This is a genomic window from Streptomyces sp. NPDC091271 (genome assembly GCF_044757505.1).
Classification (GTDB): domain Bacteria; phylum Actinomycetota; class Actinomycetes; order Streptomycetales; family Streptomycetaceae; genus Streptomyces.
The window spans coordinates 1337670-1450643 of the sequence record NZ_JBIVVD010000001.1 but is presented as its reverse complement, the minus strand read 5'-3'; the positions used below and the strand labels follow the sequence as shown (position 1 = coordinate 1450643).

The window sequence follows — 112974 nt, the reverse complement described above, 5'->3', positions numbered from 1 at the left end:
CGGACGGCAGGCTCGGTGAGAGCTGCCTCAGTCAGTGGTGGCCGGCGCCGTTCACGGTCGCTTCGGTCACCTACGCCTCGGCCGAGCACTGGATGATGGCCGGCAAGGCCAGGCTCTTCGGGGACGCGGAGGCCGAGGCCCTGGCCGTGTCCGCGAGCAGCCCGGCGGCGGCGAAGAAGGTGGGCCGGCTGGTCAAGGGCTTCGACGACGGCGTGTGGGCGCGGGAGAGGTTCGCCCTGGTCGTCGAGGGCAGCGTCCACAAGTTCGGTCAGGACCCGGCGCTGCGGGCGTTCCTGCTCGGCACCGGTGAGCGCGTGCTCGTCGAGGCCAGTCCGATGGACCGGATATGGGGCATCGGGCTCGCCAAGGACGATCCGCGCACCGCGGACCCGGCTTCCTGGCGCGGTCTGAATCTGCTGGGGTTCGCGCTGATGGAGGCGCGGACGCGGCTGCGCGCGGGGTGATACGGCGCGTGGCCGGGCTCCGGGACACCTGTCCGGTCCCCGGGCCCGGCCACGGGCAGCCGTGCGCCGTCGGTCAGCGGGAGGTGCCGACGACCAGTGACGTGGCGTAGGGGTCGTCGTAGTCGTAGCTGCTGCCCGACTCGTCGTTGGCGATGGCCCAGATCAGGAATCCGAGGAAGACCGCGCTGACGACGATCGAGACCGAACCCAGAATGATCCCGGCGAGGGCCATGCCCCCGTTGGTCGCCTCACCGCGCTTGGCGCGGCCCCGGCCGATGATCCCGAAGATCAGGGCGAGGATGCCCAGGATGATCCCCAGCCCCCACATGCAGAAGCCGACCACCGCGATGATGCCGAGGACCATCGCAGCGGTCCCCAGCCCGTTCGCGGGCGCGGGGCCCCAGGGCTGCTGGCCGCCGTAGCCGGGGTATCCCGGGTAGCCGTACGAGGCCGAGGGCGCGGCGGGAGCAGCCGGGTAGCCGTACGCCGCCGACGGCGCGGCAGGGGCGGCCGGATAGCCGTACTGCCCGGCCTCCCCCGGCCCGTTCGGCCCGACCGGCGGGGCCGGGACAGGGGGCTGCTGGGGGCCGAAGGTCCCGGCCGGTCCGGGTATGGGCCCGGTGCCCGCGTCGACGCCCGGCATGGACGTGACCGTGGGCTGGTTGTGCACAGCGGGCGGAACGGCGTCCGTGGGCTGCTTGCCGAGCTCGACCCTGCTGTCCGGCGGAGCCCACGGATCGCGCGGCGCGCCCTCGCCCCCGGGCTGCTGTGTGTTGTCTGACATGGGCCTCCCCCATCGTGGTCCCGCCATGCTACGGCCCGGCATCCGCCCGCAGGGCCCCGCCTACGATGATCGGTGCAGCCGGTACACCCGGCCCGAAACAGAGATCCGGGAGTATTCGATGAACGACCTGCATCCCTTCATCGCGGGGCTTCCCAAGGCCGAGCTCCACGTGCACCACGTGGGGTCGGCCTCTCCGCGCATCGTGGCCGAACTGGCGGCCCACCACCCCGACTCCAAGGTCCCCACGGACCCGGAGGCGCTGTCGGACTTCTTCACCTTCACCGACTTCGGACACTTCATCGACGTCTATCTCTCGGTGGTGGACCTGATCCGCACCCCCGAGGACGTCCGGCTGCTGACCTTCGAGATCGCCAGGGACATGGCACGGCAGAACATCCGGTACGCGGAGCTGACCGTGACCCCGTTCAGCTCGACCCGCCGGGGGATCCCGGAGCAGGGCTTCATGGAGGCCATCGAGGACGCCCGCAGGGCGGCCGAGGCCGAGCTCGGCACCGTGCTGCGCTGGTGCTTCGACATTCCGGGTGAGGCCGGCCTGGAAGCCGCGGAGGAGACGACCCGGCTCGCTGTCGACCTGCGGCCCGAGGGGTTGGTCTCCTTCGGCCTGGGCGGACCCGAGGTCGGCGTGGAGCGCCCGCAGTTCAAGCCCTACTTCGACCGTGCGATCGCCGAGGGCCTGCACTCCGTCCCGCACGCCGGGGAGACCACGGGCCCGGGGACCGTCTGGGACGCGCTCACCGCGCTGCGCGCGGAGCGCATCGGCCACGGCACCAGCTCCACCCAGGACCCGAAGCTGCTGGCGCATCTCGCCGAGCACCGCATCGCCCTGGAGGTCTGCCCGACGTCGAACATCGCCACCCGGGCCGTCGCCGACATCGACCAGCACCCGATAAAGGAGATGGTCGAAGCGGGCGTCCTCGTCACGGTCAACAGCGACGACCCGCCCATGTTCGGCACCGACCTCAACAACGAGTACGGGGTGGCGGCCAGGCTGCTCGGCCTGGATGAGCGCGGAGTGGCCGAACTGGCGAAGAACGCCGTGGAGGCCTCCTTCCTGGACCCGGCCGGCAAGCGGACGCTGGCCGCCGAGATCGACACGTACACGACGAGCTGGCTGGAGGCCCCCGGCCGGTGACCCCGGCCGGACACAATGGCCCCATGACCACCTCTGTCACCGCCGTGGCACACCGCGGCGATCCCTACCGTGCCCGCGAGAACACGCTCCCCTCGATCCGGTCCGCCGTGGAACGGGGGGCGGACGCGGTCGAGATCGATGTCCGCGTCACTCGGGACCGGGTGCCCGTGCTGCTCCACGACTCCACGCTGGAGCGGCTGTGGGGCCATGACGTCCGCCTCGACCGGCTGGACCACCGGGAGTTGAAGGAGAGGACCGGCGGCGGGGTGCCCGCCCTGCGCGAGGCGCTTTCCGCCGCCGGCGACCGGCGGATCATGGTCGACCTGCCCGGCGCGACCGACGCCTCCGTGAAGGAGGTCGTCGGTGTGGTGCGGGAGTGCGGGGCGGAGGAGCGCGTGTACTACTGCGCGGACACGCACGCGATGCTGAAGGTGCGAGCGGCCGATCCGTCGGCCGAGATCGCGCTGACCTGGACGACGCTCGCGCCCCCGCGTGCCGTACTGCTGGAGGCGGTGCGGCCTCGCTGGCTGAACTACCGTTTCGGGCTGCTGAGCCGCGAGCTGGCCGACCGTGTCCACTCCGACGGGCTGCTGGTCTCCGCCTGGACGGCGGACACCAGGCGCACCATGCGCCGGCTGCTCGCGTACGGGGTCGACTCCATCACCACCAACCGGATCGACTCGCTCCGGGCCCAGTTGGCGAACTCCCCTTACTCTGGCGCTTCTTGATCGGTCCGGCATCATGGGCGGGTCCGTACCGTCCGTGATCCCAGGAGCAGACGTGACCGAGCCCGGCCGTCCCATCGCACCCTCCCGTGTACGTTCCGACATCGCCCACAACGCCCGGGTGTGGAACTACTGGCTGGGTGGCGGCGACAACTACCCCGTCGACCGCGCGGTGGGCGACCGGGTGACCGGCATGTATCCGAGCATCGGCGAAGTGGCCCGCGCGGACCGGGCGTTCCTGGGCCGGGTGGTGCGCCATCTGGCCGGTGACGCGGGGATCGGCCAGTTCCTGGACATAGGTACCGGGCTCCCGACCGCGGACAACACCCATGAGGTCGCCCAGCACACCGCGCCCGACGCACGCGTCGTCTATGTCGACAACGACCCGATCGTCCTGGCGCACGCGCGCTCCCTGCTCAGCAGCTCGCCGGAGGGCGCCACCGAGTACATCGAAGCGGACGCCCGGGATCCGGAGCACATCCTGCGCGCGGCGGGACAGACCCTGGACCTCCGGCGACCGGTCGCCGTGATGATGCTGGGCATCCTCAACTTCGTCCTGGACACGGACGAGGCGCGCGGCATCGTGACGAAGCTGATGGACGCCCTGCCGTCCGGCAGCCATCTGGTGCTCACCCATCCCACGCTGGAGCTGGGCGGCGAGGGCAACGAGGCCGCGATGCGCTTCTGGAACGAGAACGCCACCCCGCCGATCACGGCTCGCAGCCGTTTCGAGTTCGCCTCGTTCCTCGACGGCCTGGACATCCTGGAGCCGGGCATCGTGTCCTGCTCCCGCTGGCGGGCCGGCCCCGCGGGCCGCACCCCCGAGGTCGCCCAGTTCGGCGCGGTGGGCCGGAAGCCCTGATGGTGAGACCCGTCGTACGGAGACCGGGCGCGCGATGGGTTCCGCGTGGGGCCTGGGCCACCGACATCGGCGTCGTGCTGCTGGTGCAGGCCGCGGTGACCATGCCGTTCGTGGTGCCCCGCTCGGCCGGTCTGCCGCCGGCCACCTGGGCGGCGTACGGGCTGACGACGCTGACCGTGCTGCCGCTGGTGGCCCGCCGGCGTGCGCCCGTCGCCACGTTGGTCGCGGTGCTCGCGGCGGGCGCCGCGTACAGGTTCACCGTGGACGGCCCGGGCCAGCCCCTCCCGTACACCGGGCTGGTGGCGTTCTACACGGTGGCCGAGCTGTCCCCGCCCCGGCGGCGGATGGCGGTCGCCGTACTGGTGATGACGGCGGTGTTCCCGTCGGTGGCGTGGAACACCGGCGAGGCCAGGGAGCTGCTGTTCTCACTGTTCGTCTTCGCCGCCGCGTACGCCTTCGGACGGTTCACCCACACCCGTAAGGCGTACATCCGGGCGATGGAGGACCGGGCCCGGCAGCTGGAGGTGACCCACCGGATCGAGGCCGAACAGGCGGCCGCGCGCGAGCGGGCGAGGATCGCCCGGGAGATGCACGACATCCTCTCCCACGCGGTGAGTCTGATGATCGTGCAGGCGGAAGCCGGTCCGGTGGCCGTGCGCACGGCGCCCGACCGCGCGGAGGCGGCGTTCGACGCCATCTCGGAGACGGGCAGGGACGCGATGGTGCAGCTGCGCCGCATGCTCGGGGTGCTCCGGGAGGACGGCCCCGGAGACCTCCCCGCGCCGCGAGCCCCGCAGCCCGCGCTGGCGGAGCTCCCGGCCCTGCTCGACCGGGTCCGCTCCGGCGGACCGGAGGTCACGTACACGGTGACGGGCCGGCCGCGGCCGCTGCCCCAGGACACCGAGGCCACGGTCTACCGGATCGTCCAGGAGGCACTGACGAACGTCGTCAGACACGCCCGTGCGAGCCGTGTGACGGTGGAACTGGACCACTCCCCGGCCGGGCTGACCGTCACCGTGACGGACGACGGGCGGGGCCCGGGCACCACCACCGGCCTGGGACTGGTCGGCATCCGGGAGCGGGCCGCCGCTCACGGGGGGACGGCCCGGGCCGGGGCGGGACCGGGCGACCAAGGGTTCCAGGTGCTCGTGGTCCTGCCCCTCGAGCCCTCGCCGCCCCTTGTACCCTCGCCCGAGGGGGTGGGGAGTTGACGATCCGCGTGGTGGTGGCGGACGACCAGGAGCTGGTGCGCAGCGGTTTCGCCATGATCCTGGACGCTCAGCCGGACATAGAGGTGCTCGCCGAGGCGGGGGACGGCGCGCAGGCGCTCGAAGCGGTGCGCGGACTGCGGCCCGACGTCGCGCTGCTGGACATCAGGATGCCCGTCATGGACGGCATCGAGGCCTGCCGGGCGATCAGTGCCCGGAGTGACTGCCGCACGGTGATGCTGACCACCTTCGACTCGGACGAGTACGTCTACGAGGCGCTGCACGCGGGCGCGAGCGGGTTCCTGCTGAAGGACGTCCGGCGGGACGATCTGGTGCACGCGGTACGGGTGGTCGCGGCCGGGGAGTCGCTGGTCGCGCCGTCCGTGGCCCGCCGGCTGATCGCCGAGTACACCTCACGGCCGTCTCCCGGCCGCTCGCCCGTGGGATCGGACCGGCTGGACGTGCTCACCGCCCGGGAGCGGGAGACTCTTCTCCACCTGGCGCGCGGGCTCTCCAACGCCGAGATCGCCGCGGCGCTGGTGGTCAGCGAGCACACGGTGAAGACCCACGTGGGCAACGTGCTGTCCAAGCTGGGCCTGAGAGACCGCATCCAGGCCGTCATCTGCGCCTACGAAACAGGGCTCGTCGCTCCCTCGCCCGAGGGAGGGGCCTCCGCCGCCTCCCCCGCTCGGGGGAAGCGGTCTCCCTCCCAGGACCCCTCGCTCGGGTGATCCGCCGGGGACTCCGGATCAACAGGATGGAGCCATCGAGCAGTTACGGACTTCATCTCTCCCGGAGGCATCCCATGAACTCCCGTGCCCGCACACTGCTGGCCGCTGCCCTGGTCCTCGGTATCGCAGCGGGGCCCGCCGCTCCGGCCGCGTTCGCGAACACCACCGCCACCGCGCCGCACGCGGGCGACGCCCGCACACGCACCGTCCCCGAGGCGGACGCCGAAGCCCTGGGCGCGGCGATCGCCGGGCTGCCCGCCGACGATGCCACCGCCGCACTCGTGCGGGTCGGCGGCACCGACGGCAGCTGGCGTGGGAGCTCAGGCGTGCACGATCTCGTCTCCAACCGCCCGGCCGACCCGGCGGGGCGCTTCCGGGCCGGGTCGGTGACCAAGGTCTTCACCGCCGCCACGGCGCTGCAGCTGGCCGGCGAGCGGAAGCTGGACCTCGACCGCACGGCCAGGCACTACCTCCCGGACCTGATCCCGGCGGCCTACGGCCGGGTGACCGTCCGGCAGCTGCTCGATCACACCAGCGGGATACCGGCCGCTCAGATGCCCGGCAAGACCCTGGAGGAGGCGTACGCCCACCGCTTCGACCCGCACACGCCGCGCGGGATGGTCTCCTCGGCCATGGCGCAGGCCCCGGAGTTCGCACCCGGCCGGAGCCAGCACTATCTCAACATCAACTACACGGTGCTGGGGCTGCTCATAGAGAAGGTGACCGGCGACTCGTACGCCCACCAGGTGGGCGAGCGCATCCTGCGCCCCCTGGGCCTGCGCTCCACGTCGTTCCCCGGCACCGACCCGGGAATCCGGGGTCCGCACAACCACGGGTATCAGCTCTTCGACACCCCGGGCGGCGGCACGGAGCTGCGGGACGTGACGGTGTGGGGTGTGACCGACGCCTGGGCGGCCGGGGACATCGTCTCGACCACGGCCGACCTGGAGCGCTTCACCCGTGCGCTGTTCGCCGGGAGGGTCGTGCGCGGCCCGCTGCTGGAGGAGATGTTCACGCTGCCCGCCTCCTCGGTGCGTACGTACCTGACGGGTGCGCCCGCCCGGTACAGCGCGGGGCTGAGCGTGCTGACCCTGGGCGGGCGTGAGGTGTGGGGGAAGACGGGCGGCCGCTGGGGCTACAACACGGTGATGGCGGCCACCCGCGATCTCTCCAGAACACTGGTGTACAGCGTCAACTCCACCGACGCGAAGGGCCAGGACATGAACGCCACGGCGATGGACATCGTGGTGGCGGCCTTCGGGGCCCCGCCGGCCGGGTGAGTGTCACGCCGTCACGGTCACCGCCTCCAGGCGCTTGATCACGCGGCGGACGACGAGGAGCGGGATGACCCCGAAGACTCCGAAGGACATGTCGATGACGGTCCACCAGAAGGGGATGTCCCGGATCGGCCCGCAGATCAGGGCGAGCGGGATGATCCCGGCACAGGCGATCATCCCGAACTCGATCACCCAGATGTTGCGGACCGGGTCGCGGTAGGGGCCGTAGAAGGCGACCGCGATGACGAGGTGGGCGAAGGCCAGCCAGTCGGTGCCGTACAGCACGAAGGGGTAGTTCGCGTCGGCCTCGTCGAGACCGGCCCGGACCCGGGAGATCCACTCCATCAGGGCCGGGAAGTGCTCAGGGACGGGGGAGGCGGACGAGGCCAACAGGTCCTCGGCCCAGTGGAGTTCGGTGACCAGCGGGAAGGCGGTCAGCCCGCTGAGCACCAGACAGACGATGAAGACGACCAACCACACGCGTATGCGCCGCAAGAGGGCTCGCTCGCTCATGGCCGCAGCGTACGCCCATCATGAACACGTTCAAAAGTTGGGTCGGCGGCGGTGCCGCCTCCTCCGGCCCCCACGCGTACGGGCCGCGAGCCGCGAGCCGGTTCTCGGCCGTACGCTGAAGGGGAACCTCGCTCAGCCGCACCCGGGAGACCCCATGGACACCACACCACTGCCCTCGCTCCTGGAGCAGCACCCGGTCGTAGCGAGCGTCAAGGACAAGGACGACCTCGCCGCCGTGCTGCGGTCCGAGTGCCGCATCGTCTTCCTGCTCTACGGCACGGTCCTCGACCTCCCGGCGATCGTGCAGCGGCTCAAGGACGACAACCGGATCGTCCTGGTCAACGTGGACCTGCTCGAAGGCTTCGCCGGCAAGGAGATCGTGGCCCGGTACGTCAAGGAGAGGACGGCCGCCGACGGGATCCTCAGCTCCAAGGCGTTCATGGTGCGGGCGGCGCGCGACCTCGGGCTCTACGCGGTCCACCGGTTCTTCCTCATCGACTCGCTCTCGTACCGCAATCTCGCGCCGCAGGTGCGCATGTCGAAGGCGGACTGCGTGGAGATCCTGCCGGGCTGCATGCCGCGGGTCATCTCCTGGGTCGTCGCGGACATCGACGTCCCGCTGATCGCGGGCGGCCTGGTCTGCGACCGGGACGACGTGTTCGCCGCACTGAAAGCGGGAGCGAGCGCAATCGCGTCGTCGAACCGGGAGGTCTGGGCGATGTGAAATCGGGGGTTGACACGGCTGACACCTCCCATTTACTTTTGCGGAGCGGCCCGATGACTGCGCCGCCCACCATACGTACACAATCGCATATCGGCTTCCGGTCCAAGGCCATCCGGCCATTGTCCCGGGGCAGTTACTAGAGACCAGAGAACAGTAACTCCTCCCGCCAGGGAGAGTTGCTGTTCTTTTTTTGTGCCCTTTTCGGGCATCGAACCCCTTCCCTGCATTTCCACAAAGAGGTGGTGAGCGCCGTGACCAAGTCCCAGAAGTGGGTCAGCTTCCTGATCCTGTCGATGACCGGCGGAGTCATCTATCAGGTCGCGTACATTCGGTTCGTTTTCCTGGGGCCCACGGCGCAAGCGCTCGATCTCTCGGCCCAGGACTACGCCAACATCGTCTCGGTCTTCGGCATCGTCGCCATGGTGATGTATTTCTTCGGAGGCTGGTTCGCCGACAAGTTCTCTCCGAAGGTCCTTGTCGTGGCCGCTCTCGTCGGTACCGGAGCCGCCGACCTGTATCTGGGGACCGTTCCGGGTTACTGGGGAGTTCTGGCCGCACACGTACTCATGGCAGTCATGGGAATGGGCCTGTATTGGTCCGCTCTGGTGAAAGCCATCGGAATGCTGGGCGATTCCTCGGAGCAGGGCCGCCTGTTCGGTTTCCTGGAGGGTGTGCGTGGTGTCACGTCGACGGTCGTCGGCTTCGTGGGGACGGCCGTCGTCGCGGCGAGCGTGGCCGAGGCGGCCGGTGTGCTGTGGCTGATCCGGCTCTACGGCATCCTGTGCTTCGTCTACGCCGTGCTCGTATGGCTCTTCGTCAAGGGTGACGAGAGGCGGCTGGCCGGCCTCGGTTCCAGCACCGTCACCCTGCGGCAGCTGGGGCGGGCGGCGCGCAACAAGTACACCTGGCTGATCGGCGGCACGGTCATGCTGATGTACTGCTTCTACACCACGCTCGGTTACTTCTCTCCGCTCCTTGAGCACCGGTACGGAATGGCCGCCGCCCTCATCGGCGTCATCGGCGTCGTGCGGACTTACGTCTTCCAGTTCGTGGCGGGGCCGGCCGGCGGGGTCGTCGTGGACAAGGTCACCCGGTCCACACCGCGCTTCCTGCGCTGGATGTTCGTGGGCTGCGCGGCCGTCGCCCTGCTCTTCCTCGTCCTTCCGCGTGACTCCGCCTTCAAGTGGGCGGCACTGGCTCTGATGTTCGCCCTGTGCCTGCTGGTGTTCGCCAGCCGTGGCGTCTACTGGGCACAGGTCGGCGAGGTCGAGGTCCCCGAGAACGAGCGCGGCGGCGTCATCGGTCTCGCGTCCGGGCTCGCGTATCTTCCCGACGCGTTCCTGCCCACCGTGAGCGCCTGGTGGATCGGCGACCCCTCCGCGAAGCCCGCCGTCCCTGAGCATGGCGGCGGCTACACCACCCTCTTCCTGTTCCTGCTCGCGATGGCGCTGCTCGGCGTGGGCCTGACCACGCTCACCGACCGCACCCGGCGCCGCGAACTGGCCGCCCGCACCCCTCGCACCGTCCCGGAGACAGCTCCCGTGACTCCCTGAGCAGCCCTCCGATACCAACCCCCCAGCCCCGCCTCGCCCCGCCCCGTTTCAGGAAAGTGTGAACTCCTTATGGAAATCACCGAGTTCAACCGCGACTTCTTCTCCCTCGACGGCAGGAACGCCATCGTCACCGGTGGCAACACCGGCCTCGGCCAGGCGTTCTCACTCGCTCTCGCCAAGGCGGGCGCCAACGTCTTCGTACCCTCGGTGGCGCCCGACGACGGCACGACACGGAAGCTGATCGAGGCCGAGGGGCGCCGCATGGAGTTCCTGGAGGCGGACCTCACCGGGCCCGGCGTCCCGAAGCAGATCATCGAAGGCTGTGTGGACGCCTTCGGCTCGGTCGACATCCTGGTGAACTCCGCGGGCATCTGCAACATCGCCGACGTCGAGCACTTCGACCGGGCGCAGTGGGACCCGATGGTGAGCGTGAATCTCACGGCCCCTTTCGAGCTGAGCCACGAGGCGATCCGCTTCATGGTCCCGCAGCGCTCAGGAAAGATCATCAACATCGCGTCGATGTTCTCGTTCCTCGGCGGCCAGTGGTCGCCCGCGTACGCCGCCACCAAGCACGGCATCGCCGGCTTCACCAAGGCCTACTGCGACGAGCTCGCGCAGCACAACATCCAGGTCAACGCGATCGCGCCCGGTTACTTCGCCACGAAGATCACCGAGGAGACACGCTCCGACCCCGAGACCAACCAGCGCGTCCTGGACCACATCCCCGCCGGCCGCTGGGGCGACGTCGCCGATCTGATGGGAGCGACGGTCTTTCTCGCCTCCCGCGCGTCGGACTACGTCAACGGCCACGTGCTCCCGGTGGACGGCGGCTACCTGGTCCGCTGACCCCGGTGTCTCGCACCCACACCCCACGTTCGCCCTCCCCCACACCGAACACAACGAGGTAGATCCCCATGGCCCAGTCGCTTTCCAAGCTCTCCCGCGCAGACATCGTCACCCGCCTCACGGCCCTGCTCACCGCGGAACAGATCGTCACGGACGAGGAGCAGCTGAAGCTCGCGAGCGTCGACCGGTTCAAGAAGTACCAGTCCGTGCACGGCATCTTCGACGGCCCGATCCCGGCCGTGATCGTCAACGCCCGCTCCACCGACGACGTGTCGAGGGTGCTGGCCTTCGCCGACGAGAACAAGATCAATGTGGTGGCCCGCACCGGCCGCACCGGCACCGAGGGCGGCCTGGAGACCGCGGTCGAGGACACCATCGTGCTCGACGGTTCCGGCCTCGACAAGATCATCTCGGTCGACGTCGAGAACATGCAGGTCACGGTCCAGTGCGGCGTACCGCTCCAGGTCCTGGAGGACAAGCTGCGCGAGCAGGGCCTGACCACCGGGCACTCCCCGCAGTCCAAGCCGCTCGCCCAGTACGGCGGTCTGGTCTCCACCCGCTCGATCGGCCAGTTCTCCACGCTGTACGGGGCGATCGAGGACATGGTCGTCGGCCTGGAGGCGGTCTTCCCGGACGGCTCCGTCACCCGCGTCAAGAACGTCCCGCGCCGCTCGGCGGGCCCGGACATCCGGCACATCGTCATCGGCAACGAGGGCGCGCTGTGCTACATCACCGAGGTCACCGTCAAGATCTTCCCGTACCTGCCGCAGAACAACGAGTTCCACGGCTTCCTCGTCGACGACATGGCCACCGGCATCAAGGTGATCCGCGAGGTCGTCACCAACGGCTTCAAGCCGTCGGTCGTCCGTGTCTACTCCCCCGAGGACGCCCGCCAGCACTTCGCCCACTTCTACAAGGAGAAGGTCGTCATCGTCTTCGTGGCGGAGGGCCCCAAGGGCCTCGTGCGCGCGACCAGCGAGGAGATCGAGCGCGTCATCGGCCAGTACGCCCACGAGAAGGTCGACCCACAGCTCATCGAGGCGTGGTTCGACAACCTCAACTGGGGCGTCGACAAGATCGAGGCCGAGAAGCAGGTCATGCTCTCCAAGGCCGAACTCGGCTACACCACCGAGGTCTCGGTCGACTGGTCGCGAACCGTGGAGCTCTACGAGAGCGTGATCGGCCGTATCCGTACCGAGTTCCCGGCTGCCGACGACCTGGTGATGCTGGGCGCCCACTCCTCCCACAGCTACCAGACGGGCACGAACCTGTACTTCGTCTACGACTACAAGATCAACTGTGAGCCGCGCGAGGAGATCGAGAAGTACCACATCCCGCTCAACGCGATCATCGTCGAGGAGGCGCTGAAGGCCGGCGGCTCGATGGTGCACCACCACGGCATCGGCAAGTACCGGGCACCGTGGACCGCCCAGGAGCACGGCAGCGCGTACGCGATCCTCGCCAAGCTCAAGGAGACCTTCGACCCGAACGGGATCATGAACAAGGGCACGATCTTCCCGATCGACGCCTGAGCCGACCGCTCCCGTGGCGCTCCGGACGAGCATCCCGCTCCGCCGGGGCCGCCCCCCTTCCTCTCCCGACCCGCACGAGCTCCCCGGAGTGGGCATGACCAGCACCCGTCCCCGCTATTTCATCGGCATCGACAACGGTTCCCAGTCCTCCAAGGTGACCGTCTTCGACGTCCACGGCCGCGCCGTCAGCGAGGGACGCGCCGCGCTGCGCCCCTACGACACCCCGCGCCCCGGCGTGGTGGAGCACCCGGACGACGACCTGTGGACGTCGATCGGTGAGGCGAGCCGGGCGGCGCTGGCCGCCTTCGACGGCGACCCGGCGGACATCGTGGGCGTGGGTCTGTGCACGATCCGCTTCTGCCGTGCCGTCCTCAAAGCCGACGGCACGCTCGCCCAGCCCGTCATGAGCTGGATGGACGAGCGGGTCGGCCTGCCGTACACGCACACCGACCCCGAGGCGGCGTACGTGACGACGTCGTCGGGATACATCAGCCATCGCATGACGGGGAACTTCCGCGATACGGCGGCCAACTACGCGGGCATGTGGCCTCTGGACTCCGACACCTGGCAGTGGACCGACGACGCCGCGGAACTCGCGAAATCCGGCATCCCCCGCGGCATGCTGTTCGACCTGGTGCTGCCCGGCGACCTCCTGGGCGAGGTCACCGGGGCGGCGGCGCGCCACACCGGCATCCCGGCGGGCGTGCCGGTCGTCGCCACCGCCAACGACAAGGCCGTCGAGGCCCTGGGCTGCGGCTTGCGTGCGCCCGAAACGCTCCTCGTCTCCCTCGGCACCTACGTCGCCGGCATGACGACGGGGCCACGCAATGTCCGGAACGCCACCGACTTCTGGACCAACTACGCCTGCCTGCCGCACTCCTACCTCTACGAGTCCGGTGGTGTGCGACGGGGTATGTGGACCGTCAGCTGGTACCGCGACCTGCTCGGTGAGGAGGCGGTGGGGAAGGCCCGGACGGCGGGGCTGGGTGTCGAGGACCACCTCAACTCCGAGGCCGCGAAGGTCCCGCCCGGTTCCGACGGGCTGATGACCGTCCTCGACTGGCTCGCGCCGGGTGAGGCCCCCTTCCGCAAGGGCACCCTCCTCGGCTTCGACGGCCGCCACGGCCGCTTCCACATCTACCGCTCCGTGCTCGAGGCGCTCGCCATGACCGTTCATGACACGGCGGCCCGTATGGCGGGTGAGCTCGGCACCGAATACGGCGAGGTGATCGTCTCCGGTGGCGGTTCACGCTCCGACCTGATGATGCGGATCCACGCCGATGTGCACGGCGTCCCGGCCCGTCGTGCCGAGGCGTCGAGCGCGGCCGGGCTGGGCTCCGCGATCTGCGCGGCCGTGGGGCTCGGTGTGTACGCCGGCTTCGACGAGGCCGTCGACGCCATGGTCCGCCCCGGCGAGACCTTCCTGCCCGACCCGGCGAACCACCAGCTCTACCGGCGTCTGGAGAACGTGTACCGGGACGTGCGCGGCCGCACCGACGCGATCTACCGGCGGACGTACGACATCTTCGGCTGAGAACCGGGCATGGAACCGGGCGCGGCCCCTCAGAGGCCGACGATGGAGTTCCACTTCTTCGCGTACTCGGTGCGCTCCTCGGAGGTGATGTCACGGGCGATGACCAGACGTTCGCGCATGGCGTCGTCGGGGAAGATCAGGGGGTCCTCGGCGAGCGCGGCGGTCTCCTCGTCCTTGGCGGAGGCGAGGATGTCGCGGGCGGCCGGGACCGGGCAGACGTAGTTGACCCAGGTGGCCAGTTCGGCGGCCACCTCGGGCTGGTAGTAGTGGTCGACCAGCTTCTCGGCATTGCGCTTGTGGGCCGCGAGGTTGGGGATCATGAGCGACTCCGACCAGAGCTCGGCGCCTTCGGCGGGCACCACGAACTCGATGTCCGGGTTGTCCGCCTGGAGCTGGATGACGTCACCGGAGTAGGCCTGGCAGGCGAGCACATCGCCGTTGGCCAGGTCCTTGATGTAGTCGTTGCCGGTGAAGCGGCGGATGTGGCGGGACCTCACCCGCTTCTCCACCTGCTCGCACATCCGGTGGAAGTCGTCGGCGGTCCAGCGGGTGATGTCGGCCCCGTCGCCCTGCATCAGCAACGCGAACGCCTCGTCGAGCCCGGACAGCAGCGTCACCCTGCCGCGCAGGTCATCCGCCCATAGCTCGCTCGTGTGCCGGATCTCCCGGCCGAGCTTCGCGCGGTTGTAGGCGATGCCGGTGATCCCGGACTGCCAGGGAACGCTGTGCAGCCGGCCGTCGTCGAAGGCGGGCGAACGCAGCTGCGGGTCCAGGTACCTGGCGACATTGGGCTGACGCGCCCGGTCCATCTTCTGCACCCAGCCGAGCCGCACGAACCGGGCCGCCATCCAGTCGCTGATGACGACGAGGTCCCGGCCCGTGGGCTGGTGGTTCATCAGCGCCGGGCTGATCTTCCCGAAGAACTCGTCGTTGTCGTTGATCTCCTCGGTGTACGTGACGGAGATCCGGGTCCGGCGCGAGAACGCGTCGAGCGTGGGCCGCTTCGACTCGTCCTCGTCATCGGTGTCGATGTAGAGGGGCCAGTTGGCGAAGTGCAGCGAGTGGTCACTGTCCGAGCGGTCGGGGCCCGAGCGGTCGCCGGGCTCCACATAGGCGGCGGGGACTCCGCAGCCGGCCAGAGCGGCGCCGGCCGCACCCGTGCCGAGGGTGCGGAGCAGGGAGCGACGGGACATGAGGTGGTCCTGAATCGAGCGCACCCGCGCAGGATTCCGCTCCGCCACCCCGGCGGACAATGGACCAACCGTCCAGCGCGAGCGGCCGCGCCCGCACACCATGTCCATGACGGGCGACGGCGGGCGGCGTCCGGGCACGTGGACGGCCCCGGGTGAGGGGGCGCGGGCACGTGAACGGCCCCGGGCGCGGGGCCCGGGGCCGTGGTCACCGCCGTACGCGGGTCAGTCGTCGAGCGACGTCATGACGTGCTTGATCCGGGTGTAGTCCTCGAAGCCGTACGCGGAGAGGTCCTTGCCGTAGCCGGACTTCTTGAACCCGCCGTGCGGCATCTCGGCGACGAGCGGGATGTGGGTGTTGATCCACACGCAGCCGAAGTCGAGCTTCTTGGACATCCGCATCGCGCGGGAGTGGTCCTTGGTCCACACCGAGGAGGCCAGGGCGTACTCCACGCCGTTGGCGTACTCGACGGCCTGGGCCTCGTCCGTGAAGGACTGGACGGTGATGACGGGCCCGAAGACCTCGTGCTGGACGATCTCGTCGTCCTGACGGAGGCCCGAGACGACGGTCGGGGCGTAGAAGTAGCCCTTGTCGCCGACCCGGTGGCCACCCGCCTCTACCTTGGCGTGCGCGGGGAGCCGCTCGATGAACCCGCTGACCTGCGCCAGCTGGTTGGCGTTGTTGAGCGGGCCGTACAGCACGTCCTCGTCGTCCGGGAGCCCGGTCTTCGTGTCGGCCGCGGCCTTGGCGAGCGCGGTGACGAACTCGTCGTGGACGGACTCGTGGACCATGACGCGGGTCGCGGCCGTGCAGTCCTGGCCCGCGTTGAAGTAGCCCGCGACGGAGATGCCCTCGACGGCCTTGGCGATGTCGGTGTCCTCGAACACGACGACGGGCGCCTTGCCGCCGAGCTCCAGGTGGACCCGCTTGACGTCCTTGGCCGCGGACTCGGCGACCTGCATTCCGGCCCGCACCGAGCCGGTGATGGAGGCCATCGCCGGGGTCGGGTGCTCGACCATCGCGCGGCCGGTCTCGCGGTCACCGCAGATGACGTTGAAGACGCCCTTGGGCAGGATCTGTCCGATGATCTCGGCGATCAGCACGGTCGACGCCGGAGTGGTGTCGGACGGCTTGATGACGACGGTGTTGCCCGCGGCGAGTGCCGGGGCGAACTTCCACACGGCCATCATCAGCGGGTAGTTCCAGGGCGCGACCTGGGCGCAGACGCCCACCGGCTCGCGGCGGACGATGGAGGTGAGGCCCTCCATGTACTCGCCGGCCGAACGGCCTTCGAGCAGCCGGGCGGCACCCGCGAAGAAGCGGATCTGGTCGACCGCCGGCGGGATCTCCTCCGTGCGGGTGAGCCCCAGCGGCTTGCCGGTGTTCTCGGACTCCGCGGCGATCAGGTCCTCGGCACGCTCCTCGAAGGCGTCGGCGATCTTCAGCAGTGCCTTCTGGCGCTCGGCCGGCGTCACGTCGCGCCAGGCGGGGAACGCGGCGGCCGCCGCGGCCATGGCGGCATCGACGTCGGCCTGCCCGGAGAGCGGCGAGGTCGCGTAGACCTCTTCCGTCACCGGGTTGACCACGTCGATGGTCCGCCCGTCCGCGGCGTCCCGGAACTCTCCGTCGATGTAGTTGCGCAGACGGCGCACCTCGGTGGTCACAACCACCCCTCCTGTCGGCTGTCCGATGGGTGAGACTTCCACACTAGACCGTTGGGTGACGCTTTCGACATACCCACCCGCCGTGAACTTCGGATTCGGTGAGATTGAGACTCCCAGACAACGAATTTCATCGATTCGGGCTTGCCAGACAGACGAGGCGCGGTGCAGAGTGGGGACGTGGCCAGTCGCAGCGCAGACTCCAGGACCGGGAACGGATCGGCACCAGCGGTCGATGCCGTCTCCCTCGCAATCATCGAGCAGCTCCAGGAGGACGGACGCCGGCCGTACGCCGCGATCGGCAAGGCCGTGGGCCTTTCCGAAGCCGCCGTGCGCCAGCGCGTCCAGAAGCTGCTGGACCAGGGCGTGATGCAGATCGTCGCCGTCACGGACCCGCTCACCGTGGGTCTGCGGCGTCAGGCGATGGTCGGCATCAACGTCGAGGGCGACCTCGACCCGGTGGCCGAGGCCCTGTCGGCCATGGCCGAGTGCGAGTACGTGGTGATGACCGCGGGCTCCTTCGACCTCATGGTGGAGATCGTCTGCGAGGACGACGACCACCTGCTGGAGACGATCAACAAACGTATCCGGGCCATACCCGGCGTGCGCTCCACCGAGAGCTTCGTCTACCTCAAGCTCAAGAAGCAGACCTATATGTGGGGAACCCGATAGCCGTGAGCAAGGACCTCAGCCGAACCGCGTACGACCACCTGTGGATGCACTTCACCCGCATGTCGGACTACGAGAACGCGCCCGTTCCCACCATCGTGCGTGGCGAGGGCACCTACATCTACGACGACAAGGGCAAGCGCTACCTCGACGGTCTCTCCGGCCTGTTCGTCGTGAACGCCGGACACGGCCGTCACGAGCTCGCCGAGACGGCGTACAAGCAGGCCCAGGAGCTGGCCTTCTTCCCGGTGTGGTCCTACGCGCACCCCAAGGCCGTCGAGCTCGCCGAGCGGCTCGCGGACTACGCCCCGGGCGACCTCAACAAGGTCTTCTTCACCACCGGCGGCGGCGAGGCCGTGGAGACGGCCTGGAAGCTGGCCAAGCAGTACTTCAAGCTCAAGGGCAAGCCGACCAAGTACAAGGTCATCTCGCGTGCGGTCGCGTATCACGGCACCCCGCAGGGCGCCCTGTCGATCACCGGACTGCCCGCGCTCAAGGCCCCGTTCGAGCCGCTGGTGCCCGGTGCGCACAAGGTGCCCAACACCAACATCTACCGCGCGCCGCTCTTCGGTGACGACCCGGAGGCCTTCGGCCGCTGGGCCGCCGACCAGATCGAGCAGGAGATCCTCTTCGAGGGCCCGGACACCGTCGCCGCGGTCTTCCTGGAGCCGGTGCAGAACGCCGGCGGCTGCTTCCCGCCGCCGCCCGGCTACTTCCAGCGGGTGCGCGAGATCTGCGACCGACACGACGTGCTGCTCGTCTCCGACGAGGTCATCTGCGCGTTCGGCCGCCTGGGCACGATGTTCGCCTGCGACAAGTTCGGCTACGTCCCGGACATGATCACCTGCGCCAAGGGCATGACCTCGGGCTACTCCCCCATCGGCGCCTGCATCATCTCCGACCGGCTGGCCGAGCCGTTCTACGAGGGCGACAACACCTTCCTGCACGGCTACACCTTCGGCGGCCACCCGGTCTCCGCCGCGGTCGGTCTCGCCAACCTCGACATCTTCGAGCGCGAGGGCCTCAACCAGCACGTCCTGGACAACGAGAACGCCTTCCTGACGACGCTGCAGAAGCTGCACGACCTGCCGATCGTCGGCGACGTACGCGGTAACGGCTTCTTCTACGGCATCGAGCTGGTGAAGGACAAGGCCACCAAGGAGACGTTCACCGACGAGGAGACCGAGCGCGTCCTGTACGGCTTCCTCTCCAAGGCGCTGTACGAGAACGGCCTCTACTGCCGGGCCGACGACCGTGGCGACCCGGTCGTCCAGCTCGCTCCTCCGCTGATCTCCGACCAGTCGACCTTCGACGAGATCGAGGGCATTCTGCGCGGTGTCCTGACGGAGGCCTGGACGAAGCTCTGACCGACTGACAACGGCTGCCCCGCCCAGGGTTTCGGCAGCCGTCTCATACGGACCACGCGGCCCGGATGCACCCGTTCGAGTGGGAAGGGAGCATCCGGGCCGCGTACTGTCCCGACACCTCGCTCCGGCTGCCTAGCGTGCCGAGTGACCGATCGGCTTTTTTCTCGTTGTATTCGTCCCCCCGTACCCGGGGACAGGAAATCTGATCCGAACCGAGGTGTACGCCATGGTGGCCCCGCCCGACAACGACGTGATCTGGGCACGTTCCCTGCACCACTCCCACAACGGATCACCGGGCCTCGGTGGTGTCTCCCTCGGTGTCCGCGACGGTGAGGTCCTCGCCGTGTCCGGACCTCGTGGGTGCGGGAAGTCGACGCTGCTGCACTGCCTCTCCGGACAGCTGGTGCCCGAGCAGGGCGAGGTCTGGTTCAACAGCGTGCCCGTGCACACCATGAGCCCCAGGCTGCGCGAACAGCTCCGCCGGGAGAGATTCGGCTGGATCGGGGCCGAGCCGCAGCTCGTGCCCGAGCTCAGCACCTGGGAGAACGCCGCCCTGCCGCTGCTGCTGCGGGGGGTCTCGCACCGGGCGGCGAAGAAGGCCGCCACGGAGTGGCTGGAGCGCCTGGACATCGGCCCGCTCGCCAAGAAGCGGCCGCACACCCTGCTCCAGTCGCAGCGTCAGCGGATCTCCGTGGCCCGTGCGCTGGCCGGCTCGCCGTCCGTGATCTTCGCGGACGAGCCGACCGCGACGCTGCACCACGCCGAGCGCACCCAGCTCCTGCGCACCCTCACCACGGCGGCACGGTCCCACGGGATCACCGTCGTGCTCGCCACCCACGACGCGGAGGTCGCCGGGCTCGCCGACCGCGTGGTCAGCCTGCTGGACGGCCGCCGCGTCACCACCGTCTCCCTGCCCGCCGCGTCCGATACGGAAGGCCGCTCGGCGTGCTCGCTCTCCGTCTGACCCGTGGCTCGCACCCCCTGGTCCTGATGCGGCGGCTGCTTCTCGCCGCCGCGTCGGCGGGGGTGGGCTTCCTGCTCCTGTGCACCCTGGGGTACGCCTCCGGGCACCCGTCGCACGCGTCGAGCTCCGTGCTGCGGCTGCTGTGGTGCGCCGTTCCGCTCGCGGCGACCGTCCAGTTCGCGGTGGCGGTCGCGCGTACGGACCCGAGCACCCGCCCACGGCCCGGGCTCTTCTCCGCGGGCCTCGGCCCGGCGCGTCTGGCCCTGCTGGCGGCGATCTCGACGGCGGTGTCCACCACGCTGGGCTCGGTGGTGGCGCTGCTCTTCTTCCTTCACCTGCGCGGCGATCTGACCGGCCTGCCGTTCGACGGCGGCGCGGCGGAGTTCCTGGGCGCCGGCACCCCGTTGCCCCTCGCCGCGGCTCTCACGCTGCTGGCCCTGGTGCCGCTGGCCTCGTCCGCGGCCGGCGGGCTCGCGCTCCGCTCCAGGCCGGTCGCTCCGTCCGACGCCCAGGAGGCCGAGGAGGACCTCGCGCCCGCCCCGGTGCCGAAGGGGCTGCCGTGGGGGGTCGCGCTCACCGCGGCCGGGCTCGCGGTCGAGGCGTACGCGAGCCGGGGCTCGGCGGGCAGCCCGTTCCCGCTGCCGGGCCGGCTCGACTCCACCCCTGCCGCCGTGCTCGCGGGCTGGATCCTCACCGCGATCGGCCTGGCCATGGCGGGACCCGGTCTCACCTATCTGTGCGGGCGGCTGCTCCAGGCGGTGCGCCCGGGAGCCGTACGGCTGCTGGCGGGCCGGGTCCTGATGGACGAGGCGTGCCGGATCGGCCGCCCGCTGGGAATCGTCTGCGCGGTGCTGTCCGGGGTGATCGCGGCCTCCGTGCTCTACACCGACGGACCCCGTCCCTTCGGCCCGCTCACCGCGCTCGGCGCCGTACTCGTTGTCGGCTGCACCATGGCGACCCTGCTGACGACCGCGCTCGAGGCCAGGCAGGCCCGTGCCCGTACGGCCAGGACCCTGCTGCGGCTCGGCGCCCCGGCCTCCTCGCTCCGCACGGCCGCCGCCCTGCGGGCGCTGGTCCTGCTGGCCGTCTTCGCCCCGCTGACCTGGGCGATCGCGGAGCTGGCAGCACTGCCTCTGACGGAGTGACCCCGGCCGCCGGGACGGTACGTAGCATGGCGGCGTGGAGAATCCGGACGAGAACACGTACGCACCCGGCGTCGAGATCGAGACGCTCACCGCATTCGACCAGGCAGTCGCGGCCGGAACCCTGGCCGGCCACCGCGTCCAGTCCGTCGACCTGACGGACCGGAGCGGCGCGCTGCTCGCGACCGGCACCCGGGGCGCCGTCTTCCTCGGCTGCCGCATGGAGCCGCGCGCCGAGGCGAAGATACGCGCGGACGGGGCCTTCGTGTTCCCGCCGGTGCCGGGCCTCCCCTTCGACCCGTACCGCGGACTGCTCTACACCCCCGACGCCCTGTACGAGGGCCTGTCGGAGGGCGGTTACGCCGCCACCCCCGACGCGCGGGCGTACGGCTGGTTCCAGCTGACCAAGGCGAACGGCGACGTCTTCGCCTCGATGCTGCGGGCGCTCCACGACGACGCGGTCTCCGACGCTCTGGACGAACACCTCGTCGGGGCCCGGGTGGTGGGCGTGATGGGCGGCCACGCGATGGCCCGCGGTTCGCAGGAGTACCGAGGCGCCGCGCAGCTCGGCAGGGAGCTGGCGCGCAGCGGTCTGACCGTGGCGACGGGGGGCGGTCCTGGCGCCATGGAGGCGGCCAACCTCGGGGCCTACGCGGCTCCGCATTCCGACGCCATGCTGCTCAAGGCCTGCGAACTCCTGGCCTCGGCGCCCTCGTTCAGCCCGTCGGTCACCGACTGGGCCACGGCCGCCTTCGCCGTACGGGAGCGCTGGCCCGACGGGGGCTCCTCGGTCGCGGTCCCCACGTGGTTCTACGGCCACGAACCGCCGAACGCCTTCGCGGACCACATCGCCAAGTACTTCGCGAACGCCGTGCGCGAGGACGGGCTGCTGGCCCGCTCGACCGCAGGTGTGATCTTCCTGCCGGGGGCCGCCGGGACGGTGCAGGAGATCTTCGACAACGCGACGCCGAACTACTACGAGTCGCGTTCCGCGCCCACGCCGATGGTCCTCGTGAACCGCGCGCACTGGACGGAGAAGCTGCCCGCCTGGCCCCTGCTGAGCGCGCTCGCGGCGGACCGGCCGATGGAGTCCCGTATCGCGCTCGTCGACACGGTGGAGGAAGCGGCCGGGGCGCTCGCCCGGCTGACGGGCTGACCCGCTCCGACGGGCTCAGCGGGCGGCGAGCCGGGCGTCGAGGGCGTCGAAGAACGCCTCCCAGCCGTCCTCGGCCGCCGCGTACTGCTCGGGGGTGAGATTGCCGCCTCGCTGCCGGAAGACCATCTCGGTGGACTTCCGGCTCTTCTCCGTGAGGGTGACGGTGACGGTCTCGCCCTCGATGTCGGCGGGCGCACTCCTGTCCTTGAGCGTGAACACGAGCCGCTCCGGGGCGGACACCTCCTGGTAGACGCCGTGGAAGGGCATCTCCGCCCCGGGCACCACGATGACCAGGCTCCACTCGCCCCCAGGCGTGACATCCATCGACACCCGGTCGAGCGGCACGTCCGCGTCACCCCCGTACCAGGCGGCGAAGTCCTCCGGGTCCGTCCAGGCTTCGAAAACGCGGTCGCGGGGCGCCGCGACGACGCGGGTGATGTCGATGCCCTCGCGGGCTGACCGGTTCATGGCCCCTGCTCCTTCCGGACGGTTCCCGTGTCCAGGGGATCACGCCCCGAGAAGCACCGCCAGCCGGTCGTACGCACGCTCCCACCCGGGCAGGGCGGCGATGCCCAGCCCCTCCACCTCCAGGCCGGCACGGCGGGTGCGGCAGGGCATCGCGAAGACGTCGTCAGCCGCGAGCGCCCTGACCGTGCTCGCGGTCGTGGAGCCGGCGGTCGGTGTGGGCCGCCGGACCCGGGCGCCCTACACCTCTTGGGGAAGGACCACCGTCTCCGCCGGGTCGAAGGTCACGCCCACGGTGACCCCCTCCTCCGGGGTCTCCCGCAGCGCGCACTCGGCCTCCAGGGGCGGCCCGTCGTCGGGGTGCAGGGTGACGGTGACGTGGTGGCCGCGGAAGGTGCGTACGCCCACCGTGCAGCGCAGGCCTTCCTTGGGGCCGCCGATCCGGACGCCGCCCGGCCGCACGAGCAGCTCGCACTCGCCCTGCGGCGAGTCCTCGGGCACCGGGACCTTGCCCCAGACGGTGTCGGCGGCCGTGCCCGTGACCGTGGCGTCCACCAGGTTGTCGAAGCCGAGGAAGCGGGCGACGAACGCCGACGCGGGGTGCTGCCACACTTCCAGCGGGGTGCCCGCCTGGGCGATCCGGCCGTCCCGCATGACCACGACCCGGTCGGCGAGCGCGAACGCCTCGCCCTGGTCGTGGGTGACGGCGAGCACCGTCGTGCCCAGCCGGCCGAAGAGGGTGCGCAGTTCGACGACGAGCCGTTCGCGCAGGCTCCGGTCCAGCTGGCCCAGCGGTTCGTCCAGCATCAGCAGCTTCGGGCGGGGCGCCAGGGCCCGGGCGAGTGCCACCCGCTGCTGTTCGCCGCCGGACAGGGCGGCGACGGCCCGTCGGCCGGCACCGGGCAGGCCGACCAGGTCCAGGAGTTCACCGGCTCTGCGGTCGCGCTCCGAGCGGGTGACGCCGTGCATCCGCAGTCCGAACGCGACGTTGGCGCCGACGTCCCGGTGTGGGAAGAGCTGGTGGTCCTGGAACATCAGGCCGAGCCCGCGGCGGTGCACCGGCAGCCGTGCCTGGTCCGCGCCGTCCAGGAACACCCGCCCGCCGTCGAGGGGCTGGAGCCCGGCCACGGCCCGCAGCAGCGTCGACTTGCCGCTGCCGCTCGGGCCCAGCACGCAGACGATCTCGTGGTCCGCGACCTCCAGGTCCACCGCGTCCAGCGCGGTCCGCTTCCCGAAGCGGACCGTGGCCGACTCCACTGTCAGCATCTCTAGAACTCCCCGGATCGGTCGGTACGGATACGTTCGAGCAGGAGCAGCGACACCGCGCAGACCAGCATCAGAATCGTGCTGAGGGCCATCGCCTGGCCGTAGTTCAGCTCGCCCGAGCGCCCCAGCAGCCTGGCGACGGCGACCGGCAGGGTGGGGTTGTCGGGGCGTGCGATGAACACGGTCGCGCCGAACTCCCCGAGCGACACGGCGAAGGCGAAGCCGGCGGCCACCAGCACCGCCCGCCGCACCAGCGGCAGGTCGACCTCCCGCCAGGCCCGCAGCGGCGACGCGCCGAGCACCGCCGCGGCCTCCCGCAGCCGGTCGTCCACCGCGCGCAGGACGGGCAGCATGGTCCGTACGACGAAGGGGACGCCCACCAGCGCCTGGGCGAGCGGCACGAGGATCCAGGACGTACGCAGATCCAGCGGCGGCTTGTCGAGCGTGATGAGGAAGCCGAAACCGACGGTGACGGCGGACACTCCGAGCGGCAGCATCAGCAGGGCGTCGAAGCCACGCACCAGCGGCCCGGAGCGGGGGTACCGCCCGCTCGAGCGAAGCCGAGGGTGCGGGAGGGCCAGGGCCGCCGCGGCGAGACTTCCGATGACGAGGGCGATCAGGGTAGCGACCAGTGCGTAACGCAGGGAGTTCCCGATGGCGTCGAGCGGCGGGACCAGGAAGGTGGAGCCGTTCGCGTCGGCCGACTGCAGCGCGCGGTAGAAGCCGAAGCCGTAGCCGTCCGAGGTGTCCAGGGAGCGTTCCACCAGCACGCCGAGCGGCACCACGATCAGCAGCAGGACCGTCATGAGCACCCCGCCCAGCAGCGCCCGCTGTCCCGCCCCGTGCGGTCGGCGGGAGGTCTGTGCCGGGTCGACGAGCTTCAGCGCGGTCTCCCTGCGCCGCACGGTCCACGCGTGGACGGCGAGGATCCCTCCGACCGCGGCGAACTGCACCAGGGTCAGTACGGCGGCCGTCGGCAGGTCGAGGAGCTGGGCGGTCTGCCGGTAGATCTCCACCTCCAGCGTGGAGTAGGCCGGACCGCCGAGGATCTGGACGACTCCGAAGGAGGTGAAGGTGAAGAGGAAGACCATCAGAGCCGCCGCGGCTACGGCCGGGGCGAGTGCGGGCAGGGTGACTCGCCGCCAGGCCGCGAGGCGGCCGGCCCCGAGCACCCGGGCGGCCTCCTCCTGACGGGGGTCGAGCTGGGACCACAGGCCGCCGACGGTCCGTACGACGACCGCGTAGTTGAAGAACACATGGGCGAGCAGAATCGCCCACACGGTCGTGTCGAGGCGGACCCCCCAGAGCTCGTCGAGGAACCCGCCGCGCCCCAGCAGCGCCAGGAACGCCGTACCCACGACGACGGTGGGCAGGACGAACGGCACGGTCACGACGGCACGCAGCAACTGCTTCCCGGGGAAGTCGAAGCGGGCGAAGACATAGGCGCCGGGCAGTGCGATCAGCAGGGTGAGCGCGGTCGAGGCGAGGGCCTGCCAGGTGGTGAACCAGAGGACGTCGAGGATGTCCGGCCGGCTCAGCACCGTGCCGATCCGGCCGAACTGCCAGTCTCCGTCCGTCTTCAGGCCCCGGCCGACGATCGCGACGACCGGGTAGGCGAAGAACAGCGCGAAGAACGCGACGGGCACGGCCATGAGACCGAGCCGCACCGCGTTCCCCCTCCACGGGGACCGCGCGACTACTTCACGACGAGCGAGGACCACGACTGGACCCACTGCTCACGGTTCTTGGCGATCTTCTCCGGGGCGACGGTCGCCGGCTTGTCCACAGTGGCCCCGAACTTCGTGAAGAGCTCCGGAAGCTTCGCATCCTTCACCACCGGGTTCACGAACATGTTCAGCGGCATGTCCTCCTGGAACTGCTTGCTGATCAGGAAGTCCAGGAGTGCCTTGCCGCCCGCCTCGTTCTTCGCGCCGTCCAGCAGTCCGGCGAACTCGATCTGGCGGAAGCAGGTGCCGGCGGCGACACCGGTCGGGGCCTCGCCGGGCTGCGGATCGGCGTACAGCACCTCGACGGGCGGGCTGGAGGCGTACGAGACCACGAGCGGCCTGTCGGCCTTGGCCTTCCTGCCGCCCGCGGAGCCGGAGAACTCCTCGTTGTAGGCCTGCTCCCAGCCGTCGACGACCTTGACGCCGTTGCTCTTCAGCTTCTTCCAGTAGTCCTGGTACCCGGTCTCGCCCTGGCTGGCGACGGTGCCGAGGAGGAAGCCGAGGCCGGGCGACGAGGTCGCGGCGTTCTCGGTGACGAGGAGGTTCTTGTACGCGGGCTTCAGCAGGTCGTCGAAGGAGTTCGGCGGGTCGAGCTTCTTGTCGGCGAAGTACTTCTTGTCGTAGTTGACGCAGATGTCGCCGGTGTCGATGGGCGTGACCCGGTGCTTGTCCGCGTCGAGCTGCGTGTCGGCCGCGACGCGGTCCAGGCCCTTCGCCTCGTACGGCGTGAACAGGCCGTTGTCCAGGGCACGCGAGAGCAGGGTGTTGTCGGCGCCGAAGAACACGTCGCCACGAGGGGAGCCCTTGGTCAAGATCTCCTGGTTGAGCGCCGCCCCGGCATCACCGCTCTTGAGCACCTTGACCTTGTAGCCGGTCTCCTTCGTGAACGCCTTCAGGACGGCGTCCGAGGCGTTGAACGAGTCGTGGCTGACGAGTGTGACGGTCTTCGAACCGGCTCCCGTGTCACCGGAAGACTTGTCGTCGGAGCCGCCGCAGCCCGCGAGCGCGGTGACTCCGAGCGCGGCGGCGAGCGCGGTCGCCGCGTACTTCGTCGTGGTGTTCATGGTGATGTCCTCCTGGAGGTGACCAGGAAGAGACGCGGCCCCGCCCGCTCGGCGAGCGGGCAGGGCGCAACAGCTTGAGTAAGGTCCGAACTTCCTACCCGGAATGACCCGGGCGAGGTTCAGAGGGTCTGCGGCCGACCTGTCCTCGGTGCCGCACTCTCAGCGCTGTGGCGCTCCCCTGTCGGAATATGAAGTTGATTTCCCGGCCAGGCTACACCGGCCGGATCACGCCGGACCGGCCGGATCCTGCCCGTAGGCAGGGCCCTCAGCGCTCGGACGCCGCCAGCTGCCCGCAGGCGCCGTCGATCTCCTGGCCACGGGTGTCCCGGACGGTGACCGGCACACCGTGCGAGGCGATCGCCTCGACGAACGCCTTCTCGTCCTCGGGCCGAGAGGCGGTCCACTTGGACCCCGGCGTCGGGTTGAGCGGGATGAGGTTGACGTGCACCCGCTTGCCCTTGAGCAGCCGGCCCAGCCGGTCGCCCCGCCAGGCCTGGTCGTTGATGTCGCGGATGAGCGCGTACTCGATGGAGATGCGGCGGCCCGACTTCTCCGCGTACTCCCACGCGGCGTCCAGGACCTCACGGACCTTCCAGCGGGTGTTCACGGGGACGAGGGTGTCGCGCAGGTCGTCGTCCGGAGCGTGCAGCGAGACCGCGAGGCGGCACTTGAAGCCCTCGTCGGCGAAGCGGAGCATCGCCGGCACCAGACCCACCGTGGACACGGTGATCCCGCGCTGCGACAGCCCGAGGCCGTCCGGCTCCGGGTCGGTCAGCCGGCGGATCGCCCCGACCACGCGCTTGTAGTTGGCCAGCGGCTCGCCCATGCCCATGAAGACGATGTTGGACAGCCGCGCGGGCCCGCCCGGGACCTCCCCGTCGCGCAGGGCCCGCATGCCGTCCACGATCTGGTGCACGATCTCGGCGGTCGACAGGTTGCGGTCGAGTCCGGCCTGCCCGGTGGCGCAGAACGGGCAGTTCATCCCGCAGCCGGCCTGTGACGAGATGCACATGGTCACCCGGTCCGGGTAACGCATGAGGACGGACTCCACGAGCGTGCCGTCGTGCAATTTCCAGAGCGTCTTGCGGGTGGTGTCGTCGTCGCAGCTGATGTGGCGCATCACCGACATCAGGTCGGGGAACATCGCCTCGGCGAGCTTGTCCCGCGACGCGGCCGGGATGTTGGTCCACTCCGCCGGGTCGTGCGCGAACCGCGTGAAGTAGTGCTGCGACAGCTGCTTGGCACGGAAGGGCTTCTCGCCGGTCGCGGCGACTGCTTCCTTGCGCTCGTCGGGGGTGAGGTCGGCGAGGTGCCGCGGCGGCCGCTTGGCTCCACGGGGCGCGACGAAAGTGAGTTCTCCGGGCTTAGGCATGGTTCATCCAGTGTCGCAGACACGCCGAGGTACTCATGGCCGCCGGAGAACCGTGCGGTACGCCGGGGCGGCACGGACGGCGTCAGCCCTGGTCCTGCAGGGCGGACCGCATGTGGCGGTGGCGCTCCAGGGCACGGCGGCGCATCCAGAAGACCCAGGAGCAGAAAACGGCCACCCCGGCGACGAAGACCAGCGGGACGGTCAGCGAGCCGGTGACGACTCCGAGCACGAGCATGCCGGCCGCGATCAGGCCCATGCAGCCCAGCCAGTACGGCAGCCACCGGCCGCCCCGCTCCATCTTCCCCAGCTGCTCGGCGACCAGTTTCTGCATGGTCGCCCGCTTCTCGGGATCGCTCGGCACCTCACGGTGCCGGATCCGGCGGTTGAGCTCGGCGATCCCGCGGGGGTCGATGCCGGCCGCACGGCTGGTCCTGCGACGCTGGGCGGCCACGATGCCGATGGCGACGGCGGTGAAGACCGCTGTCTGGATCACCCACCAGCCGAGGTGCCCGTCCCGGCGGAGCAGGGCGTTCACCCCCACTCCGAGGACGAAGATCAGCACCGCTTGCGCGGCGAGACTACGGTCGAGCCTGAGCTTCGACGCACGCACGGCGTCCTCCTCGAAAGCGACGGCATACTCTCTGTCGGCCTTCGGGTACCCCACCGTGACCGACCCACCCCGCACACAGGTGTCCTTGCCGCAGGGGGGCATACGAAGCCCATGACTCCTGAGGTGTTGGTCGCGGCCGAACTTGCCGGTCGCTGGGAGGGCCCTCCGTGGTTCAAGTGGGCGTTCCTGGCGGTGTGGGCCCTGTTCGGACTGTTCCTGTTCCTACGGTTCCGCAAGAACGGCTGGAAGCTTCCCCGACGTCGTTGAGCAGACACGGACGGGGCCCGCTGTCCGTGTGGACAGCGGGCCCCGTCGAAGAGCGACGCAGGAAGTCGTTGCTCCGCTCAGCCGGATCCGACGAACAGCACCAGCAGCAGCCATACGACCGGGGCGCTCGGCAGCAGCGAGTCGAGCCGGTCCATGATGCCGCCGTGGCCGGGCAGCAGCGTGCCCATGTCCTTGATCCCGAGGTCCCGCTTGATCATGGACTCGCCCAGGTCCCCCAGCGTGGCGCTGGCGGCGACGGCGAGGCCCATCAGCAGGCCCTGCCACCAGCTCCCGCCGTCGATCAGGAACTCCATGCACAGGGCGCCGGCCACCATCGCGAAGCCGACCGCGCCGAGCAGGCCCTCGCGGGTTTTCCCGGGGCTGATGCGGGGTGCCAGCTTGTGCGTGCCGAAGCGCCAGCCGACGGCGTACGCCCCGGTGTCGCTGACCACGGTCAGCAGGAGGAAGGTCAGCACACGCCAGGCACCGTCGTCCGCGGTGAGCATCATCGCGACGAACGTCGCCAGGAACGGCACGTAGAACACGGCGAAGACGCCTGCCGTGACGTCCTTGAGATACCCCTCGGGGGGCTCCGTCATCCGCCACACGAGCACCGCGAGGGCGGTGAGCGCCATGGCGACCCACGCGCCCTCCGCCTCCCGCACATAGCCGGCGACCACCATCGCGGCGCCGCCGACGGCGAGCGGCACGAGCGGGGCGTTGATGCCCTTGCGCTCCTTGAGGCGGGATGTGAGCTCCCAGAGACCGACCACCACCGCCAGCACGACCACGCCGACGAAGACCGCCTTGACGATGAACAGCGAGCCGACCACGAGGGCACCGAGACCGACACCGACCCCTATGGCGGCACGCAGATCACGCCCCGCACGCTTCTTGGGCGGCGGCGGGGACGGCAGCGGGGTGGACATGGGCTCCTGCGGCTTCTCGTCACGGAACAGGGGGCCGCCGACGCGCGCGGCGTCCCCGTTCCGGTCGTCGCGGTCGTCAGCGTCTCTACCTGCGTCGGGAACGTCCGGCACGATGGGCATGGGCCGAGTCTGCTGGGCGCCGTGCACATCGTATGCAGGACCCGCCGGAGCGCCCCGCATCTCGGGCGCGCTCCAGTAGCCGGCTCCCTGCGGGGCGCCCCAGGAAGAGTCGTTCATCAGACTTCGAGCAGCTCGGCTTCCTTGTGCTTGAGCAGCTCGTCCACCTGCGCGACGTACTTCGCGGTGGTGTCGTCGAGCTCCTTCTCCGCACGGCGGACCTCGTCCTCGCCGGACTCCTTGTCCTTGACGAGCTTGTCGAGCGACTCCTTGGCCTTGCGGCGGATGGAGCGAATCGAGATCTTGGAGTCCTCGGCCTTGGTCTTGGCGACCTTGATGTACTCCTTGCGGCGGTCCTGCGTGAGCTCGGGGAACGTCACGCGGATGATGTTGCCGTCGTTGCTCGGGTTGACGCCGAGGTCGGAGTCGCGGATCGCCTGCTCGATGTTGCGCAGCGCGGTCTTGTCGAACGGGGTCACCACGGCCATCCGCGGTTCGGGAACCGAGAACGAGGCGAGCTGGTTGATCGGGGTCAGCGCGCCGTAGTAGTCGGCGACGATCTTGTTGAACATCGCCGGGTGCGCACGGCCGGTCCGGATCGCGGCGAAGTCCTCTTTCGCGACCACGACGGCCTTCTCCATCTTCTCCTCGGCCTCGAGGAGGATTTCTTCGATCACCACGTGCTCCTGCGTGTCTTGAGCGGACCCGGCATCGTCGGGTCCTGCGGATCCTGCGTCGCGTCCTCACCTGCACGGTGTCCGACCGGCAGGCCGTTGTCCATCTTCTGGGCCGTCAGGCCCGGGTGCTCCGGTCGCTCACCAGCGTGCCGATCTTCTCACCCTTCACCGCGCGGGCGATATTGCCCGCCGTTGTCAGCTCGAAGACGAGGATCGGGAGCTGGTTGTCACGGCAGAGAGTGATGGCGGTGGCGTCGGCGACCTTGAGGTCCCGGGCGATCACCTCGCCGTACTCCAGGGCGTCGAACTTCACCGCGTCGGGGTTGGCCTTCGGGTCGGAGTCGTAGACCCCGTCCACACCGTTCTTCCCCATCAGCAGCGCCTCGGCGTCGATCTCCAGGGCGCGCTGTGCGGCGGTCGTGTCGGTGGAGAAGTACGGCATGCCCATGCCTGCGCCGAAGATCACGACGCGTCCCTTCTCCAGGTGCCGCACGGCACGGAGCGGGATGTACGGCTCCGCGACCTGGCCCATGGTGATGGCGGTCTGGACGCGCGAGTCGATGCCTTCCTTCTCCAGGAAGTCCTGCAGCGCCAGGCAGTTCATGACCGTGCCGAGCATGCCCATGTAGTCGGACCGCGCCCGGTCCATGCCGCGCTGCTGGAGCTCGGCGCCACGGAAGAAGTTGCCGCCGCCGATGACGATCGCGATCTCCGCGCCGTCGCGTACGACCGCGGCGATCTCGCGGGCGATGGCGTGCACGACGTCGGGGTCGACTCCGAGTCCTCCGCCACCGGCGAAGGCCTCACCGGACAGCTTCAGCATGAAGCGGCCGGAAATCGCGTCGTCGCGCTTGTGGTCACCCTGTGTGGCGTCCGCGCCCTTGTTCATGGAGATTCTCCTCGTGCACATACGAAGAAGGCCATTGCCGGTGGGTCTGTTGTCCCTCAGCGGCAATGGCCTCCTCGTCAGATCTGCGGTCGTCCGGCTGAGTGCGGCCGTCGACTGCACCAGACCCTATCGGGGTCCACCGTTGTTCGCGGACGGACTCAGATGCCGACCTTGATGCGCGTGAAGCGCTTCAGGGTGACACCGGCCTCGTCCAGGACCTTCTGGACGGACTTCTTGTTGTCCAGCGCGTACGGCTGGCCGAGGAGGGTGGCCTCCTTGAAGAAGCCGTTGACGCGACCCTCGACGATCTTCGGGAGGGCGGCCTCGGGCTTGCCCTCGGCGCGCGTGGTCTCCTCGGCGACGCGGCGCTCGGCCTCGACGACCTCGGCCGGGACGTCCTCGCGGGAGAGGTACTTCGGGGCGAAGGCGGCGATGTGCTGGGCGATGCCCTTGGCCAGCTCGGCGTCGGCCTTGTCCAGCTCGACCAGGACACCGATCTGCGGCGGCAGGTCGGGCATGGTGCGGTGCATGTAGACGGAGACGTAGTCGCCGGTGAACTGCGCGAAGCGGTCCAGGACGATCTTCTCGCCGAGGTTGGCGTTGGCCTCGTCCACGTACGCCTGGACGGTCTTGCCGGCCTCGATCTCGGAGGCGAGGAGCGCCTCGATGTCGGCCGGGGAGGTCGCGGCGACGTGGGCGGCGAGCGTGTTGGCGACGGCCTGGAACTTGTCGCCCTTGGCGACGAAGTCCGTCTCGCACTTCAGCTCGAGCAGGACGCCGGACGTCTTGTCCTCGGAGACGAGGGAGACGACGGCACCGTTCTCGGCAGAACGGCCTTCGCGCTTGGCGACGCCCTTCTGGCCCTTGATGCGGAGCGCCTCGACGGCACCGTCGACGTTGCCGTCGGCCTCGTCGAGCGCCTTCTTGCAGTCCATCATGCCGGCGCCGGTGAGCTCGCGGAGCTTCTTGACGTCAGCGGCGGTGTAGTTCGCCATGAGTCTGTTTCTCTCTCGAAGTCTGAAAGATCTACGGGTGAACGGCGGGGGCGGTGCCGATGCACCGGCCCCCGCCGTCATTCAGCCGTGACTGACGGGTGTCAGGCCTGCTCGTCCGTGGCCGGGGCCTCGGCGGCCGGGGCCTCCGCGGCGGGAGCCTCGGCCTGCTCGGCAGCCTGCTCGTCGGCGGCGGCAGCCGGCTCGGCGTCGGCGGCCTTCTCGGTCTCGGCGGAGGACTGCACCTCGGCGTCGTCCTTCTTCTCGCCCGCGAGCAGGTCACGCTCCCACTCGGCGAGGGGCTCGCCGGCGGCCTTCTCGCCCGGCTTCGAGTCGCCGGTGGCGGCACCGGAACGGGCGATGAGGCCCTCGGCGACGGCGTCGGCGATCACGCGGGTGAGCAGGGTGACGGAGCGGATCGCGTCGTCGTTGCCCGGAATCTTGTAGTCGACCTCGTCGGGGTCGCAGTTGGTGTCGAGGATCGCGACGACCGGGATGTGGAGCTTGCGCGCCTCACCGACGGCGATGTGCTCCTTCTTGGTGTCGACGATCCAGACGGCGCTCGGCACCTTCTGCATCTCGCGGATACCACCGAGGGTCTTCTCCAGCTTGGCCTTCTCGCGGGAGAGGACCAGGAGCTCCTTCTTGGTGAGGCCGGAGGCGGCCACGTCCTCGAAGTCGATGAGCTCGAGCTCCTTCAGACGCTGAAGGCGCTTGTAGACGGTGGAGAAGTTGGTGAGCATGCCACCGAGCCAACGCTGGTTGACGTACGGCATGCCGACGCGCGTCGCCTGCTCGGCGATGGCCTCCTGGGCCTGCTTCTTCGTACCCACGAACATGATGGAGCCGCCGTGGGCGACGGTCTCCTTGACGAACTCGTAGGCGCGGTCGATGTACGACAGCGACTGGAGCAGGTCGATGATGTAGATGCCGTTGCGCTCGGTGAAGATGAAGCGCTTCATCTTCGGGTTCCAGCGACGGGTCTGGTGACCGAAGTGGACGCCGCTTTCCAGCAGCTCCCGCATCGTGACGACGGCCATGGCCGTACTCCTTGAGGTACTCGGTTTTCGCGACCGCAGGATTGCTGTCGCGCCTGACGCCCCGACGCGCCGTGCCACGAGGGACCGAGGAGCGCGGCCACCGTCCGCAGAGAGGGAGGTGGCGGGGCGTGCGAAGTCGACCCGGTGACCCGGATCGCCAGAAGAAGTGTACGGGACCCGCCGGGTCCAGGGTGACGGCGATGTCCACAACCCCTCGGCCGTCCACAGATCCGGGCCATGATCCCCGTGGAACGGGCCTGCGGGAGATCGTTGCGTCATGTGCCGCTCACCTGGAAAACCCACCGGCCGGCCGCGTGCCGCACCGGTGGCCGTCCTTCTCGCCTTACTGCCCGCAGCGCTGCTCGCCGTCCTGCTGGGGCCGTTCTCCGGGAGAGTCTGGGCGGCGCCGCCGGGCGGTGACCGTGTCTGGCCGCTCGCGGGCCGGCCCCTGGTCGTACGGGGCTGGGAGCCGCCCGCCGGTCCGTACGCGCCGGGCCACCGCGGGGTCGACCTCGCCGCCCCGCCGGGCACCCCGGTTCTGGCGGCGGCCCCGGGCCGGGTCGCCTTCGCGGGGCCGGTCGCGGGGCGCGGGGTGGTCTCCGTCGACGTCACCGGGAGCGGGGAGCCGCCGCTGCGCTTCACGTACGAACCAATGCGGGCGCGGGTCTCCGAGGGCGACGAGGTGGTCGCGGGCCAGGTGGTGGGGGTGGTCGGGCCGGAGCCGTCCCACTGCGCCTCCGGCTGTCTGCACTGGGGGCTGCGGCGCGGAGACGTCTATCTGGATCCGTTGTCGCTGCTTCCTCCGTCACTGCTGCGGCGGGGGCCCTCCAGGCTGCTGCCGGTCTTCGGCGTACCGCTCCCGGGGGCGGACCGGAGGCTCGCTCAGCCCCGGACGCCGCGCAGGACCATGGCCACGGCCGTGTCCGCCACGATGCCCGGCTCCTCGGCCGCGCCCAGCTCGATCCTGCGCACCGCGGCGTCCACGGAGCCCTGCAGGAGCATGGCCGCGAGCCTCGGTTCGGTATGGCCCAGGTCGGCGAGCGCCTCGACGATCATGGCGATCAGACCGCCGTGCGCGGCACGGATCTTCTCCCGGGCGCCGGCGTCCAGCTCGCTCGCGGAGATCGCCACGACCGCGCGGTGCCGCCGGTCCCCGACGAGGTCGAGCTGCCGGCGCACATAGGCCTCGATCTTGGCCTCGGGCGTACCGGCCCGCTCCATCGCGTTCTCGACCTCGGCGGCCCAGACCGGGAAGTCGACGGCGCAGAGCTCCTCGACCACGGCCGCGCGGGAGCGGAAATACTCGTAGACGGAGGACCTGGCGAGGCCGGTGCGCTCGGCGAGGGCGGGGAAGGTCAGCGCCTCCGTGCCGCCCTCGGACAGCAAAGAGCGTGCGGCGTCCAGGAGGGCGCCGCGCTGCATGGTCCGGTGCTCGGCCACGGAGGCCGCTCGAATCCTGGGCACGCCTCCACTCTACGGCGAGGCCGGTTCGAAGGGGGGTGCGCGTCGGCGGGCGGTTGGCCGAAGCCGCTCCCGCTCAGCGTCCGGCGTCGGCCAGCTTCGCCCGGAGCTGCAGCACCGACTTGGTGTGGATCTGGCTGACCCTGCTCTCGGTGACCCCGAGGACGTTGCCGATCTCGGCGAGGGTGAGGCCTTCGTAGTAGTAGAGCGTGACCACGGTCTTCTCCCTCTCGGGGAGTGTGTTGATGGCGCGGGCGAGCAGCCGTCTGAGCTCGCGGTCCTCGGCGACCTCGACCGGATTGTCGGCCGCGGTGTCCTCCAGGGTGTCCATCAGGCTCAACCGGTCGCCGCCCTCGCCGCCGACATGCAGCAGCTCCTCCAGCGCCACCACGTTGGCGAGCGACAACTGGCTGAAAACCGCGTGCAGTTCCTCCAGGGCGACGCCCATCTCCGCGGCGACCTCGGCCTCCGAAGGCGTACGCCGGAGCTGCGCCTCCAGCGTGGCGTAGGCGCGCTCGACGTTGCGCGCCTTCTGCCGCACGGACCGCGGAATCCAGTCCAGCGCCCGGAGTTCGTCGATCATCGCGCCGCGGATCCTGGTGATCGCGTAGGTCTCGAACTTGATGGCCCGCTCAATGTCGAACTTCTCGATGGCGTCGATCAGACCGAAGACACCGGACGAGACGAAGTCCGCCTGCTCCACGTTGGACGGCAGCCCCACGCTGACCCGGCCGGCGACGTACTTCACCAGCGGTGAGTAGTGCAGGATCAGCTGCTCCCGCAGCCTCTCGTCACCGGTGGTCTTGTACGAACGCCACAACTCGTCGAGCGAGGAGGGGGCGGGAGGACGCACAGTGCCACGCGCAGCCGGTGGTACTGCCGCGCGGTCAGACCCGGAGGTGTGCTGGGGCATGTGGTGCCTTGAGCCGTTCTGCTGTGAAGTGCTGGGACGTGTCTCTGGGGCGGAATCCTTGTGAGCGTAGCGTGACTGAGGTGTTGCGGTGCGCGCAGGACAAGGGAACCGTGCAGTGCGATTGCGTACCAAATCCCTTGCCTTCCTCCCTCCACCTGACGGGGGTGACGGCAAGGGCCGTCACCGCTCACACCGCCCCCGGAGGCCTGACCGGGTGCCGCCGAGGTCATCTCCATCACCTTTTCACCCGAATGCTCCGGGTCAAGTACCGCCTCGCCGCGCGTCCCCATTGCGTGTCCGTCCCCGCGTCAACCGCCATCCGTCGCCCTCGCGTTCGACGAACCCCAGTGAGTGGAGTTCGTACAACCGCCCGAGGGCTTCATCCATGGACGCTCCGGCGCTCCTGGCGACGTCGCGCCCCTCCATCACGCCCGTCCCCGGCAGCGCGTCCAGCACCCGCGCGGAGGCGGCGTCGAGGAGGTCCCTGGGCAGGACGGGGCCGCTTCTGGCCGGGGCCAGCTCGCCGATGCCCCCCACCAGTTCGGAGATCTCGGCGGCGTCGGTGACCAGCACGCCCTCACCTCGCAGGAGTTCGTGCACCCCGGCCGAGAGGCCGCTCGTGGCGGGGCCCGGGACCCCCATCGTGAAACGGCCCAGCCTTTGCGCGTTCCTCGCGGTGACCAGCGAGCCGCTGCGGTATTCGGCCTCCACCACCACGGTGCCTCTCGTGAGCGCCGCGATCACCCTGTTCCGCAGGATGAACCTGCTGCGCGTCGGATGGTCCGAGGGCGGCAGCTCGCCCATGACCATGCCCTGTTCCGCGATGCGTCCGATCAGCTCGGCGTGTCCCCGGGGATAGGCCACGTCCACCCCGCAGGCCAGCACCGCCATGGTCGCTCCGCCCGCGGCCAGCGCCCCGCGATGGGCGGCGCCGTCCACCCCGAACGCCGCACCGGAGACCACGACCCAGCCCCGCTCCGCCAGCCCCGCGGCGAGAGTCGCCGCCATGTGCGCCCCGTAGGGCGTGCAGGCCCGGGCGCCGACCAGAGCGACGGAGCGGAGCGCCCAGAGGCGCAGGTCGGACCGGCCGCGCACCCAGAGGCCGATCGGCCGTGCGTCCCCCAGGTCGTCGAGCTGGCTCGGCCACTCCCGGTCACCGGGGCAGACGAACCGCCCGCCGATCGCGGCGATCTCCGCCAGGTCCCTGCCGGGGGCGGCGCTCGACGCACGCATGCGGTACCCGGCGAGCCGGGCCGCCGTCATTCCCTCCATCGCCTGCGCGGGTCCGTCCGCGCCCGTGAGACGCCGTATCAGCTCGACGGGCCCGATCTCCCGGATCCAGCGGCCGGCGCGCTCGTCCCCGGGCTCGAACACCCGGGTCAGGGCGGCACGTGCGAACCGCTCGAGCTGGCCATGGGCCGGCGGGGCGTTCACCGGGCGCCCGCCTGCATCGGGACCCCCCGCTGGATGCCCGTCCGCAACTCCAGCGCCACCGCGATGTCCGAGGCGTCCGGGCGGTCGGCGGCCCTCAGGTCCGCCACGGTCCACGCCACGCGCAGGACCCGGTCGAGGCCGCGGGCCGTGAGGATGCCACGCTCCATGTCCCGCTCGGCCGCCATCAAGGCGCCGGGGGCCGCGACCAGCCTGGTCCGCAGCTCGTGCCCGGGCACCTCGCTGTTGGTGGTCCAGGGGGTGCCCGCGAGCCGCCCGGCGGCGCGCTCCCTGGCTGCCCGCACCCGGGAGGCCACCTCGGCGGAGGACTCCCCGCGTCCGCCGCTCCCCATCAGGTCCGCCCTTCCGACGGGCTCGACCTCGACGCGCAGATCCACCCGGTCGAGCAACGGGCCCGACAGCCGCGCCTGATACCGGCGGACCGCGGAGGGCGGGCATTCGCAACCCGCCCCGGCCAGGGTGTGCCTGCCGCACGGGCAGGGGTTCGCGGCCAGGATCATCAGGAAGCGCGCGGGCAGCCGGACGACCCCGGCCGCGCGTGCGACCACCACATGTCCGGATTCCAGGGGCTGGCGCAGCGCGTCGAGGGCCCGGCCTGAGAACTCCGGGGCCTCGTCCAGGAAGAGGACGCCCCGGTGCGCCAGGGACACCGCTCCCGGCCGCGGCAGGCCGTTCCCCCCGCCCACGAGTGACTGCATCGTCGCCGAGTGGTGCGGGGCGCAGTACGGCGCTCTGCTGATCAGGGGTTCGCCCGGAGGGAGGATGCCCGCGACCGAGTGCACCGCCGTCACCTCGAGGGATTCCTGCCGGGAGAGCGGCGGCAGGAGCGCCGTGAGCCGCTCGGCCAGCATGGTCTTCCCCGCCCCCGGCGGCCCGGAGAGCAGCAGGTGGTGTCCCCCTGCCGCCGCCACCTCCAGGGCCTTGCGCGCCCGCCCCTGGCCCGCGACGTCGGCCAGATCGGGCCGGTGCGCCGTGCCGTCGGCCGACAGCGGAGCCAGCCCCGTGCCGAGGCCCGCTCCGGGCACCATCAGCCCGGCGAGCATCGTGTCGGGGCGGCCCCGGTCGGCGGCCGGCTCCTCGGGTACGGGTTCGTCGCCGAGTACGGCGATCAGCTGACGCAGGCTCCGTACGCCGAGGACGGAGAGTCCCGGCACGAGCGCGGCCTCCCCCGCGGTCTGCTCCGGGACGACGACGTGCCGGTACCCCGCTTCGGCCGCCGCGAGGACCGCGGGCAGCACCCCGCGCACCGGGCGCACCCTGCCGTCGAGGCCCAGCTCCCCGATCATCACCACATCGGCGATGGCCGCGGGGTCGATCCGCTCCGCCGCGCCGAGCACCGCACACGCCACGGCGAGATCGAAACCCGAACCGCCCTTGGGTACGGAGGCGGGGGACAGCCCCACCGTGAGCTTCTTCTGCGGCCACTCCGCCCCGGAGTTGACGACCGCGGCCCTGACCCGGTCCCTGCTCTCCACCAGGCTCTTGTCCGGCAGACCGACGAGCGTGAACGCCGCCACGCCCGGTTCCAGATCGGCCTGGACCTCCACCACCACGCCCTCGACGCCGACCAGCGCCACCGAACACGCCCGCGCGAATCCCATCAGGCCACGCCCCGCACGTGCTCGGCGACCGGGGCGCCACGCCTGGGCAGGATCACGCCGATCAGATCGATCCGGACCCCGCCGGGCGGCGGCCCGCCGTGCCGGTCGAGCCAGATCTCGGCGAGCCTGCGCAGCCGCTCCGCCTTGGCCGGTGTGACGGCCTCCATGGGATGCTCGAAGGAGCCCGCCCTGCGGGCCTTCACCTCGCAGACGACCACCGCGTCGCCGTCCCTTGCGACGATGTCGATCTCTCCTGCGCGACACCGCCAGTTGCGCTCCAGCACAGTCATGCCGGCGTCGGCCAGCAGCCGTGCCGCCAGATCCTCGCCGTACCGCCCGAGTGCCCCCCGTGCGTTCATCTCGGCACCACCTCCGGCACCGACTGTGACGCGCCCCGCCCGATCTATTGGATCTTGGTGGACAACCAGGCCGATGTGGATATCCCGGCCACTCGGACGAGTGAACCGGGATATCGGGGGAGGAGGCCGGGGTCAGCCGCCCGGAAGTTCGAGATCACTCTTGTTGAGCTCCTCGATGTTCACGTCCTTGAACGTCAACACCCGGACCTGCTTGACGAACCGGGCGGGCCTGTACATGTCCCAGACCCACGCATCCGCCATGGAAACCTCGAAAAAGACCTCACCCTGGACCGAGTGCACCTGCATCTCGTAATCGTTGGTGAGGTAGAAGCGCCGTTCGGTCTCGATCACATATTTGAACAGACCGACGACATCGCGGTACTCCCGGTAGAGCTTCAGCTCCATCTCGGTCTCGTACTTCTCGAGGTCCTCGGCACTCATGGCATGTTCCCCTTCAGCCGTGCGTCCCCCTATTGTGCGTCAGCCCCACGCACCCCTGACCGATTAGACGATTTCGGGGGCGAGAACCAGCGGAACACTCGGGGGACCCTCGTCGAGCAGCGTGCGCAGCAGCCCGGCGAGCCTGGTCGGATACACCGTCTCACGCGTGGCGAGAAGTTCGGCGGAAGTCCACCACCTCAGACCGGCGACACTGCGCAGCTCCAGCTCGGTGAGCCCCTTCTGGTCGGTCGCGGTCTGCGACGTACGGGCCAGGAAGTACCACTCGTCCTGGTCCCAGCGCCGCCCGTCGAACGGGAAGGAGCAGGTCCTCGTCCACAGCAGCGGACCTAGGGAGACATCCGTGATCCCGGTTTCCTCGGCGAGCTCACGCAGAGCGGCCTCCTCGCGGGTCTCGTCGCCCTCCAGGCCGCCGCCCGGGGTGAACCACCAGCTCTCGGCCGGGTTCGTGGGCTCGAAGCCGTGCAGCAGCAGGATCCGGTCGTCCGGGTCCAGGAGCACCACGCGAGCGACCTTGCGTGCCTCAGCGAGCACCGGCGGACACCTTCGGCCTCTTGCTCCGCCGTGCGGAGCGCGCCGCCAGCGGGCCGTAGGCCGCCCCGCCCAGGATGAGCACCACACCCGCCACGAGGGCGCCCACCTGCAGCGGCAGCGGTCCCTCGGACGACACGCCGCCGGGCAGGGACGCGAAGGCGTCGGGCCGGCCGATCATGCCGTTCATGGGCCAGGCGATGGCGTCCACCCGCGCCTGGACCGCGCCACGCGGCACCGAGCCCTGGCCCGGGTCCTCCAGGTGGACGCGGGAGTCCATGGAGGTGCTGCGTTCGTCCCCGAGGAGGAAGAGCTGCCCCTCGGGCACATCGGCCGTGAAGTTCTGGGGCGAGGCCGGGGCGTTCCCGTCCGTCGGCAGGAGGGACGAGGCGCCCTCCCCACGCAGATACGGTTCTTCGATGGGCTTGCCGTTGACGGTCAGCCGGCCTTCCTTGTCGCAGCAGGCGACCTTGTCGCCTCCCACGCCCACGACCCGCTTCACCATGGGCACGTCGCCCCACGTCGAGTCGGTGAAGACGACCACGTCTCCGCGCCGCACGTCGCCGCCGTCCGTCCGCTCCGCGAGAACCCGGTCGCCGGCGTTCACCGTCGGCGTCATCGAGTCGGTCGGCACGGTGTACGGCTTGTACACCACCGCTCCCCAGGCGAACCCGCCGAGGAAGAGCACACAGCCGACGGCCACGGCCAGGTTCGACAACACGTTGCCGAGCCGGCCGCGGCCGTCGTCACGTTCTGATCCACTCATCCCAGCGCTCCCCCATCGGAGATCGACAATCGCTGATCCGAGCGGCACCCTACCCGGCGGTATGCCCGCGGGTCAGCCTGCGGCGACGCCAGAACACGAGGGGCAGCGCTCCGGCTACACCGAGTGCTCCGGGAACGGCCGCCGAGGCAGCAGCGTTCAGCCCGGGCTGGTCGAACGTCTTCGGCACCGGAAGCGTCGCCCAGCGGTTGATGGGCCAGGCCACGACCACGGCCCGTCCGACCACCTCGTCCGTGGACACCGTGCCCTGACCGGGAAGCTCCTGGTGGTAACGGGAGTCCAGCGAATTCTGCCGGTGGTCGCCCATCACCCAGATCCGGCCCTCGGGCACATGGATCGGCCCGAACGGCTCGTCGTCGCAGGCACTGTTGCCCTCGAAGATGAACGACTTGTCGTCCAGCGCCTTGCCGTTGACCGTCACCGGTCCGTTCTTCTTGCACTGGACGGTGTCACCGCCGACGGCGATGACCCTCTTGATCAGGTCCTTCTCCTCGGCGGACGGCATCAGCCCGATGAAGCTCAGGAACTTCTGCACCGCGTTGGGCTCTGGCGTCGCGGTGTCCTCCAGCCAACCGCCCGGGTCGTGGAAGACCACGACCTCCCCGCGCTCAGGCTCCGAACCGAACCACGGAGTCAGCTTGTCGACCAGCACCCGGTCACCCCGCTGCAGGGTGTTCTGCATGGAGTCCGAGGGGATCGAGAACGCCTGTACCAGGAACGTCTTGATCAGCAGCGCGAGAATGAGCGCGATGCCGATGAGGAGCGGCAGCTCCTTCCAGAACGAGCGCGGCTTCTTCACCGCCGAACTGCCACCGCCCGGGGACTCGCCGTCACTCTCCGCCTCCACCGGGACCCCGTCGTTCGAAGGCCGGTCCTCGGGTTCGTCGTGTCCGGATCGTGCGCCGACCGCCAAATCCCCCACATCCACTCCTCACTCCGTGCCACCGCCCGCGCCCGATTCGGCGCAGGCCCACCACTCCCATAACGAGCGGGAGTTCCGCAGGGGTCGGGAGCAGGACCATTCCGTTGCGATCCTGGGAGGACACACTATTCGACGGGGCCTGCGCAGCGGTCGCTCCGACGCCCCCCTCGGGAACGGAGGCATACGTTCCGGGCTCTTCCAGCCTGCGCCAATGCCCGAACGGCCAGGCGATCACCACGGCCCGCCCCACGACCTCTTCCTCCGAAACCGTGCCCTTCCCCGGCTTGTCGAGATGGAATCGCGAGTCTGCGGAATTCGACCGGTGGTCGCCCATCACGAAGATGCGGCCCTCGGGAACCTTTACCTCGAATTTGAGAGTGGAGGGGACATCGCCGGGATTCAGGTAGGGCTCGTCGAGCGCCACGCCGTTGACCGTGATCCTGCCGTCGGCGCCGCAGCACTTCACGGTGTCGCCCCCGACGGCCACCACGCGCTTGATCAGGTCCTGCTCGTCCTCGGAGGGCAGCAGTCCGATGAAGGTCAGCAGTTCCTTGACCTGTTTGACCCCGGCGGGCGGATCCTCGGTGGCCGCGGTCTCCTGCTGCAGCCAGCCACCCGGGTCCTTGAAGACGACCACGTCGCCGCGCTGCGGTTCGGAGCCGAACCAGGGCGTCAGCTTGTCCACCAGCACCCGGTCGCCGATCCGGATGGTCTGCTCCATCGACCCGGAGGGGATCACGAAGGCCTGGACGAGGAAGGTCTTGAGTACGAGCGCGATCAGCAGCGCGACCAGGACGAGGAGGGGTATCTCCTTGATCGCGGACCGGCGCCGGCGGCGTTTCACCTTGCGGGCCAGCTTGCGGCGCTCCGCCCGCGTGGGCAGTGAACGGCCCGTGGCCGGCCTCGACCCGGTGGGCAGCGGCTGGCCGGTGTCCGGCGCACCCGGCTTACGCCCCCGGTTACCCATGGTCCGCGTCCGCCGGCCGTATACCGGTGAAGGCATCGGTACCCTCCAGGGAGCCGAGCCTGCCGAGCGGCCAGCCGAGCCAGTCGACCCGCCCGATCACCCGCTCCACGGGCACCATGCCGCCCCCCGGCTGCCCCAGGTGGTCCCTGGAGTCCCGCGAGTTGCTGCGGTGGTCGCCCATCATCCACAGTCTGCCGTCGGGCACCACGATGTCGAAGGAGACGTCGGACGGATGATCACCCGGGTGCAGATACTCCTCGTCCACCGGAGCGCCGTTCACCTCGAGCCTCCCCCGCTTGTCGCAGCAGACCACTCGGTCGCCCCCCACGCCCACCACCCGCTTCACGAAGTCGGACCCGGCGGGTTCGACCAGCCCCAGGGACGCGGCCGCCCCGTGCAGCAGCGCGCCGACGGCGTTCCCCCCGGACGCCGTCTCCTGCACGAAGGATCCGGTGCCGTCGAAGACCACCACGTCGCCGCGCCGCGGCGCCGAGCCGAAACGGTACGCCAGTTTGTTGACGAGGACCCGGTCCCCGACGCGCAGCGTGGGCTGCATCGAGCCGCTGGGGATGAGGAAGGGCTGCAGCACGAAGGCGCTGAAGAGCAGCAGGGCGACCGTGCAGAGCATGCCCAGGAAGACGGTTCGCCCCCAGGTGATCGACCCGGCCGGCCGGTCCCGGACATGCGTGGAGCGCGACCCCTCCTCCGCCCCTTCTGCGGGGCCGGAGGAGCGATCGCGCTCCATGTGCTGTGCTTCCGTGTCCATCGGGGCCGAATCTTATCCGGCCGCGCTGTGGACGCCGGAGGTGAATCAGCGGTCGCGCTTCTCCTTGATCTTCGCGGCCTTGCCGCGGAGCTCACGGAGGAAGTACAGCTTGGCGCGACGGACGTCACCGCGGGTGACGAGCTCGATCTTCTCGAAGATCGGGCTGTGCACCGGGAAGGTGCGCTCGACGCCGACGCTGAAGGAGACCTTGCGGACCGTGAAGGTCTCGCTGATGCCCGAGCCCTGGCGACGGATGACAATGCCCTTGAACTGCTGGATACGGGAGCGGTTGCCCTCGATCACGCGCACGTGGACGTTGACCGTGTCACCCGGGCGGAACGCCGGGAGGTCGGTACGGAGCGAGGCGGCGTTGACGCCATCGAGCAGGGAAGTCATGTTGTCTGCTTTCTTCGCCGATGCCACAGGTCATCGACGGGAGAGAGTGAAGTTCGGATGCTGATCACATCGGGCGGGCGTCTTTCCCCCTGTGGCAGGGGCGCACGCCGGACGTACAGCGGGCCTATTCTTCCACGGCCTCGGGCCTGCGCCAAAATCGTCCGTCGGGCCCCGGGGACCAGCCGAGGATGGAGAGCATCTCGCGGTCCTTCTTGTCGAAGCCCGAGGCCTCGCAACGCTCGATGAGGTCGGGCCTGTGGAGAGCGGTACGGCGGAAGGCCTCGTCCCGTCGCCAGCGTGCGATCCGGCCGTGGTGGCCGCTCAGCAGCACCTCGGGAATGCCGCGTCCGCGCCACTCGGGGGGCTTCGTGTAGACCGGCCCCTCGAGCAGGTCGGCCATGGCCCCGGGCGCGAAGGAGTCGTCGCGGTGCGACTCGGCGTTGCCGAGCACCCCGGGCAGCAGCCGGGCCACGGCCTCGGTGATCACTAGGACGGCGGCTTCCCCACCCGCTAGGACGTAGTCCCCGATGGATACCTCGATGACCGGCATCCGGGTCGCGTACTCGTCCATCACCCTGCGGTCGATGCCCTCGTAGCGGGCGGGGGTGAAGATCAGCCACGGCCGTTCCGAGAGCTCGACGGCCAGTTCCTGCGTGAAGGGCCTGCCGCTCGGCGTGGGCACCACGAGCACCGGGGTGTGCGCCCCGGCCTCGTATCCGCCGGCCAGCGCGTCGTCCAGGGCGTCGCCCCAGGGCTCGGTCTTCATGACCATGCCGGGGCCACCGCCGTACGGGGTGTCGTCCACCGTGTTGTGCCGGTCGTACGTCCAGTCGCGCAGGTCGTGGACGTGTACGTCGAGACGCCCCCGGGAGCGCGCCTTGCCGACGAGCGAGACGTTCAGGGGTTCCAGGTACTCGGGGAAGATCGTGACGACGTCCAGCCGCATCACGCGTCGCCCTTCTTCCCGTCGCGCGCGGCGTCATCCTCGGCCGCGCCGTCCTCGTCCGCGTCACGCGTGGAGGCGATCACCGCCTCGCTCTCGTCGATCAGGCCCGGCGGCGGGGTGATGACGGCCCGCTGCTCCTCCAGGTCGATATCGGTGACGATCTCCTCGACGAACGGGATCATCACCTCGCTGCCGTCCGGCCGTTCCACGATGAACAGGTCCTGCGACGGCAGGTGCGTGATCTCGGTGATCCGGCCGATCTCCGTGCCGTCGGCGAGGACGACGTCGAGGTCCATCAGCTGGTGGTCGTAGAACTCCTCGGGGTCCTCCGGCAGTTCCGCCGGGTCGACCTCGGCGATCAGCAGGATGTTGCGCAGCGCCTCGGCGGCCGTACGGTCGCGCACGCCCTCGAACCGCAGCAGCAGCCTGCCGCTGTGCACCCGGCCGGTCTCGATCGTCAGCGGCCCGGCATGGGCGGGCTCCGTGGCCAGGACGGCACCGGGCCCGAGCCGGAGCTCGGGCTCGTCGGTGCGCACCTCGACGGTGACCTCGCCCTTGATGCCATGGGCGCGACCGATCCGCGCAACTACCAACTGCACGCTACTTCTCCCGGTGATCTTTTACTTGAGGAGGCGGTCATGTACGGATACTCGAGGAGGCGGTCGTGTACGGACGACAAAGGCCGGGGACGGCTCGAAAGCCCTCCCCGGCCCCGGCCGGTGTTCAACTCTTTCAGCGAACCTGGTCCACATCGACGAGGTCGACACGGATTCCACGGCCACCGATGGCACCCACGACGGTACGCAGGGCGCGCGCGGTGCGGCCGTTGCGGCCGATCACCTTGCCGAGGTCGTCGGGGTGAACCCGGACCTCGAGAACGCGTCCACGGCGCAGGTCACGCGAGGCGACCTGCACATCGTCGGGGTTGTCGACGATGCCCTTCACGAGGTGCTCAAGAGCCTCCTCGAGCATGCTCAGGCCTCGGTCGACTCGGTGGACGCGGCAGCGTCAGCCGCCTCGTCCGCCTTCTTGTCCGACTTCTTGGCCTTCTGGGTGATGGCCTCACCCTTGGCCTCGTCGCCGTCCGTGGCCAGGGCCTCGAACAGGGCGCGCTTGTCAGCCTTGGGCTCCGGCTGCAGCAGCGGTGCGGGGGCCGGGAGACCCTTGTGGGCCTGCCAGTCACCGGTGAGCTTCAGGATCGCGAGAACCGGCTCGGTCGGCTGGGCGCCGACGGACAGCCAGTACTGAGCGCGCTCCGCGTTGACCTCGATGCGGGAGGGGTTCTGTACCGGGTGGTACAGGCCGATCTCCTCGATGGCCCGGCCGTCACGGCGGGTACGGGAGTCGGCGACGATGATGCGGTAGTGAGGCGAACGGATCTTGCCCAGACGCTTCAGCTTGATCTTGACTGCCACGGAAGTGGTGTCTCCTGGTCTCTGACGTGGTTGGGCACAAAAGATGCCACGTGGGGTTGCGGTACTCGGGTGCCCGATGGACGCGTCAGCCGGAGGAGAGAGGGGTCCTGTGCGACTGTCGAGTACAGCTGACCATTGTGCCACACCACATCGGGTCACCCCACCGCGACCGCCGCTTCCGGGATACGGAAGGGCTTGCCGCAGCCACCGCAGACGATCGGAGCCTGCGCGAGGACGGAGGGGACGACGCGGACGTTGCGCCCGCAGTCACAGACGGCCTTGACCCGCACCCCTCCCCCGGACGAGCCGTGCCGTGCCGCGGGACCGCGGAACGAGCGCTTGGTGTCCGCCGCGGTGGCCACGGTGTGCGCCTTGAGCGCCCGCTGCAGCCGTTCGGTGGTCGGGCGGTATCTGCGTTTGGCCTCGGGATTGAGCGTCACCAGCGAGAATCCGCTGCTGGGGTGGGGTTCCTCGGCATGATCGAGGCCCAGCTCCTCGGCGATCGCGAGGAAGCGTCGGTTGTGGTAGCGGCCGGCCCGGGAAGTGTCCCGGACACCTCTCGCGGCGGCGATGCCGTGGACTGCCTCATGGAGCAGCCGTTCGAAGGAGAGCTCGGCGCCACAGGCGGACGAGGACTCTCCGATCAGGGACTCTGGCGCGGCAAGATCGGGCAGCTCGGGGTGGTACCGCTGAATGTCGGCCCACGCCTGTGCCAGCTCTGCGGCAAGTACAGGTGGTGTCGTGCTCACGTCGTGACAACGAGCCTGAGTGCTCCGGTGTTCCTATTCCGGGGCATCTCAAATAATTTGCACGTACCAGTCAGTTGCCCTTGATGCGTCCGGACGAGGGCGGGTGCGCAGATCAGCGGAGAAGCCTCACAGCTCGCACCAAGCTGGTACGTAGCAACGCGTACGCACCGGCGTGGACGGGCGCCCCGCGAGTGACAGTACCCGGCACGGAGCGACGGCCGCACACCGGTCGTGACCGGCGGCCGGGGCGCTCGACGTGCTGCGCCCCGCGTGTCGGGTAAGACTGTGAGGAAGCGAGCAGCAGGCGTGCTGTTCCCGGCGCCCGCATCCGCAAAGGTGCGCCCGGGGGCGCACGGCCGGAGCACGCAAGCAATGCCATCCCACTCCGTCCCACCTCTGGACGGGACCGCCGATGCGGAGTTCTCTGACATACGGGGGCTGTGGGCGCACACACACAGCACATAGACATGGGGGACCTCACTCGGGCACGACCGACCTCACGGCGGATTGGGGCGCATTCCATGACACCTACGCTCGTCCGGCACCACAGGTACGCGGATTCGTCCGCCCCGGTGGACGCCGGTACCCGCGCCCGTGACTGGGCCGAGATCCAGGAGCGCATGCTGGCACCGCTCTACGAGGCGGTGTACGAGCGCCTCGAAGTCGGAGGCGGTACGCGGATGCTCTCCCTCGGCTGCGGTTCCGGGCTCGCGCTGCTGATCGCGGCCTCACGCGGGGCGCGCGTCACCGGCGTCGACACCGACCGCGAAAGGCTCGCCCTGGCCCGCGAGCGCCTGGCCTCCGGCGGCCCGGGGCAGGACGCGGGCCCCGGCCGTACGGAGCCGCGGGCGAGGCTCGTCGACAGCGTTCCGGCGGCCGCTCCCGGCGGCGGGGCGCCCTACAACCTGTTGACCGCATTCCAGCCGATCGGCTGCGCGGCCGGGGACTCCGAGGGGCTCGCACCCGCTCTCGCCTCCGCTGTGCCGCTGGCCGTGCGGGGAGCCACGGTGGTGCTGGCCGGCTGGGGACCGCCTGAGCGGTGCGCCACCGCTCCGGTGCTGAGGGTGGCGGCCCGGCTCACGGAGTCGGCGCGCGCCCCGCGCTCCGGGAGCGGCTGGCGGCCCGCTCTGCGGGACGACCTGGAAGAGGTGGCGGCGCGGGCCGGGCTGAAGCCGGACGGCTCGGGCCGGGTGTCCTGCCCGTTCGGCTACGCGGACGTGGACAGCGCGGTGCGCGGTCTGCTGTCGACCGGGCTGTTCGACGCGGCGATACGGGCGACGGACCGTACCCAGGTGGAGAAGGAGGTCGCCGAAGCCCTGCATCCGCATCTGCGGCCCGACGGCACGGTGTGGATGCCGAACGTCTTCCGCTACCTGGTGTGCGTGACGTAACGGTCGACACGGGACAGCGAAGGGGCGCCCCGCCGGGCGGGGCGCCCCTTCGTCGGTGTTCCTGGCCGGTCAGCCCATGAACTTCTTGAACTCGTCCGGGAGCTCGAAGTTCTTGTCCTCCTGGGCGGGCAGCCCCAGCGCGCCACCCTGCGCCGCCTGCTCGCGGCGGGCCGCCGCGGCCTGCTCCTCGGCCTTGCGCTTCATCGGGTTGCCGCTCTTGCGCTTGCCCTTGGCCTGCTTGACCTGCTTCTTCTGACGGCCGGGGCCGCCGCCCATGCCGGGCATCCCCGGCATCCCGGGCATGCCGCCGCCCTGGGCCATCTTCGACATCATCTTGCGGGCCTCGAAGAACCGCTCGATGAGCCCCTTGACCGCGGAGACCTCGGCACCGGACCCCTTGGCGATACGGGCCCGGCGCGAGCCGTTGATGATCGTCGGCTCGGCGCGTTCCTTCGGGGTCATCGACTTGATGATCGCGGCCATGCGGTCGACGTCGCGCTCATCGATGTTGTTGATCTGCTCCTTGATCTGCCCCATGCCGGGCAGCATCCCGAGCAGCTTGGAGATGGAGCCCATCTTCCTGACCTGCTCCATCTGCGCCAGGAAGTCGTCGAGCGTGAAGTCCTTGCCCTTGCTCGACGCCAGCTTGGAGGCCATTTTGGCGGCCTCTTCCTGGCTGAAGGTCTTCTCCGCCTGCTCGATCAGCGTGAGCAGGTCACCCATGTCGAGGATGCGGGACGCCATGCGGTCGGGGTGGAAGGCGTCGAAGTCCTCGAGCTTCTCACCGTTCGACGCGAACATGATCTGCTTGCCCGTGACGTGGGCGATCGACAGGGCGGCACCACCGCGGGCGTCACCGTCGAGCTTGGAGAGCACCACGCCGTCGAAACCGACGCCGTCGCGGAAGGCCTCCGCGGTGTTGACCGCGTCCTGACCGATCATCGCGTCGACGACGAAGAGGATCTCGTCGGGGCTGACGGCGTCGCGGATGTCCGCGGCCTGCCGCATCAGCTCCTCGTCGATGCCGAGGCGGCCGGCGGTGTCGACGATCACGATGTCGTGGACCTTGGCCTTGGCGAACTCGATGGAGTCCTTGGCGACCTTGACCGGGTCGCCCACGCCGTTGCCCGGCTCCGGCGCGTACACCGCGACGCCCGCGCGGTCGGCGACGACGCTCAGCTGGTTGACGGCGTTGGGGCGCTGGAGGTCACAGGCGACGAGCAGCGGGGAGTGACCCTGGCTCTTGAGCCAGAGACCGAGCTTTCCGGCGAGGGTGGTCTTGCCGGCACCCTGGAGACCCGCGAGCATGATCACGGTGGGCGGGTTCTTGGCGAACCTGAGCCGCCGGGTCTCGCCGCCGAGGATGCCGACGAGCTCCTCGTTGACGATCTTGACGACCTGCTGGGCGGGGTTCAGCGCCTGGGAGACCTCGGCGCCCCGCGCCCGCTCCTTGATGTTGGCGATGAACGCGCGGACGACGGGGAGGGCGACATCGGCCTCGAGCAGGGCGATACGGATCTCGCGAGCCGTGGCGTCGATGTCCGCCTCGGACAAGCGGCCCTTGCCCCTGAGGTTTTTGAAAGTCGCGCTAAGGCGGTCGGAGAGAGTATCGAACACGGCGCTCGTCGGTCCTCAGGGTCGGGGGCGTGGCAGGTCAGTCGCTCTCCAGGGTATCCGGACCCCGGAGAACGCGAAGCCCTCGCCCGTTTCTCGTGACGAACGGGCCTGGGGCAGGGGCTCAGCCCAGCTCCTTCTCGACCTCCCTGGCCACCTCCGCGGCCCGTTCCGGAGCCAGTGGCTCACCGTCGCCGTCCGTGACGTAGAAGGCGTCCACGGCGTTCGCTCCGAGCGTGGAGACATGGGCGCTGCGCACGCGCACCGCGCTCTGCTCCAGCGCCCGGCCGATCCGGTGCAGCAGCCCCGGGGCGTCCTGGGCGCGGACCTCGATCACGGTGGCCAGGCGCGAGCCCGCCGCCGCGACGGTCACCCTGGGGGGCGGGGCCTTCACCCCGCGCCGCCGTGGATAGGCCGCCTCACGTTCGGCGAGCCTGGCCCGGATGTCCAGGGAGCCGTCCAGGGCGCGTACGAGATCGGCCCGCAGCCGGGTGGCCTGCGGGAGCGAGCCGTACTCCGCCGCGACCCGCCAGCTGAGCACCAGCAGGCCGGCCGACTCGCCCATCTCGGTGGGCAGCTCGACGGCGCGCAGGTCGGCGGCGCGCACGGTGAGGCGGTGGAGGGCGAGCACTCCGGCCGCGGCGGGCAGGACGCCGGGGCGGTCGGGCAGGGCGATGAGGAGTTCGACACCGACGGGTTCGGGGCCGCCGTCCTCGGCGGGCGGTTCGGGCCGGGTGTGCAGGGACAGGACGGGCTCGCGGGTGCGCAGGGCCTCGACGGCCAGGCGTTCCTGCTCGGCGCTGGGCGCGAGGGGTTCCGGCGCGGGGGGTTCCTCACCGGCCAGGAGCGCGGCGACGCGTCGGACCAGGTCGGCGACGAGGGAGGCCCGCCAGGAGCTCCAGGCGGCGGGACCGGTCGCCAGGGCGTCGGCCTCGGTGAGCGCGTGCAGGAGTTCCAGGGTGGAGGCGCTGCCCACGGCTGTGGCGACGGAGCGGACGGTCGCGGGGTCGTCGAGGTCGCGGCGGGTGGCGGTCTCCACGAGCAGGAGATGGTGGCGTACGAGCGTGGCGACGACGCCCACGTCCTGCTGGTCGAAGCCGATGCGGGCGGCCATGTCGCGGGCGATGACCTCGCCCGCGACGGAGTGGTCCCCGGGCCAGCCCTTGCCGATGTCGTGGAGCAGGGCGGCGATCAGGAGGAGGTCGGGGCGGCCGACGCGGCGGGTGAGGTGGGAGGCGCGCACGGCAGTCTCGACGAGGTGCCGGTCGACGGTCCAGGTGTGGACGGGGTTGCGCTGCGGACGGCAGTGGACCCGCTCCCAGTCGGGCAGCAGGCGGGTGATGATGCCTTCCGCCTCGAGGGCCTCCCACACGCCCACGGTGGACTCGCCGGCGCCGAGCAGGGTGACGAGCTCCTCGCGCGCCTGGGCGGGCCACGGCACGGGCAGTGGCTGCGCCGCGGTGCCCAGGTGGCGTACGAGGTGACGGGAGAGCGGCAGCCCGGCCTCCGCCGCCGCGGCGGCGGCCCTGAGGGTGAGCACGGGGTCGCGTTCGGGGCGGGCGGTGCGCGCGAGGACCACCTCGCCGTCGGCCTCGACGACACCCTCGGCGAGCGGGGTGCGTTCCGGTGCGGCCTTGGTCCCGCCGAGGATCGTCCGCAGCCGTGGCCGGACGGAGCGGGCCCGCAGGACGCGGTTGACCTCGCGCCAGGTGACGTCGGTGGCGTACGAGACGGTCCTGGCGGCCTCGTACACCTGGCGCAGCAGGGCGTCGGCGTCGAGGAGGCCGAGGGACCCGGCGACCTGGTCCTGTTCCTGCAGGGCGAGGCGGTCGGTGGCGCGGCCGGTGGTGAGGTGGAGCGCGTCGCGCGCGTCGAGGAGAGTGCGCCGGGCCTCGGCGAGCCCTTCGCGGGGCGCGTCCGCGACCCAGGAGGCGGCCACGGCACGCAGGGCGGTGGCGTCACGGAGGCCGCCGCGGGCCTCCTTGAGGTCGGGTTCCAGGAGGAACTGGAGCTCGCCCATGCGGTCGGCCCGCTCCCGGCAGAGTTCGTCGAGGGCGGGGAGGCGTTTGGGGGCCTGGTTGCGCCAGTCGGCGAGGATCGCGGTCCGCAGTCCGGCGACGAGGCCGAGGTCTCCGGCGACGGGGCGCGCGTCGAGCAGTCCGAGCTGGACCTTGAGGTCCTCCCCCGCGGTCCTGCGTGCTTCGCCGGGGGTGCGTACGGAGTGGTCGAGGGCGAGGCCGAGATCCCAGACGGGGTACCAGATCCCGTCTGCGAGCGCGGCGACGGCTCCGGCGTCGGCGGTGCCGTCGTGCAGGAGCAGGAGGTCGAGGTCGCTGCGCGGGGAGAGCTCGCCGCGCCCGTATCCGCCGACGGCGACGAGGGCGGCCCCCCGGACACCGGCCCGCTCGGCTGCGGCGCTGAACAGCCCGGTGAGCCATTCGTCGGTGAGCCGGGCCAGAGCGGCACGGCGCGGCGGCCCGGACCGCGTCTTCTCCTGGAGAAGACGCAGCCGGGCCGCCGCGTAGCCGCTGGGTCCCGAGTCCTCGGATTCGGTGGTCACTTCGGTGCTCGTCACCCAGCTGCCTTTCCGTTCAAGGGACCGTCGGTCAGAGTGCGTCCGGGCCGCGTTCCCCGGTCCGTACGCGGATCGCGGTCTCGACCGGGACGCTCCAGACCTTGCCGTCACCGATCTTGCCCGTCCGGGCGGCCTTGACGACCACGTCGATGAGCTGTTCGGCGTCCTCGTCCTCGACGAGGACCTCGATACGGATCTTCGGTACGAGGTCGACGGTGTACTCGGCACCACGGTAGACCTCGGTGTGGCCGCGCTGACGCCCGTAACCGCTGGCCTCCGTGACCGTGAGGCCCTGGACGCCGAAGGCCTGGAGTGCCTCCTTGATCTCGTCCAGCCTGTGCGGCTTCACGACTGCGGTGATGAGCTTCATGCGTCCACCTTCTTGTTCGTCGGGGCTGCCGGGCTGCCGGGGGCCGGACCCGTGCTGCGCTGTGCGGCGCCGCCGCCGGCGCCGCTGAAGTCGTATGCGGTCTCGGCGTGCTCGACCTGGTCGATGCCGGAGACCTCGTCGTCCTCGGAGACGCGCATCCCGATCGTCCTGTCCAGGATGAAGGCGAGGACCGCGGAGACCACCAGGGAGTAGGCGAGGACCGCGAACACTCCGACGGCCTGCTTGCCGAGCTGGTCGAGCCCGCCGCCGTAGAAGAGGCCCTTGGCGTCGGACTGCACACCGCCGGTGGCGAAGAAGCCGACAAGGAGCGAGCCGATGACGCCGCCGACGAGGTGGACGCCGACGACGTCCAGGGAGTCGTCGTAGCCGAACTTGTACTTGAGGCCGACGGCCATGGCGCACAGGACACCGGCGATCACACCGACGGCGATGGCGCCGAGCGGGCTGACCGCACCGCCCGCGGGGGTGATGGCGACAAGACCCGCGACGGCGCCGGACGCGGCACCCAGGGTGGTGAAGGAGCCGTGGCGGATCTTCTCGTAGGCGAGCCAGCCGAGGACCGCCGCACCCGTGGCGACCTGCGTGTTGACGAACATGACGGCGCCGACACCGTCGTCGTTGCCGAGCCACGAACCGGCGTTGAAGCCGAACCAGCCGAACCACAGGAGGGCGGCGCCGAGCATGACGAGCGGCAGGCTGTGCGGCCGCATCGGGTCCTTCTTGAAGCCGACCCGCTTGCCGATGACGAGGATGACGCCGAGGGCCGCCGCACCCGCGTTGATGTGGACGGCCGTGCCGCCGGCGAAGTCGATGACACCCAGCTCGAAGAGCCAGCCGCCCGCGCCCCACACCCAGTGGGCGACGGGGAAGTAGACGACGGTGACCCAGAGCGTGATGAAGAGGGCCCAGGAGGTGAACTTGACCCGGTCGGCGAGGGCGCCGCTGATGAGGGCCGGGGTGAGCACGGCGAACATCAGCTGGAAGACCGCGAAGACGTAGGTCGGGATGGTGTAGCCGTCCCAGAGCTCGGTCACGCCGATTCCGCTGAGGCCGACGAAGTCCGAGCTCCAGCCGATGACGGAGCCGACGTCGGTGCCGAAGGCGAGGCTGAATCCGTAGAGCACCCAGAGGATCGTGACGATCCCGAGGCTGATGAAGCTCATCATCAGCATGTTCAGGGTGCTCTTGACGCGGACCATGCCTCCGTAGAAGAAGGCCAGACCCGGGGTCATGAGCATCACCAGCGCGGTGCAGATGAGCATGAACCCTGTGTTGGCGGCAGACAGCTCCGGGGCGTCTGCGGCAAGCGTCGTGATGCCTGGGGGCATCGGCGTCTCCTCGTCGTCGGTGCGGCCACGTGCGGGGGTGCGGGACCACGGTGAAAAGGTGCGGGCCGGTTATGCGCCATGAGATTCGCGCAGCGCGGTTTCCACGGATGCCGCACGATGTTTCACCGCAGTGACGGCTGGGCTCCGCGTGTTACGTACCGATGAACCGCGGGTGTCGGACCCGGTGTGCTGCCTACCATGCTCCCTGCGCCGCATACGGAGCGGCCGGAGCGGCCGGGAACGTGAACCGGCCACGACGGAGACCCGCTGACCTGGCAATGGGGGAGCCGGATCGGGTGGTACGGGGCGGCCGTCGTGGCCGGTGGCAGGTGTGCCGGTCAGACCGCTTCGGCGGTCTCCGGGAGCTGCTCGGTGAGCAGGTCGGTGAGCCGGGCGACCTCGGGAATGTCACCGAAGTCCCTGGCAGCGGTGTCGACGGTCTTGCGGAGCCTGGTGTTGACGCGCTCCGACCTGACACTCTTGGCGATCTTCAGGGCCCTGGTGGCCAGGACCGTCGACTCCTCCGGCTCGCGCTTGAGCAGGTGCACGGTGGCCATGCCGATCAGATTGAGCGCGTAGGACCGCTGGTGCTCGTCGTCCTCGCCGAAGAGCTCGACGGCGCGGGCCATGACGGGCTCGGCGAGTGAGGCGTACGTGGGGCTGCGGCCGGCGACATAGGCCAGGTCACGGTAGGAGTGGGCGTTCTCCCCGTGGAGTTCGGCGTCGGAGAAGAAGCGGATCCAGTCGGGCTCGGGCTCGTCGTCGAGAACGGCGTCGGCGAAGGTGTCCTCGGCCATACGGACCGCCCGCTTGCACTTGCTCGGCTGGCCCATGTTGGCGTAGGCGCGCGCCTCCATCGCATACAGCATGGCCTGGGTCCGGGCGGTGGCGCAGTCACGGCTGCCGTACTGGGCGAGGTGGATGAGTTCGAGTGCGTCGTCGGGCCGGCCGAGGTGGATCATCTGACGGCTCATGCTGGAGAGGATGTACGAACCCAGCGGCTTGTCGCCGGCCTCCTTGGAGGCGTGCAGGGCGAGCACGAAGTACTTCTGGGCGGTGGGCTGGAGGCCCACGTCGTAGCTCATCCAGCCCGCGAGCTCGGCCAGTTCGGCCGCGCAGCGGAACAGGCGCCTGGCGGTGGCCTGGGGCTGCGGCTCCTGCAGCAGGTCGGTGACTTCGTGGAGCTGGCCGACGACGGCCTTGCGGCGCAGCCCACCGCCGCACTGGGCGTCCCACTGGCGGAACATCGCCGTGGTGGATTCCAGCAGGTCCAGCTCGGGGCCGGAGAGCCGCGAGGGGCGGCTCTCCGCGGTCGGCAGCTCGGGTTCCGCCTGCCCCTGGCGGGTGACGGGCACCAGCCAGCGCTGCATGGGCTCGATGAGGGTGGGTCCGGCGGCCAGGGCGAGAGAGCTTCCGAGGAAGCCGCGCCGGGCCAGCATGAGGTCGCTGCGGGAGAACTCGCTGAGCAGTGCGACGGTCTGCGGTCCGGCCCAGGGCAGGTCGACGCCCGCCACCGAGGGTGCCTGGTGGGCGGCGCGCAGTCCGAGCTCCTCCACGGAGACGACGGCGCCGAAGCGCTCGGAGAACAGCTCGGAGAGGATGCGCGGGATGGGTTCGCGGGGCTGTTCGCCGTCGAGCCAGCGGCGCACCCGGGAGGTGTCGGTGCTGATGTGGTGGGCACCGAGCTGGCGGGCGCGCCGGTTCACCTGGCGGGCGAGCTCGCCCTTCGACCAGCCGCTCCGCACGAACCACGATCCCAGTTGCCCGTTGGGGCGCTTTCCGGCATTCGTCTCGCCTGCGCCGCTGCCACTCACTGGAACGCCCCCATCCCGCTGAAACCTGTCGCGCGAACCTCTATCAGAATGCCGCGCCTCGGTGCTGCCCGTACGCCCGTTGCGCCCCATCGAACAGATCGGCGAATTGCCATCGGCATACTCAACTGCAGATGCAATTGCAGCTTCGAGTACCCACGGTAATCCTACGATCACGGCTGCGGCGAGGGTCGTTGCAGAAACGCCACCATTCGCCACCCCTTCGGATGAACCCGTTCGGCGTAGTCCGCGATTCACTTGACAGGCCGCGATCAGCAGCGAGCGGAGTGAAGCATTCAGGGGCGCGTGGTGCACCTCGCGCACCCCTGTGACGCGACCCCCACGCTCCGGCGGATCGGCGGCGACGGAGGACGCCCGGTGCTCCGGGTCGTAACCACCGGTGACTCCGACCCGTTGGAGGGGGCATGGGCTTCACGATCGGCGGCATCCGGGAGATCCGGTCCGGCACGCGGCGGCGCGGCCGTGCGGCCGTGGCGACCGCGGTGGCCGAATACACAGGACTCTGGGGCTGGGCGGTGGCTCCGGGCGCGCGTGCCGCGGCGGGCGTCTGCTCGTGCGGCGACACCACGTGCGCCGCCCCCGGCGCCCATCCCCTGGACTTCGCCCGCGAGGTGCCGCCGGGCGCCACCCTCGACATGGCCTCGGACGCCTGGGCCGAGGTGCCGGGCGCCTCGATGCTGCTCCCCGCCGGCCGTTCCTTCGACGTCCTCGATGTCCCCGAGGCCGCGGGGATGCGCGCGCTGGTGCGGATGGAGCGGATGGGTCTGCCCCTGGGGCCGGTGTCGGTGACGCCCACCGGCCGTACACAGTTCTTCGTCGCCCCGGGGGCGGCGGCGGGACTCCCCGGACTGCTCTACCGGATGGGCTGGGACGACGCGGATCTGGACCTGCGCGCACTGGGCCGCGGGGCGTACGTCACCGCTCCCCCGTCGGACCTCGGGGGCCTCGGCCCGGTCCGCTGGCTGCGCCCGCCGGTGCCGGACACGGCCGCCGCTCCCCCGCAGGCCCGGCTGCTGCTGGGCACGCTCGCCTACATATGCCACCGGTGGTGAACGCCGAAGGGCGGTGACCCCCTGCCGGGGTCCACCGCCCTTCGCACGTACGCGGGGGTACGCCCGGTCAGTCGCCGATCAGCGCGTCGACGAAGGCGCCCGGCTCGAACGGGGCCAGGTCGTCCGGACCCTCGCCGAGACCGATGAGCTTCACCGGGACGCCCAGCTCGCGCTGGACGGCGATCACGATGCCGCCCTTGGCGGTGCCGTCCAGCTTGGTGAGCACGATGCCGGTGATGTCGACCACCTCGGCGAAGACCCGTGCCTGGACGAGGCCGTTCTGCCCGGTCGTGGCGTCGAGGACGAGCAGGATCTCGTCGAGCGGGCCGTGCTTCTCGACGACCCGCTTGACCTTGCCGAGCTCGTCCATCAGGCCGGTCTTGGTGTGCAGCCGGCCCGCGGTGTCGATGAGCACCACGTCGGCGCCCTCGGCGATGCCCTCCTTCACCGCGTCGAAGGCGATCGACGCGGGGTCGCCGCCCTCGGGGCCGCGCACCGTACGGGCTCCGACGCGTTCGCCCCAGGTCTGGAGCTGGTCGGCGGCGGCGGCGCGGAAGGTGTCCGCGGCGCCGAGCACGACGCTGCGGCCGTCGGCGACGAGCACCCGGGCGAGCTTGCCCGTCGTGGTCGTCTTACCGCTGCCGTTGACCCCGACGACCATGACGACGCCGGGCGTCGCCTCGCCGCCCTCGGTCTTCACCGCACGGTCGAAGTCCGGACCGAGCAGGGTGACGAGCTCTTCGCGCAGCAGGGTGCGCAGCTCGTCGGGCGTACGGGTGCCGAGGACACGGACCCGCTCACGGAGCCGCTCCACCAGCTCCTGGGTGGGGGCGACGCCGACGTCGGCGGTGAGGAGGGTGTCCTCGATCTCCTCCCAGGTGTCCTCGTCGAGGTTGTCGCGGGACAGGAGCGTGAGCAGCCCCTTGCCCAGGGAGTTCTGCGAACGGGCGAGCCGGGCGCGCAGCCGCACCAGGCGGCCGGCGGTGGGCTCGGGGACTTCGAGCTCGGGGATCTCCGGCTCGATGACGACGGGGGTTTCCTCGACGGGAGTCCCGGCGCCGGGGAGACCGACCTCCTCGATGGTGCGCCGCGCTTCGTCGCGCGGCGTCTCGGCCTCCTCGCCGACGCGGGGCTCGGCGGGAGGAGTGAGGGTCGGCGTGCTCGACGGCGCCGAGGGCGGCAGCTGCTTCTTCTTGCGGCTGCTGACCACGAGCCCGCTGATCAGGCCGACCGCGACCAGGGCGATGACTACAGCAAGGATGACGATTTCCATAACGCGTCCAGTATCGGCCACAGCCGTGGTCCGGCGGGTCCCTGGAGAGCGGCGGGTGTCGACCGCATGGTCCGTATGCCACGTTTGGGCGTAAAGGTACGCTGCTGCCCGTGGAGAACCGCGGCCTGGATCCCGTCCCCGACGACGAACGCACCGGCCGGGTCCGCACCCTCTTCCCCACTTGGGTCACGGCCAACATGACGGTGCTGCTGCTGACCGTGGGGGCCGGGCTCACCGTCTTCAACGGGCTGAATCTCTGGCAGGTGCTGGCCGTGGCGGTGACGGCCCCCGTGGTCTCGTTCGGGCTGGTCGGCCTCGTGTCGATCGCGGGCAAGCGCGGCGGGGCGCCCGGCATGGCACTGTCCAGGGCGGTTTTCGGACAGCGCGGCAATCTCTTCCCCGGAGCTCTGCTGTGGGTCGCCCGCTGGGGGTGGGAGACCGTGAACGCGGTCACCGGCTCCTACGCCCTCCTGGCCGTACTCGATCTGTTGTTCGACATCCGGCGTACCCACGCGCTGGTTCTGGTCATCCTGACGGCCTTCGTCGCCGCGGGCTTCCTCGTGTCGGGGCTCGGGATCAGGGCACTCCGCGTGTCCTCCCGGGTCTCCGTCCGGCTCTTCGGGGCGGCGAGCCTCCTGGCCCTGGTCCATCTGGTCGGCTCGACCCCGTGGCGGGCCGTCCTGGACCGGCCGCCGGGCCCGGCGGCGATGATGATCGCGGGGATCGGGACACTGGCCGCCGGGGGGATCAGCTGGGTCCCCTCCGCCCCGGACTTCGCCCGCTACCTGCCGCGCTCCGCGTCGGGTCGGGCGATGGTCGGCGCGACCGTGGGCGGGGCGCTGGTCACGGTGGCGCCGATGGTGATGATGGGTGCGGTCATGGCGGTGAGCTCACCGCACCTGGCCGTCACGAAGGACCCCGTGGGGTTCATCGGCGAGCTGCTGCCGATGTGGATCTCGGTGCCCTACCTCCTCACCGCCGTGGCCGGCATGGTGCTGATCAACGCGATGTCGATGTACTCCGCCGGCTTCACCGCGCAGACGCTCGGCTTCGCGATGCCCCGCGCCTGGGCCGTCGGCGTGAACGCGGCGATCAGCCTGCTGCTGGGCGGGACGCTGATGATGGTGGCGACGAGTTTCATCGACACCTTCCTCTCGTTCCTGACCCTGCTCGGTGTGACGTTCTCCGCCTGGATCGGGGTCTTCGGCGTCGATCTGCTGCGTGGCCGTACGTACGACGCCGAGGCCCTCCTGGACACGGGTCCCCGCAGCGGCTACTGGTACGCCGGGGGGTTCAGCCGGCAGGCCATGGCCGCCTGGGGGGCGGCACTGGTGACCGGACTGCTGTTCACCGATGTCGAGTGGTTCACCGGCCCGCTCGCCGGCTACTGGATCGGGCGTCACGGCCTGGGCTGGGCGGCCACCGTCCTCGTCGCGGCGGGGGTGTACGCGGCGCTGCCGCGCCCGGCGGACCGGACGGGCGGCGCACCGGCCCGGTTCTGACGCCGTACCGGCGGACGGCCCGCGGCACGACAGAACGCTGCCCCGGGCCGGCATGGGCCGGACCGGGGCAGCGGGTCGAGGAGAGGGGCAGCGGGGATTAGCCCATCTCCTCCAGCGCCTTGCCCTTGGTCTCCTTCACGAACTTGATCACGAAGGGAATCGAGAGCACGGCGAAGCAGGTGTAGATGATGTAGGTGGCCGAGAGATTCCAGTCGGCCAGGCTCGGGAAGCTCGCGGTGATCGCCCAGTTGGCGATCCATTGCGCGGAGGCGGCGACACCGAGCGCGGCGGCACGGATCCGGTTCGGGAACATCTCACCGAGGAAGACCCAGACCACGACACCCCACGACAGGGCGAAGAAGAGCACGAAGACGTGGGCCGCGATCAGGGCGACGGTGCCCTGCGTGGTGGGCAGCTTGCCATCGACCAGGTCCGCGGAGAAGGCCCAGGCCTCGAACGCCAGGGCGATGGCCATACCGACGGAACCGACGAGCGCGAGCGGCCTGCGGCCGACCCGGTCCACCAGGATCATGGCGATCACTGTGCCGATGATGTTGATGATCGACGTCGTGAACGAGTAGAAGAACGAGTCGGTCGGGTCGATGCCGACGGACTGCCACAGCGTCGCCGAGTAGTAGAACGCGACGTTGATGCCGACCAGCTGCTGGAAGACCGACAGCCCGATACCGACCCAGACGATCGGCAGGAAGCCGAAGCGGCTGCCGAGCAGGTCGCTGAACTTCGACTTGTGCTCACGGCGCATCGCCGTCTCGATCTCGTTGACGCGCGCGTCGAGGTCGACGTTCTTGCCCTCGACCTCTTCGAGGATCTTCCGGGCGCGGTCCCTCTTGCCCACGGAGATCAGGAAGCGCGGCGACTCGGGGATCGCGAAGGACAGGAGCCCGTACAGGATCGCGGGTACCACCATCACGCCGAGCATCCACTGCCAGGCCTCGAAGCCGCCGATCTCACCGCGCTGGTCGCCGTCGGCGAGCTGCAGGATGCCGTAGTTGACCAGCTGCGAGATCGCGATGCCGATGACGATGGCGGCCTGCTGGAAGGAGCCGAGGCGCCCTCGGTAGGCGGGCGGCGAGACCTCGGCGATGTAGGCCGGGCCGATGACCGAGGCCATGCCGATCGCGAAGCCGCCGATGATCCGCCACATGGCGAGGTCCCAGAGGGCGAACGGCAGAGCGGATCCGACGGCGCTGATGGTGAAGAGCACCGAGGCGATCTGCATACAGCGGATACGGCCGATCCGGTCGGCGATGCGTCCCGCCGTCGCCGCGCCGATCGCGCAGCCGATCAGCGCGATCGCGATCACCTGGGCGAGCGTCCCCGACCCGATGTCGTAGCGGTCGCGGATGGCCTCGACGGCACCGTTGATCACGGAGCTGTCGTAGCCGAAGAGGAAGCCGCCCATCGCTGCGGCTGCGGTGATGAAGATGACATGGCCGAGATGGTCCGGGTGGGCCTCCCGGGCTCCGGACTCCGGTCCGCGCGCTGTGCTGGTCACATGAACTCCTGGTACCTGGCCGCAACGTCAGGTGTGGGGGGTGAGCCCTCCTAGTGGCGCACAACTTCCAGCCGACCACCACTTGAAGGTAAAAACAACATTGCTGAGGTTATGCGTTCAAGTTTCGAAGTCAAGACGTGGGTTCCGGTGAAGAGGTCTCTCACAAGTACCCAGGAACACCCAAAAGGTGCGTTGAAGTGTTGAAGATTAGGTAAAGAAGATGTGAGCGCCTGTCAGCCGATGTACGGATGGCTCAGCGGAGCCGCTGGCTGATCACCTTGGAGACTCCGTCGCCCTGCATCGAGACCCCGTACAGCGCGTCGGCGACCTCCATCGTCCGCTTCTGGTGCGTGATGACGATGAGCTGGGAGCTCTCCTGGAGCTCCACCATGATCCGGATCAGACGCTGCAGATTGGTGTCGTCGAGCGCCGCCTCCACCTCGTCCATGACGTAGAACGGGCTCGGCCTCGCCTTGAAGATGGAGACCAGCAGGGCAACGGCCGTAAGGGATCGCTCGCCGCCGGACAGCAGGGAGAGCCGCTTGACCTTCTTGCCCGGAGGCCTTGCCTCGACGTCGAGACCGGTCGTGAGCATGTTGTCCGGGTCGGTGAGGATGAGACGGCCCTCGCCGCCCGGGAAGAGCCGGGAGAAGACGCCCTCGAACTCGCGTGCGGTGTCCCGGAACGCCTCCGTGAACACCTGCTCGACCCGCTCGTCGACCTCCTTGATCACCTGCATCAGATCGGCCCGGGTCTTCTTCAGGTCTTCGAGCTGCTCGGAGAGGAACTTGTGCCGTTCCTCCAGCGCCGAGAACTCCTCCAGGGCGAGAGGATTCACCTTCCCGAGTTGCTGATACGCCCGTTCGGCCGCCTTCAGGCGCTTCTCCTGCTCGGACCTGACGAACGGCTTCGGCTGGTTGCGCGGGTCCTCCGGATCCGCCGGGAGCTCCTCGCCCTCCGCCGCGGGGGACGGCGGCACCAGCTGTTCGGGGCCGTACTCGGCGGCCAGGCCTGCCGGCTCGACGCCGAACTCCTCCAGCGCCTTGGCCTCCACCTGCTCTATGCGCAGCCTCTTCTCGGCCCCGAGCACCTCACCCCGGTGCACCGAGTCGGTGAGCCGGTCGAGCTCGCTCTTGAGGTCACGGCCGCGTCCGCGTTCGGCCGCCAGCCCCCGCTCGCGCTCGGCCTTCGCCGCCTCGGCCCGGGTCCGTTCCTCGTCCGCCCGTACGACCGATACCTCCACGTGGGCGAGCAGCTGACGGGCGCCCGACGCCACGGCGGTCGCCACGGCCGCCTCGTGGCGCAGCCGGGCACGGCGCTGCTCGGCACGGGTGCGCGCCTCGCGCTCGGCCCGGGCCCCGCGGTCGAGCGCGTCGGCCCGTCCGGCGAGCGCCTTCACCCGCTCCTCGTGCGTACGGGCCTGGAGACGGGCCTCCATCTCGGTCTGGCGTGCGTTGGCCCCGTCCGCGGCGAGCCGGTCCCGTACGGAGGTGTCGGGCTCCTCCTCGACCGGGGTCTCCTCCGCGACCAGCAGGCGTTCCGCCAACTCCTCGGCCTCCTCGGTGGCCCGCTCCAGCGCCTCCTGCGCCCGGGCGGCTGAGGCGGTCATCCGCTCGGCCTCCCCCGCGGCTCCACGGGCCTGCCCGGCCAGCCGCCCGAGTTGCTGCGCCACTCCCGACTTCTCACGCTCGGCGGCCCGGCGCCGCTCCCCCAGCTCCTCCACCCGTGCGGCGCCCTCGCCGCGCCGTGCGGCCTCGGCCCGCTGGGCCGAGGCGAGTGTCTCGCAGCGCACGGCGAGCTCGGCGAGCTCGGCGGCGGCCTCGTCGACGGACGCCTGGACCTCCAGCAGGCTGGGTGCGCCGGCGGATCCGCCGTGTGCGAAGTGGGTGCCCAGCACATCGCCCTCGGCGGTGACGGCGGTCAGTCCGGGGTGGGCTGCGATCAGCTCCTCGGCGTCCTCCAGGGTGCCGACGACGACCATGTCGCGCACCAGCCGCCGCACGGCCGCCATCAGTTCGGCGGGCCCCCGCACCAGGCTCGCGACGGCGGGCGCGGCGGATTCCCCGGTGGCGAGTGCCGGGCCGGCCGACGCCGCGCCGGAGACCGTGACGGCTGCGGGACCGTGCTCCGCGCCGGAAACCGTGGCGGCCGTGGGGCCGTGCTCCGCGCCGGAAACCGTGGCGGCCGTGGGGCCGGACGCCTGTCCGGGTACCTGTCCGGCGGGGCCGTCGACGGACTCCCTCGGCTGCTCCGTACCCTGCGCGGGTACCTGTCCCCCCGCCGCTCCGCCCGTCACCAGCGCCGCGCGCCCCGCGTCCTGCTTACGCAGCAGACGGATCGCGTCCGCGGCGGTGGCCGGACCCGTCACAGCGACGGCGTCGGCGGCCGCGCCCAGCGCGGCGGCCACCGCGACCTCGTGCCCCGGAGCCACGGTGAGCAGCTCCGCGACCGGTCCGAGCAGCCCGGTGAGCCCCTCCCCCGCTCCGAGCAGCGCCCCGGTTCCGTCCTTGCGGCGGAGGCCCAGCGACAGTGCCTCGTGCCGGGCGGAGACCGCCGCGCGGCTGCGTTCCGCCGCGGTGACCGCCTCGCGCGCCGTGCTCAGGGCCGCCTCAGCCCCGGCGAGTTCCCGTTTGGCCTCCTCGTGCTGCTCCGCCAGCTCCGCGTCGCCCGCGTCCAGCCCCTCGACCTCGGCCTTGAGCTGCTCGTACTCCTCCTGGGCGGCGAAGGCCCGCTCCTGCGCCTCGTCCCGCGACGCGGCCAGCCGGTCGATCTCGGCCTGCGCCGAACCCGCCCGGCTACGGGCGGCGTTGACCTGCCCGGTCAGCCGGGCGAGCCCCTCGCGCCGGTCGGCGATGGCCCGGGCCGCGTCCCGGAGCCTGCGCTCCTCGGCGGCCAACTCCCGCTCCAGTTCGGCCCGGTGTGCGGTGGTGTCCTCCAGGGCGTGCTCGGCCGCTTCGAGCGCGGCCTCCAGCTCCGCCTCCTGCTCGCGGATACGGGCGGCCTCACGCTCCATGTCCTCCGGGTCCCGCCCGCGCCGCTCCTCCTCCGGTGCGGCGGTGGCGCTGTTCACCCGGGCGTCGGCGAGCGAGATCGTGCCCCGCACGCGTTCGGCCAGCTGCGAGAGTTCGTACCAGGTCTGCTGGGCCCGTTGCAGCCGCGGCGCGAGCCGGCGTACCTCGCCCTCCAGGTCCGCCTCGCGGGCGAGCGCCGCCTTGAGCTCGGCCTCCGCCGCTTCCCTGCGCTGTTTGAGGGCGGCCTCGTCGGCGATCTCGCCGCGCAGCGCCTCCCGCAGCCTGACCAGGTCGTCGGCGAGCAGACGCAGCCGGGCGTCCCGCAGGTCGGCCTGGATGACAGCGGCCCGGCGGGCCACGGCGGCCTGCCGGCCCAGCGGTTTGAGCTGGCGCCGGAGTTCGTCGGTGAGGTCCTGGACGCGGGCGAGGTTGGCGCCCATGGCCTCCAGCTTCCGCAGCGCCTTCTCCTTGCGCTTACGGTGCTTGAGCACACCCGCCGCCTCTTCGATGAAGGCGCGGCGCCCCGTCGGGTCGGCGTGCAGGACCGAGTCCAGCCGGCCCTGGCCGACGATGACGTGCATCTCGCGGCCGATACCGGAGTCCGAGAGGAGTTCCTGGATGTCGAGCAGCCTGCAGGTGTCGCCATTGATCTGGTATTCGCTGCCGCCGTTGCGGAACATGATCCGGGTGATCGTCACCTCGGCGTACTCGATGGGCAGCGCACCATCGGAATTGTCGATGGTCAGCGACACTTCCGCACGCCCGAGAGGCGGCCTTCCCGTGGTGCCGGCGAAGATCACGTCTTCCATCTTGCCGCCGCGCAGGGATTTGGCCCCCTGCTCCCCCATGACCCAGGAGAGGGCGTCCACCACATTGGATTTACCCGACCCGTTGGGACCGACGACACAGGTGATCCCCGGTTCGAACCGCAGGGTCGTGGCGGAGGCGAACGATTTGAAACCACGGAGGGTCAGGGCCTTGAGGTGCACGCCGCCGGACTCTACCTTTCACTCTCGGTTTCGCTGATGAAGGTGCAGGGCACATCAGACGGTAAGCGAAGAGCGATAGGGCGACGACGGCCCGGGGGGAAAGAAAGAAGGGACGCCGGAGCGTCCCTTGTAAATCCTGCACGGTGCTGCTGTGCAGTCATCCGAGCACAGTCTTGCGTAACGGATCGCTTGCGGACCGGATCACGAGCAATCCTCGGTGTTCCAGGACGACGATCCGTGACGAAGACTTCGATGGTTATCCCGAGCGGCTGGCGTGTGGCCCGACCGGCCCCGGCAGGGCCTAGGGGTCAGGTCAGCGCGGGCTCCGCCTGGGGTACGTCGATGTCGATGCTGTCGAGCAGCGACTCCTGGTGCTGAGCGGCGGCGTTGAGCGCGTCGTTCTCGTCCTGGATCCGCACGAGCTCGGATTCCAGGTCCTGGACGCGCTTCTGAAGCCGTCGCATCTCGGCGAGGAGTCGCGGATCGGAACCGCCGACGTAACCGAGAAGCGCCTTTGCCATGATGAAAGGTCCTCCACACTGAGTGACCGACCGATGCGGTGTGGGTCGTGAGGGAATCGCACCCGCGGTGCTCGGCAGTGCTGTGAAATCACTGCTGTTCTGCTGTCACCAGCTCTGCCGAACAGCTAAGGTGCGCGGGGTTTTCAGCGTCTCACCAAAAAGTTTGACGGTCAACACGATCACACGCCAGCGGGCCGGGTGTCCCGGGGGCGCGCGGCCTGACGATCATGCGGCGCGACTCTCCTGCGGGTTCCCGAAGGGTGTGGAGATCTTCGTCAATGCCGCAGCCTGGCACGGCGCGCCGTTCTTGGCAACCATGTCCAGGCGCCGGCTTCCTCCGCAGGTCATTTCGGGTGCGAGGTCTTCGCCCGCCCCCTGTTCACCGCTCGCCGTCGTCCGTGCGCGCAGCGCGTCCGGCCCGCTTTCCCCGGGGCGGGATCAGCGGATCGCGAACCCCTCATATCCGCCGCGCGGCGTGTCCCAGATCTCAGTGACGCCGTCCACGCGCCCGGGTGTGTCGTCGGAGCCGAGCCAGTCGAGCAGACGGTGGCAATTCTCACGCGGCCCTTCGGCCACCACCTGCACCCGGCCGTCGTCGAGATTGAGGGCGAAGCCGACGAGGTTTCCGATCTCCAAAGCATTTGCCCTGGTGAACCAGCGGAACCCTACTTGCTGTACTCGGCCGCGTACCCAAACGACGAGTCGTGCATCTTCGTTCATGCCCGAACGCTAACCGCCCAATTACTCAAGGAGTACGCCGCCCCAATCCGCCATGGCGTAAGGTCCCCTCGCAATAGCCTCACCCGAACGGGTGAGTTTGATCTTTAATACGGTGACGTCGTGACGACGCCCCGGAGCACGAGGAAGGCACAGCGCATGGGACGGCATCGACGCGCAGGCGCGGCCCCCGCCGCTGAGCAGCACGCGGCGAACGCGGAGGACGGGCCCCGGGGAGCACGCCGGAAGAAGCGAGTCGGCATACCCGTTCGCGCCGGGCTTCTCGGCGTGTCCGCGGCCGTGGCCGTCGGAGCGGTCGCCGTGGCCTCGGGCCTGCTGCCCGGCGGTGACAGCTACAGCGTGAGCGGAGGCGGGGCCGCCGACCAGGTCCACGCCGGCGGTGCTCCCGACCTGCTGACCCAGGGCGAGTCGTCCGCCGAGCCGACCGGCCGCACCTCTGCCTCCGCGTCCGCCGAGGCAGACCGGGGTTCCGGCCGTTCCGCCGCCCCCTCGAAGTCTCCTTCGGCCACGCCGAGCGAGAAGCCGAGCAAGAAGCCGTCCGCCACCGCCACGAAGCCGGCGACGAAGGCTCCGGAGCGGACGAAGGCTCCCGCCCCGGAGCCGAAGAAGACCACGTCGTCCAGCCCCACGGCCAAGAAGCCGGCTGCTCCCAAGACCTCGTCCGCCGCGCCGAGCCGCAAGGCCACCGCCCCCGCGAGCCCGTCCGCCACCGCCGCTCAGGCCACCGTGCTCACCCTGGTCAACCAGGAGCGCGCGAAGGTCGGCTGCAGCCCGGTCACCACGAGCGCCTCGCTGACCGCGCTCGCCCAGGACTTCAGCGAGGACATGGCGGCCCGCGACTTCTTCGGCCACACCGACCCCGACGGAGCGACCCCCTGGGACCGTGCCGCCGCAGCGGGCGTGCAGGGTCTGGGCGGCGAGAACATAGCCCGGGGCCAGGCCGACGCACAGGCCGTGATGGACGCCTGGATGAACAGCGACGGCCACCGCGCAAACATTCTCAACTGCGATTACAAGACGCTCGGCGTGGGGGTCCACCTCGGCTCCGGCGGCCCCTGGTGGACGCAGGACTTCGGCTTCTGAGCCGTTGGCACCATCGCGACGGGGCGGCGGCCGGTCGGGTCAGGAGATCCGCGGGGGACGCTGGCAGCGCGGGCAGAAGTAGCTGGAGCGGTTCATCCACGGCCGTCGGCGCATCGGCGTACCGCAGCGGTGGCAGGGTTCGTCCTCGCGTCCGTAGGCGTCCAGCGACCGGTCGAAGTAGCCGGACTCGCCGTTCACGTTGACGTAGAGGCTGTCGAAGCTGGTGCCGCCCTGGTCGAGGGCCTCCCGCATCACGTCCCGGACATGGCCGAGCAGCTCCGCCGTCCTGGGGCGGGTCAGGGTCGCGGTCGGCCGCTCGTAGTGCAGCCGGCTGCGCCAGAGCGCCTCGTCGGCGTAGATGTTGCCCACGCCGCTGATCAGGGACTGGTCGAGCAGGGCGCGCTTGACCGTCGTACGGCGCAGGCGCAGCGCCAGGTGGAAGGCGGTGTCGTCGAAGGCCGGGTCGAGAGGGTCGCGAGCGATGTGCGCGATCACGTCGGGCAGGCCGTCCGGGGTGTTGGCGTGCAGCGAGAGCCCGCCGAAGGTCCGCTGGTCGACGAAGCGCAGCTCGGTGCCGAGCGCGTCGTCGAAGCGGACCCTGATCCGCAGGTGCTTCTCGTCGGCGGCATCCTCGGGCTGCACGAGCAGCTGACCGCTCATGCCGAGGTGGCCCAGGAGCGAGGAATCCACCTCGTCGAGGGGGACCCAGAGGTATTTTCCGCGGCGCATCGCCGTGCCGAAACGCAGACCACGGAGGCGCGCCGCGAAGTCCGGGCCGCCCGCGAGATGCCGGCGCACCGCACGCGGGTGCAGCACCTCGACGTCCTCGACGGTGCGCCCGGCGGTCCAGCGCTCCAGACCCCTGCGCACGACTTCGACCTCGGGCAGTTCGGGCACGGTGACTCCTTCGGCACAGGGGGAGGACAGCGAGAGCCCCCCGGTGCACAAGGCACCGGGGGGCTCTCGGACGGTTCAGGCCGGAGCCGCGTCCGAGTGCGGCGACGGGTCGGCAGGGATGTCGGCGATCCCTCCGTCGGCCGCGGCCTTGGCCGCGGCCTCCCGTGCTTCCGCGGCGGCGCTGATCTCACGCCAGGCGGACTCGGCGGCCTGCTGCTCCGCTTCCTTCTTGCTACGGCCGGTGCCGGTGCCGTACGAGACACCACCGACGCGAGCGGCAGCAGTAAAGGTCTTCTCGTGATCGGGGCCGGTCTCCGTGACGAGGTACTCGGGGACTCCGAGGCTCTCGCTCGCGGTGAGCTCCTGGAGACTGGTCTTCCAGTCCAGGCCGGCTCCGAGGTTGGAGGACCTGTCGATCAGCGGGTCGAAGAGCCGGTGGACCAGCTCCGAGGCCGCGCTGAGGCCCTGGTCGAGATAGACGGCGCCGATCACCGCTTCAAGGGTGTCGGCGAGAATGGAAGCCTTGTCCCGGCCACCCGTGCCCTCTTCACCACGGCCGAGCCGGATGAAGGAGCCGAGTTCGAGGCCGCGGCCCACTTCCGCAAGCGCACGCGAGTTGACCACCGCGGCCCGCAACTTGGCCAGCTGGCCTTCGGGCAGGTCGGGGTGGGTGCGGTACAGCGTGTCCGTGACCACCAGGCCGAGCACGGAGTCCCCGAGGAACTCCAGCCGCTCGTTGGTGGGCAGACCGCCGTTCTCGTACGCGTACGAGCGATGGGTCAGCGCACGCACCAGAAGGGCGGACTCGAGGTGATACCCGAGCCGCCCTTCCAGAAGCGTGTGGGACGAGGCTGTGTTGATGTTGTCTGTCTTCTTGGAACTGGACAACTCAGACATCGGGCCTCTCACCAGCCGCTCAGACCTCGAGGACCTGGCGCTTGTTATAGGTGCCGCAGCTCGGGCACGCAATGTGCTGGAGCTTCGGCTCCTGGCAACGCTCGCACGAAACCAGGGTGGGGACCGCAGCCTTCCACTGCGACCGGCGGTGGCGCGTGTTGCTGCGCGACATCTTCCGCTTCGGAACAGCCACGGCTACTTCTCCTGCTTCTCGTCGACGCCCGGTTCGGCGCCGCCCATGTTGTCCTTCTCGCCGTCCTGAACGGTCTCGGCGAGTCCTTGCAGTGCCGCCCAACGTATGTCGGCGACGTCGTGGTGGTGGTCCGGATTCTCGTCCAGCCTGATTCCGCATTCGGAACACAGACCGGCACAGGTCTCCTTGCACACCGGCTGCAGCGGCAGTGCGAGCACCACCGCGTCACGCAGCACAGGCTCGAGGTCGAACGAATCGTCCTCGAGAAAGAACCTGTCCTCGTCGTCCTCGGCGTCGTCGACCGGGTCCGCGGTCCTGCTGCGGTTCCGGTCATCGGCGTCAGGGTACGAGAACATCTCCTGGAAGTCCGCTTCGACCTCGAGGGCCAGCGGCTCCAGACACCTTACGCACTCCCCCTCGGCCGTCGCACGGGCGGTGCCTGTGACAAGCACCCCTTCCATGACCGATTCGAGGCGGAGGTCCAGCGCCAGGGGCGCGTTCTCCTGCACACCGATGACCCCGTCGATGCCGAGGTCCTTCGGTGCTTCCGCCGTGCGGGTCAGCCGCTTCTGGGTACCCGGACGCCGGCCCAGCTCGCGCGTATCGAACACGAGAGGGCTGCGGTGGTCGAGGTGGCCGTTCAGGGCTTCTCCTGCTTTCGAAATCATGTGCGTGGTGCGGCTTCGGGAGGGCCACCCCTGTCCTGACGGAAAGAGGGCAGCCGGGATCGCGGACATACACGCGACCGAAGAGCCAGGATACTGGACGTACCGCCCAGCTCCCAATCCGGTACGGACCGCTCCGGTCAGCGGCCCTGTTCGTAGCGGCGCAGCTGTTCCAGGTCAATCATGCCGGTGTCGAAGAGGCTGGTCTCGTCGAGTGCGCTCTCGCCCTGCTGCACGGGCACCTGACCCTGCTGCGGCCAGTACTCCTGCTGCTGGTTCGGGTCGTACGGCTGCTGCTGGTAGGCACCGTACGGGTCCTGCTGCTGGTAGCCGTAGCCGTCCTGGAGCTGCTGGTCCTGGTAGCCGTACGTCTGCGCGTACTGCGGCTCGGGCTGCCCCTGGGCCGGGAAGCCGGTCTGCGCGGGGTCCTGGTACTCGGCGGCCGGCGTGTAGTCCGGCTGCGCGGGCTCCGCGTAGGACGGCTGCTGGGGGCTCTGCCGCGGCTCGGGGGTGGAGAGCTCGGCAAGGCCGGCCCAGTGGTCCTCGTCGCTGGTGTGCAGGTGGCCACCCGCCGCGTCCTGGGCGGCCATGTGCGCGCCGAGCTCGTCGGTGGCGACCCGGCCGTGCAGCTTCTGGCGGCCCCGGCCGACGGCCTCCAGGGTCTTGGCGAGGACGGCCTCGAAGGCGCCGAGCTTGGTGTCCACGTAGTCGTCGGCGCGACGGCGGAGCGTCTCGGGGTCGGCGCTGCGCTCCGGGGCCTCGGCGAAGTCGGGGTCCTCGTAGCCCTGCTCGTCGAGGCCTTCGCTCCGGCCCAGGAGCTTCTCGCGGCCCCGGTCGACGGAGCCGATGGTCTTGGTGAGGACGACCTCGAAGTTGGCGAGCTTGCTGTCGACGTACTCGTCGGCCTCGCCGCGGACCTCGTCGGCCTCCCTGCGGGCCTCGGAAAGGATGCGGTCCGCCTCGGCCTGGGACCGCTGGGCGATCTCGGTGCCGGAGATCAGGGAGCCGCGCTCCGCGCGGGCCGACTCGATGATCCGCTCGGCCTCCTGCCTGGCCTGCTCGACGAGCTGCTCACGGCCGCCGATGAGCTCTTCGGCGTGGGCCAGCGAGCCGGGCAGGGCCTCGCGCACCTCCTCGAGCATCGCGAGCAGTTCGGCCCGGTTGACCACGCAGGACGCCGACATGGGCATGGAGCGGGCGTTCCCGACCGTTTCGACGATCTCGTCGAGCTTCTTCTGCACGTCCACCGTGTGCTCGCCACTCTCTGCTGCTGTTGGAGACGGACGGGACGACTGTAAGGCCAGTCGCCTCCCGTTCGACACCTGGTGACGGTCGGTCAGCGCATCACTTCTCGCCGAGACGCTTCACGAGGGCCTCGTGGACCGTCGGCGGCAGCAGGTGAGCCACGTCACCACCCCAGGTGGCGACCTCCTTGACCAGGGAGGACGACAAAAAGCTGTAGGTCGGGTTCGTCGGGACGAAGAGCGTCTCGACCCCCGAGAGGCCGTTGTTCATCTGGGCCATCTGCAGCTCGTAGTCGAAGTCACTGACCGCTCGCAGGCCCTTCACGATCGCCGGGATGTCGCGCTGCTTGCAGAAGTCGACCAGCAGGCCGTGGAAGGACTCGACCTCCACGTTGCCGAAGTCCGCCGTGACCTCGCGGATCAGCTCGATCCGCTCGTCGACGGTGAACAGGCCCTTCTTGGACTGGTTGATCATCACGGCGACGTGCACGACGTCGTACAGCTTCGAGGCTCGTCCGATGATGTCGAGATGTCCGTTGGTGATGGGGTCGAACGACCCCGGACAGACGGCGCGGCGCAACGTGGTTCCCTCGCTCTCCGGTGCGGTCATCGTGCGTCTTCGCACGTAGAGGCGGCGCGACCGTACCAAAACGTGGCCTCGCCGTAGCGACGGGACCGCTGCGGCTCGAACCCTTCGGGCCAGTTGAATTCCCCGCCTCTGGTGCTCCGTTCCACCGTGACGAGAGCGTCGCCCGTGAGCCACCCCTGAGCACGGAGTGTGAGCAGGATCTCCCGAAGATCGTCGTCGGTGACGGCGTACGGCGGGTCGAGGAAAACCACGTCGTACGGTTCGGAGGGTGCCGGTCCCGTCACGATCTGTTCCGCTTTGCCCGCACGGAATTCGGCGCCGGGCAGACCGAGGGTGCGGATGTTGTCGCGCACGGTGCGCGCGGCCTTGGCGTCGGCCTCCACGAGCAGCGCGTGATCCGCTCCGCGCGAGAGTGCCTCCAGGCCGACCGCACCGGAACCCGCGTACAGATCGGCGACACGGATTCCGTCGAGCGTGCCCAGGAGCGCTTCCCAGGTGGAGAACATGCCCTCGCGCGCGCGGTCGGAGGTGGGGCGGGTGCCGGTGCCGGGCGGGACGGCCAGGCGCCGTCCGCCGGCCGAGCCGGCGATGACGCGGGTCATGGGTCTGTTCCTCGGGTCGCGGGCGGCACACCGGACGGGACGTGCGCCGTGCTCCCCACGATATGGCGTCGCCGGGGATCCGTCCGGTCACCCCTTGTCGAGGTACTCCTCCCGGTCCTTGTCGAGGAGGGCGTCCAGTGCTGTGCGCAGCTCCGGCAGCCGCTCGAGCCCGGGATCGTCGGCGACGACGCGGACGGCCTCCTCGCGGGCCGCCGCGATGACCTCCTCGTCGTCGATGACGCTGAGCACCCGCAGGGAGGAGCGGACGCCGGACTGGGCCTGGCCGAGGACGTCGCCCTCGCGCCGCTGTTCGAGGTCGATGCGGGAGAGCTCGAAGCCGTCGAGTGTGGCGGCGACCGCGGAGAGCCTGGCCCGGGCGGGGCTCGCCTCATGGGCCTCGCTGACCAGCAGACAGAGGCCGGGGGCGCTGCCTCGTCCGACGCGGCCCCTGAGCTGGTGCAGCTGGGACACCCCGAAGCGGTCCGCGTCCATGATCACCATCGCGGTGGCGTTGGGGACGTTCACCCCGACCTCGATGACGGTGGTGGCGACCAGGACATCGGCCTGGCCGGCGGCGAACCGGCGCATGACGTCGTCCTTGTCGTCGGGCGGCATCCTGCCGTGCAGGACCTCGACGCGCAGGCCGGCCAGCGGGCCCTTGGCGAGCTGCTCGGCGATCTCCAGCACGGCGAGCGGCGGCCGCTTCTCCGCGTCGTCCTCCGGGGCGGCCTTCTTCCCCTTCTTCTTCCCGGCCTCGTCGGCGTCGTCCCCGATGCGGGGGCAGACCACGTACGCCTGGTGGCCGTTCTCCACCTCCTCGCGGACGCGTTCCCAGGCACGGCTGAGGAAGTGCGGCTTGTCCTTGGCGGGGACGACATGGCTGGCGATCGGCGAACGGCCGGCGGGGAGCTGGTCCAGGACGGAGGTCTCCAGGTCACCGAAGACGGTCATCGCGACCGTACGGGGAATGGGGGTGGCCGTCATGACGAGCAGGTGGGGCGGCTGCTTGCCCTTGGAACGCAGCGCGTCGCGCTGTTCCACGCCGAAGCGGTGCTGTTCGTCGACGACGACCAGGCCGAGGTCGTGGAACTGGACCTTGTCCTCGATCAGCGCATGGGTGCCGATGACGATCCCGGCCTCGCCGGTGACCAGGTCGAGCAGCGCCTGCCGGCGGGCCGGGACACCCATCGACCCGGTGAGCAGCACCACTTTGGTGCCCCGGTCGGAGCCGCCCAGCATTCCGCCTTCCGCGAGCTCCCCCATCATCTCGGTGATGGACCGGTGGTGCTGCTGGGCGAGCACCTCGGTGGGGGCGAGCATCGCGGCCTGGCCGCCCGCGTCGACGACGGTGAGCATCGCGCGCAGGGCGACCATCGTCTTCCCCGAACCCACCTCGCCCTGCAGCAGCCGGTGCATCGGGTGTTCCGTCGCCAGGTCGCCGAAGATCTCTCCGGTGACCTTCTGCTGGCCTTCGGTGAGCGTGAAGGGCAGCTTGGCGTCGAAGGCGTCGAGCAGGCCGCCGGAGACGGACCTGCGGGCCACCGCGGGGAGCTGGGCGTCGGCGTAGCGGCGGCGGGCGAGTGCGACCTGGAGGACGAAGGCCTCGTCCCAGCGCAGCCGGTCCCGCGCGGCCGCGATGTCCGCCTTGGTGTGCGGGCGGTGGATCCTGAGCAGCGCCTCGGGCAGGGGGACGAAGCCGCGCCCTTCGCGCAGCGCCGGGGGCAGCGGGTCCACCGCGTCCTGCGCGCTGGGCAGGACCGTGTCGACGGCCTTGGCGATCCGCCAGGAGTCGAGCTGCTTGCAGGCCGGGTAGATCGGCAGCAGCTGCCCGGCGAAGGCGTCGACGGCCTCGGTCGCCTCGTCCTCGTCATTCGCGTCGAGGAGCTGGTACGTGGGGTGGGCCAGCTGCATCTTCCTGTTGAAGACCGAGGCCTTGCCCGCGAACATCGCCCGCCGGCCGGGCAGGAGCTCCTTGTGGGGCTTGTGGACGCCGTGCCCGAAGAAGACCAGCTGGAGCCGGCCGCTCCCGTCGGTGAGGGTGACCTCGAGCCGCTTGCCTCGGCCGTTGTTGAACATCATGATCCGCGCGTCGACGACCTGGGCGACGACCGTCACATGCTCGTCGAGCGGGAGCTCGGTGAGCGCCGTGAGGCGGCCCCGCTCCTCGTAGCGCCGCGGGTAGTGGTGCAGCAGATCACCGACCGTGTGCAGGTCGAGGTGTTCGGCCATCACCTTCGCGGTGGCTCCGCCGAGCAGCTTCTTGAGGGGTTCATCGAAAGCGGACACGCGGTCCATTGCACACCACGCCACTGACAGTTGTCTCCGTGCGCCGCCCCGCTCGACGTGTCACTCGACGCCGATGAGCAGGGGCGCCGCCTGGCGGCCGCCCCGGTAGACGACCGTGTCGACGGCGAGGTAGCCCTCGCGGACGTGTTCGCTCAGCTCGTCGGCGAGGTCGTCGGGCACGTCCTCCCCCAGGATCAGCGTGACGAGTTCGCCGCCTGCCGACAGCATCCGGTCCAGGACCGTGCGGGCCGTGCCGGGGACGTCCTCCCCGATGACGGCGACGTCCCCGTCGATCAGGCCGAGGATGTCGCCGGCCTGGCAGATGCCCGCCATGGTCCACGACTGCCGTTCGGCGACGGCCAGTTCGGCGTACCGCGTGGCGCCGGCCGCCGACGTCATCGCGACGACGTCCTCGTCGAAGCTGCGGCCGGGTTCATGGACGGCGAGCGCGGCGATGCCCTGGACCGCGGCCCGGGTGGGGACCAGGGCGACGCGGATGCCTTCGCCCCGGGCCTGTTCGGCGGCAGCGGCGGCGGTGTGGCGCAGCTGTGCGTCGTTCGGCAGCAGGACCACCTCCCGGGCGTGCGCCCGGCGGATGGCGTCGACCAGTTCGCCGCTGGCGGGCGGCTCGCCGGGACGTGCCAGCACGGTGGTCGCCCCGGCCTCTGCGCACAGGCCGGAGAGCCCGTCACCGGGTACGACCACGACGACCGCGCGCTGGGCGGGTTCACGGTGGGCCGAGCCCCGGTCGGCGGCGAAGTGCGTGATCCGGATCCGGTAGGGCCGGCCGGCCTCGACCCCGGCCTCGACGGCCGCCCCGGCGTCGTCGACATGGACGTGGACGTTCCACAGGCCGTCGCCGCCGACCACGACGAGCGAGTCCCCCAGGGCGTCGAGCCGGCTCCGCAGCCGGGCGACCGCCTCGTCCGGGGCCTCCAGCAGATAGATGACCTCGAACGCCGGCCCGCTGTCCGGGCCCGCGTCCGCACAGTCGCCGGTCAGCGGAAGGACGTCGGGGGAGGGTGTGACGGCGCGCTCCCGCACACGTCCGCCGACCGCTTCCAGCAGTGCGCCGAGCACGGTCACCAGGCCATGCCCGCCGGCGTCGACGACGCCCGCGCGCCCGAGGACGGCGAGCTGGCCGGGGGTGGCTGCCAGGGCGGTGCGCGCCCCTTCGTAGGCCGCCTGGGCCACCTCCGTGAGCCGGGCGCTCCCGGCGGTGGCCCCGGCCGCCTCGGCGGCGGCGGTGGCGACGGTGAGCACCGTGCCCTCGACGGGATGGGCCACGGCCAGCCGCGCCGCCGCGGCGGCCTCCGTCAGCGCGGTCCGCAGGTGACGGGCGTCACCCGACTCGGACAGCACGGAGGCCATGCCGCGCAGCAGCTGGGCGAGGATGGTCCCGGAGTTGCCCCGGGCCCCGATCAGCGCGCCGTGCGCCATGGCCCGCACGGCGTCGGCGGGTCCGGGCACGGTGGAGCCGGTCTCATGGGCGGCGAAGACCGCCTCGACGGCCGCGGCCGCCGACTCGACGGTGAGGTAGAGGTTGGTGCCGGTGTCCCCGTCCGCGACGGGGTAGACGTTGATGGCGTCGATGGCCGTCCGCTCCCGGCCCAGGGCCTCCAGGGCCAGTGAGCACCAGGTGCGCACCGCGACGGCGTCGAGATCGTCGGGCGACTGCGGCACCTTTGGTCCTCCTTGGGGCGGCCGTGGGGGGCTGGCTGCACCGCAGGGTAGCCCTCGTGCGCGGGCACGGTGGGCGGAGGTGCGGGACGGAGTGCCCGGGGTGCCGTGGTAGTTTCGTATCTCCGACGCAGCCGTTGTATGCTGCTTCGGTTGCCCGACGAGAGTCGGGACATTCCCTCCGGTACCGCCACTTCAGTAAAATGATTCCGGCGCGCCGGAATTCACTGTAAGTGCATCTGAAGTTTTGGAGTGACCCGTGGCTGCCAACTGCGACGTTTGCGGCAAGGGGCCGAGCTTCGGCAACAGCATTTCGCACTCGCACCGCCGTACGTCCCGTCGCTGGAATCCCAACATCCAGCGCGTGCGTGCCGTGGTCGGGCGGACGCCGAAGCGGCTCAACGTCTGCACCTCGTGCATCAAGGCCGGCAAGGTCGCGCGCTGACGTCCCCGTCGTAGCGCAGCCTTCCGGTTGCCCAAAAAGCCGGTCCACCTCGGTGGACCGGCTTTTTGCTGTGCTCCGCGTCAAGTCGTCGCGCCCCTGTTCCCCCGCGCTGCCGGAGCCACGGTCCACGTCCGCCCGGTGGTCTGCCGGGCGGCGTCCTCGCGTTCGCCGGCGCTGACCAGCCCTGTCTCGTACGCGACGATGACGGCCTGGACACGGTCGCGGAGTCCGAGCTTGGCGAGGATGCGGGCGACGTGGGTCTTGACGGTCGTCTCGGCCAGGTGGAGGCGGCCGGCGAGTTCGGCGTTGCTCAGCCCTCGGGCCAGCAGCCCGAGGACCTCCAGTTCGCGCGGGGTGAGCGAGGCGAGGTCGCGGTGGAGGGAGGCGGTGTCGCTGCCACGCCGGGCGAACCGCTGCACGAGACGGCGGGTGATGGCCGGCGCCAGGAGGGCATCGCCGGTACGGACCGTGCGGACGGCCGCGACCAGGTACTCGGGGGTGACGTCCTTGAGGAGGAAGCCGCTGGCTCCGGCGGAGAGCGCCGCGTAGACGTACCGGTCCAGGTCGAAGGTGGTCAGGATGATCACACGGGGTTCGCCGGCCTGGGGAGCGGTGAGAATACGGCGAGTGGCTTCCAGGCCGTCCATCTCGGGCATCCGGATGTCCATCAGGACCACGTCGGGCCGGGTGCGGCGCGCCGCTTCGACGGCTTCGGCCCCGTTCGTCGCCTCGGCGACCACGTCGATGCCGTCGGCGCCGAGGATCATGCGGAATCCGGTACGGACCAGTGTCTGGTCGTCGGCGAGAAGCACACGCAGCGGTTCGGTCACGGTGTCTCCAGGGGTATCAGCGCTTCCACACGGTAGCCGCCGGCCGGGCGTCGGCCGGTGTTCAGGGTCCCGCCGTAGACGGCGAGGCGCTCACGCAGCCCGATCAGGCCCCGGCCGTTCCCGTCGGCCGCGCCGGCGCCCGGGCGCCCACCGGTGTCCGTGACTTCGACCCGGAGCCGGTCGGGTCCGTGGTCGACGGTCACGGCGGCGGTGGCGCCTGAGGCGTGCTTCACGGTGTTGGTCAGGGCTTCCTGGACCACTCGGTAGGCGGCGAGTTCGACGCCGGGCGGGAGGGGGCAGGGCGGGCCGGTCACGGTCAGTTCGACCCGCAGCCCGGTGCCCCGTACCCGCCCGACCAGGGATTCCAGCTGGTCCAGGCCGGGCTGCGGCTCCAGCTCCGCCGCCGGGCCGGCCCCGTCCGCATCCCTGTCGGCCCCCTCGCTGCCCATGGTGAGCAGTCCCATGACGTGGCGCAGCTCGGTCATGGCCGCCCGGCCGCCTGCCTCGACGGCGAGCAGTGCCTCGCCGGCCTGCCCGGGGGAGGTGTTCATGATCTTGCGGGCGGCGCCCGCCTGGATGATCATCACGCTGACGTTGTGCGTGACGACGTCGTGCAGCTCACGGGCGATCCTGGCCCGCTCGTGCTCGACGGCCCGGCGCAGCGCCTCGGCCTGTTCGCGTTCCAGGGCGGAGAGCCGGATGCGCCCCTCGTCGGTGCGGAGTTTCCAGGTGCGCAGGCCGACCGCGGCCACGGCCATCGGGACCAGGATCAGCAGGGCGATGTATTCGTTGGGGACGATCGGGGTGACCGCATTCCCCGAGGTGCCGACCAGGACGACCGACACCGGCAGCGCCGCCAGGGTCGCCGCCCGGTACGGGCTGAACACGGCGGCGCTGTAGACGGCGATGACGAACGCGTAGAAGGTCAGCCGCATGACGCTCTGCGGTGTCGCCAGTGTCGCGGCCGTCACGACGCACAGCACGGCCAGCGGACAGCGGCGGCGCAGCGCCAGGGCACCCGAGGCGGTGGCCGCGAGGATCACCATCAGGGCCAGCCCGCCCGGGCCGGAGGGGCGCGGGATGACAATCTCCACGCCGGGTGCGATCTCACGCAGGACGACGTTGCCGGCGTTGTCGATGCCGTAGTAGACGGTGACGATTCCGAGTGTCAGTGCCACCAGCGCGTCGAACTGCCGGGCGCGACGGGTGAGCCGCAGCGGCGGACCGCTCGGAAGCCTGGCGTCGCGGACCGTCCGGCGGGCGGCTTCCCGCAGCCGCGCCGGCGTCGTACCTACGTCCATCACCGGTTCATTGTCGCCGCCGCGCATCCCGGCGGCGTCCGTCCCCATGGCCATTCCCGCCGGGCCGGATACATCGCCCGCCTACATCGCAGGGATGACGTTTCCGGGTGGGGTCAGCCTGCGGTGCGGGTGAGCCAGCCGTGATCGACGGGGCCGATGCCGCCGCCCAGCGCGAAGCCGGCCCGGATCGCGCCGGTGACGTACTCCTTCGCGCCCCGCACGGCGGTCGGGACGTCCTGGCCGCGGGCGAGTCCGCAGGCGATGGCGGAGGCGAGGGTGCAGCCCGTGCCGTGGGTGTGCCGGTTGTCGAGCCTCGGGGCGCGCAGCCAGTGCTCCTCGCTGCCGTCCGTCAGCAGGTCCACGGCCTCGCCGGGCAGATGGCCGCCCTTGATCACCACCCAGCGCGGTCCGTGGCCGAGGATCTCGGTGGCGGCCCTGCGCATCCCCGGTTCGTCGGTGACGGTGACGCCGGTGAGCTGGGCCACCTCGTCGAGGTTCGGGGTGGCGACCGTGGCGACGGGCAGCAGCTTCGTGCGTACGGAGTCGAGGGCTTCGGCGGCCAGCAGCGGGTCCCCGTGCTTGGAGACCCCGACGGGGTCGACGACGACGGGTGCGCCGGTCCCCGCGAGGAGTTCCGCGACGGTGTCGACGAGCGCGGCCGAGGACAGCATGCCGGTCTTCACCGCCTGGACGCCGATGTCGTCGACGACGCTGCGGTACTGGGCGCGTACGGCGTCCGCCGGCAGCTCCCAGGCTCCCTGCACGCCCAGCGAGTTCTGGGCGGTCACCGCGGTCAGCACGCTCATTCCGTGGGCGCCGAGGGCCAGCATCGTCTTGAGGTCGGCCTGGATGCCCGCACCGCCGCCGGAGTCGGATCCGGCGACGGTGAGGACACGGGGCGGTATCGGGGCAGGTGCGGTCATGCCCCGGAATCTACTGGGCGTCCTCGATGGATCCGAAATGGTCCCAGCCGCCCTTGCTCGTCCAGGGCGCTCCGTCGACGGTGACCTGGGGAAGCGCCGACGGGTTGAGTACCTCTCCGATGACCTTCCAGCGCGCGGGGAGCTTCACGTCGGCGGGGAACGTCGCCACGATCGCGTGGTCCTCCCCCCCGGTCAGCACCCACTGCAAGGGGTCGACCCCGACGGCCTGGCCGATGTCGGACATCTGCGAGGGGATGTCGATGAGCCCGGAGCGCAGGTCTATACGGACCTTGCTGGCCTCGGCGATGTGCCCGAGGTCGGCGACGAGCCCGTCGCTGACGTCGGTCATGGCCGTGGCGCCGAGCCCGGCGGCCGCGGGGCCCGCGTGGTACGGCGGTTCGGGGCGCCGGTGCGCCTCGACGAAGGCGCGAGGCGAGCGGAACCCCCGGGAGAGCACGGCGAATCCGGCGGCGGACCAGCCGAGCCACCCGGTGACGGCGACGACGTCGCCGGGCCGGGCACCGGCCCGGGTGACGGGCTCGTGGTTGCGCAGGTCGCCGAGCGCGGTGATCGCGACGGTGATGGTGTCACCGCCGACGACGTCGCCGCCGACGACGGCCGCACCGGCGACCTGGCACTCGTCACGCAGTCCGTCCATGAGCTCGGCGGCCCAGGTGACCGGCAGGTCGGCCGGTACGACGAGTCCGAGCAGCAGCGCCGTGGGCACCGCGCCCATGGCGGCGATGTCGGCGAGGTTCTGGGCGGCGGCCTTGCGGCCGACGTCGTACGCCGTCGACCAGTCGCGGCGGAAGTGCCGCCCTTCCAGCAGGATGTCCGTACTGGCCACGACCCTGCGGTCGGGAGCGGCCACGACCGCGGCGTCGTCGCCGGGTCCCAGCCGTACCGCCGGAGTGGTGGTGAGCCGGGACGTGAGCTCTCTGATGAGCCCGAACTCCCCCAACTCGCCCACGGTTCCCTTCACCGAGTCTCACCTCTCATCTATCGCACCGGACACCTGTCCGGGCTGCTGCAGCGGCCGGAGGTCCGGACCGTGGGCGGACGGCCCACGGGAGCCGGTGGCCGCGGGGCGTACGGGCGTCACTGTCGCCCTTCCGCACCGGTGGGCTTGCGGTCGCGAGCCCCAACTGCTGTCGGTACCGTCAAGAGATACGTCAACTTCTGTGGTGCGTACGCCACGCTGTGGGCGTCAACCGGCCCGTAGGTCTCCCCTCGGCCCGGGGCGACGCGATAACGTGGCGTCCCTTTCCCCCACATGATCCTCGTGGCCGCCCTGGAGGTTCCGTGGTACAGGCGTACATCCTCATCCAGACCGAGGTGGGCAAGGCGTCGATCGTCGCCGAGACCATCGCAAAGCTCCCGGGAGTGATCCAGGCAGAGGACGTCACAGGCCCCTACGACGTGGTCGTGCGCGCGCAGGCCGACACGGTCGACGCACTCGGCCGCATGGTGGTCGCCAAGGTCCAGCAGGTGGACGGCATCACACGTACCCTGACCTGCCCGGTCGTCCACCTCTGACCCCTGTCTACGCTGGTCCGGTGACTCACACCCGCCGCCGGTCCCCCCGTTCCCGTGTTCTCGCCCCGTCCGCCGCCCTGTGCGTCCTCGCCGTGGCGGGCTGTTCCGGCGGCGGCGACCAGCCCTCGGTGGCGGTTCCCAAGCCGTCGTCGGAGGCCGCCGGGTACTGCGAGGACCTGCACGAGGAGCTGCCGGAGACCGTCGACGATCTGGAACGGAGTGATCCCTCACCGGATTCGGACCTGACCGCCGGCTGGGGGGACGGGGCGATCGTACTGCGCTGCGGTGTCCCCCGGCCCGCGAGGATGGATGATTCCCAGTCGAAGGCCGTCGACGCGGACGGCGTCAACTGGCTGTTGGAGCAACCCGATGACGCTGACGCCGGCCCGCGGTTCACGACCACCTACCGCAAGGCGTATGTCGAGGTGACGCTCGGGACGGAGTACGCCCATGACATCACCCCGTTGTCCGCGTTCGCCGTACCCGTGAAGAAGACGGTCCCCGACAGTCTCTGAGGGCTGTCCCGCGTCGCGGGACAGCCCTCGGCGGCTCAGCGCAGGCCGGTGGAGCGGTTCAGCGCGGAGGTGATCAGCCGGTCGACCAGCTCCGGGTACTCGACGCCGCTCGCCTGCCACATGCGGGGGAACATGGAGATCGGGGTGAAGCCCGGCATGGTGTTGATCTCGTTGATGACGAACGTGCCGTCCTCGGTGAGGAAGAAGTCGGCGCGCACGAGGCCCTCGCACGAGGCCGCCTCGAACGCCTCGACGGCGAGCCGCCGCACCTCGGCGGTCTGCTCCTCGGTGAGCGGTGCGGGCACCAGGCCGGCCGCCGAGTCGATGTACTTGGCCTCGAAGTCGTAGAAGTCGTGCGCGGTGACGGGCGGGATCTCCGCGGGCACGCTGGCGCGCGGTCCGTCCTCGAACTCCAGCACACCGCACTCGATCTCCCGGCCGCGCAGCAGGGACTCCACGAGGAACTTGGGGTCGTGCCGGCGGGCCTCCTCGATCGCCTCGTCGAGCCCGGCCGCGTCGTCGACCTTCGTGATGCCCATGGAGGAGCCGCCGCGGGCGGGCTTGATGAAGAGCGGCCAGCCGTGCTCGGCCGCGAACTCCATGACGCGCTTGCGGGCGGCGGGGCGGTCCGCCTCCCATTCCCGGGGGCGGACGACCTCGTACGGGCCGACCGGCAGCCCGAAGGAGGTGAACACCCGCTTCATGTACTCCTTGTCCTGGCCGACGGCCGAGGACAGCACACCGGCGCCGACGTAGGGGACGCCGGAGAGCTCCAGGAGCCCCTGGAGCGTTCCGTCCTCGCCGTAGGGGCCGTGCAGCATGGGGAAGACGACGTCGACCTCGCCCAGGGCCGTGGGCACCGCACCGGGTTCGCTGACGACGACGTCACGGTTGCCGGGGTCGACGGAGAGCGTCACCGCGCCCTGCGTGGAGTCGGCCAGCTGGTCCACGTCGGGCACCTGCCGGTCCGTGATGGCCATGCGGGCCGGGTCGTCGGACGTGAGGGCCCAACGTCCGTCCCTCGTGATGCCGATCGGCAGGACGTCGTACTTCGTCCGGTCGATGGCGCTCATGATGGCACCGGCCGTGACGACCGAGATGCCGTGTTCGGAGCTTCGGCCGCCGAACACGACGGCCACGCGCGGCTTGCGGCCCGGCTCGGAGCTCCGCTCGGAGCTCAGCGGGCTCTCAGGGCTCTGGGGGAGGTTCTGGCTGCTCATATCGCGATGAGCGTACCTGCTGGTAGGGCTCGAGTCAGCGTCGCTCGGGCTTGGCGCTGCGCGACATCAGTTCCTTGAGGGCGACCACCGGCGGCTTGCCCTCGTGGACGATGCCGACGACCGTCTCGGTGATGGGCATGTCGACGCCGTGCCTGCGCGCCAGATCGAGCACGGATTCGCAGGACTTGACGCCCTCGGCGGTCTGGCTCGTGACGGCGACGGTCTCCTGGAGGGTCATCCCCCGCCCGAGGTTCGTGCCGAAGGTGTGGTTGCGCGAGAGCGGTGAGGAGCACGTCGCCACCAGGTCGCCGAGTCCGGCCAGACCGGAGAAGGTGAGCGGGTCGGCCCCCATGGCGAGTCCCAGCCGGGTGGTCTCGGCGAGGCCGCGGGTGATGAGGGAGCCCTTGGCGTTGTCACCGAGGCCCATGCCGTCGGCGATGCCCACGGCGAGACCGATGACGTTCTTCACTGCGCCGCCGAGCTCGCAGCCGACCACGTCGGTGTTGGTGTACGGCCGGAAGTACGGGGTGTGGCAGGCGGCCTGGAGGCGCTGGGCGACGTTCTCGTCCGAGCAGGCGACGACGGCGGCCGCGGGGCGGCGTTCGGCGATCTCCTTGGCGAGGTTGGGGCCGGTGATGACGGCGATCCGGTCCGGGGTGACCTCGGTGACGTCCTGGATGACCTCGCTCATCCGCTTGGCGGTGCCGAGTTCGACGCCCTTCATCAGGGAGACGAGCACCGTGCCGGGCTCCAGATGCCGCGACCAGTCCGCGAGGTTGGCGCGCAGGGTCTGCGAGGGCACGACGAGGACCGCGAAGTCGGCGCCGCGCAAGGCCTCGGCGGCGTCGGTCGTGGCCCGGACCGAGGCGGGCAGTTCCACGCCCGGCAGGTAGCCCGGGTTGGTGCGGGTGGTGTTGACGGCCTCGGCGACCTCGGCGCGGCGTCCCCAGAGGGTGACCTCGCAGCCGGCGTCGGCGAGCACCATGGCGAAGGCCGTACCCCATGAGCCGGTTCCGAAGACGGCCGCCTTCGCGGGGTGCGTCACGTCGTTCCCTTTCCCTCTGCCTTGCGCCGCTGTTCGGCGCGGGCCTTGCGGTGATCGTAGAGCTCGGCGGGGGCCTTCTCGCCGCGTACGTCCTCGAGCTGGGCGGTGATCGCGGCCATGATGGTCTCGGTGGCCCGGCGCAGGACGTCGGGTGTCGGTTCGAGGCCGTAGTAGCGGGAGAGGTCGACCGGCGGACCGGCCTGCACCCGCAGGGTCTTACGGGGGAACAGCTGGAGCTTGTTCTCCTCGGCGTAGGGCGGCATCGCCAGGTTGGCGCCCCACTGGGCGACGGGGATGACCGGGGCCTTGGTCATCAGCGCGACCCGGGCGGCACCGGTCTTGCCGGCCATCGGCCACATGTCGGGGTCGCGGGTGAGCGTGCCTTCCGGATAGAAGGCGACGCACTCGCCCCGCTCGATGGCGTCCACCGCGGCGCGGAAGGCGTCGAGGGCGTTCGTCGTCTCCCGGTAGACGGGGATCTGGCCGGTGCCGCGCAGGATCATTCCGACGAAAGGCGTCCTGAAGAGTCCGGCCTTCGCGAGGAGCCGCGGAACGCGTCCGGTGTTGTACTGGAAATGCCCGTACGACAGCGGGTCCAGATAGGAGTTGTGGTTGACCGCGGTGATGAATCCGCCATCGGCCGGAATGTGTTCCATTCCCCGCCAGTCGCGCTTGAACAGAACCACCAGGGGCGGTTTTGCGATGACCGCCGCCAGGCGGTACCAGAAGCCGATTCTGCGGCGGGACACTCGGACGCCTTCCTCTAGGAACTCAGCTGCGCGGGCTCGGGCGGTGCTGCCTCGCCCCTGGGCCCCTGCTGTGTGGAGAACACCGTACGCCTCACCCGTGGGGGCGGACCTCCGGGTCGTCGTACCGGCAGGCGAGAATAAGGGCTGATGCGTACGGAGGGGGAGATCGCCACGAACACCGACCCGACCGGCCCCTGGTCCCTGGTCGTCCCGCTGAAACCGCTCGTACGGGCCAAGAGCAGGCTCGGCCGGGCGGTGGGCGGGGATCTGCGTCCGCGCCTGGCCCTGGCGTTCGCGCAGGACACCGTGTCGGCCGCGCTGTCCTGCCCGGCGGTGCGGGATGTGGTGGTCGTCACGGACGACCCGGTGGCCGGAGCGGCGCTGGCGGCGCTCGGCGCGCGGACGGTGGCCGACACCCCGGCGGCCGGTCTCGACGCGGCGATGGAGCACGGTGCCCGGTCGGCGCGCGGCCGGCGCGGGGGTGCGGCGGTGGCCGTGCTCAACGCGGATCTGCCCGCGCTGCGTCCGGATGATCTGGCGCGGGTGCTCGAATTCTCCGCGGTATTTCCCCGCGCATTTGTCGGTGACGCACAGGGAATCGGCACCACATTTCTTTCCGCGGCACCCGGGGTGGAATTGCGGCCGGCCTTCGGCGGGGCGTCGAGGGCGCGGCACCTGGCGTCGGGGGCTGTGGAGATCTCGCTGCCGGGAATCGATTCGGTCCGCAGGGACGTGGACACGGGCGACGACCTGGAGGCCGCGCTGGCACTGGGAGTGGGGCGGTTCACCGCCGCGCTGGCGGCCCCCGTGGCGCCTGCCGCGGACCGATAGGCTGCCGCTCATGCAGGCGACCTCGTTCACGTACGACTCCGAGACCCGCACCGGCAGCGTGCTGCTCGACGACGGCACCCCGGTGGACTTCGACGCACCCGCGTTCGACGCGGGAGGGCTGCGGCTGCTGCGCCCGGGGCAGCGGGTGCGGATCGAGACCGAGGGCGAGGGCGCCTCGCTGCGGATCACCCTGGTGACGCTGCAGACGCTCTGAGGGCGCCCCCTGAACAGCCCGCGGGCCGGGCTCCCCGAGGGGAGCCCGGCCCGGCGCGTATGAGGAACGAGCGGTGCCCGGTCTCACTTCTTGCGTGCGGTGACCTTCTTGGCTGTGGTCTTGCGTGCCGTGGTCTTCTTCGCGGGCGCCTTCTTCGCCGTGGTCTTCTTGGCGGGCGCCGTCTTGGCGGCGACGGTCTTCTTGGTGGCCGTCGTCTTCTTCGCCGGGGCCGTCTTCTTCGCCGCCGCGGTGGTCTTCTTGGCCGCCGTGGTGGTCTTCTTGGCGGTGGTCTTCTTCGCCGGGGCCGTCTTCTTCGCCGCCGTGGTCTTCTTGGCCGCCGTGGCCTTCTTGGCGGTGGCCTTCTTCGCGGCCGCCTTCGCCGTCGTACGGGTGGAAGAACCGCCCGAGAGGCTGCCCTTGGGGGCCTTCTTCACGGCCACGTCGTTCTTGGGGAGCTTCTTGGAGCCGCTCACCAGGTCCTTGAAGCCCTGTCCCGCACGGAAACGGGGCACGGAGGTCTTCTTGACCCGTACGCGCTCACCCGTCTGCGGGTTGCGGGCGTACCGGGCGGGGCGGTCGACCTTCTCGAACGAGCCGAAGCCGGTGACCGAGACACGGTCCCCCGCGACAACCGCACGGACGATCGCGTCGAGTACCACGTCGACAGCGTCTGCGGCCTGCTGACGGCCGCCGACCTTGTCGGCAATCGCTTCTACGAGCTGCGCCTTGTTCACGTCTTCCCCTTCGGAGACATTGCCGGAACGAAACTGTTCAGGCTTTTTCGCACGTTAGGCAGATATATACCGCAAATCAAACACGAAACGGGCTAATCACCCTAGTGCCGCAACGAAGTCGACCGCTGCGCTGTCCGCAGAGTCAGTCACCTTCGGGGAATCGGCCCTCGTCGAGGTCCTTCATCAACCGGTCCAGACGCCTTGCCGCGCCTGGGAGATCGTGCTTAGCCGCGGCCGTGACGACCAGCAGCTTCCGGGACAGCGCCATCCGTACGCCCTCCGGGACTTGCAGTTCGCGCACCTTTGCGTGTGCTTCTTTCAATCGGTCGGCGACTTGGCCATAGAGCTCGAGTTGGCTGTCGCGTTCCATGCACCGATTGTGCCATCTGGGGCGAGTTGTCGCCCGAGGGGGTCTCAACAAGCGACTGCGCCCCCTGCCTACCGGCAGGGGGCGCAGTTCGGGAAAAGCGCTGCTCAGGCGTCAATTGTACGCGGCTTGTGGGACGGCCTGGCCGCCTCGTAAGTCGCAATGTCCGCTTCGTTCTGAAGGGTGAGGCTGATGTCGTCGAGGCCGTTCAGCAGCCGCCAGCGGGCGTTCTCGTCGAGCTCGAAGTCGGCCGTGATTCCATCCGCGAGCACCTGCCGCTTCTCCAGGTCGACGGTCACCTCGGCCGTCGGGTCGGCCTCGGTCAGCTCCCAGAGGCTGTCGACGACCTTCTGGTCGAGGACGACGGTCAACAGACCGTTCTTCAGGGAGTTGCCACGGAAGATGTCGGCGAAGCGGGAGGAGATGACGGCCTTGAAGCCGAAGTTCTGCAGGGCCCAGACCGCGTGCTCACGCGAGGAGCCCGTGCCGAAGTCGGGACCGGCCACCAGGACCGAGGCGCCCTTGCGCTCGGGGCGGTTGAGGACGAAGTTCTCGTCCTTGCGCCAGGCCTCGAAGAGCCCGTCCTCGAAGCCGTCGCGGGTGACCTTCTTCAGCCAGTGCGCGGGGATGATCTGGTCGGTGTCGACGTTGCTGCGGCGCAGCGGGACGGCCCGGCCGGTGTGTGCGGTGAATGCTTCCATGACTCTCAGACTCCGGCGGGCGTACGGTCGTCGGACAGATCGGCGGGCGAGGCCAGATGGCCCAGCACGGCGGTGGCGGCGGCGACCTGCGGGGAGACCAGGTGGGTGCGGCCGCCCTTGCCCTGCCTGCCCTCGAAGTTCCGGTTCGAGGTGGAGGCGGAGCGCTCACCGGGGGCCAGCTGGTCGGGGTTCATGCCGAGGCACATCGAGCAGCCCGCGTGCCGCCATTCGGCGCCGGCGGCGGTGAAGACCTTGTCCAGGCCCTCCTCGACCGCCTGCAGGGCGACCCGGACGGAGCCCGGGACGACCAGCATCCGTACGCCGTCGGCGACTTTGCGGCCGTCCAGGATCGAGGCCGCGTTGCGCAGGTCCTCGATGCGCCCGTTCGTGCAGGAACCTACGAACACCGTGTCCACGTTGATCTCACGCAGCGGCTGGCCGGCGGTCAACCCCATGTACTCCAGGGCCTTTTCGGCGGCGTAGCGCTCCGAGGCGTCCTCGTACGAAGCGGGGTCGGGGACGTTGGCCGACAGGGGCGCGCCCTGGCCGGGGTTGGTGCCCCAGGTGACGAACGGCGCGAGCTCGGCGCCGTCGATGAAGACCTCGGCGTCGAAGACGGCGTCGTCGTCGGTGCGGAGCGTCTTCCAGTACTCCACCGCCGCGTCCCACTCCTCGCCCTCGGGGGCGTGGTCGCGTCCCCGCAGGTAGTCGAAGGTGGTCTCGTCGGGGGCGATCATGCCCGCGCGGGCGCCGGCCTCGATCGACATGTTGCAGATGGTCATCCGGGCTTCCATCGAGAGCTTCTCGATGGCGGAGCCGCGGTATTCGAGGATGTAGCCCTGGCCGCCGCCGGTGCCGATCCGGGCGATGATGGCCAGGATGAGATCCTTGGCGGTGACGCTGTCGGGGAGTTCGCCCTCGACCGTGATCGCCATGGTCCTGGGACGGGCCAGCGGCAGCGTCTGGGTGGCCAGGACGTGCTCGACCTGGCTGGTGCCGATACCGAAGGCCAGCGCCCCGAACGCGCCGTGGGTGGAGGTGTGCGAGTCGCCGCAGACGACCGTGGTGCCGGGCTGGGTCAGGCCCAGCTGGGGGCCGACCACGTGCACGACGCCCTGCTCGACATCTCCCAGCGGGTGCAGCCGGACGCCGAACTCCGCGCAGTTCTTGCGCAGGGTCTCCAGCTGGGCGCGGGAGACCGGGTCGGCGATCGGCTTGTCGATGTCGAGGGTCGGGGTGTTGTGGTCCTCGGTGGCGATGGTGAGGTCGAGACGCCGCACCGGCCGGCCGGCCTGGCGCAGGCCGTCGAAGGCCTGCGGGCTGGTCACCTCGTGCAGCAGGTGCAGATCGATGAAGAGAAGGTCGGGCTCGCCATCGGCGCGCCGGACGACGTGGTCGTCCCAGACCTTCTCCGCGAGTGTCCTACCCATCGCTTTCCCTCCGGCCGGCGTCTTCGCCGGCCCAACTAGAGATTCGGGTGCCGCCGTCCGGACCCCCGAGCGGGGCGGTGGCCGCGGGCCGTTGTAAGGCCGCACGTACAGGTTCGCAACTTCCGGGGAAAATTGAACTTGCGTTTCACAGAGTGAGACGCGAGTATCGTCGTATGGACAACTCTAGCGGCGTCGGCGTTCTCGACAAGGCAGCTCTGGTATTGAGCGCCCTGGAGTCCGGTCCGGCCACCCTCGCCGGGCTGGTCGCGGCGACAGGGCTCGCACGGCCCACGGCACACCGTCTGGCCGTGGCACTCGAACACCACCGCATGGTGGCGAGGGACATGCAGGGCCGTTTCATTCTCGGCCCCCGGCTCGCGGAGCTCGCGGCCGCGGCCGGCGAGGACCGCCTCCTGGCGACGGCCGGCCCCGTACTCACACATCTGCGCGACATCACCGGCGAGAGCGCGCAGCTCTACCGCCGGCAGGGCGACATGCGGATCTGCGTGGCCGCGGCGGAGCGGCTGTCCGGACTGCGGGACACCGTGCCGGTCGGCTCCACGCTCACGATGAAGGCGGGTTCCTCCGCCCAGATCCTGATGGCCTGGGAGGAGCCGGAGCGCCTGCACCGGGGCCTGCAAGGGGCCCGTTTCACCGCGACGGCCCTCTCGGGCGTACGGCGGCGGGGCTGGGCCCAGTCGATCGGCGAGCGTGAGCCGGGCGTGGCCTCGGTCTCGGCCCCGGTCCGTGGACCGTCGAACCGGGTGGTCGCCGCGGTGTCCGTCTCCGGGCCGATCGAGCGCCTCACCCGCCACCCGGGCCGCATGCACGCGCAGGCCATCATCGACTCGGCAGCACGGCTGAGCGAGGCCCTGCGCCGCACAGGCTGAAGCCCGCGCCGCGAGTCGTCGCCGCTCCTACTCCTTCACCGAGGCCGCCCCAGCGCCGTGGCGGCCCCCTTCCTCCGGTGTCAGCTCCCCGGAAACCCCCCGTGTCCGCTCCCCGGACCCCGCGGTGTCCGCTCCCCGGATGCGAGGCGGCCGGCCGCCCGGCGGCCCCTCTTTCTCCAGCGGCAGCACACCGGTCACCCGCCGCAGGCCGCGTATCGGCGTAGATCGTTCGTACGACCCCTCGGGCATGAGACAGGTCTCGTGCCACGGCCCCACATGCTGCCGGGACTTCCTCTCCTCGTGGGTGACCCTCGTCGCATCATTGGAGAGCCCGACTCATTGGAGAGCCCGACTGTCCAAGGGTGGGATGGTGGCGCCACCCAGCGGGCGGCACGAGGGAAGGCACAGAGGATGCGGCTGTCGGAACTGAGTGAGCGGAGCGGTGTCTCCACCGCGACGATCAAGTACTACCTGCGCGAGCGGCTGCTCCCCGCCGGCGCCCGGATCAGCGCCACACAGGCCGACTACGACGAGAGCCATCTGCGCCGGCTGCGCCTGGTGCGGGCCCTGCTCCAGGTCGGAGGCCTTCCGGTGGCCACGGCCCGCGAGGTGCTGGCGCACGTCGACGACGAGTCGCTGGGCCGGACGATCCGCCTGGGTGCCGCTCTGTGGGCACTGCCCCACGGCCCCGAGCCCGACGAGGACGCGCCGGAGACCGCCACCGCGCGCGCCGAAGTCGCCCGGCTGCTCACGGAACTCGGCTGGACCACGGCACTGGAGCTCGGCGAACTCTCCCCCGTACACCGCTCGCTGGTGGCCTCGCTGGCCACGCTCATCCGCCTCGGCCACCCCTGCGATGTGGCGTACCTCGCCCAACAGGCCCGCCTCATGCGGGAGGTGGCGGTGCGGGACCTGGACGCGCTGGAGCAATTCCCCACGGAGGCCGAGCGGGTGGAGGCCGCCGTGGCGTCGGCCGTGCTGTACGAGCCGCTGCTTGCGTCGCTGCGCAGGCTGGCCCAGGCGGAGGAGTCCGCACAGCGGTACGGGCTCTGAGGGGCGCACACCAGAAAGGCCCTCCACCGGGGTGAAGGGCCTTTCTGTACTGCTGTGTTGTACCCCCGACCGGATTCGAACCGGCGCTACTGCCGTGAGAGGGCAGCGTGCTAGGCCGCTACACAACGGGGGCGTGGTTACTGCTGACTTGCGCTGGGCTACCAGGACTCGAACCTAGAATGACGGTACCAGAAACCGTAGTGTTGCCAATTACACCATAGCCCATGGTGAAGTACCCCCGACCGGATTCGAACCGGCGCTACTGCCGTGAGAGGGCAGCGTGCTAGGCCGCTACACAACGGGGGCCCTAGCGATCCTGCATCGAGTACGTGGGTGCGACCCAGACGTTCTCGCGGGAAGGATCTGTACCCCCGACCGGATTCGAACCGGCGCTACTGCCGTGAGAGGGCAGCGTGCTAGGCCGCTACACAACGGGGGCTTGTTACTTCGGTCTTGCGCTGGGCTACCAGGACTCGAACCTAGAATGACGGTACCAGAAACCGTAGTGTTGCCAATTACACCATAGCCCACTGAAACGCAACCCCTGGGGGTTCTGTTTCTGTCTGCGCTTCCCGGCCGGATCTTTCGGCCCGCTCGGGTGGCGCAGGAAGAACATTACCTGAAGGTGTCCGGCGCTCCAAAACGGGTATTGCGCGCCAGCAGGCCGGGAAGCTCATCCAGGCCCGTGATGCGCACGAGCTCGGGGCGCCCGCCCAGCCCCTCACGGTCCAGCCAGATCCCCGTCAGGCCGGCGGCCACCGCGCCGCCCGCGTCGATGTCGGGTTCGTTCCCGACGTACGCCACCTCGTGCGGAGCGAGCTCAAGCACTTCACAGGCGGCGTGGAACGCTCCCGCATCGGGCTTGGAGACACCCAGCTCGACCGCGCACACCACGGCCTCGAAGCGGTCCCGCACCCCGAGGGCGCGCAGCTTGCGGTCCTGGTTGTGGATGCTGGAGTTGGACAGGACGGCATGGCGGAAGCTTCCCGCCAGCCGGTCCAGGACCGGCACGGTGTCCGGGAAGAGCGCCCAGGCGGCCTCGTAGTGGATGACGTGCCGGCCGAACCACTCGTCGGCTTCGGCGTCGCTCAGCGACCGCCCGAGAAACGCGCGTACGCGCTCCCTTCGCTGCCCCTGGAAGTCGAGCTCCCCGGCGGCGAAACGCGCCCACTGCACGTCCGTGATGGCCTTCCAGGCGTCGAGGGCACGTTCCAGGGAGTCGTACCCCTTGGGGAAGCCCTCGTGCTCCAGATGCTTGCGCATCCCGGTGCGGTCGGCGGCCGAGTAGTCGAAGATCGTGTCGTCGATGTCCCAGAGAACCGCTCGGATCGGCATGCCGGCCAGATTACCGGCGCGTGCGCCACATGCCGACGGGGTGGCCGCCCCGGCTCGGGCGGCCACCCCGTCGTGTGAACCGGGCGCTAGGCGGCGAGCTTCGCCAGCGCCGCGTCGATGCGGGCGATCGTCTTCTCGCGGCCCAGGATCTCCAGGGACTCGAAGAGCGGGAGCCCGACCGTGCGGCCGGTGACGGCGACGCGGACCGGGGCCTGCGCCTTGCCGAGCTTCAGACCGTGCTTCTCACCGGCGGTGAGGACGGCCGTCTTGAGCGCCTCGGCGTTCCACTCGGCGGCGGTCAGCTCGGCGCGGGCGGTGACGAGCAGGGCGTCGGAGCCCTCCTTCATGGCCTTCGTCCAGGACGCCTCGTCGTGGACGGGCTCGTCCAGGAAGAGGAAGTCGACGTTGGCCGTGATGTCCGAGAGGACCGTCACACGGGTCTGGGCGTGCGGGGCGATCTCTGCGAACTGCTCCGCGTCGAAGGCCTCGGGCGCCCAGGGGGCGAAGGGGGCCTTCAGCCAGGGGCCGCAGGCCTCGGTGAAGGTCTTCACGTCGAGCATGCGCAGGTGCTCGGCGTTGATGTGCTCGGCCTTCTTCAGGTCGAAGCGCGCCGGGTTGGCGTTGACATCGGCGATGTCGAACGCGGCGACCAGCTCGTCACGGCCGAAGATGTCGCGGTCCTCGGCGATCGACCAGCCCAGCAGCGAGAGGTAGTTGAGCAGCCCCTCCGGCAGGAAGCCACGCTCGCGGTAGAGGTTGAGCGAGGCCTGCGGGTCACGCTTGGAGAGCTTCTTGTTGCCCTCCCCCATGACGTACGGGAGATGGCCGAAGGCCGGGGTGTCCTTGGCGACGCCCAGCTCGATGAGCGCCCGGTAGAGGGCGATCTGGCGCGGGGTGGAGGAGAGCAGGTCCTCGCCGCGCAGGACGTGGGTGATCTCCATCAGGGCGTCGTCGACCGGGTTGACGAGCGTGTAGAGGGGGGCGCCGTTGGCACGGACGATGCCGTAGTCCGGGACGTTCTCCGGCTGGACCGTGATGTCGCCGCGGACCAGGTCCGTGAAGGTGATCGCCTCGTCGGGCATCCGGAAGCGGACGATAGAGGTGCGCCCCTCGGCCTCGTACGCGGCCTTCCGCTCGTCGCTCAGGTCGCGGCAGTGGCCGTCGTAACCCGAGGGCTTGCCGGCCGCCCGCGCGGCGTCGCGGCGGGTGTCGAGCTCCTCGGTGGTGCAGTAGCAGTGGTACGCGTGCCCGGCGGCCAGGAGCTTCTCGGCGACGTCCTTGTAGAGGTCCATGCGCTGCGACTGGCGGTACGGGGCGTGCGGGCCGCCGACCTCGGGACCCTCGTCCCAGTCCAGGCCGAGCCAGCGCATCGAGTCGAGCAGCTGACCGTAGGACTCCTCGGAGTCACGGGCCGCGTCGGTGTCCTCGATACGGAAGACCAGGGTGCCCTGGTGGTGCCGGGCGAAGGCCCAGTTGAAGAGAGCCGTCCGGACCAGGCCGACGTGAGGGTTACCGGTCGGGGAGGGACAGAAACGGACGCGGACAGGTGCGTTAACCACGCTTGATCACCTTGTTGGTGAGAGTGCCGATGCCTTCGATGGTGACGGCGACCTCGTCGCCGACGTGCAGGGGGCCCACCCCTGCGGGGGTTCCCGTGAGGATCACGTCGCCCGGGAGCAGCGTCATGGCTTCCGAGATGTGGACGACCAGGTCCTCGACGGAGCGGACCATGTCGCTCGTACGGCCGAGCTGGCGCTGCTCGCCGTTGACCGTGGCCTGGATGGCCAGGTTGCCGGGGTCGAGGTCGGTCTCCACCCAGGGGCCGAGCGGGCAGGAGGTGTCGAAGCCCTTCGCCCTGGCCCACTGGCTCTCACGCCGCTGGACGTCGCGCGCGGTGACGTCGTTGGCGCAGGTGTAGCCGAAGATGACGTCCTTGACACGCGCGCGTGGGACCTCGCGGCACATACGGCCGATCACCACGGCCAGCTCGGCCTCGTGGTGCAGCTCCTCGGAGAAGGAGGGGTATTCGATGGAGTCGCCGGAGCCGATCACCGAGGTGGTGGGCTTGAAGAAGGCGACGGGCACATCCGGGACCTCGTTGCCCAGTTCGGCGGCGTGTTCCGCGTAGTTGCGGCCGATGGCCACGACCTTGTTGGGAAGCACGGGCGGCAGCAGCCGGACCTTCTTCAGCGGGACCTTGGTCCCGGAGAGCTCGAAGTCGGCGTACGGGATGCCCTTGATGATGTCGAGGACGAGGCTGTCGGGGCTGTCGCCCTCGACCGCGCCGAAGGCGACATTGCCGTCGATGGAGAACCTGGCGATGCGCACGGGATGCTGTCGCCCCTCACTTGCTGGCTGGCTGAAGACTGACGCTCCAGGCTAGCGCGCGTGAGAGGCCGGGCCTCGCGCATTACCGCCGGGGGCGGGCCACTACTTCGCCGCCGCGACCGGGGCTTCCATGAGGATGGTGCGGCGCGGGTTGGCCGTCTGGGTGGGCAGATCGACGGCGTGCTCCCGCTGCTCCGGCGTCTGCGGCGCCTCGGCGTCCTCGATGTGCGCCAGCGTGGTGCGCCGGGGGTTGGCGATGTTGCGGAAAATCATCGTCGTCTTCATCTGCCGTATGGGTCCTTGCCGCTGGGGCGCTGCCCGGAGGTGCGCCGGTTGTCGGATTCGCTATCCCTGTAAAGCGCCAGGCTAAACATCCGATTCCCCGCCTTGGCCGGGATGAGACGGCGATCATCATGTGAGTTTGCTCACGAACTTGGTGACAAAACACCCATTGCAGGCAGTCGATCATGGGCCGCGAACCCGACAATACGGCTCTGAATCCCCTATTCCGCTCCCGATCATGGCGTCTGGGACACCGGTCGCACCTTGGGTCCTCACCCCTAATTGACCGGTTTGACCCTGTACACGCTCCACACCTTGTCACCCTGTCATCACACCGTGTCATCCAGGTCACAGCCCGGTACGCGGGCCTTGTTGGAGATCCTCCACTGTGCTGGAATTCCACGCACCGCCGCGGGTTTCAGGCCCAGCGCGCAGGGGCGCAACGCAGCGCCGAGTGGCGGCGGGAGGGGGAAGTACGCCGGTCACTCACGACCACCATGGGGCGCGTCCAGCGCCCCACGACGCCGACACCGTCCCGTCGCGTATGCGCGAAGGGACGCCTGGTCCAGAGGTTGCGACGCTAGTGCAGGGACGTTTCAAGAGGGATGGCATGGGGTCGCCCCAGCCCCGCCAGGGCCGAGGGGAAACTCCGGCGGATCAGGAGCCGCGCGGCGGGAACGACCGCGGTTCCTCGCCCCAGCACGCCCAGAATCCCGGTGCGTCCGGTGACGGCGGCGACCGCGCCCAGCGCTCCGGCACGACGAGCATCGGCAGCGCGGAGGCCACGCCGCCGCCCCTGAAGCCGGTCGGTCCCACCTCCGCCGGTTCACGGCTGGCGCTGCGCAACTGGCGCATCAGCACCCGTCTGGTCTCCCTGCTCGCCCTCCCCGTGGTCGCGGCGACCACCCTGGGCGGACTGCGGATCAACGAGTCCATGAACGACATGGACCAGCTGGAGCACATGCAGCTCCTGACCCAGATGACCAAGAAGGCGACCGCGCTCGCCAACGCGCTCCAGGAGGAGCGCGACAAGTCGGCCGGCCCGCTGTCGAACGGCGTGAAGGCGACCGACTACAAGGTCACCCAGCCCCGGGAGCGCACCGACCGAGCCAAGGCCGCCTTCTTCGAGGCGACCGACGAGATCGGCAACACCCCCGGCGACGCGGCCCTGGACAGCATCCACGCGAGCGTCAGCCAGATCGGCACGCAGCTGGGCAACATCACCAGCATCCGCAAGGACGCGTACGCCGGGAACAGCCCGAGTCTCAACACGATCGACCAGTACAGCCAGCTGATCACGTCGCTGCTGAGCCTTTCGCAGGACATGGCGCAGGCCACCAGCAGCCCGGAGATGATCAAGCGGACGCGTGCGCTGGCCGCCTTCTCCTCCTCGAAGGAGTACGCCTCCGTCGAGCGCGCCATCATCGCCGCGGCACTGCCGGGCGGCGACAGCACCAAGACGCACCTGAACGACAACGACCAGGCGTTCGGCCGCAACGCCCTCGGCAAGGCGAGCACGACCCTCAAGACCTTCGAGACGACCTACGAGTCCACCGGCAAGAGCTCCGCCGAGCTGCTGGCGCCGCTGGACAACGGGAATCCCGAGATAACCGCCGCCGACATGTACGCGAAGAAGGTGCTCGACAGCCCCCTGGGCATGGAGGGCAGCGGCAAGACGCGTACGTACATGGACTGGTACGACCAGAGCTCCAACAAGCTCGTGGCCATGAAGACCATCGAGCAGACGCTCCTCGGTGAGATGGAGAGCAAGGCCCGCGAGCTCAAGGAGGAGTCGCAGCGCGACGCGATCCTCAACGGTGCGATCATCCTGATCGTCCTCGGTGTGTCGCTGGTCGGCGCCTTCGTCGTGGCGCGGTCCATGATCCGCTCCCTGCGACGGCTGCAGGACACCGCGACCCGGGTCGCCCAGGACCGGCTGCCCGAGCTCGTCCGCCAGCTCTCCGAGACGGACCCGCAGGACGTCGACACCTCCGTCGAGTCGGTCGGTGTGCACTCCCGGGACGAGATCGGCCAGGTGGCCGCGGCCTTCGACGACGTGCACCGCGAGGCGGTCCGACTGGCCGCCGAGCAGGCGCTGCTGCGAGGCAACGTCAACGCGATGTTCACCAACCTCTCGCGCCGCAGCCAGGGGCTCATCCAGCGTCAGCTCTCGCTCATCTCCGAACTGGAGTCCCGCGAGGCCGACCCGGACCAGCTGTCCTCGCTCTTCAAGCTCGACCACCTCGCGACCCGCATGCGCCGTAACGGCGAGAACCTCCTCGTCCTCGCGGGCGAGGAGCCCGGCCGCCGCTGGACCCGCCCCGTGCCGCTGGTCGACGTGCTCCGTGCCGCCGCCTCCGAGGTGGAGCAGTACGAACGCATCGAACTGGCCGCGGTGCCCGCCACCGAGGTCGCCGGCCGCGTCGTCAACGACCTCGTGCACCTCCTCGCCGAGCTGCTGGAGAACGCCACGTCGTTCTCCTCGCCGCAGACGAAGGTCCGCGTCACCGGTCACGCGCTGCCCGACGGCCGTGTGCTCGTCGAGATCCACGACACCGGCATCGGCCTCTCCCCCGAGGACCTGGCCGCGATCAACGAGCGGCTCGCCTCGCCGCCCACCGTGGACGTCTCGGTCTCCCGCCGCATGGGTCTCTTCGTGGTCGGCCGGCTGTCCCTGCGTCACGGCATCCGCATCCAGCTGCGGCCCTCCGACTCCGGAGGTACGACCGCACTGGTCATGCTGCCCATGGAGGTCGCGCACGGCGGCAAGCAGCCGTCGAAGCCGGGCCAGCAGGGCAAGGGCCCGCAGGGCGGCGCCCCGGGCGGGCTCCTCGCCGGCGCCGGCGCTCCGGCCGCGGGCGGCCAGCGTCCCGGGCTCTCCGGTCCTCCCGCGGCTCCGGCCAAGGGTCTGGGCTCGGCCGCCCCGCGCGGCCAGGTCGGCGCGGGCTCGGCCCCCCGGGCCGCGCTGCCCACGCGTGACGGCGGACTGCCCACGCGTGACAGCGGACCGCGTCCGCCGCAGCAAGGACCCGGCCAGCAGAACCCGGGCCAGCAGGGACCCGGCCTGCCCGGCCAGGGCCGTTCCGACGCTCCCCGCCAGGGCGGCGGCCTCGCCGGTGCCTTCGCCGGCGGCGCCCGGCCTGGCGCACGCCCCCCGCAGGACCCCTCGGCCGGTGCCGACTCGGGCCGGCCCAACCTCTTCGGCCACTCCGGCCAGCAGAGCGGCCAGCCCGGACGTCAGGCTCCGCAGCCGCAGCAGGCCCAGCTCGGCCAGGGCAACCAGCCCGGCCAGGGCGGCCCGCAGCAGCCCGGCGGCCCCGGCCGCCAGCTGCCGCCCTCCGGCGGCCCCCGGGCCGAGCTGCCCGGCGGCAACCCGCAGCCTCAGCGCCCGCAGAGCACGAGCTGGGGTGTCGAGGAGCAGGGTGCCCCCCGGAGCACGCAGCCGGACTCGCCGCGTGGTCACGAGGAGCACGAGGCAGGCCGGTTCACCCGGCCGGGCACCTCCGGCCCGAACCAGCCGTTCAGCCCGCCGAACCAGCGTCCGCCGATGAACGACCGTCAGGGCCCCGGGGCCACCGCGGAGTTCGCCCGCCCGGACTTCTCGGCACCGCAGGCACCGCAGGCTCCTCACGTCCCGCAGGGGGACCCGGCGAGCACCGCGCAGTTCGCCCGCCCGGACTTCAACGCCCCGATGCCGCAGGACCAGGGCTTCGGCAACCGCCCCCAGCAGGACCAGGGCTTCGGTGCCCAGGGCCCGCAGGCCCCGGCACCGCGCCGCCGCGACAACGCCGACTTCGGCGCACCGCGTCCGCCGGCCCCCTCCGCGGGTGAACTGCCGCAGCGCCCGGCCCTGCCGCAGCAGCCCGGGGAGCTGCCGCCGGCCGGTCCCGGTGACGGGCGTACGCCGCTGTACGACACGCTGGAGACGAACTGGTTCCACGGACCGCAGCAGGGTGGCCAGCAGCCGCCCGCCGCGGAGCCGCAGGCACCGGCCGCTCCCCAGCCCGCCGGCACCCCGCCTCCGCCCATGCCGCGGCGTGGTGCGGCCGACACCGGAGCCACCAGTTCATGGCGTGCTTCGCCCAACGACGACCTCGTGCGGCAGGCGGAGCGGGTCAAGAAGCCCGCCGCCGGCGGGATCACCACTTCCGGACTGCCGCGCCGTGTCCCACGTGCCAATTTGGTGCCGGGCACTGCTCAACAGCAGAATCATCAGTCCGGACCTCAGGTTTCGCGTGCGCCGGATGACGTACGCGGGCGTCTCACCAATCTCCGCCGGGGCATCCAGCAGGGACGACAGGCCAACACCGGCTCGTCTACCGGCAGTTTCCAACTCGGCCCCACTCACCAGCAGGAGCGTTAGTTGAGCCCCATGAGTCAGGCCGCGCAGAATCTGAACTGGCTGATCACCAATTTCGTGGACAACACCCCGGGGGTGTCCCACACGGTGGTGGTCTCCGCGGATGGCCTGCTGCTGGCGATGTCCGAAGGTTTCCCGCGCGACCGCGCCGACCAGCTGGCGGCTGTCGCCTCCGGTCTGACGTCGCTGACCGCGGGTGCTTCACGGATCTTCGAAGGCGGCGCCGTGAGCCAGACGGTCGTGGAGATGGAGAGAGGTTTCCTCTTCCTCATGTCCGTCTCCGACGGCTCGTCACTCGCCGTCCTCGCCCACCCGGACGCGGACATCGGTCTGGTGGGGTACGAGATGGCACTCCTCGTAGACCGAGCGGGGACCGTCCTCACCCCTGATCTCCGTGCCGAACTACAAGGAAGTCTGCTCCACTAGACGGCCATGCGGCAGCCACTTGACGCGATCCCCCCAGGTACTACTCAAAACCCTCACCCGTCCGGCCGACACAGCCCCTCACCGGCCACCTTCAGACGGCAAGCCGACACCCTGCTGTCACGCCCGGAGGATTTATGACCCCGCCACCCGCCTCACCTGATCCGTACGGCGCACTGCACCACGCGTCGTACGACGGTGAAGGTGACCAGCCGCTGGTCCGTCCGTACGCCATGACCGGCGGCCGGACCCGGCCTCGCTATCAGCTCGCGATAGAGGCACTGGTCAGCACCACAGCGGACCCCGCCCACCTCGGGACCCTGCTCCCCGAGCACCAGCGGATCTGCCACCTGTGCCGCGAGGTGAAGTCGGTGGCCGAGGTCTCGGCCCTGCTGTCCATGCCCCTCGGCGTGGCGCGGATCCTCGTCGCGGACCTGGCGGAAGCCGGCATGGTGGCCATCCACCAGCCGGGCAACGGAGAGGCCGGCGGCGCGCCGGATGTGACACTGCTCGAAAGGGTGCTCAGTGGACTTCGCAAGCTCTAGCGGCGGTACGGCCCGCGCTACCACTTCGGCGAAGATCGTGGTGGCAGGGGGCTTCGGCGTGGGTAAGACCACGTTCGTCGGTGCCGTTTCGGAGATCAATCCGCTGCGCACCGAAGCCGTGATGACGTCCGCGTCCGCGGGCATCGACGACCTGACCCACACCGGGGACAAGACCACCACCACGGTGGCCATGGACTTCGGACGCATCACCCTGGACCAGGACCTGATCCTCTACCTGTTCGGCACCCCCGGACAGGACCGCTTCTGGTTCATGTGGGACGACCTGGTCCGCGGCGCCATCGGCGCCGTCGTCCTCGTCGACACCCGCCGCCTCGCCGACTGCTTCCCAGCCGTCGACTACTTCGAGAACAGCGGCCTCCCCTTCGTCATCGCCCTCAACGGCTTCGACGGACACCAGCCCTACACACCCGACGAAGTACGCGAAGCCCTCCAGATCGGCCCCGACGCCCCGATCATCACGACGGACGCCCGGCACCGTGCGGATGCCAAGAGCGGCCTGATCACCCTGGTCGAGCACGCGTTGATGGCCCGGCTGAAGTAGCCGTAAGTCGGTAGCGATCTACGGAACTTGCTGTAGTCACACGGGGGCGGCCTGTGTCCTTTGACACGATCCGCCCCCGTGTTCATAACATTTCGACAGAGAATTGGAGCCCCATCAACACCCGACGCGCACGACCGGTACCACTGCGCTCATACGAGCCTCGCCTTTTGACGGGGCTCGCTCTTTATGCCCGTTTTATCGACGCCGGGTCACAGTCGGAATCACTCATTCCGACTGTTTGGAACGCGACCGGTCGGCGTGCTGCAATGCCTCGAACTACCCAGTAGTACGGCTCCTGAACGATAATCCGGCACAACGTAGGTGCCGACGCCGAGAGGTTGTTGGTCGAGTGAGGCGAAGCAACGAGGGCTCCGCGGCCCAGCCGGAGCGGGGCAACTTCACGCCGCCGCCGCGCGCCGCGCTGTCCCCGCCCGCGGACACGTCGTCCGAGGCGGAACCGGCAGGCGGCAGCACCAGCCGGCTGTCACCGCGGAACTGGCGGGTGCCCACCCGGCTGAACGCGATTCTCCTGATCCCGGCACTCGTCGGCCTTGTCATGGGCGGCTTCCAGGTGAAGGGGTCCGTGGACACCTGGAACGAGGCCCAGGACGCCGAGAAGACGGCCCTGGTCGTCCGCGCCGCGGCGGCGTACGGGCAGGCGCTGCTGAACGAGCGCGACCTCACCGCCGAACCGCTGCTGTCCAACAAGCGCACCGCCGCCGAGGTGGAGCAGGTGCGCGCCACCACGGACGCGGCCGCGTCGAAGTTCGACTCCGCCGTGCAGAACATGCCGGACAAGGAGGGCCTCCACCGCCGGCTGAAGCTGTTCAAGGTGGAGGAGCCGCTCCTTCCCGAGCTGCGCAAGGCCGCCTACGCCGAGGCGATGGACCCGGTGAAGACGGAAGAGGGCTACACCAAGGTCCAGCACTCGTTGATGGAGTTCTCCAACGAGCTCGGCCTGGGTACCGGCAACATCACCAGCTACGGCCGGACCGTGTACGCGATCGAGCTGTCCAAGGCCGCCGCGTCGCTCCAGCGCTCGATCGGTATGCACCTGCTGGTGCGCCCGAGCCAGGAGGAACGTAACTTCAACGGCCAGGTCACGGCGTTCAGCTCGTACAACTACCTGGAGCAGATCGCCCTCGGCGAGTTCGTCTCCGGTGGTACGGAGGCCGACGCCGCCCGGCTCAAGCAGGTCATGGCCGGCAAGGCCGCCGAGGGAGCCAAGCAGCTGAAGGCCGCCGAGGCGCAGGCCAAGGCCGCCGGCAAGCCCTTCGTGGCGCCTCCGAGCATCGACGGTTCGGTCTTCGACGGCATGGCCCAGCAGATCGGGCAGGGCAAGCAGCCCGACGCCCTGAAGGCCAAGGGCATCACCCCCGAGACCTGGATGGCCGCGGCCACGGCGAAGTTCGACGGCTACACCACGGTCGAGAACGAGCTCGTCGACAAGGCCGTGACCGAGGCGGCGGAGATCTCGACCGACGCCAGGAACGACGCCATCGTCAACGCGGCGATCGTGATCATCTCGCTGCTGGCCGCCTTCATCATCGCCGGTCTCATGGCCCGCCAGATGAGCCGCTCGATGCGCCAGCTGCGTACCGCCGCCTTCGGCATCGCCGAGCAGCGGCTGCCGATGCTGGTCGACCAGCTGTCGCGGACCGAGCCGGGCCGAGTGGACACCCGGGTGCAGCCGATCCCGATCAACAGCCAGGACGAGATCGGCGAGGTCGCCCGCGCCTTCGACCAGGTGCACCGCGAGGCGGTCCGGCTCGCCGCCGAGCAGGCCATGCTCCGGGGCAACGTCAACGCGATCTTCACCAACCTGTCGCGCCGCAACCAGTCGCTCATCGAGGGCCAGCTGACCCTCATCACCGACCTGGAGAACAACGAGGCCGACCCGGACCAGCTGGAGAGCCTCTTCAAGCTGGACCACCTGGCCACCCGTATGCGCCGCAACGGTGAGAACCTCCTCGTCCTCGCGGGCGAGGAGCCCGGCCGCCGCTGGAACCAGCCGGTGCCGCTCGTCGACGTGCTGCGGGCCGCCTCCTCCGAGGTGGAGTCCTACGAGCGCATCGAGCTCACCGGTGTCCCGGAGAGCGAGATCCACGGCCAGGCCGTGACCGACCTCGTGCACCTGCTGGCCGAGCTGCTGGAGAACGCCACCACGTTCTCCTCGCCGCAGACCAAGGTCCGGGTCACCGCGACCCGGCTCCCCGACGGCCGCGTCATGGTCGAGATCCACGACAAGGGAATCGGTCTCACGGCCGAGGACTTCGCGGACATCAACCACAAGCTGGCCAACCCGCCGACCGTGGACGCCGCGGTGTCCCAGCGGATGGGTCTCTTCGTGGTCGGCCGGCTGGCCGACCGGCACGGCATCCGCGTCCAGCTGCGGCCCTCGGGCGAGCAGGCGGGGACCACGTCGCTGGTCATGCTGCCGGACGCCATCACCCACGGTGGCGGTGGCGAGGGGCTCCCGCAGGACGACTTCACGGTCTCCTCCATCATGTCCGAGCAGCAGCAGACGTTCGACCCGATGCCGCAGCAGGTTCCGATGCGTACGGCGGCGGAGCTCGGCTTCGACGACTCGCGCTACGACACCTCGGTGGCCGACTCCCCGCAGCTCGACCCGGTGAACCGTTCGCTCATGCGTGAGGAGCGGCGGGCGGCGCTGGAGGCGCAGACAGGCGGCGAGCGCCCGTCCTTCCAGGACGACGGTGCCGGGCAGCGGCAGGAGTACACCCCGGAGCAGTACACGCAGGAGCAGTACGCCCCCGAGCAGCAGCAGGGTTACGCGCAGCCCGGTTACGAGGGCGGCTACGACCCGTACGCCGCCGGGAACGGCTACCAGGACCCGCAGCAGAACACCTACACGGAAGCCGCGTACGCCGCTCCGGACGGCCGGCAGGAGCAGTACGCCGACCAGTTCGCCCCGCAGGAGGGGCTCCCCCACCAGGGCGACTGGGCGGACCAGGGTTCCTACCAGGGGGCGTTCGAGCCCCTGGCGGAAGCGGCCCCGAGCGCTCCCGCGGAGACACCGGACCGCGTAGGCTTCGACCGCCCGGGGCCCACCCCGAACCCCGGTCAGGACCTGACCGAGGCGGGCCTCCCGCGCCGGGGTGCCGGCCAGCAGCACTGGCAGCCCACCGGCCGCGGAAACGATCAGCCTGCCGCACCCGAGCAGCGGCAGCGGCCGCAGCAGGAACAGCCGCAGGCGCAGCATGCCGACGGGGAAAGGCCCGACGACTGGCGTTCGTCGAACGACGAGCGCTGGGAGCGGGCCGAGAAGCTCCGGGATCCGAAGGCGGGCGGGATCACTCCTTCCGGACTCCCCCGGCGCGTGCCCAAGGCCAATCTGGTCGAGGGCACGGCGGAGCAGACCCAGCAGGGCGGCCCACAGGTCTCCCGCGCCCCTGAGGACGTGCGCGGCAGGTTGAGCAACCTGCGGCGTGGTGTCCTGCGGGGACGGACCGCGGGGTCGGACGCAAGTAATACCTACAACCAGGAGCGTTAGTGTGAGCCCGATGAGCCAGGCGGCGCAGAATCTGAACTGGTTGATCACCAACTTCGTGGACAACACCCCTGGGGTGTCGCACACGGTGGTGGTCTCCGCCGACGGACTCCTGCTGGCGATGTCCGAAGGTTTCCCACGGGACCGCGCCGACCAGCTGGCGGCTGTCGCCTCCGGTCTGACGTCGCTCACCGCGGGTGCTTCACGGATCTTCGAAGGCGGTGCCGTGAATCAGACCGTTGTGGAGATGGAGCGAGGATTCCTCTTCATCATGTCCATCTCTGACGGATCCTCACTCGCTGTCCTCGCCCACCCGGACGCCGATATCGGTCTGGTTGGGTACGAAATGGCACTTCTCGTGGACCGTGCAGGAAGTGTTCTTACCCCGGATCTCCGCGCCGAACTCCAGGGAAGTCTTCTTAACTAATAGACGGACAGTGCGTTTCTCGTCACCGCGCCATAAGGTGCGGTGGCGCGGCACCACTGGGATGGCGAACGGCAGTCGGAGGAGGAAACGTGGCAGCACCCACAGGCGGACACCCGTACGAGGGCGGTCAGCGGGTTCCGGGTGAGCAGGGTGACAATCGTTTCGACAACCCCTCCATGCCCGGCAGACAGGGTTCGCAAGACCCTTATCAGCCGTATCAGCCCTACCAGCAGCCCCAGCAGGGCAACTGGCAGCAGCAGCCTCAGCAGCCGGGCTCCGGGTGGCCGCAGCAGCAGCCGCACTACCCGCAGCACGAGCAGCCGCAGCACTACCAGCAGCCGCAGCACGAGCAGCAGCCTCCGCAGCGGTACGAGGCTCCGCCGTCGCGCATCCAGCCGGTCCAGCGGCAGGCCCCCCAGCCGTCGAAGCCCGCGGCGCACAACCCGCTGGTCCGTCCGTACGCCATGACCGGCGGCCGGACCCGGCCTCGGTACCAGCTCGCCATCGAGGCGCTGGTCAGCACCACGGCCGATCCTTCCCGGCTGCAAGGGCAGCTGCCCGAGCACCAGCGGATCTGCCGGCTCTGCATCGAGATCAAGTCGGTGGCCGAGGTCTCGGCCCTTCTCTCGATCCCCCTCGGCGTTGCCCGGATCCTCGTCGCCGACCTGGCCGAGGCCGGACTCGTCGCTATCCATCAGCCCGGCGGCGACGAGGCCGCCGGCGGCCAACCAGATGTGACACTGCTCGAAAGGGTGCTCAGTGGACTTCGCAAGCTCTAGCGGCGGAGCGGCCCGCTCCACTACCTCGGCGAAGATCGTGGTGGCAGGGGGCTTCGGCGTGGGTAAGACCACGTTTGTCGGTGCCGTTTCGGAGATCAATCCGCTGCGCACCGAAGCCGTGATGACGTCCGCGTCCGCGGGCATCGACGACCTGACCCACACCGGGGACAAGACCACCACCACGGTGGCCATGGACTTCGGACGCATCACCCTGGACCAGGACCTGATCCTCTACCTGTTCGGCACCCCCGGACAGGACCGCTTCTGGTTCATGTGGGACGACCTGGTCCGCGGCGCCATCGGCGCCGTCGTCCTCGTCGACACCCGCCGCCTCGCCGACTGCTTCCCAGCCGTCGACTACTTCGAGAACAGCGGCCTCCCCTTCGTCATCGCCCTCAACGGCTTCGACGGACACCAGCCCTACACACCCGACGAAGTACGCGAAGCCCTCCAGATCGGCCCGGACACCCCGATCCTCACCACGGACGCCCGGCACCGCGCCGACGCCAAGAGCGCGCTGATCACCCTGGTCGAGCACGCCCTCATGGCCCGCCTGCGCTGACCCCGCCGCCGCACACGGCGAAGGCCCCGCACTCCTCGCAAGGAGTACGGGGCCTTCGGTGTGAAGGGGGCCCGGTGGGCCATGGAGCGGCCTCAGCGGCCGTTCTCAGCCCTGCCAGCTGTGCGGGGCGCGGAAGCCGGGGGTGCGCTCCAGACGGCGCCATCCGGCGGTGCTGCGGCCACGGTGGGACGGTGCGTCCGGCTGTGCGGCCGCACGGGCGAGCAGGACCGCGGTGATGGCGGCGAGCTCCTCGGGGCCGGCCTGGCCCTTCTCGACGCGAAGGACCGAATCGGCGGGGGTGACGCTCATGGATGTCTCCGTCTTCTGGGCAGTGGTCGCGGGAGGTGGGCGGGGTCGCCGCTGTGGCCGGCGACTACTGCGGGGGGTTGCCGTGCTTGCGCGACGGCAGGTCTGCGTGCTTGTTGCGGAGCATCGCGAGTGAGGCGATCAGTACCTCGCGCGTCTCGGCGGGGTCGATGACGTCGTCGACCAGGCCGCGCTCGGCCGCGTAGTAGGGGTGCATCAGCTCGGCCTTGTACTCCTTGACCATGCGGGCCCGCATGGCTTCGGGGTCCTCGGCGTCGGCGATCTGCCGGCGGAAGATGACGTTGGCGGCGCCCTCGGCGCCCATCACCGCGATCTCGTTGGTCGGCCACGCGTAGGTGAGGTCGGCGCCGATGGACTGGCTGTCCATGACGATGTACGCGCCTCCGTAGGCCTTGCGCAGGATCAGCGAGATCCTCGGCACGGTGGCGTTGCAGTACGCGTAGAGCAGCTTCGCGCCGTGCCGAATGATTCCACCGTGCTCCTGATCGACGCCGGGCAGGAAGCCGGGTACGTCCAGCAGAGTGACGATGGGGATGTTGAACGCATCACACATCTGAACGAATCGCGCGGCCTTCTCGGACGCCTCGATGTCCAGGACACCGGCCAGCGCCTGCGGCTGGTTGGCCACGATGCCGACGACCTGGCCGTCCAGCCGGGCCAGAGCACAGATGATGTTGCGGGCCCAGCGCTCGTGGACCTCCAGGAAGTCGCCGTCGTCGACGAGCTCCTCGATGACCTTGTGCATGTCGTACGGGCGGTTGCCGTCGGCCGGGACCAGGTCCAGGAGGACGTCGCCCCGCCGGTCGGCCGGGTCGTCGCTCGGGACGACGGGCGGGTTCTCCCTGTTGTTGGACGGGAGCATGCCGATCAGGTAGCGGACCTCGGCGATGCAGGTCTCCTCGTCGTCGTACGCGAAGTGCGCGACGCCCGAGGTCTCGGCGTGCACATCGGCGCCGCCGAGGCCGTTCTGGGTGATCTCCTCGCCGGTGACCGCCTTGACGACGTCCGGTCCGGTGATGAACATCTGCGAGGTCTCACGGACCATGAAGACGAAGTCGGTCAGCGCCGGGCTGTAGGCCGCGCCGCCCGCGCACGGGCCGAGCATCACGCTGATCTGCGGGATGACACCGGAGGCCCGGGTGTTGCGCTGGAAGATCCCGCCGTATCCGGCGAGCGCGGAGACGCCCTCCTGGATACGGGCCCCGGCGCCGTCGTTCAGCGACACCAGCGGGGCGCCGGCCGAGATGGCCATGTCCATGATCTTGTGGATCTTCGTGGCATGGGCCTCGCCCAGCGCCCCGCCGAAGATCCGGAAGTCGTGCGCGTAGACGAAGACCGTCCGGCCGTCGACCGTGCCCCAGCCGGTGATGACACCGTCGGTGTACGGCTTCTTGGACTCCAGGCCGAAGCCGGTCGCCCGGTGCCGGCGCAGCTGCTCGACCTCCTTGAACGATCCCTCGTCCAGCAGCAGCTCGATGCGCTCGCGCGCCGTCAGCTTGCCCTTGGCGTGCTGCGCCTCGGTCGCCCGGTCGCTCGGTCCACGCCGGGCCTGCTCACGCAGTGCCAGCAGTTCGGCCACCCGGCCACGCGTGTCACCGGGCTCGCCCGCGATTTCGTCCACAACGGTCATACGTCGACCCTACGAACCCGGCCGTGCAAATCCTGCCGTCCACACCGAACAGTCTCCTGCCCGGTTTCCTGGTGGCACCTGACAGAAGTGGTGCACCATGCATCCCATCTGCCAGCTCACAGGGCTTCTGCGTTGTAGGGCTTCGACAAAGCGGAGAATGTGGTCCCGGCCACACACCGCTTCGCGCGCCACGCCGCGGATCCACCGGGGCGGACGACCGGACCCACCGGAATGGCAGGGGGGCCGACGCCGGATTCCGGTCACGGAGGCAGGCTCCGGTGCCACAGTTTCGCATCCCCCGAGGGGCGAGCGGGGCAACACCCGCCCGCCTCACGGGCGCGCCCCCGGTCCCGGTCCGGCGGCGACCGCGTTCAGCACCTGTTCACTCCACGCGCACGGCGAGGGACCAGGCGTGGTCAAAAGCCGTTCCACGGCGTCGAGTTGTGAAGAACAGCAACTTCCTGAGAGCGCTCTCAGTCCTAACTCTTGACGCTCACCGGAGCCGTCGCGAGAGTGGTGCGCACCGCAGACGGCCCCACCGCTCCACCTCCCCGCACCACCCATGACCCCTGTCTGCGTCCCCCCACACCTCGGGAGTTCCTCCGTGATTTCGCGCAGAATGTTCCTGACGGGCGCCGCCGCCTCCGCGACCGCGCTCACCTACCCCCTCTGGGGCAGTGCCCTGAGCCCGCGTACGTCGGCCGCCCCCGCGACGTGTGAACTGGCTCTGGAGAACCGTTCGTTGCCCGGCACGGTGCACGCCTATGTCACCGGTCACGAGCAGGGCACGGACCGCTGGGTGCTCCTCCGCCCCGACGGCAGCGTCTACCGCCCCGACTCCCCCGGTGCCCCGCAGACCCCTCTGCCGGTCGACTGCGCCATCCCGCTGAAGGCCGCGGGCGCCGGCCCGGTCGTCCTGACCCTGCCCCAGATGTACGGGGCGCGCGTCTACTTCGTGCGCGACGACAAGCTGGACTTCTACCTCAACCCGGGCCCGTCCCTGGTCGAGCCGGCCTTCGCGACCCCCACCGACCCGAATTACGGCAGGACCTGGTCGTTCTGCGAGTTCACCTTCAATCCGCAGCAGCTGTACGCGAACATCAGCTACGTCGACCTGGTGACGGCGCTGCCGATCGGGCTGACCCTCGAGGGCGACACCACGCACACGGTGGCCCCGCTCCCGGACGGCGCGGTCCAGCGCATCGCCGACGACCTCACGGCCCAGGCGGCCTCCGACGGGCAGCCCTGGGACAAGCTGGTCACCCGCGGCTCGGACGGGCAGGTCCTGCGGGTCATCTCGCCGCAGAACCTGATGGCGCCGTTCTTCGACCGCCCGGCCGAGATGCCGTTCCGCGATCTGTTCACCGCGCAGATCGACGAGGTCTGGGAGAAGTACCGCTCCACCGACCTGCGGATCGACCTGCAGGGCGGCCGGGCCACGCTCGCCGGCCGGGTCAGCGGCGACACCCTGACGTTCGAGGGCGGCCACACGTTCGTCAAGCCGACCTCGAAGGACATCTTCACCTGCAACCACGGTCCCTTCACCAACAACCCCGGTGACTCCGACGACAAGAAGGCGCTGCTGGCCAGGATCGCGGCGGGCTTCAACCGCTCGATCATGCTCAGCCACCCCAGCCAGCCGAACGGCACGTCGGTGGCGGACTACTACAAGGGTGCGGTGACCAACCACTGGTCGCGCGTCGTCCACGCGAACTCCCCGATCGGCTACGCCTTCCCCTACGACGACGTACGCCCGGACGGCGAGCCGGACGTGTCGGGGGCGGCGCACGACGGCAACCCCCGCCGCTTCACGGTGAGCGTGGGTTCCTGACCCACCCGCCACGACCCGCCCCGTCGTCCGCCGTCGCGGCCGGCGGGGCCCGGCGTCGTCGCCCGTCGGCGCCGCGGGCTTCCTCGGAGCCGGCTCAGCCTCGCCGAGCCCCTGGCCGCCGCTCTGATCGGCGTACTCCTGCTCCACGAGCGCCTCTCGCCGGTGGCATGGGCCGGCGGCGCGCTGATCCTCGCCGGAATGATCACCATGTGCCTGCCGCCACGGCTTCTCCCCGGCTCCGCGCGCCTGTCCGAGGCCTCTCGTCCGATGCACGCCGGGGCCGGCACCGGAACGCGTAACTCCGCCGACATCCCGGCCTATTGACTTCGCAACAACCGGAATGGAGAGTGCCGGGCACTGTACTTGTACATGCCATCGGACTCGGAGGCGCCCGTGTGTGACCTGCACGACCCCAGCGACCACGACCATGCGGTACACACGGGCGACGGGCTGAGCCGCCGCCGGATCATGCAGATGCTCGGGGCCGCCGGAATAGCCACCACGGCGATGGGCGCGACCGCCGATCCGGCGATGGCGGCGGCCTCGGACGAGGCCGCCGGCGGAGCGGTGGACGCCGCCTCGTACGCCCCGCCCGAGGGGCTGGCCCAGGACTCGGCGGCCAAGCGGACGGCGCTCGGCTGGATCGAGCGGAACGCGTCGCGGATCAACGGGCTGAACGACGAGATCTGGGAGCACGCGGAGCTGAGCCTGCGGGAGTGGAACTCCTCCCTCGCCGAGGCCGACTTCCTGCGCAGGGCGGGCTTCGACGTCGAGTTCGGCACGGCCGGCTTCCCGACCGCCTTCACCGCCACGTACACCCGGGGCAAGGGCGGCCCGGTCATCGGTTTCAGCGGTGAGTACGACGCCCTTCCCGGCCTGTCCCAGAACAAGGGGGTGGGCGAGCACGACCCGAAGGAGTACGTCCACGACCCGTTCGCCCCGGGCTACGGGGCCGGGCACGGCTGCGGCCACTGTGCACTCGGGACCGCTGCGGCGGCCGCCGCAGCAGCCGTCGCGGAGGCGTCCCGGCGCCACAAGCTCGATGTGACCGTGAAGTTCTTCGGCTCCACCGCCGAGGAGCAGCTGATCGGCAAGACGTACGCCGTCAGCCAGGGCGTCTACGACGGGCTCGACGCCTTCCTGGACTGGCACCCCTCCACCGGCAACGCCACCGGCTGGGGCACGTCGAACGCGATGACGGCCGTCACCTTCACCTTCCTCGGGGTCGCCGGCCACGGCGGCACCCCGCTCGGCAACAAGAGCGCGCTGGACGCGGCCGTGATGATGGCGACCATGTCGGAGTTCCTCCGCGAGGAGAGCATGGCCCCCTCGGCGCGGCTGCACTGGGTGATCAACAACGGCGGCGACATCCCGAATGTGACGCCGGAGATCGCGGAGATCTCCTACTACGTCCGTGAGGGCAGCGTCGAGCGGGTCACCTCACTGCTGGACAAGGTCATCGCCGTCTCGGAGGCGGCCGCGACCGCCAGCCGCACGTCGGTGCGGCACCGGATCACCTCGGCGTGCTGGAACCAGCTCCCTTCCAAGGCGTTCGCCGAGCTGATGTACGACAACATGCGGCAGATCGGCCCCCCGGTCTTCTCCGAGGACGCCCAGCGTCTGGCCAAAAAGCTCCAGGCCTCACTGGGGCTGCCCGAGAGCGGCCTGCACGACAAGATCGGTGAGCTGGCGCCGCCCAATCCGGTCTTCATGGGCGGCGGTTCCACCGATGTGGCCGATATCAGCTGGCAGGTGCCGACCGTTTCCATGGGCGCGGCCGTGGCCCCCATCGGGTCGAAGATGCACACCTGGTCGACCGCCTCCTGTGCGGGATCGGCGCCCGCCCACGCGGCGGTCAAGGCCGCCGCGGCCTATCTGGCGGCCACGGCTGTCGACCTCCTGGTGAAGCCGGAGCTGCTGCGGGGCGTCAAGGAGGAGTTCGAGAAGCGGACCGAGGGCCTGACCTGGAAGACCGCGCTGCCGGAGGGCTACGAGCCGCCGATGTACGAGCCACCCGCCTGGTTCCTGAAGAAGACCGGCCAGAGCTGGCCGCCGGAGAACATCACGTGGCCGCCGCGCCGGATCGTCAGCAAGGAGAAGTTCGCCTCACTCGGGCCGGCACTGGAGCCGCAGGTCTGAGAGGCGCGGGCCCCGGGGCCCCCGGGGGGGCCCCCCCCCCGCCCCCGGGGGGCCCCCCCCCCCGCGGGGGGGGGGGGGGGGGCGGGGG

General features: G+C 70.3%; 107 protein-coding genes, 5 tRNA genes, 1 pseudogene and 1 riboswitch (1 of these 114 cut by a window edge). Of the genes and pseudogenes, 40 read left to right on the top strand and 73 right to left on the bottom strand.

Annotated features, from left to right (window positions below):
* Positions 1–464, top strand: partial view of an NADAR family protein gene (locus tag ACIQM3_RS06925; protein ID WP_401620051.1) — the 3' portion only. It extends 76 nt beyond the left edge of the window; the window shows 464 of its 540 coding nt (coding positions 77–540); its start codon lies beyond the left edge, outside the window; it ends in the stop codon at positions 462–464.
* 73 nt (positions 465–537) lie between these two features.
* Here the strand turns inward: ACIQM3_RS06925 and ACIQM3_RS06920 are convergent, their stop codons facing one another.
* Positions 538–1248 carry a DUF4190 domain-containing protein gene (locus ACIQM3_RS06920; RefSeq protein WP_401619697.1) on the bottom strand — a complete coding sequence of 237 codons (711 nt, stop codon included), beginning with the start codon at positions 1246–1248 and terminating at the stop codon, positions 538–540.
* 118 nt (positions 1249–1366) lie between these two features.
* Here ACIQM3_RS06920 and ACIQM3_RS06915 point away from each other — a divergent pair, with 118 nt between their 5' ends.
* From ACIQM3_RS06915 to ACIQM3_RS06890, 6 genes are all read left to right on the top strand, one after another.
* The gene (locus tag ACIQM3_RS06915) at positions 1367–2401 is read left to right on the top strand and encodes an adenosine deaminase (RefSeq protein WP_401619694.1); all 1035 of its coding nucleotides are present in this window, start codon (positions 1367–1369) and stop codon (positions 2399–2401) included.
* Between the two features lie 23 nt (positions 2402–2424).
* Positions 2425–3129, top strand: coding sequence for a glycerophosphodiester phosphodiesterase (locus ACIQM3_RS06910; RefSeq protein WP_401619691.1), 705 nt, complete (start codon positions 2425–2427; stop codon positions 3127–3129).
* 10 nt (positions 3130–3139) lie between these two features.
* The gene (locus tag ACIQM3_RS06905) at positions 3140–3988 is read left to right on the top strand and encodes an SAM-dependent methyltransferase (protein WP_401620048.1); all 849 of its coding nucleotides are present in this window, start codon (positions 3140–3142) and stop codon (positions 3986–3988) included.
* Positions 3988–5199 carry a sensor histidine kinase gene (locus ACIQM3_RS06900; protein ID WP_401619689.1) on the top strand — a complete coding sequence of 404 codons (1212 nt, stop codon included), beginning with the start codon at positions 3988–3990 and terminating at the stop codon, positions 5197–5199. The genes ACIQM3_RS06905 and ACIQM3_RS06900 overlap by 1 nt, the downstream gene beginning before the upstream one ends.
* Positions 5196–5927: a response regulator gene (locus ACIQM3_RS06895; protein WP_401619686.1), complete on the top strand. Its 732-nt coding sequence runs from the start codon at positions 5196–5198 to the stop codon at positions 5925–5927. Before ACIQM3_RS06900 ends, ACIQM3_RS06895 begins: the two co-directional genes overlap by 4 nt.
* Before the next feature lie 74 nt (positions 5928–6001).
* Positions 6002–7207 carry a serine hydrolase domain-containing protein gene (locus ACIQM3_RS06890; RefSeq protein ID WP_401619683.1) on the top strand — a complete coding sequence of 402 codons (1206 nt, stop codon included), beginning with the start codon at positions 6002–6004 and terminating at the stop codon, positions 7205–7207.
* A gap of 3 nt (positions 7208–7210) precedes the next feature.
* Here ACIQM3_RS06890 and ACIQM3_RS06885 read toward each other — a convergent pair whose 3' ends face one another.
* A complete protein-coding gene (locus ACIQM3_RS06885) occupies positions 7211–7717 on the bottom strand; it encodes a hypothetical protein (protein ID WP_401619680.1) in 507 nt (168 codons plus the stop codon).
* A gap of 154 nt (positions 7718–7871) precedes the next feature.
* On the opposite strand from ACIQM3_RS06885, the gene ACIQM3_RS06880 reads away from it, so the two are divergent.
* The 5 genes from ACIQM3_RS06880 to ACIQM3_RS06860 all read left to right on the top strand — a co-directional run bounded on the left by ACIQM3_RS06880 (position 7872) and on the right by ACIQM3_RS06860 (position 13906).
* Positions 7872–8441: a glycerol-3-phosphate responsive antiterminator gene (locus tag ACIQM3_RS06880; RefSeq protein ID WP_401619677.1), complete on the top strand. Its 570-nt coding sequence runs from the start codon at positions 7872–7874 to the stop codon at positions 8439–8441.
* Between the two features lie 251 nt (positions 8442–8692).
* Positions 8693–9994, top strand: coding sequence for a nitrate/nitrite transporter (locus ACIQM3_RS06875; RefSeq protein WP_401619675.1), 1302 nt, complete (start codon positions 8693–8695; stop codon positions 9992–9994).
* 69 nt (positions 9995–10063) lie between these two features.
* A complete protein-coding gene (locus ACIQM3_RS06870; protein ID WP_401619672.1) occupies positions 10064–10840 on the top strand; it encodes an SDR family NAD(P)-dependent oxidoreductase in 777 nt (258 codons plus the stop codon).
* Positions 10841–10908: 68 nt separating this feature from the next.
* Positions 10909–12372, top strand: coding sequence for an FAD-binding oxidoreductase (locus ACIQM3_RS06865; protein ID WP_401619669.1), 1464 nt, complete (start codon positions 10909–10911; stop codon positions 12370–12372).
* A gap of 94 nt (positions 12373–12466) precedes the next feature.
* Positions 12467–13906 (top strand): FGGY-family carbohydrate kinase, encoded by a 1440-nt coding sequence (locus ACIQM3_RS06860; protein ID WP_401619666.1) that lies wholly within the window; start codon positions 12467–12469, stop codon positions 13904–13906.
* 29 nt (positions 13907–13935) lie between these two features.
* Here ACIQM3_RS06860 and ACIQM3_RS06855 read toward each other — a convergent pair whose 3' ends face one another.
* The gene (locus ACIQM3_RS06855) at positions 13936–15099 is read right to left on the bottom strand and encodes a spermidine/putrescine ABC transporter substrate-binding protein (RefSeq protein WP_401619663.1); all 1164 of its coding nucleotides are present in this window, start codon (positions 15097–15099) and stop codon (positions 13936–13938) included.
* 222 nt (positions 15100–15321) lie between these two features.
* Positions 15322–16761, bottom strand: coding sequence for a gamma-aminobutyraldehyde dehydrogenase (locus ACIQM3_RS06850; RefSeq protein WP_401619660.1), 1440 nt, complete (start codon positions 16759–16761; stop codon positions 15322–15324).
* Between the two features lie 177 nt (positions 16762–16938).
* Between ACIQM3_RS06850 and ACIQM3_RS06845 the strand changes: the two genes are divergently transcribed.
* From ACIQM3_RS06845 to ACIQM3_RS06825, 5 genes are all read left to right on the top strand, one after another.
* Complete coding sequence (locus ACIQM3_RS06845; protein ID WP_187355837.1) at positions 16939–17430, top strand: Lrp/AsnC family transcriptional regulator; 492 nt, start codon at positions 16939–16941, stop codon at positions 17428–17430.
* On the top strand, positions 17415–18794 hold the full coding sequence (locus ACIQM3_RS06840; protein WP_401514808.1) for an aspartate aminotransferase family protein: 1380 nt from the start codon (positions 17415–17417) through the stop codon (positions 18792–18794). The genes ACIQM3_RS06845 and ACIQM3_RS06840 overlap by 16 nt, the downstream gene beginning before the upstream one ends.
* Before the next feature lie 226 nt (positions 18795–19020).
* Entirely contained in the window at positions 19021–19758 is a 738-nt protein-coding gene (locus ACIQM3_RS06835; protein WP_401619656.1) for an ABC transporter ATP-binding protein, read from the top strand.
* A complete protein-coding gene (locus tag ACIQM3_RS06830; RefSeq protein ID WP_401619653.1) occupies positions 19740–20903 on the top strand; it encodes a hypothetical protein in 1164 nt (387 codons plus the stop codon). Before ACIQM3_RS06835 ends, ACIQM3_RS06830 begins: the two co-directional genes overlap by 19 nt.
* Before the next feature lie 34 nt (positions 20904–20937).
* On the top strand, positions 20938–22056 hold the full coding sequence (locus tag ACIQM3_RS06825; RefSeq protein ID WP_401619650.1) for an LOG family protein: 1119 nt from the start codon (positions 20938–20940) through the stop codon (positions 22054–22056).
* Between the two features lie 15 nt (positions 22057–22071).
* Here the strand turns inward: ACIQM3_RS06825 and ACIQM3_RS06820 are convergent, their stop codons facing one another.
* The 6 genes from ACIQM3_RS06820 to ACIQM3_RS06795 form a co-directional block, all read right to left on the bottom strand.
* Complete coding sequence (locus ACIQM3_RS06820) at positions 22072–22524, bottom strand: SRPBCC domain-containing protein (RefSeq protein ID WP_401619647.1); 453 nt, start codon at positions 22522–22524, stop codon at positions 22072–22074.
* A 237-nt stretch (positions 22525–22761) separates the two neighbouring features.
* Complete coding sequence (locus ACIQM3_RS06815) at positions 22762–23787, bottom strand: ABC transporter ATP-binding protein (protein WP_401619644.1); 1026 nt, start codon at positions 23785–23787, stop codon at positions 22762–22764.
* Positions 23788–23789: 2 nt separating this feature from the next.
* Positions 23790–25439 (bottom strand): ABC transporter permease, encoded by a 1650-nt coding sequence (locus ACIQM3_RS06810; RefSeq protein ID WP_401620045.1) that lies wholly within the window; start codon positions 25437–25439, stop codon positions 23790–23792.
* Between the two features lie 44 nt (positions 25440–25483).
* Positions 25484–26578, bottom strand: a complete 1095-nt coding sequence (locus ACIQM3_RS06805; RefSeq protein WP_401619641.1) for a thiamine ABC transporter substrate binding subunit — start codon at positions 26576–26578, stop codon at positions 25484–25486.
* Between the two features lie 73 nt (positions 26579–26651).
* Positions 26652–26768, bottom strand: a riboswitch (TPP riboswitch).
* A 75-nt stretch (positions 26769–26843) separates the two neighbouring features.
* Entirely contained in the window at positions 26844–27950 is a 1107-nt protein-coding gene (rlmN, locus tag ACIQM3_RS06800) for a 23S rRNA (adenine(2503)-C(2))-methyltransferase RlmN (RefSeq protein WP_401619638.1), read from the bottom strand.
* Between the two features lie 82 nt (positions 27951–28032).
* Positions 28033–28560 carry a hypothetical protein gene (locus ACIQM3_RS06795; protein WP_401619635.1) on the bottom strand — a complete coding sequence of 176 codons (528 nt, stop codon included), beginning with the start codon at positions 28558–28560 and terminating at the stop codon, positions 28033–28035.
* A gap of 111 nt (positions 28561–28671) precedes the next feature.
* Between ACIQM3_RS06795 and ACIQM3_RS06790 the strand changes: the two genes are divergently transcribed.
* Entirely contained in the window at positions 28672–28827 is a 156-nt protein-coding gene (locus tag ACIQM3_RS06790; protein ID WP_401619632.1) for a hypothetical protein, read from the top strand.
* A 77-nt stretch (positions 28828–28904) separates the two neighbouring features.
* Here ACIQM3_RS06790 and ACIQM3_RS06785 read toward each other — a convergent pair whose 3' ends face one another.
* The 5 genes from ACIQM3_RS06785 to rpsB all read right to left on the bottom strand — a co-directional run bounded on the left by ACIQM3_RS06785 (position 28905) and on the right by rpsB (position 33471).
* On the bottom strand, positions 28905–29993 hold the full coding sequence (locus ACIQM3_RS06785) for a phosphatidate cytidylyltransferase (RefSeq protein ID WP_401619629.1): 1089 nt from the start codon (positions 29991–29993) through the stop codon (positions 28905–28907).
* Complete coding sequence (gene frr, locus ACIQM3_RS06780) at positions 29993–30550, bottom strand: ribosome recycling factor (RefSeq protein ID WP_031100531.1); 558 nt, start codon at positions 30548–30550, stop codon at positions 29993–29995. The genes ACIQM3_RS06785 and frr overlap by 1 nt, the downstream gene beginning before the upstream one ends.
* Positions 30551–30665: 115 nt before the next feature.
* Positions 30666–31439, bottom strand: coding sequence for a UMP kinase (gene pyrH, locus ACIQM3_RS06775; protein WP_401619626.1), 774 nt, complete (start codon positions 31437–31439; stop codon positions 30666–30668).
* 158 nt (positions 31440–31597) lie between these two features.
* Positions 31598–32434 carry a translation elongation factor Ts gene (gene tsf, locus ACIQM3_RS06770; RefSeq protein WP_401619623.1) on the bottom strand — a complete coding sequence of 279 codons (837 nt, stop codon included), beginning with the start codon at positions 32432–32434 and terminating at the stop codon, positions 31598–31600.
* 101 nt (positions 32435–32535) lie between these two features.
* Positions 32536–33471: a 30S ribosomal protein S2 gene (gene rpsB, locus ACIQM3_RS06765; RefSeq protein WP_104789440.1), complete on the bottom strand. Its 936-nt coding sequence runs from the start codon at positions 33469–33471 to the stop codon at positions 32536–32538.
* 277 nt (positions 33472–33748) lie between these two features.
* On the opposite strand from rpsB, the pseudogene ACIQM3_RS06760 reads away from it, so the two are divergent.
* Positions 33749–34397 (top strand): annotated as a pseudogene (locus tag ACIQM3_RS06760) (peptidoglycan DD-metalloendopeptidase family protein); the annotation flags it as partial.
* On the opposite strand, the gene ACIQM3_RS06755 reads toward ACIQM3_RS06760, so the two are convergent.
* From ACIQM3_RS06755 to ACIQM3_RS06675, 17 genes are all read right to left on the bottom strand, one after another.
* Positions 34354–34911: a TetR/AcrR family transcriptional regulator gene (locus ACIQM3_RS06755; RefSeq protein WP_099177582.1), complete on the bottom strand. Its 558-nt coding sequence runs from the start codon at positions 34909–34911 to the stop codon at positions 34354–34356. The pseudogene ACIQM3_RS06760 and the gene ACIQM3_RS06755 overlap by 44 nt on opposite strands.
* Positions 34912–35008: 97 nt before the next feature.
* Positions 35009–35845, bottom strand: a complete 837-nt coding sequence (gene whiG / locus ACIQM3_RS06750) for an RNA polymerase sigma factor WhiG (protein ID WP_033304072.1) — start codon at positions 35843–35845, stop codon at positions 35009–35011.
* Between the two features lie 261 nt (positions 35846–36106).
* Entirely contained in the window at positions 36107–37279 is a 1173-nt protein-coding gene (gene dprA / locus ACIQM3_RS06745) for a DNA-processing protein DprA (RefSeq protein ID WP_401619618.1), read from the bottom strand.
* On the bottom strand, positions 37276–38898 hold the full coding sequence (locus ACIQM3_RS06740; protein ID WP_401619616.1) for a YifB family Mg chelatase-like AAA ATPase: 1623 nt from the start codon (positions 38896–38898) through the stop codon (positions 37276–37278). Before ACIQM3_RS06740 ends, dprA begins: the two co-directional genes overlap by 4 nt.
* Positions 38898–39257, bottom strand: a complete 360-nt coding sequence (locus ACIQM3_RS06735; RefSeq protein ID WP_362931494.1) for a YraN family protein — start codon at positions 39255–39257, stop codon at positions 38898–38900. The genes ACIQM3_RS06740 and ACIQM3_RS06735 overlap by 1 nt, the downstream gene beginning before the upstream one ends.
* Positions 39258–39389: 132 nt before the next feature.
* Positions 39390–39698: a DUF2469 domain-containing protein gene (locus ACIQM3_RS06730; protein ID WP_003965949.1), complete on the bottom strand. Its 309-nt coding sequence runs from the start codon at positions 39696–39698 to the stop codon at positions 39390–39392.
* 63 nt (positions 39699–39761) lie between these two features.
* Complete coding sequence (locus ACIQM3_RS06725; RefSeq protein WP_401619613.1) at positions 39762–40250, bottom strand: NUDIX hydrolase; 489 nt, start codon at positions 40248–40250, stop codon at positions 39762–39764.
* Complete coding sequence (gene lepB, locus ACIQM3_RS06720) at positions 40240–41013, bottom strand: signal peptidase I (protein WP_401619610.1); 774 nt, start codon at positions 41011–41013, stop codon at positions 40240–40242. The genes ACIQM3_RS06725 and lepB (ACIQM3_RS06720) overlap by 11 nt, the downstream gene beginning before the upstream one ends.
* A gap of 49 nt (positions 41014–41062) precedes the next feature.
* Positions 41063–41944, bottom strand: coding sequence for a signal peptidase I (lepB, locus tag ACIQM3_RS06715; RefSeq protein ID WP_401620041.1), 882 nt, complete (start codon positions 41942–41944; stop codon positions 41063–41065).
* Positions 41862–42920: a signal peptidase I gene (lepB, locus tag ACIQM3_RS06710; RefSeq protein WP_401620038.1), complete on the bottom strand. Its 1059-nt coding sequence runs from the start codon at positions 42918–42920 to the stop codon at positions 41862–41864. Before lepB (ACIQM3_RS06710) ends, lepB (ACIQM3_RS06715) begins: the two co-directional genes overlap by 83 nt.
* On the bottom strand, positions 42913–43686 hold the full coding sequence (lepB, locus tag ACIQM3_RS06705; protein ID WP_401619607.1) for a signal peptidase I: 774 nt from the start codon (positions 43684–43686) through the stop codon (positions 42913–42915). Before lepB (ACIQM3_RS06705) ends, lepB (ACIQM3_RS06710) begins: the two co-directional genes overlap by 8 nt.
* Before the next feature lie 45 nt (positions 43687–43731).
* Entirely contained in the window at positions 43732–44082 is a 351-nt protein-coding gene (gene rplS / locus ACIQM3_RS06700; protein WP_033304056.1) for a 50S ribosomal protein L19, read from the bottom strand.
* A gap of 124 nt (positions 44083–44206) precedes the next feature.
* The gene (gene trmD / locus ACIQM3_RS06695) at positions 44207–45028 is read right to left on the bottom strand and encodes a tRNA (guanosine(37)-N1)-methyltransferase TrmD (RefSeq protein ID WP_401620035.1); all 822 of its coding nucleotides are present in this window, start codon (positions 45026–45028) and stop codon (positions 44207–44209) included.
* Positions 45028–45627 carry a ribosome maturation factor RimM gene (gene rimM, locus ACIQM3_RS06690; protein ID WP_401619604.1) on the bottom strand — a complete coding sequence of 200 codons (600 nt, stop codon included), beginning with the start codon at positions 45625–45627 and terminating at the stop codon, positions 45028–45030. Before rimM ends, trmD begins: the two co-directional genes overlap by 1 nt.
* Positions 45628–45760: 133 nt before the next feature.
* The gene (locus tag ACIQM3_RS06685; RefSeq protein ID WP_014153811.1) at positions 45761–46000 is read right to left on the bottom strand and encodes an RNA-binding protein; all 240 of its coding nucleotides are present in this window, start codon (positions 45998–46000) and stop codon (positions 45761–45763) included.
* A gap of 2 nt (positions 46001–46002) precedes the next feature.
* A complete protein-coding gene (gene rpsP, locus ACIQM3_RS06680) occupies positions 46003–46443 on the bottom strand; it encodes a 30S ribosomal protein S16 (protein WP_104789428.1) in 441 nt (146 codons plus the stop codon).
* 155 nt (positions 46444–46598) lie between these two features.
* Positions 46599–47192 (bottom strand): hypothetical protein, encoded by a 594-nt coding sequence (locus tag ACIQM3_RS06675; RefSeq protein ID WP_003965961.1) that lies wholly within the window; start codon positions 47190–47192, stop codon positions 46599–46601.
* A gap of 521 nt (positions 47193–47713) precedes the next feature.
* On the opposite strand from ACIQM3_RS06675, the gene ACIQM3_RS06670 reads away from it, so the two are divergent.
* Positions 47714–48583: a methyltransferase domain-containing protein gene (locus ACIQM3_RS06670; RefSeq protein ID WP_401619599.1), complete on the top strand. Its 870-nt coding sequence runs from the start codon at positions 47714–47716 to the stop codon at positions 48581–48583.
* A gap of 69 nt (positions 48584–48652) precedes the next feature.
* On the opposite strand, the gene ffh is transcribed toward ACIQM3_RS06670, so the two are convergent.
* From ffh to ACIQM3_RS06645, 5 genes are all read right to left on the bottom strand, one after another.
* Positions 48653–50200 carry a signal recognition particle protein gene (gene ffh / locus ACIQM3_RS06665; RefSeq protein ID WP_393763906.1) on the bottom strand — a complete coding sequence of 516 codons (1548 nt, stop codon included), beginning with the start codon at positions 50198–50200 and terminating at the stop codon, positions 48653–48655.
* Positions 50201–50321: 121 nt separating this feature from the next.
* The gene (locus ACIQM3_RS06660) at positions 50322–52772 is read right to left on the bottom strand and encodes a [protein-PII] uridylyltransferase (protein ID WP_401619595.1); all 2451 of its coding nucleotides are present in this window, start codon (positions 52770–52772) and stop codon (positions 50322–50324) included.
* Between the two features lie 31 nt (positions 52773–52803).
* Positions 52804–53142, bottom strand: coding sequence for a P-II family nitrogen regulator (locus ACIQM3_RS06655; protein WP_014048583.1), 339 nt, complete (start codon positions 53140–53142; stop codon positions 52804–52806).
* Positions 53139–54491, bottom strand: a complete 1353-nt coding sequence (locus tag ACIQM3_RS06650) for an ammonium transporter (RefSeq protein ID WP_401619592.1) — start codon at positions 54489–54491, stop codon at positions 53139–53141. The genes ACIQM3_RS06655 and ACIQM3_RS06650 overlap by 4 nt, the downstream gene beginning before the upstream one ends.
* 338 nt (positions 54492–54829) lie before the next feature.
* Positions 54830–56305, bottom strand: coding sequence for a hypothetical protein (locus ACIQM3_RS06645; protein WP_401619589.1), 1476 nt, complete (start codon positions 56303–56305; stop codon positions 54830–54832).
* 422 nt (positions 56306–56727) lie between these two features.
* Between ACIQM3_RS06645 and ACIQM3_RS06640 the strand changes: the two genes are divergently transcribed.
* Positions 56728–57375, top strand: coding sequence for a bifunctional DNA primase/polymerase (locus ACIQM3_RS06640; RefSeq protein ID WP_401619586.1), 648 nt, complete (start codon positions 56728–56730; stop codon positions 57373–57375).
* Positions 57376–57442: 67 nt separating this feature from the next.
* Here ACIQM3_RS06640 and ftsY read toward each other — a convergent pair whose 3' ends face one another.
* Positions 57443–58648 carry a signal recognition particle-docking protein FtsY gene (ftsY, locus tag ACIQM3_RS06635; RefSeq protein WP_401619583.1) on the bottom strand — a complete coding sequence of 402 codons (1206 nt, stop codon included), beginning with the start codon at positions 58646–58648 and terminating at the stop codon, positions 57443–57445.
* A 110-nt stretch (positions 58649–58758) separates the two neighbouring features.
* On the opposite strand from ftsY, the gene ACIQM3_RS06630 reads away from it, so the two are divergent.
* Positions 58759–60150, top strand: coding sequence for a purine-cytosine permease family protein (locus ACIQM3_RS06630; protein WP_401619580.1), 1392 nt, complete (start codon positions 58759–58761; stop codon positions 60148–60150).
* Between the two features lie 97 nt (positions 60151–60247).
* On the opposite strand, the gene ACIQM3_RS06625 is transcribed toward ACIQM3_RS06630, so the two are convergent.
* The 4 genes from ACIQM3_RS06625 to ACIQM3_RS06610 form a co-directional block, all read right to left on the bottom strand.
* Positions 60248–61666 carry a sugar porter family MFS transporter gene (locus tag ACIQM3_RS06625; protein ID WP_401619577.1) on the bottom strand — a complete coding sequence of 473 codons (1419 nt, stop codon included), beginning with the start codon at positions 61664–61666 and terminating at the stop codon, positions 60248–60250.
* A gap of 253 nt (positions 61667–61919) precedes the next feature.
* Positions 61920–65666, bottom strand: a complete 3747-nt coding sequence (locus tag ACIQM3_RS06620; protein WP_401619574.1) for an AAA family ATPase — start codon at positions 65664–65666, stop codon at positions 61920–61922.
* 308 nt (positions 65667–65974) lie between these two features.
* Positions 65975–66187, bottom strand: coding sequence for a hypothetical protein (locus ACIQM3_RS06615; RefSeq protein ID WP_033304037.1), 213 nt, complete (start codon positions 66185–66187; stop codon positions 65975–65977).
* A 438-nt stretch (positions 66188–66625) separates the two neighbouring features.
* Positions 66626–66907, bottom strand: coding sequence for an acylphosphatase (locus tag ACIQM3_RS06610; RefSeq protein WP_401619571.1), 282 nt, complete (start codon positions 66905–66907; stop codon positions 66626–66628).
* A 156-nt stretch (positions 66908–67063) separates the two neighbouring features.
* On the opposite strand from ACIQM3_RS06610, the gene ACIQM3_RS06605 reads away from it, so the two are divergent.
* Positions 67064–68008, top strand: a complete 945-nt coding sequence (locus ACIQM3_RS06605) for a CAP domain-containing protein (RefSeq protein WP_401619568.1) — start codon at positions 67064–67066, stop codon at positions 68006–68008.
* Between the two features lie 39 nt (positions 68009–68047).
* Here the strand turns inward: ACIQM3_RS06605 and mutM are convergent, their stop codons facing one another.
* The 9 genes from mutM to ACIQM3_RS06560 form a co-directional block, all read right to left on the bottom strand.
* Positions 68048–68905 (bottom strand): bifunctional DNA-formamidopyrimidine glycosylase/DNA-(apurinic or apyrimidinic site) lyase, encoded by an 858-nt coding sequence (gene mutM / locus ACIQM3_RS06600; RefSeq protein ID WP_401619565.1) that lies wholly within the window; start codon positions 68903–68905, stop codon positions 68048–68050.
* A gap of 75 nt (positions 68906–68980) precedes the next feature.
* Positions 68981–69802 (bottom strand): ribonuclease III, encoded by an 822-nt coding sequence (rnc, locus tag ACIQM3_RS06595; protein ID WP_104789414.1) that lies wholly within the window; start codon positions 69800–69802, stop codon positions 68981–68983.
* A gap of 19 nt (positions 69803–69821) precedes the next feature.
* Entirely contained in the window at positions 69822–69995 is a 174-nt protein-coding gene (rpmF, locus tag ACIQM3_RS06590) for a 50S ribosomal protein L32 (protein WP_003965982.1), read from the bottom strand.
* A gap of 2 nt (positions 69996–69997) precedes the next feature.
* Entirely contained in the window at positions 69998–70663 is a 666-nt protein-coding gene (locus tag ACIQM3_RS06585) for a YceD family protein (protein ID WP_401619562.1), read from the bottom strand.
* Between the two features lie 137 nt (positions 70664–70800).
* The gene (locus ACIQM3_RS06580) at positions 70801–71907 is read right to left on the bottom strand and encodes a cell division initiation protein (RefSeq protein ID WP_401619559.1); all 1107 of its coding nucleotides are present in this window, start codon (positions 71905–71907) and stop codon (positions 70801–70803) included.
* A 97-nt stretch (positions 71908–72004) separates the two neighbouring features.
* Complete coding sequence (gene coaD, locus ACIQM3_RS06575) at positions 72005–72484, bottom strand: pantetheine-phosphate adenylyltransferase (RefSeq protein ID WP_041667884.1); 480 nt, start codon at positions 72482–72484, stop codon at positions 72005–72007.
* Positions 72485–72510: 26 nt separating this feature from the next.
* Positions 72511–73095 (bottom strand): 16S rRNA (guanine(966)-N(2))-methyltransferase RsmD, encoded by a 585-nt coding sequence (rsmD, locus tag ACIQM3_RS06570; protein WP_401619556.1) that lies wholly within the window; start codon positions 73093–73095, stop codon positions 72511–72513.
* An 87-nt stretch (positions 73096–73182) separates the two neighbouring features.
* Positions 73183–75390: an ATP-dependent DNA helicase RecG gene (gene recG, locus ACIQM3_RS06565; protein WP_401619553.1), complete on the bottom strand. Its 2208-nt coding sequence runs from the start codon at positions 75388–75390 to the stop codon at positions 73183–73185.
* 51 nt (positions 75391–75441) lie between these two features.
* The gene (locus ACIQM3_RS06560; protein WP_401619550.1) at positions 75442–77064 is read right to left on the bottom strand and encodes a DAK2 domain-containing protein; all 1623 of its coding nucleotides are present in this window, start codon (positions 77062–77064) and stop codon (positions 75442–75444) included.
* A gap of 256 nt (positions 77065–77320) precedes the next feature.
* Between ACIQM3_RS06560 and rpmB the strand changes: the two genes are divergently transcribed.
* Positions 77321–77506, top strand: a complete 186-nt coding sequence (gene rpmB, locus ACIQM3_RS06555) for a 50S ribosomal protein L28 (RefSeq protein ID WP_003965989.1) — start codon at positions 77321–77323, stop codon at positions 77504–77506.
* A gap of 80 nt (positions 77507–77586) precedes the next feature.
* Here rpmB and ACIQM3_RS06550 read toward each other — a convergent pair whose 3' ends face one another.
* The 4 genes from ACIQM3_RS06550 to ACIQM3_RS06535 form a co-directional block, all read right to left on the bottom strand.
* Complete coding sequence (locus ACIQM3_RS06550; RefSeq protein ID WP_401619547.1) at positions 77587–78336, bottom strand: response regulator; 750 nt, start codon at positions 78334–78336, stop codon at positions 77587–77589.
* Positions 78333–79637 (bottom strand): sensor histidine kinase, encoded by a 1305-nt coding sequence (locus ACIQM3_RS06545; protein WP_401620032.1) that lies wholly within the window; start codon positions 79635–79637, stop codon positions 78333–78335. The genes ACIQM3_RS06550 and ACIQM3_RS06545 overlap by 4 nt, the downstream gene beginning before the upstream one ends.
* Positions 79638–79750: 113 nt before the next feature.
* A complete protein-coding gene (gene thiD / locus ACIQM3_RS06540) occupies positions 79751–80560 on the bottom strand; it encodes a bifunctional hydroxymethylpyrimidine kinase/phosphomethylpyrimidine kinase (protein WP_401619544.1) in 810 nt (269 codons plus the stop codon).
* Positions 80561–80570: 10 nt separating this feature from the next.
* Positions 80571–81542, bottom strand: coding sequence for a thiamine-phosphate kinase (locus tag ACIQM3_RS06535; protein ID WP_362931441.1), 972 nt, complete (start codon positions 81540–81542; stop codon positions 80571–80573).
* Positions 81543–81862: 320 nt separating this feature from the next.
* On the opposite strand from ACIQM3_RS06535, the gene ACIQM3_RS06530 reads away from it, so the two are divergent.
* Both ACIQM3_RS06530 and ACIQM3_RS06525 read left to right on the top strand, forming a co-directional pair.
* Positions 81863–82096 (top strand): Lrp/AsnC ligand binding domain-containing protein, encoded by a 234-nt coding sequence (locus tag ACIQM3_RS06530; protein ID WP_014153840.1) that lies wholly within the window; start codon positions 81863–81865, stop codon positions 82094–82096.
* 20 nt (positions 82097–82116) lie between these two features.
* The gene (locus ACIQM3_RS06525) at positions 82117–82611 is read left to right on the top strand and encodes a DUF3515 domain-containing protein (RefSeq protein ID WP_401619541.1); all 495 of its coding nucleotides are present in this window, start codon (positions 82117–82119) and stop codon (positions 82609–82611) included.
* Positions 82612–82646: 35 nt separating this feature from the next.
* Here ACIQM3_RS06525 and ACIQM3_RS06520 read toward each other — a convergent pair whose 3' ends face one another.
* Genes ACIQM3_RS06520 through ACIQM3_RS06510 form a run of 3 tightly spaced genes read right to left on the bottom strand, consistent with a single transcriptional unit; the run spans position 82647 to position 85625 of the window.
* Positions 82647–83831 (bottom strand): D-alanine--D-alanine ligase family protein, encoded by a 1185-nt coding sequence (locus tag ACIQM3_RS06520; RefSeq protein ID WP_401619538.1) that lies wholly within the window; start codon positions 83829–83831, stop codon positions 82647–82649.
* Between the two features lie 34 nt (positions 83832–83865).
* Positions 83866–84876: an NAD(P)H-dependent glycerol-3-phosphate dehydrogenase gene (locus ACIQM3_RS06515; RefSeq protein ID WP_401619535.1), complete on the bottom strand. Its 1011-nt coding sequence runs from the start codon at positions 84874–84876 to the stop codon at positions 83866–83868.
* Positions 84873–85625 carry a lysophospholipid acyltransferase family protein gene (locus ACIQM3_RS06510; RefSeq protein WP_401619533.1) on the bottom strand — a complete coding sequence of 251 codons (753 nt, stop codon included), beginning with the start codon at positions 85623–85625 and terminating at the stop codon, positions 84873–84875. Before ACIQM3_RS06510 ends, ACIQM3_RS06515 begins: the two co-directional genes overlap by 4 nt.
* A gap of 147 nt (positions 85626–85772) precedes the next feature.
* Between ACIQM3_RS06510 and cofC the strand changes: the two genes are divergently transcribed.
* Together cofC and ACIQM3_RS06500 are read left to right on the top strand one after the other, a co-directional pair.
* On the top strand, positions 85773–86456 hold the full coding sequence (cofC, locus tag ACIQM3_RS06505; protein ID WP_401619530.1) for a 2-phospho-L-lactate guanylyltransferase: 684 nt from the start codon (positions 85773–85775) through the stop codon (positions 86454–86456).
* A gap of 10 nt (positions 86457–86466) precedes the next feature.
* On the top strand, positions 86467–86670 hold the full coding sequence (locus tag ACIQM3_RS06500; protein WP_147959669.1) for a hypothetical protein: 204 nt from the start codon (positions 86467–86469) through the stop codon (positions 86668–86670).
* Positions 86671–86753: 83 nt separating this feature from the next.
* Here ACIQM3_RS06500 and ACIQM3_RS06495 read toward each other — a convergent pair whose 3' ends face one another.
* The 4 genes from ACIQM3_RS06495 to leuC form a co-directional block, all read right to left on the bottom strand.
* On the bottom strand, positions 86754–87404 hold the full coding sequence (locus ACIQM3_RS06495; RefSeq protein WP_401619527.1) for an HU family DNA-binding protein: 651 nt from the start codon (positions 87402–87404) through the stop codon (positions 86754–86756).
* A gap of 142 nt (positions 87405–87546) precedes the next feature.
* On the bottom strand, positions 87547–87774 hold the full coding sequence (locus ACIQM3_RS06490; RefSeq protein ID WP_033303999.1) for a hypothetical protein: 228 nt from the start codon (positions 87772–87774) through the stop codon (positions 87547–87549).
* 104 nt (positions 87775–87878) lie between these two features.
* Positions 87879–88472 (bottom strand): 3-isopropylmalate dehydratase small subunit, encoded by a 594-nt coding sequence (gene leuD / locus ACIQM3_RS06485; RefSeq protein ID WP_393763849.1) that lies wholly within the window; start codon positions 88470–88472, stop codon positions 87879–87881.
* A gap of 5 nt (positions 88473–88477) precedes the next feature.
* On the bottom strand, positions 88478–89902 hold the full coding sequence (gene leuC / locus ACIQM3_RS06480; protein WP_401619523.1) for a 3-isopropylmalate dehydratase large subunit: 1425 nt from the start codon (positions 89900–89902) through the stop codon (positions 88478–88480).
* Between the two features lie 173 nt (positions 89903–90075).
* Between leuC and ndgR the strand changes: the two genes are divergently transcribed.
* The gene (gene ndgR / locus ACIQM3_RS06475) at positions 90076–90792 is read left to right on the top strand and encodes an IclR family transcriptional regulator NdgR (protein WP_033303994.1); all 717 of its coding nucleotides are present in this window, start codon (positions 90076–90078) and stop codon (positions 90790–90792) included.
* A 411-nt stretch (positions 90793–91203) separates the two neighbouring features.
* Entirely contained in the window at positions 91204–91845 is a 642-nt protein-coding gene (locus ACIQM3_RS06470) for a MerR family transcriptional regulator (protein ID WP_401619520.1), read from the top strand.
* Between the two features lie 60 nt (positions 91846–91905).
* Here the strand turns inward: ACIQM3_RS06470 and ACIQM3_RS06465 are convergent.
* The 9 genes from ACIQM3_RS06465 to ACIQM3_RS06425 all read right to left on the bottom strand — a co-directional run bounded on the left by ACIQM3_RS06465 (position 91906) and on the right by ACIQM3_RS06425 (position 95793).
* Positions 91906–91978: transfer RNA gene (locus tag ACIQM3_RS06465), tRNA-Glu, on the bottom strand.
* A 20-nt stretch (positions 91979–91998) separates the two neighbouring features.
* Positions 91999–92070: transfer RNA gene (locus tag ACIQM3_RS06460), tRNA-Gln, on the bottom strand.
* Between the two features lie 8 nt (positions 92071–92078).
* Positions 92079–92151 (bottom strand) — tRNA-Glu (locus ACIQM3_RS06455).
* 60 nt (positions 92152–92211) lie between these two features.
* Positions 92212–92284: transfer RNA gene (locus tag ACIQM3_RS06450), tRNA-Glu, on the bottom strand.
* A gap of 19 nt (positions 92285–92303) precedes the next feature.
* Positions 92304–92375 (bottom strand) — tRNA-Gln (locus tag ACIQM3_RS06445).
* Between the two features lie 85 nt (positions 92376–92460).
* Complete coding sequence (locus tag ACIQM3_RS06440) at positions 92461–93180, bottom strand: HAD family hydrolase (RefSeq protein ID WP_401619517.1); 720 nt, start codon at positions 93178–93180, stop codon at positions 92461–92463.
* 86 nt (positions 93181–93266) lie between these two features.
* Positions 93267–94739 (bottom strand): glutamate--tRNA ligase, encoded by a 1473-nt coding sequence (gltX, locus tag ACIQM3_RS06435; RefSeq protein WP_401619514.1) that lies wholly within the window; start codon positions 94737–94739, stop codon positions 93267–93269.
* Entirely contained in the window at positions 94732–95508 is a 777-nt protein-coding gene (locus ACIQM3_RS06430; RefSeq protein ID WP_401619512.1) for a fumarylacetoacetate hydrolase family protein, read from the bottom strand. The genes gltX and ACIQM3_RS06430 overlap by 8 nt, the downstream gene beginning before the upstream one ends.
* A 102-nt stretch (positions 95509–95610) precedes the next feature.
* Positions 95611–95793, bottom strand: coding sequence for a hypothetical protein (locus ACIQM3_RS06425; RefSeq protein WP_401619509.1), 183 nt, complete (start codon positions 95791–95793; stop codon positions 95611–95613).
* A gap of 607 nt (positions 95794–96400) precedes the next feature.
* On the opposite strand from ACIQM3_RS06425, the gene ACIQM3_RS06420 reads away from it, so the two are divergent.
* The 8 genes from ACIQM3_RS06420 (at position 96401) to ACIQM3_RS06385 (ending at position 106959) form a co-directional block, all read left to right on the top strand.
* The gene (locus tag ACIQM3_RS06420) at positions 96401–100153 is read left to right on the top strand and encodes a nitrate- and nitrite sensing domain-containing protein (protein ID WP_401619506.1); all 3753 of its coding nucleotides are present in this window, start codon (positions 96401–96403) and stop codon (positions 100151–100153) included.
* Positions 100154–100162: 9 nt separating this feature from the next.
* A complete protein-coding gene (locus ACIQM3_RS06415) occupies positions 100163–100576 on the top strand; it encodes a roadblock/LC7 domain-containing protein (RefSeq protein WP_024495006.1) in 414 nt (137 codons plus the stop codon).
* Between the two features lie 134 nt (positions 100577–100710).
* Positions 100711–101118, top strand: a complete 408-nt coding sequence (locus ACIQM3_RS06410) for a DUF742 domain-containing protein (protein WP_003966010.1) — start codon at positions 100711–100713, stop codon at positions 101116–101118.
* A complete protein-coding gene (locus ACIQM3_RS06405; RefSeq protein ID WP_015611636.1) occupies positions 101099–101680 on the top strand; it encodes an ATP/GTP-binding protein in 582 nt (193 codons plus the stop codon). Before ACIQM3_RS06410 ends, ACIQM3_RS06405 begins: the two co-directional genes overlap by 20 nt.
* Before the next feature lie 349 nt (positions 101681–102029).
* On the top strand, positions 102030–105194 hold the full coding sequence (locus ACIQM3_RS06400; RefSeq protein ID WP_401619503.1) for a nitrate- and nitrite sensing domain-containing protein: 3165 nt from the start codon (positions 102030–102032) through the stop codon (positions 105192–105194).
* Between the two features lie 10 nt (positions 105195–105204).
* Entirely contained in the window at positions 105205–105618 is a 414-nt protein-coding gene (locus ACIQM3_RS06395) for a roadblock/LC7 domain-containing protein (RefSeq protein ID WP_006127847.1), read from the top strand.
* Between the two features lie 89 nt (positions 105619–105707).
* Positions 105708–106397, top strand: coding sequence for a DUF742 domain-containing protein (locus ACIQM3_RS06390; RefSeq protein ID WP_401619500.1), 690 nt, complete (start codon positions 105708–105710; stop codon positions 106395–106397).
* Complete coding sequence (locus ACIQM3_RS06385) at positions 106378–106959, top strand: ATP/GTP-binding protein (RefSeq protein WP_014048542.1); 582 nt, start codon at positions 106378–106380, stop codon at positions 106957–106959. Before ACIQM3_RS06390 ends, ACIQM3_RS06385 begins: the two co-directional genes overlap by 20 nt.
* A gap of 105 nt (positions 106960–107064) precedes the next feature.
* Here the strand turns inward: ACIQM3_RS06385 and ACIQM3_RS06380 are convergent, their stop codons facing one another.
* Both ACIQM3_RS06380 and ACIQM3_RS06375 read right to left on the bottom strand, forming a co-directional pair.
* Positions 107065–107268, bottom strand: a complete 204-nt coding sequence (locus ACIQM3_RS06380) for an acyl-CoA carboxylase subunit epsilon (protein ID WP_401619497.1) — start codon at positions 107266–107268, stop codon at positions 107065–107067.
* 64 nt (positions 107269–107332) lie between these two features.
* On the bottom strand, positions 107333–108916 hold the full coding sequence (locus ACIQM3_RS06375; protein WP_401619494.1) for an acyl-CoA carboxylase subunit beta: 1584 nt from the start codon (positions 108914–108916) through the stop codon (positions 107333–107335).
* A gap of 619 nt (positions 108917–109535) precedes the next feature.
* Here ACIQM3_RS06375 and ACIQM3_RS06370 point away from each other — a divergent pair.
* Both ACIQM3_RS06370 and ACIQM3_RS06365 read left to right on the top strand, forming a co-directional pair.
* Positions 109536–110747: a glycoside hydrolase family 64 protein gene (locus ACIQM3_RS06370; protein ID WP_401620029.1), complete on the top strand. Its 1212-nt coding sequence runs from the start codon at positions 109536–109538 to the stop codon at positions 110745–110747.
* 369 nt (positions 110748–111116) lie between these two features.
* Positions 111117–112886 (top strand): amidohydrolase, encoded by a 1770-nt coding sequence (locus ACIQM3_RS06365; protein WP_401619492.1) that lies wholly within the window; start codon positions 111117–111119, stop codon positions 112884–112886.
* The last annotated feature ends 88 nt before the right edge of the window (positions 112887–112974 follow it).

What these genes read in the sequence shown, in the direction of transcription:
- ACIQM3_RS06420 (WP_401619506.1), top strand. Translation starts at nt 96,401, where the DNA reads ATGGGGTCGCCCCAGCCCCGCCAGGGCCGAGGGGAAACTCCGGCGGAT.
- rsmD (WP_401619556.1), bottom strand. Translation starts at nt 73,095, where the DNA reads ATGACCCGCGTCATCGCCGGCTCGGCCGGCGGACGGCGCCTGGCCGTC.
- ACIQM3_RS06915 (WP_401619694.1), top strand. Translation starts at nt 1,367, where the DNA reads ATGAACGACCTGCATCCCTTCATCGCGGGGCTTCCCAAGGCCGAGCTC.
- ACIQM3_RS06370 (WP_401620029.1), top strand. Translation starts at nt 109,536, where the DNA reads ATGTTCCTGACGGGCGCCGCCGCCTCCGCGACCGCGCTCACCTACCCC.
- ACIQM3_RS06910 (WP_401619691.1), top strand. Translation starts at nt 2,425, where the DNA reads ATGACCACCTCTGTCACCGCCGTGGCACACCGCGGCGATCCCTACCGT.
- ACIQM3_RS06740 (WP_401619616.1), bottom strand. Translation starts at nt 38,898, where the DNA reads ATGGGATTCGCGCGGGCGTGTTCGGTGGCGCTGGTCGGCGTCGAGGGC.
- ACIQM3_RS06865 (WP_401619669.1), top strand. Translation starts at nt 10,909, where the DNA reads ATGGCCCAGTCGCTTTCCAAGCTCTCCCGCGCAGACATCGTCACCCGC.
- ACIQM3_RS06410 (WP_003966010.1), top strand. Translation starts at nt 100,711, where the DNA reads ATGACCCCGCCACCCGCCTCACCTGATCCGTACGGCGCACTGCACCAC.
- ACIQM3_RS06650 (WP_401619592.1), bottom strand. Translation starts at nt 54,491, where the DNA reads ATGCCCCCAGGCATCACGACGCTTGCCGCAGACGCCCCGGAGCTGTCT.
- ACIQM3_RS06870 (WP_401619672.1), top strand. Translation starts at nt 10,064, where the DNA reads ATGGAAATCACCGAGTTCAACCGCGACTTCTTCTCCCTCGACGGCAGG.
- ACIQM3_RS06470 (WP_401619520.1), top strand. Translation starts at nt 91,204, where the DNA reads ATGCGGCTGTCGGAACTGAGTGAGCGGAGCGGTGTCTCCACCGCGACG.
- ACIQM3_RS06545 (WP_401620032.1), bottom strand. Translation starts at nt 79,637, where the DNA reads ATGGACGTAGGTACGACGCCGGCGCGGCTGCGGGAAGCCGCCCGCCGG.
- ACIQM3_RS06790 (WP_401619632.1), top strand. Translation starts at nt 28,672, where the DNA reads ATGACTCCTGAGGTGTTGGTCGCGGCCGAACTTGCCGGTCGCTGGGAG.
- thiD (WP_401619544.1), bottom strand. Translation starts at nt 80,560, where the DNA reads ATGACCGCACCTGCCCCGATACCGCCCCGTGTCCTCACCGTCGCCGGA.
- ftsY (WP_401619583.1), bottom strand. Translation starts at nt 58,648, where the DNA reads ATGGAAATCGTCATCCTTGCTGTAGTCATCGCCCTGGTCGCGGTCGGC.
- ACIQM3_RS06835 (WP_401619656.1), top strand. Translation starts at nt 19,021, where the DNA reads ATGGTGGCCCCGCCCGACAACGACGTGATCTGGGCACGTTCCCTGCAC.
- ACIQM3_RS06615 (WP_033304037.1), bottom strand. Translation starts at nt 66,187, where the DNA reads ATGGCAAAGGCGCTTCTCGGTTACGTCGGCGGTTCCGATCCGCGACTC.
- ACIQM3_RS06730 (WP_003965949.1), bottom strand. Translation starts at nt 39,698, where the DNA reads ATGAGTGCCGAGGACCTCGAGAAGTACGAGACCGAGATGGAGCTGAAG.
- ACIQM3_RS06610 (WP_401619571.1), bottom strand. Translation starts at nt 66,907, where the DNA reads ATGAACGAAGATGCACGACTCGTCGTTTGGGTACGCGGCCGAGTACAG.
- pyrH (WP_401619626.1), bottom strand. Translation starts at nt 31,439, where the DNA reads ATGAACAAGGGCGCGGACGCCACACAGGGTGACCACAAGCGCGACGAC.
- trmD (WP_401620035.1), bottom strand. Translation starts at nt 45,028, where the DNA reads ATGCGGCTGGACGTCGTCACGATCTTCCCCGAGTACCTGGAACCCCTG.
- leuD (WP_393763849.1), bottom strand. Translation starts at nt 88,472, where the DNA reads ATGGAAGCATTCACCGCACACACCGGCCGGGCCGTCCCGCTGCGCCGC.
- ACIQM3_RS06415 (WP_024495006.1), top strand. Translation starts at nt 100,163, where the DNA reads ATGAGTCAGGCCGCGCAGAATCTGAACTGGCTGATCACCAATTTCGTG.
- recG (WP_401619553.1), bottom strand. Translation starts at nt 75,390, where the DNA reads ATGGACCGCGTGTCCGCTTTCGATGAACCCCTCAAGAAGCTGCTCGGC.
- ACIQM3_RS06440 (WP_401619517.1), bottom strand. Translation starts at nt 93,180, where the DNA reads ATGCCGATCCGAGCGGTTCTCTGGGACATCGACGACACGATCTTCGAC.
- ACIQM3_RS06585 (WP_401619562.1), bottom strand. Translation starts at nt 70,663, where the DNA reads ATGATTTCGAAAGCAGGAGAAGCCCTGAACGGCCACCTCGACCACCGC.
- rpsB (WP_104789440.1), bottom strand. Translation starts at nt 33,471, where the DNA reads ATGGCCGTCGTCACGATGCGGGAGCTGCTGGAAAGCGGCGTCCACTTC.
- ACIQM3_RS06605 (WP_401619568.1), top strand. Translation starts at nt 67,064, where the DNA reads ATGGGACGGCATCGACGCGCAGGCGCGGCCCCCGCCGCTGAGCAGCAC.
- tsf (WP_401619623.1), bottom strand. Translation starts at nt 32,434, where the DNA reads ATGGCGAACTACACCGCCGCTGACGTCAAGAAGCTCCGCGAGCTCACC.
- rlmN (WP_401619638.1), bottom strand. Translation starts at nt 27,950, where the DNA reads ATGCCTAAGCCCGGAGAACTCACTTTCGTCGCGCCCCGTGGAGCCAAG.
- ACIQM3_RS06855 (WP_401619663.1), bottom strand. Translation starts at nt 15,099, where the DNA reads ATGTCCCGTCGCTCCCTGCTCCGCACCCTCGGCACGGGTGCGGCCGGC.
- ACIQM3_RS06900 (WP_401619689.1), top strand. Translation starts at nt 3,988, where the DNA reads ATGGTGAGACCCGTCGTACGGAGACCGGGCGCGCGATGGGTTCCGCGT.
- ACIQM3_RS06890 (WP_401619683.1), top strand. Translation starts at nt 6,002, where the DNA reads ATGAACTCCCGTGCCCGCACACTGCTGGCCGCTGCCCTGGTCCTCGGT.
- ACIQM3_RS06500 (WP_147959669.1), top strand. Translation starts at nt 86,467, where the DNA reads ATGCAGGCGACCTCGTTCACGTACGACTCCGAGACCCGCACCGGCAGC.
- ACIQM3_RS06685 (WP_014153811.1), bottom strand. Translation starts at nt 46,000, where the DNA reads ATGCTCGAGGAGGCTCTTGAGCACCTCGTGAAGGGCATCGTCGACAAC.
- ACIQM3_RS06810 (WP_401620045.1), bottom strand. Translation starts at nt 25,439, where the DNA reads ATGGCCGTGCCCGTCGCGTTCTTCGCGCTGTTCTTCGCCTACCCGGTC.
- ACIQM3_RS06365 (WP_401619492.1), top strand. Translation starts at nt 111,117, where the DNA reads ATGCCATCGGACTCGGAGGCGCCCGTGTGTGACCTGCACGACCCCAGC.
- ACIQM3_RS06815 (WP_401619644.1), bottom strand. Translation starts at nt 23,787, where the DNA reads ATGCTGACAGTGGAGTCGGCCACGGTCCGCTTCGGGAAGCGGACCGCG.
- lepB (WP_401620038.1), bottom strand. Translation starts at nt 42,920, where the DNA reads ATGGGTAACCGGGGGCGTAAGCCGGGTGCGCCGGACACCGGCCAGCCG.
- ACIQM3_RS06735 (WP_362931494.1), bottom strand. Translation starts at nt 39,257, where the DNA reads ATGAACGCACGGGGGGCACTCGGGCGGTACGGCGAGGATCTGGCGGCA.
- lepB (WP_401619610.1), bottom strand. Translation starts at nt 41,013, where the DNA reads ATGAGTGGATCAGAACGTGACGACGGCCGCGGCCGGCTCGGCAACGTG.
- leuC (WP_401619523.1), bottom strand. Translation starts at nt 89,902, where the DNA reads ATGGGTAGGACACTCGCGGAGAAGGTCTGGGACGACCACGTCGTCCGG.
- ACIQM3_RS06920 (WP_401619697.1), bottom strand. Translation starts at nt 1,248, where the DNA reads ATGTCAGACAACACACAGCAGCCCGGGGGCGAGGGCGCGCCGCGCGAT.
- ACIQM3_RS06520 (WP_401619538.1), bottom strand. Translation starts at nt 83,831, where the DNA reads ATGAGCAGCCAGAACCTCCCCCAGAGCCCTGAGAGCCCGCTGAGCTCC.
- ACIQM3_RS06395 (WP_006127847.1), top strand. Translation starts at nt 105,205, where the DNA reads ATGAGCCAGGCGGCGCAGAATCTGAACTGGTTGATCACCAACTTCGTG.
- rplS (WP_033304056.1), bottom strand. Translation starts at nt 44,082, where the DNA reads ATGACTTCCCTGCTCGATGGCGTCAACGCCGCCTCGCTCCGTACCGAC.
- cofC (WP_401619530.1), top strand. Translation starts at nt 85,773, where the DNA reads ATGCGTACGGAGGGGGAGATCGCCACGAACACCGACCCGACCGGCCCC.
- ACIQM3_RS06885 (WP_401619680.1), bottom strand. Translation starts at nt 7,717, where the DNA reads ATGAGCGAGCGAGCCCTCTTGCGGCGCATACGCGTGTGGTTGGTCGTC.
- ACIQM3_RS06785 (WP_401619629.1), bottom strand. Translation starts at nt 29,993, where the DNA reads ATGAACGACTCTTCCTGGGGCGCCCCGCAGGGAGCCGGCTACTGGAGC.
- ACIQM3_RS06820 (WP_401619647.1), bottom strand. Translation starts at nt 22,524, where the DNA reads ATGAACCGGTCAGCCCGCGAGGGCATCGACATCACCCGCGTCGTCGCG.
- rnc (WP_104789414.1), bottom strand. Translation starts at nt 69,802, where the DNA reads ATGTCTGAGTTGTCCAGTTCCAAGAAGACAGACAACATCAACACAGCC.
- ACIQM3_RS06655 (WP_014048583.1), bottom strand. Translation starts at nt 53,142, where the DNA reads ATGAAGCTCATCACCGCAGTCGTGAAGCCGCACAGGCTGGACGAGATC.
- ACIQM3_RS06805 (WP_401619641.1), bottom strand. Translation starts at nt 26,578, where the DNA reads ATGAACACCACGACGAAGTACGCGGCGACCGCGCTCGCCGCCGCGCTC.
- ACIQM3_RS06425 (WP_401619509.1), bottom strand. Translation starts at nt 95,793, where the DNA reads ATGAAGACGACGATGATTTTCCGCAACATCGCCAACCCCCGGCGCACC.
- lepB (WP_401619607.1), bottom strand. Translation starts at nt 43,686, where the DNA reads ATGGACACGGAAGCACAGCACATGGAGCGCGATCGCTCCTCCGGCCCC.
- ACIQM3_RS06880 (WP_401619677.1), top strand. Translation starts at nt 7,872, where the DNA reads ATGGACACCACACCACTGCCCTCGCTCCTGGAGCAGCACCCGGTCGTA.
- ACIQM3_RS06490 (WP_033303999.1), bottom strand. Translation starts at nt 87,774, where the DNA reads ATGGAACGCGACAGCCAACTCGAGCTCTATGGCCAAGTCGCCGACCGA.
- ACIQM3_RS06375 (WP_401619494.1), bottom strand. Translation starts at nt 108,916, where the DNA reads ATGACCGTTGTGGACGAAATCGCGGGCGAGCCCGGTGACACGCGTGGC.
- ACIQM3_RS06380 (WP_401619497.1), bottom strand. Translation starts at nt 107,268, where the DNA reads ATGAGCGTCACCCCCGCCGATTCGGTCCTTCGCGTCGAGAAGGGCCAG.
- ndgR (WP_033303994.1), top strand. Translation starts at nt 90,076, where the DNA reads ATGGACAACTCTAGCGGCGTCGGCGTTCTCGACAAGGCAGCTCTGGTA.
- ACIQM3_RS06860 (WP_401619666.1), top strand. Translation starts at nt 12,467, where the DNA reads ATGACCAGCACCCGTCCCCGCTATTTCATCGGCATCGACAACGGTTCC.
- ACIQM3_RS06640 (WP_401619586.1), top strand. Translation starts at nt 56,728, where the DNA reads ATGGGCTTCACGATCGGCGGCATCCGGGAGATCCGGTCCGGCACGCGG.
- ACIQM3_RS06670 (WP_401619599.1), top strand. Translation starts at nt 47,714, where the DNA reads ATGACACCTACGCTCGTCCGGCACCACAGGTACGCGGATTCGTCCGCC.
- whiG (WP_033304072.1), bottom strand. Translation starts at nt 35,845, where the DNA reads ATGCCCCAGCACACCTCCGGGTCTGACCGCGCGGCAGTACCACCGGCT.